The organism is Rhizobium sp. BR 315 (assembly GCF_050577975.1).
GTDB classification, from domain to species: Bacteria; Pseudomonadota; Alphaproteobacteria; order Rhizobiales; family Rhizobiaceae; genus Rhizobium; species Rhizobium miluonense.
Window position 1 is genome coordinate 170,911 of the sequence record NZ_JARWKZ010000005.1, and the last position, 107,236, is coordinate 278,146.

At 58.8% G+C, this 107,236-nt stretch carries 93 protein-coding genes, 1 tRNA gene, 2 pseudogenes and 1 riboswitch (1 of these 97 cut by a window edge); of the genes and pseudogenes, 40 read left to right on the top strand and 56 right to left on the bottom strand.

Features of this window, described 5'->3' with window-relative positions:
• Positions 1 to 869 carry the 3' portion of a DMT family transporter gene (locus QD409_RS08560; protein ID WP_430762427.1) on the top strand. 58 nt of this gene lie to the left of the window's left edge, so only the last 869 of its 927 coding nucleotides appear in the window; the start codon falls outside the window, past its left edge; the stop codon is at positions 867 to 869.
• A 432-nt stretch (positions 870 to 1,301) separates the two neighbouring features.
• On the opposite strand, the gene metF is transcribed toward QD409_RS08560, so the two are convergent.
• From metF to QD409_RS08580, 4 genes are all read right to left on the bottom strand, one after another.
• Positions 1,302 to 2,204 carry a methylenetetrahydrofolate reductase [NAD(P)H] gene (gene metF, locus QD409_RS08565; RefSeq protein WP_092850853.1) on the bottom strand — a complete coding sequence of 301 codons (903 nt, stop codon included), beginning with the start codon at positions 2,202 to 2,204 and terminating at the stop codon, positions 1,302 to 1,304.
• A 1-nt stretch (position 2,205) separates the two neighbouring features.
• Positions 2,206 to 3,231, bottom strand: coding sequence for an ArsR/SmtB family transcription factor (locus QD409_RS08570; RefSeq protein WP_430762428.1), 1,026 nt, complete (start codon positions 3,229 to 3,231; stop codon positions 2,206 to 2,208).
• Between the two features lie 189 nt (positions 3,232 to 3,420).
• Positions 3,421 to 5,070: an energy-dependent translational throttle protein EttA gene (ettA, locus tag QD409_RS08575; protein WP_092850854.1), complete on the bottom strand. Its 1,650-nt coding sequence runs from the start codon at positions 5,068 to 5,070 to the stop codon at positions 3,421 to 3,423.
• A 126-nt stretch (positions 5,071 to 5,196) separates the two neighbouring features.
• Complete coding sequence (locus QD409_RS08580) at positions 5,197 to 5,943, bottom strand: ribonuclease T2 family protein (protein WP_092850855.1); 747 nt, start codon at positions 5,941 to 5,943, stop codon at positions 5,197 to 5,199.
• A 168-nt stretch (positions 5,944 to 6,111) separates the two neighbouring features.
• Here QD409_RS08580 and QD409_RS08585 point away from each other — a divergent pair, with 168 nt between their 5' ends.
• Genes QD409_RS08585 through QD409_RS08600 form a run of 4 tightly spaced genes read left to right on the top strand, consistent with a single transcriptional unit; the run spans position 6,112 to position 10,899 of the window.
• Positions 6,112 to 7,044, top strand: coding sequence for an alpha/beta fold hydrolase (locus tag QD409_RS08585; RefSeq protein WP_430762429.1), 933 nt, complete (start codon positions 6,112 to 6,114; stop codon positions 7,042 to 7,044).
• 19 nt (positions 7,045 to 7,063) lie between these two features.
• Positions 7,064 to 8,023 carry a DMT family transporter gene (locus QD409_RS08590; protein WP_430762430.1) on the top strand — a complete coding sequence of 320 codons (960 nt, stop codon included), beginning with the start codon at positions 7,064 to 7,066 and terminating at the stop codon, positions 8,021 to 8,023.
• A gap of 18 nt (positions 8,024 to 8,041) precedes the next feature.
• On the top strand, positions 8,042 to 9,244 hold the full coding sequence (locus QD409_RS08595; RefSeq protein WP_430762431.1) for a CaiB/BaiF CoA transferase family protein: 1,203 nt from the start codon (positions 8,042 to 8,044) through the stop codon (positions 9,242 to 9,244).
• Positions 9,241 to 10,899, top strand: coding sequence for a thiamine pyrophosphate-binding protein (locus QD409_RS08600; protein WP_430762432.1), 1,659 nt, complete (start codon positions 9,241 to 9,243; stop codon positions 10,897 to 10,899). Before QD409_RS08595 ends, QD409_RS08600 begins: the two co-directional genes overlap by 4 nt.
• A 39-nt stretch (positions 10,900 to 10,938) precedes the next feature.
• On the opposite strand, the gene QD409_RS08605 is transcribed toward QD409_RS08600, so the two are convergent.
• The 3 genes from QD409_RS08605 to QD409_RS08615 all read right to left on the bottom strand — a co-directional run bounded on the left by QD409_RS08605 (position 10,939) and on the right by QD409_RS08615 (position 12,618).
• Positions 10,939 to 11,283 carry a RidA family protein gene (locus QD409_RS08605; protein ID WP_430762433.1) on the bottom strand — a complete coding sequence of 115 codons (345 nt, stop codon included), beginning with the start codon at positions 11,281 to 11,283 and terminating at the stop codon, positions 10,939 to 10,941.
• 84 nt (positions 11,284 to 11,367) lie between these two features.
• Complete coding sequence (locus QD409_RS08610) at positions 11,368 to 11,706, bottom strand: TIGR01244 family sulfur transferase (protein ID WP_430762434.1); 339 nt, start codon at positions 11,704 to 11,706, stop codon at positions 11,368 to 11,370.
• A 72-nt stretch (positions 11,707 to 11,778) separates the two neighbouring features.
• Positions 11,779 to 12,618: an aldose 1-epimerase family protein gene (locus tag QD409_RS08615; protein WP_430762435.1), complete on the bottom strand. Its 840-nt coding sequence runs from the start codon at positions 12,616 to 12,618 to the stop codon at positions 11,779 to 11,781.
• A gap of 253 nt (positions 12,619 to 12,871) precedes the next feature.
• Between QD409_RS08615 and QD409_RS08620 the strand changes: the two genes are divergently transcribed.
• Complete coding sequence (locus tag QD409_RS08620; protein WP_430762436.1) at positions 12,872 to 14,275, top strand: L,D-transpeptidase; 1,404 nt, start codon at positions 12,872 to 12,874, stop codon at positions 14,273 to 14,275.
• A 116-nt stretch (positions 14,276 to 14,391) separates the two neighbouring features.
• On the opposite strand, the gene QD409_RS08625 is transcribed toward QD409_RS08620, so the two are convergent.
• The 5 genes from QD409_RS08625 to QD409_RS08645 form a co-directional block, all read right to left on the bottom strand.
• Positions 14,392 to 15,540 (bottom strand): iron-containing alcohol dehydrogenase, encoded by a 1,149-nt coding sequence (locus tag QD409_RS08625; RefSeq protein WP_430762437.1) that lies wholly within the window; start codon positions 15,538 to 15,540, stop codon positions 14,392 to 14,394.
• Entirely contained in the window at positions 15,537 to 16,922 is a 1,386-nt protein-coding gene (locus tag QD409_RS08630) for an aldehyde dehydrogenase family protein (RefSeq protein ID WP_430762438.1), read from the bottom strand. The genes QD409_RS08625 and QD409_RS08630 overlap by 4 nt, the downstream gene beginning before the upstream one ends.
• A 155-nt stretch (positions 16,923 to 17,077) precedes the next feature.
• On the bottom strand, positions 17,078 to 18,448 hold the full coding sequence (locus QD409_RS08635) for a glutamine synthetase family protein (RefSeq protein ID WP_430762439.1): 1,371 nt from the start codon (positions 18,446 to 18,448) through the stop codon (positions 17,078 to 17,080).
• Positions 18,449 to 18,574: 126 nt separating this feature from the next.
• Entirely contained in the window at positions 18,575 to 20,146 is a 1,572-nt protein-coding gene (locus QD409_RS08640; protein WP_430762440.1) for an amino acid permease, read from the bottom strand.
• Positions 20,147 to 20,273: 127 nt separating this feature from the next.
• The gene (locus tag QD409_RS08645; RefSeq protein WP_430762441.1) at positions 20,274 to 21,041 is read right to left on the bottom strand and encodes an N-formylglutamate amidohydrolase; all 768 of its coding nucleotides are present in this window, start codon (positions 21,039 to 21,041) and stop codon (positions 20,274 to 20,276) included.
• Positions 21,042 to 21,221: 180 nt separating this feature from the next.
• Here QD409_RS08645 and QD409_RS08650 point away from each other — a divergent pair, with 180 nt between their 5' ends.
• The 7 genes from QD409_RS08650 to QD409_RS08680 all read left to right on the top strand — a co-directional run bounded on the left by QD409_RS08650 (position 21,222) and on the right by QD409_RS08680 (position 27,433).
• A complete protein-coding gene (locus tag QD409_RS08650) occupies positions 21,222 to 22,094 on the top strand; it encodes a MurR/RpiR family transcriptional regulator (RefSeq protein ID WP_430762442.1) in 873 nt (290 codons plus the stop codon).
• A 188-nt stretch (positions 22,095 to 22,282) separates the two neighbouring features.
• Positions 22,283 to 23,386 (top strand): ABC transporter substrate-binding protein, encoded by a 1,104-nt coding sequence (locus tag QD409_RS08655; RefSeq protein WP_430762443.1) that lies wholly within the window; start codon positions 22,283 to 22,285, stop codon positions 23,384 to 23,386.
• Positions 23,387 to 23,458: 72 nt separating this feature from the next.
• A complete protein-coding gene (locus QD409_RS08660) occupies positions 23,459 to 24,349 on the top strand; it encodes an ABC transporter permease (RefSeq protein ID WP_092850884.1) in 891 nt (296 codons plus the stop codon).
• Entirely contained in the window at positions 24,346 to 25,134 is a 789-nt protein-coding gene (locus QD409_RS08665) for an ABC transporter permease (RefSeq protein ID WP_430762444.1), read from the top strand. The genes QD409_RS08660 and QD409_RS08665 overlap by 4 nt, the downstream gene beginning before the upstream one ends.
• Before the next feature lie 11 nt (positions 25,135 to 25,145).
• The gene (locus QD409_RS08670) at positions 25,146 to 26,207 is read left to right on the top strand and encodes an ABC transporter ATP-binding protein (RefSeq protein ID WP_430762445.1); all 1,062 of its coding nucleotides are present in this window, start codon (positions 25,146 to 25,148) and stop codon (positions 26,205 to 26,207) included.
• 105 nt (positions 26,208 to 26,312) lie between these two features.
• Positions 26,313 to 26,458: riboswitch (FMN riboswitch) on the top strand.
• Positions 26,459 to 26,547: 89 nt separating this feature from the next.
• Positions 26,548 to 27,024: a 6,7-dimethyl-8-ribityllumazine synthase gene (locus QD409_RS08675; RefSeq protein WP_430762446.1), complete on the top strand. Its 477-nt coding sequence runs from the start codon at positions 26,548 to 26,550 to the stop codon at positions 27,022 to 27,024.
• A 58-nt stretch (positions 27,025 to 27,082) separates the two neighbouring features.
• Positions 27,083 to 27,433: a VOC family protein gene (locus QD409_RS08680; RefSeq protein ID WP_430762447.1), complete on the top strand. Its 351-nt coding sequence runs from the start codon at positions 27,083 to 27,085 to the stop codon at positions 27,431 to 27,433.
• A 162-nt stretch (positions 27,434 to 27,595) separates the two neighbouring features.
• Here QD409_RS08680 and QD409_RS08685 read toward each other — a convergent pair whose 3' ends face one another.
• Both QD409_RS08685 and QD409_RS08690 read right to left on the bottom strand, forming a co-directional pair.
• Entirely contained in the window at positions 27,596 to 27,991 is a 396-nt protein-coding gene (locus tag QD409_RS08685; protein WP_430762448.1) for a VOC family protein, read from the bottom strand.
• 96 nt (positions 27,992 to 28,087) lie between these two features.
• Positions 28,088 to 28,513, bottom strand: coding sequence for a tautomerase family protein (locus tag QD409_RS08690; protein WP_430762449.1), 426 nt, complete (start codon positions 28,511 to 28,513; stop codon positions 28,088 to 28,090).
• A gap of 121 nt (positions 28,514 to 28,634) precedes the next feature.
• Between QD409_RS08690 and QD409_RS08695 the strand changes: the two genes are divergently transcribed.
• Positions 28,635 to 29,246, top strand: a complete 612-nt coding sequence (locus QD409_RS08695) for a TetR/AcrR family transcriptional regulator (protein WP_430762450.1) — start codon at positions 28,635 to 28,637, stop codon at positions 29,244 to 29,246.
• 70 nt (positions 29,247 to 29,316) lie between these two features.
• On the opposite strand, the gene QD409_RS08700 is transcribed toward QD409_RS08695, so the two are convergent.
• From QD409_RS08700 to QD409_RS08720, 5 genes are all read right to left on the bottom strand, one after another.
• Positions 29,317 to 30,321 carry an ABC transporter ATP-binding protein gene (locus tag QD409_RS08700; RefSeq protein ID WP_430762451.1) on the bottom strand — a complete coding sequence of 335 codons (1,005 nt, stop codon included), beginning with the start codon at positions 30,319 to 30,321 and terminating at the stop codon, positions 29,317 to 29,319.
• Between the two features lie 12 nt (positions 30,322 to 30,333).
• Positions 30,334 to 31,422, bottom strand: a complete 1,089-nt coding sequence (locus QD409_RS08705) for a Gfo/Idh/MocA family protein (RefSeq protein ID WP_430762452.1) — start codon at positions 31,420 to 31,422, stop codon at positions 30,334 to 30,336.
• Positions 31,419 to 32,258 (bottom strand): carbohydrate ABC transporter permease, encoded by an 840-nt coding sequence (locus tag QD409_RS08710; protein WP_430762453.1) that lies wholly within the window; start codon positions 32,256 to 32,258, stop codon positions 31,419 to 31,421. Before QD409_RS08710 ends, QD409_RS08705 begins: the two co-directional genes overlap by 4 nt.
• A 13-nt stretch (positions 32,259 to 32,271) precedes the next feature.
• Complete coding sequence (locus QD409_RS08715; RefSeq protein WP_430762454.1) at positions 32,272 to 33,225, bottom strand: carbohydrate ABC transporter permease; 954 nt, start codon at positions 33,223 to 33,225, stop codon at positions 32,272 to 32,274.
• 196 nt (positions 33,226 to 33,421) lie between these two features.
• The gene (locus tag QD409_RS08720; RefSeq protein ID WP_430762455.1) at positions 33,422 to 34,681 is read right to left on the bottom strand and encodes an ABC transporter substrate-binding protein; all 1,260 of its coding nucleotides are present in this window, start codon (positions 34,679 to 34,681) and stop codon (positions 33,422 to 33,424) included.
• Positions 34,682 to 35,226: 545 nt separating this feature from the next.
• Here QD409_RS08720 and QD409_RS08725 point away from each other — a divergent pair.
• Positions 35,227 to 36,111, top strand: a complete 885-nt coding sequence (locus QD409_RS08725) for a BadF/BadG/BcrA/BcrD ATPase family protein (RefSeq protein WP_430762456.1) — start codon at positions 35,227 to 35,229, stop codon at positions 36,109 to 36,111.
• Positions 36,108 to 36,872, top strand: coding sequence for a GntR family transcriptional regulator (locus tag QD409_RS08730; RefSeq protein WP_004116184.1), 765 nt, complete (start codon positions 36,108 to 36,110; stop codon positions 36,870 to 36,872). The genes QD409_RS08725 and QD409_RS08730 overlap by 4 nt, the downstream gene beginning before the upstream one ends.
• Positions 36,873 to 37,009: 137 nt before the next feature.
• Here QD409_RS08730 and metH read toward each other — a convergent pair whose 3' ends face one another.
• Positions 37,010 to 40,786, bottom strand: a complete 3,777-nt coding sequence (gene metH, locus QD409_RS08735; protein ID WP_430762457.1) for a methionine synthase — start codon at positions 40,784 to 40,786, stop codon at positions 37,010 to 37,012.
• Between the two features lie 265 nt (positions 40,787 to 41,051).
• Between metH and QD409_RS08740 the strand changes: the two genes are divergently transcribed.
• Positions 41,052 to 42,308: an AGE family epimerase/isomerase gene (locus QD409_RS08740; protein WP_430762458.1), complete on the top strand. Its 1,257-nt coding sequence runs from the start codon at positions 41,052 to 41,054 to the stop codon at positions 42,306 to 42,308.
• 45 nt (positions 42,309 to 42,353) lie between these two features.
• Here the strand turns inward: QD409_RS08740 and QD409_RS08745 are convergent, their stop codons facing one another.
• Together QD409_RS08745 and QD409_RS08750 are read right to left on the bottom strand one after the other, a co-directional pair.
• Complete coding sequence (locus QD409_RS08745) at positions 42,354 to 42,842, bottom strand: heme-degrading domain-containing protein (protein ID WP_430762459.1); 489 nt, start codon at positions 42,840 to 42,842, stop codon at positions 42,354 to 42,356.
• A gap of 59 nt (positions 42,843 to 42,901) precedes the next feature.
• The gene (locus QD409_RS08750; RefSeq protein WP_092851081.1) at positions 42,902 to 43,840 is read right to left on the bottom strand and encodes an ATP-grasp fold amidoligase family protein; all 939 of its coding nucleotides are present in this window, start codon (positions 43,838 to 43,840) and stop codon (positions 42,902 to 42,904) included.
• 92 nt (positions 43,841 to 43,932) lie between these two features.
• Between QD409_RS08750 and QD409_RS08755 the strand changes: the two genes are divergently transcribed.
• A complete protein-coding gene (locus QD409_RS08755; protein WP_430762460.1) occupies positions 43,933 to 45,441 on the top strand; it encodes a lipopolysaccharide biosynthesis protein in 1,509 nt (502 codons plus the stop codon).
• A 5-nt stretch (positions 45,442 to 45,446) separates the two neighbouring features.
• Here the strand turns inward: QD409_RS08755 and QD409_RS08760 are convergent, their stop codons facing one another.
• On the bottom strand, positions 45,447 to 46,718 hold the full coding sequence (locus QD409_RS08760) for a polysaccharide biosynthesis protein GumK (protein ID WP_430762461.1): 1,272 nt from the start codon (positions 46,716 to 46,718) through the stop codon (positions 45,447 to 45,449).
• 219 nt (positions 46,719 to 46,937) lie between these two features.
• Between QD409_RS08760 and QD409_RS08765 the strand changes: the two genes are divergently transcribed.
• The 3 genes from QD409_RS08765 (at position 46,938) to QD409_RS08775 (ending at position 50,323) form a co-directional block, all read left to right on the top strand.
• Positions 46,938 to 47,930, top strand: a complete 993-nt coding sequence (locus tag QD409_RS08765; protein ID WP_092850931.1) for a polysaccharide lyase — start codon at positions 46,938 to 46,940, stop codon at positions 47,928 to 47,930.
• Between the two features lie 121 nt (positions 47,931 to 48,051).
• Positions 48,052 to 48,348 (top strand): hypothetical protein, encoded by a 297-nt coding sequence (locus tag QD409_RS08770; RefSeq protein ID WP_092850933.1) that lies wholly within the window; start codon positions 48,052 to 48,054, stop codon positions 48,346 to 48,348.
• 1,303 nt (positions 48,349 to 49,651) lie between these two features.
• Entirely contained in the window at positions 49,652 to 50,323 is a 672-nt protein-coding gene (locus QD409_RS08775; RefSeq protein ID WP_430762462.1) for a class I SAM-dependent methyltransferase, read from the top strand.
• A 394-nt stretch (positions 50,324 to 50,717) separates the two neighbouring features.
• Here QD409_RS08775 and QD409_RS08780 read toward each other — a convergent pair whose 3' ends face one another.
• The 7 genes from QD409_RS08780 to QD409_RS08810 form a co-directional block, all read right to left on the bottom strand.
• Positions 50,718 to 51,380 carry a response regulator transcription factor gene (locus tag QD409_RS08780; protein WP_430762463.1) on the bottom strand — a complete coding sequence of 221 codons (663 nt, stop codon included), beginning with the start codon at positions 51,378 to 51,380 and terminating at the stop codon, positions 50,718 to 50,720.
• Positions 51,381 to 51,383: 3 nt separating this feature from the next.
• The gene (locus tag QD409_RS08785; protein WP_430762464.1) at positions 51,384 to 52,448 is read right to left on the bottom strand and encodes a sensor histidine kinase; all 1,065 of its coding nucleotides are present in this window, start codon (positions 52,446 to 52,448) and stop codon (positions 51,384 to 51,386) included.
• A 118-nt stretch (positions 52,449 to 52,566) separates the two neighbouring features.
• On the bottom strand, positions 52,567 to 53,271 hold the full coding sequence (locus tag QD409_RS08790; protein WP_430762499.1) for an MgtC/SapB family protein: 705 nt from the start codon (positions 53,269 to 53,271) through the stop codon (positions 52,567 to 52,569).
• 523 nt (positions 53,272 to 53,794) lie between these two features.
• A complete protein-coding gene (locus QD409_RS08795; protein WP_092850953.1) occupies positions 53,795 to 55,126 on the bottom strand; it encodes an ABC transporter ATP-binding protein in 1,332 nt (443 codons plus the stop codon).
• A 21-nt stretch (positions 55,127 to 55,147) separates the two neighbouring features.
• Positions 55,148 to 56,908 carry an ABC transporter permease gene (locus tag QD409_RS08800; RefSeq protein ID WP_092850954.1) on the bottom strand — a complete coding sequence of 587 codons (1,761 nt, stop codon included), beginning with the start codon at positions 56,906 to 56,908 and terminating at the stop codon, positions 55,148 to 55,150.
• Between the two features lie 94 nt (positions 56,909 to 57,002).
• Positions 57,003 to 57,233: a hypothetical protein gene (locus QD409_RS08805; protein WP_430762465.1), complete on the bottom strand. Its 231-nt coding sequence runs from the start codon at positions 57,231 to 57,233 to the stop codon at positions 57,003 to 57,005.
• Positions 57,234 to 57,882: 649 nt separating this feature from the next.
• Positions 57,883 to 57,958 (bottom strand) — tRNA-Ile (locus QD409_RS08810).
• A 165-nt stretch (positions 57,959 to 58,123) separates the two neighbouring features.
• On the opposite strand from QD409_RS08810, the gene QD409_RS08815 reads away from it, so the two are divergent.
• A complete protein-coding gene (locus QD409_RS08815; RefSeq protein WP_430762466.1) occupies positions 58,124 to 58,867 on the top strand; it encodes an SIMPL domain-containing protein in 744 nt (247 codons plus the stop codon).
• A gap of 221 nt (positions 58,868 to 59,088) precedes the next feature.
• On the opposite strand, the gene QD409_RS08820 is transcribed toward QD409_RS08815, so the two are convergent.
• From QD409_RS08820 to QD409_RS08835, 4 genes are all read right to left on the bottom strand, one after another.
• Positions 59,089 to 59,433, bottom strand: a complete 345-nt coding sequence (locus tag QD409_RS08820; protein ID WP_092850968.1) for a hypothetical protein — start codon at positions 59,431 to 59,433, stop codon at positions 59,089 to 59,091.
• A gap of 256 nt (positions 59,434 to 59,689) precedes the next feature.
• On the bottom strand, positions 59,690 to 59,995 hold the full coding sequence (locus tag QD409_RS08825) for a hypothetical protein (protein ID WP_430762467.1): 306 nt from the start codon (positions 59,993 to 59,995) through the stop codon (positions 59,690 to 59,692).
• 171 nt (positions 59,996 to 60,166) lie between these two features.
• A complete protein-coding gene (locus QD409_RS08830; protein WP_430762468.1) occupies positions 60,167 to 60,592 on the bottom strand; it encodes a secondary thiamine-phosphate synthase enzyme YjbQ in 426 nt (141 codons plus the stop codon).
• A gap of 80 nt (positions 60,593 to 60,672) precedes the next feature.
• Positions 60,673 to 61,026, bottom strand: a complete 354-nt coding sequence (locus QD409_RS08835) for a DUF1428 domain-containing protein (RefSeq protein WP_092850973.1) — start codon at positions 61,024 to 61,026, stop codon at positions 60,673 to 60,675.
• A gap of 145 nt (positions 61,027 to 61,171) precedes the next feature.
• Between QD409_RS08835 and QD409_RS08840 the strand changes: the two genes are divergently transcribed.
• Positions 61,172 to 61,564: a GNAT family N-acetyltransferase gene (locus QD409_RS08840; protein WP_430762469.1), complete on the top strand. Its 393-nt coding sequence runs from the start codon at positions 61,172 to 61,174 to the stop codon at positions 61,562 to 61,564.
• Between the two features lie 26 nt (positions 61,565 to 61,590).
• On the opposite strand, the gene QD409_RS08845 is transcribed toward QD409_RS08840, so the two are convergent.
• Positions 61,591 to 62,514 (bottom strand): LysR substrate-binding domain-containing protein, encoded by a 924-nt coding sequence (locus QD409_RS08845; RefSeq protein ID WP_430762470.1) that lies wholly within the window; start codon positions 62,512 to 62,514, stop codon positions 61,591 to 61,593.
• 422 nt (positions 62,515 to 62,936) lie between these two features.
• Positions 62,937 to 63,668, bottom strand: a complete 732-nt coding sequence (locus tag QD409_RS08850; protein WP_430762471.1) for a B3/B4 domain-containing protein — start codon at positions 63,666 to 63,668, stop codon at positions 62,937 to 62,939.
• Positions 63,669 to 63,737: 69 nt separating this feature from the next.
• Between QD409_RS08850 and QD409_RS08855 the strand changes: the two are divergent.
• Positions 63,738 to 63,866, top strand: a pseudogene (locus QD409_RS08855) (ATP-binding protein); the annotation flags it as partial.
• Between the two features lie 153 nt (positions 63,867 to 64,019).
• Here the strand turns inward: QD409_RS08855 and QD409_RS08860 are convergent.
• The 7 genes from QD409_RS08860 to QD409_RS08890 form a co-directional block, all read right to left on the bottom strand.
• On the bottom strand, positions 64,020 to 64,826 hold the full coding sequence (locus tag QD409_RS08860) for an AraC family ligand binding domain-containing protein (protein WP_430762472.1): 807 nt from the start codon (positions 64,824 to 64,826) through the stop codon (positions 64,020 to 64,022).
• Positions 64,827 to 64,931: 105 nt separating this feature from the next.
• Positions 64,932 to 65,912 carry a DMT family transporter gene (locus QD409_RS08865; protein WP_430762473.1) on the bottom strand — a complete coding sequence of 327 codons (981 nt, stop codon included), beginning with the start codon at positions 65,910 to 65,912 and terminating at the stop codon, positions 64,932 to 64,934.
• Between the two features lie 133 nt (positions 65,913 to 66,045).
• Positions 66,046 to 67,626: a DUF930 domain-containing protein gene (locus tag QD409_RS08870; RefSeq protein ID WP_430762474.1), complete on the bottom strand. Its 1,581-nt coding sequence runs from the start codon at positions 67,624 to 67,626 to the stop codon at positions 66,046 to 66,048.
• A 236-nt stretch (positions 67,627 to 67,862) separates the two neighbouring features.
• On the bottom strand, positions 67,863 to 68,663 hold the full coding sequence (locus QD409_RS08875; protein WP_430762475.1) for an APH(3')-II family aminoglycoside O-phosphotransferase: 801 nt from the start codon (positions 68,661 to 68,663) through the stop codon (positions 67,863 to 67,865).
• A gap of 101 nt (positions 68,664 to 68,764) precedes the next feature.
• Complete coding sequence (gene rpoD, locus QD409_RS08880; RefSeq protein ID WP_092850985.1) at positions 68,765 to 70,825, bottom strand: RNA polymerase sigma factor RpoD; 2,061 nt, start codon at positions 70,823 to 70,825, stop codon at positions 68,765 to 68,767.
• A 448-nt stretch (positions 70,826 to 71,273) separates the two neighbouring features.
• Positions 71,274 to 72,311 (bottom strand): L-threonine 3-dehydrogenase, encoded by a 1,038-nt coding sequence (gene tdh / locus QD409_RS08885; RefSeq protein WP_092850990.1) that lies wholly within the window; start codon positions 72,309 to 72,311, stop codon positions 71,274 to 71,276.
• A gap of 21 nt (positions 72,312 to 72,332) precedes the next feature.
• Complete coding sequence (locus QD409_RS08890) at positions 72,333 to 73,520, bottom strand: glycine C-acetyltransferase (RefSeq protein ID WP_430762476.1); 1,188 nt, start codon at positions 73,518 to 73,520, stop codon at positions 72,333 to 72,335.
• 262 nt (positions 73,521 to 73,782) lie between these two features.
• Between QD409_RS08890 and QD409_RS08895 the strand changes: the two genes are divergently transcribed.
• On the top strand, positions 73,783 to 74,553 hold the full coding sequence (locus QD409_RS08895) for an SDR family oxidoreductase (protein WP_430762477.1): 771 nt from the start codon (positions 73,783 to 73,785) through the stop codon (positions 74,551 to 74,553).
• Between the two features lie 39 nt (positions 74,554 to 74,592).
• On the opposite strand, the gene recQ is transcribed toward QD409_RS08895, so the two are convergent.
• Positions 74,593 to 76,473: a DNA helicase RecQ gene (gene recQ / locus QD409_RS08900; protein WP_430762478.1), complete on the bottom strand. Its 1,881-nt coding sequence runs from the start codon at positions 76,471 to 76,473 to the stop codon at positions 74,593 to 74,595.
• 7 nt (positions 76,474 to 76,480) lie between these two features.
• Entirely contained in the window at positions 76,481 to 78,469 is a 1,989-nt protein-coding gene (dnaG, locus tag QD409_RS08905; protein WP_430762479.1) for a DNA primase, read from the bottom strand.
• Positions 78,470 to 79,605: 1,136 nt separating this feature from the next.
• Here dnaG and QD409_RS08910 point away from each other — a divergent pair.
• Entirely contained in the window at positions 79,606 to 80,508 is a 903-nt protein-coding gene (locus QD409_RS08910) for a hypothetical protein (protein WP_430762480.1), read from the top strand.
• On the opposite strand, the gene QD409_RS08915 is transcribed toward QD409_RS08910, so the two are convergent.
• Complete coding sequence (locus tag QD409_RS08915) at positions 80,489 to 80,941, bottom strand: GatB/YqeY domain-containing protein (protein WP_092851007.1); 453 nt, start codon at positions 80,939 to 80,941, stop codon at positions 80,489 to 80,491. The two genes, QD409_RS08910 and QD409_RS08915, sit on opposite strands and share 20 nt — an antisense overlap.
• A 308-nt stretch (positions 80,942 to 81,249) precedes the next feature.
• On the opposite strand from QD409_RS08915, the gene carA reads away from it, so the two are divergent.
• Positions 81,250 to 82,458, top strand: coding sequence for a glutamine-hydrolyzing carbamoyl-phosphate synthase small subunit (gene carA, locus QD409_RS08920; protein ID WP_430762481.1), 1,209 nt, complete (start codon positions 81,250 to 81,252; stop codon positions 82,456 to 82,458).
• Positions 82,459 to 82,677: 219 nt separating this feature from the next.
• Here the strand turns inward: carA and QD409_RS08925 are convergent, their stop codons facing one another.
• The 4 genes from QD409_RS08925 to QD409_RS08940 form a co-directional block, all read right to left on the bottom strand.
• A complete protein-coding gene (locus QD409_RS08925) occupies positions 82,678 to 83,250 on the bottom strand; it encodes an EVE domain-containing protein (RefSeq protein WP_430762482.1) in 573 nt (190 codons plus the stop codon).
• A gap of 94 nt (positions 83,251 to 83,344) precedes the next feature.
• Positions 83,345 to 84,742, bottom strand: a complete 1,398-nt coding sequence (locus QD409_RS08930) for an MATE family efflux transporter (protein WP_092851020.1) — start codon at positions 84,740 to 84,742, stop codon at positions 83,345 to 83,347.
• A gap of 148 nt (positions 84,743 to 84,890) precedes the next feature.
• Complete coding sequence (locus QD409_RS08935; protein ID WP_430762483.1) at positions 84,891 to 86,147, bottom strand: TCR/Tet family MFS transporter; 1,257 nt, start codon at positions 86,145 to 86,147, stop codon at positions 84,891 to 84,893.
• A 158-nt stretch (positions 86,148 to 86,305) separates the two neighbouring features.
• Positions 86,306 to 87,217, bottom strand: coding sequence for a LysR family transcriptional regulator (locus QD409_RS08940; RefSeq protein ID WP_430762484.1), 912 nt, complete (start codon positions 87,215 to 87,217; stop codon positions 86,306 to 86,308).
• A gap of 123 nt (positions 87,218 to 87,340) precedes the next feature.
• Here QD409_RS08940 and QD409_RS08945 point away from each other — a divergent pair, with 123 nt between their 5' ends.
• A complete protein-coding gene (locus QD409_RS08945; protein ID WP_430762485.1) occupies positions 87,341 to 88,306 on the top strand; it encodes an aldo/keto reductase in 966 nt (321 codons plus the stop codon).
• A 79-nt stretch (positions 88,307 to 88,385) separates the two neighbouring features.
• Here QD409_RS08945 and ypfJ read toward each other — a convergent pair whose 3' ends face one another.
• Positions 88,386 to 89,306, bottom strand: a complete 921-nt coding sequence (gene ypfJ / locus QD409_RS08950) for a KPN_02809 family neutral zinc metallopeptidase (protein ID WP_430762486.1) — start codon at positions 89,304 to 89,306, stop codon at positions 88,386 to 88,388.
• Between the two features lie 93 nt (positions 89,307 to 89,399).
• Positions 89,400 to 89,891 (bottom strand): DUF2306 domain-containing protein, encoded by a 492-nt coding sequence (locus QD409_RS08955; protein WP_430762487.1) that lies wholly within the window; start codon positions 89,889 to 89,891, stop codon positions 89,400 to 89,402.
• Positions 89,892 to 89,977: 86 nt separating this feature from the next.
• Here QD409_RS08955 and QD409_RS08960 point away from each other — a divergent pair, with 86 nt between their 5' ends.
• From QD409_RS08960 to QD409_RS08975, 4 genes are all read left to right on the top strand, one after another.
• Positions 89,978 to 90,802, top strand: a complete 825-nt coding sequence (locus QD409_RS08960) for a LytTR family DNA-binding domain-containing protein (RefSeq protein ID WP_430762488.1) — start codon at positions 89,978 to 89,980, stop codon at positions 90,800 to 90,802.
• 170 nt (positions 90,803 to 90,972) lie between these two features.
• Entirely contained in the window at positions 90,973 to 94,458 is a 3,486-nt protein-coding gene (carB, locus tag QD409_RS08965) for a carbamoyl-phosphate synthase large subunit (protein ID WP_430762489.1), read from the top strand.
• A 298-nt stretch (positions 94,459 to 94,756) separates the two neighbouring features.
• Positions 94,757 to 95,233 carry a transcription elongation factor GreA gene (gene greA, locus QD409_RS08970; protein ID WP_092851041.1) on the top strand — a complete coding sequence of 159 codons (477 nt, stop codon included), beginning with the start codon at positions 94,757 to 94,759 and terminating at the stop codon, positions 95,231 to 95,233.
• Positions 95,234 to 95,239: 6 nt separating this feature from the next.
• A complete protein-coding gene (locus QD409_RS08975; protein WP_430762490.1) occupies positions 95,240 to 96,319 on the top strand; it encodes a glycosyltransferase family 4 protein in 1,080 nt (359 codons plus the stop codon).
• Between the two features lie 35 nt (positions 96,320 to 96,354).
• Here QD409_RS08975 and QD409_RS08980 read toward each other — a convergent pair whose 3' ends face one another.
• Together QD409_RS08980 and QD409_RS08985 are read right to left on the bottom strand one after the other, a co-directional pair.
• A complete protein-coding gene (locus tag QD409_RS08980) occupies positions 96,355 to 97,257 on the bottom strand; it encodes a glycosyl transferase (protein ID WP_430762491.1) in 903 nt (300 codons plus the stop codon).
• 4 nt (positions 97,258 to 97,261) lie between these two features.
• Positions 97,262 to 97,729, bottom strand: coding sequence for an Lrp/AsnC family transcriptional regulator (locus QD409_RS08985; protein ID WP_034476732.1), 468 nt, complete (start codon positions 97,727 to 97,729; stop codon positions 97,262 to 97,264).
• 238 nt (positions 97,730 to 97,967) lie between these two features.
• Here QD409_RS08985 and trxB point away from each other — a divergent pair, with 238 nt between their 5' ends.
• The 5 genes from trxB to QD409_RS09010 all read left to right on the top strand — a co-directional run bounded on the left by trxB (position 97,968) and on the right by QD409_RS09010 (position 102,954).
• Complete coding sequence (trxB, locus tag QD409_RS08990) at positions 97,968 to 98,942, top strand: thioredoxin-disulfide reductase (protein WP_430762492.1); 975 nt, start codon at positions 97,968 to 97,970, stop codon at positions 98,940 to 98,942.
• 23 nt (positions 98,943 to 98,965) lie between these two features.
• A complete protein-coding gene (locus tag QD409_RS08995) occupies positions 98,966 to 99,862 on the top strand; it encodes a LysR family transcriptional regulator VtlR (RefSeq protein ID WP_004116399.1) in 897 nt (298 codons plus the stop codon).
• 565 nt (positions 99,863 to 100,427) lie between these two features.
• Positions 100,428 to 100,721, top strand: coding sequence for an ArsR/SmtB family transcription factor (locus QD409_RS09000; RefSeq protein ID WP_092851100.1), 294 nt, complete (start codon positions 100,428 to 100,430; stop codon positions 100,719 to 100,721).
• 126 nt (positions 100,722 to 100,847) lie between these two features.
• A complete protein-coding gene (locus QD409_RS09005; RefSeq protein ID WP_430762493.1) occupies positions 100,848 to 101,960 on the top strand; it encodes an alkene reductase in 1,113 nt (370 codons plus the stop codon).
• Between the two features lie 190 nt (positions 101,961 to 102,150).
• Positions 102,151 to 102,954: an aminoglycoside phosphotransferase family protein gene (locus QD409_RS09010; protein WP_430762494.1), complete on the top strand. Its 804-nt coding sequence runs from the start codon at positions 102,151 to 102,153 to the stop codon at positions 102,952 to 102,954.
• Positions 102,955 to 102,962: 8 nt separating this feature from the next.
• On the opposite strand, the gene QD409_RS09015 is transcribed toward QD409_RS09010, so the two are convergent.
• Positions 102,963 to 103,940: an NAD-dependent epimerase/dehydratase family protein gene (locus QD409_RS09015; RefSeq protein ID WP_430762495.1), complete on the bottom strand. Its 978-nt coding sequence runs from the start codon at positions 103,938 to 103,940 to the stop codon at positions 102,963 to 102,965.
• A 92-nt stretch (positions 103,941 to 104,032) separates the two neighbouring features.
• Here QD409_RS09015 and QD409_RS09020 point away from each other — a divergent pair, with 92 nt between their 5' ends.
• On the top strand, positions 104,033 to 104,947 hold the full coding sequence (locus QD409_RS09020; RefSeq protein ID WP_430762496.1) for a LysR family transcriptional regulator: 915 nt from the start codon (positions 104,033 to 104,035) through the stop codon (positions 104,945 to 104,947).
• A gap of 303 nt (positions 104,948 to 105,250) precedes the next feature.
• Here the strand turns inward: QD409_RS09020 and QD409_RS09025 are convergent, their stop codons facing one another.
• On the bottom strand, positions 105,251 to 105,532 hold the full coding sequence (locus QD409_RS09025; protein WP_092851067.1) for a DUF2188 domain-containing protein: 282 nt from the start codon (positions 105,530 to 105,532) through the stop codon (positions 105,251 to 105,253).
• Between the two features lie 218 nt (positions 105,533 to 105,750).
• Between QD409_RS09025 and QD409_RS09030 the strand changes: the two genes are divergently transcribed.
• A complete protein-coding gene (locus tag QD409_RS09030) occupies positions 105,751 to 106,863 on the top strand; it encodes a calcium:proton antiporter (protein ID WP_425348537.1) in 1,113 nt (370 codons plus the stop codon).
• 170 nt (positions 106,864 to 107,033) lie between these two features.
• Positions 107,034 to 107,236: pseudogene (locus tag QD409_RS09035) on the top strand (IS5/IS1182 family transposase); the annotation flags it as partial.

Here is a 107,236-nt window from a genome sequence, read left to right on the forward strand (position 1 = left end):
TTATCTGGGGCGGCTCGTTCTTCTTTGCCCGCATTGCCGTTCACCACGTGCCGCCCTTCACTCTGGTCCTTCTGAGACTGTCACTGGCAGCGGTGGCCCTACACATCTATCTCGGCGGCCGCTTCGGCATCTATCAGACGATAAAGAGCCACTGGCCGCAATTTCTGTTGCTAGGCCTGATCAACAATGCCGTGCCCCACACTTTGATCTTCTTCGGCCAGACGCAGATGGGCGCCGGGCTCGCCTCTATCCTCAATGCGACGACACCGATCTGGACGGTACTGATCGGCAATCAATTGACGACCGATGAGCGCCTGACTTCGGCCAAGCTTGCGGGCTGCCTCACCGGACTGATCGGCACGGTTGTTCTGCTCGCTCCCAGTCTGAGCAACAGCGCCTCGGTGCCCTTCTGGGCGCTGCTGCTACCGATCCTTGCGGCGATCTCCTATGGCTTTGCGGCGATCTACGCCAAGCGCTTTAAAGGTATTGCGCCGCCCGTTGTCGCTGCTGGCCAGCTGACAGGCTCTTCGCTCATCATGTTGCCGTTCGCCCTGATCATGGACCAGCCTTGGACCCTAACGATGCCACCGGCGTCGGCAATCGCTGCCATTCTGGGCCTGGCTCTGCTGTCGACAGCCTTCGCCTATATTCTCTATTTTCGCATTATGGCGCTTGCCGGCGCCACGAACGCCTCGCTCGTCACGCTGCTGGTGCCGCCGAGCGCCATGCTGTTAGGCTTCCTTTTCCTTGGAGAACGCCTCGGCTTCTCCGAGATTGCCGGCATGATGCTCGTCGCCGCAGGCCTGCTCATTCTCGATGGCCGGGCCTACCCCTGGCTAAGACGCGGCGAGCGCCCACGCCTGACCTGATTTGCGCCGTGACCGTTAGCGGCGCCGTCTTCTACCGAAAACAGGCGGCTTGGTAACATTTATTCACAATCCGTTATAGAGCGATGCCGCAGAAATTATCGCATAAAATCAATGCCCTGTGGCGGGATCATGAATTGAAATATCAATCACGTACCGCATCGCAGCAACGAATTCCCTTTCCAAGGGACACATTTTGGACATAGAACTTACCGGCTGACTGAGGAGGAAGACATGGGATTGACGCGATCCATCAACGTCCTAGTGGTCGGTGCGGCCTTTGCCTTTGTCGTGACGATGCTCTTCATCTAACGACTTCGCGAAGCCCGCAAACGATCGAACTCCGAAAGCTAACAAAACACCGATTCCATTGGAAAAGCGCATGTCCGCGATGGACATGCGCTTTTTTATGATCAAGCGCCGTGCGCCAATACCTTAAGCGGCAGCACCAGCGCGCGCCTCTGCCTTGCGCTGAATTCCCAGCCGCTCAAGAACGGCGGAAACAAGCGGTGAGCGGTTCATGGTATAGAGATGGAATTCATAAATGCCGCGCCGCACCAGGTCCTGGATCTGCTCGGCCGCGACTTCGGCCGCGACCCTGGCACGTTCCTCGGCATAATCATCGGTGCCCTCGAAACGCTCATCCAGCCAGGACGGAATATTGGTGCCGCAGGCACCGGCAAAACGCTTCAGCTGCGTCAGATTCTGGATGGGCATGATCCCCGGCACGATCGGGATCTTGATACCAGCGGCGCGGACGCGATCATGGTAGCGCTCGAAAGCGTCATTATCGAAGAAGAACTGCGTCAATGCCCGATCGGCGCCATTATCGGCCTTGCGCTTCAGCATATCGATATCGGCTGCGGTATCGCGGCTTTCCGGATGCTTTTCCGGATAGGCCGATACGGAAATATCGAAGTCGCCGCGCTCGCGCAGAGCAGCCACCAGTTCGGCCGCATTGGCGTAACCGCCCGGATGCGGCTGATAAGCGGAGCCGACGCCGCCCGGAGGATCGCCGCGCAAAGCAACGAAACGGCGAACGCCAGCCGCAAGAAACTCATCGATCACCCGATGCGTATCCTCGCGCGTCGCACCGACGCAGGTCAAATGCGAAGCGGTGGTGAACGGTGTCTCATGGATCATCTTGCGCACGGCAGAAAGTGTCGGCGCCTTGGTCGAGCCGCCTGCTCCATAGGTGACGGAAACAAATTCCGGCTCCCAATCGCTGAGGTCCGCAACTGTGTTCCACAGCTGCTGCTCCGCCTCTTCCGATTTCGGCGGAAAGAACTCGAAGGATATGCGGATGCCATCCTGGGCATTTTCCGAATTCGAAGACATATCAAACCCTCTCGGCAAGAATGGGGGACGATTGGCGGTCCTGCTCTGCTGCCATCAGCAGCCGTGGGTCGCGCGCCAGCCAGATCGTGACTGTCAGCGCCTGACCGCCTTCTTTCCCTGAATGAAGATCCTGCACCTGCTCGACATCGAGCCCCGCCAACTTCAGCCAATCCGCTATGGTCTGATGCGAGAAGCCGAGACGCAGATGCGCATGTTCGTCACGCAAATATTCGAGCCCGTGCGGCGCCAGATCGATGATCACAAGCCGACCGCCGGGCCGCAGCATTCGCGCCGCCTCCGCAACCGCGATCTCGGGTTGATCGAGAAAATGCAGTACCTGGTGGATGGTAATCAGATCGAAATCTTGCTGCTCGAGCGGCAGATTGAAAATGTCGCCCTGGCGCACCGAAGCAGCCGTGATGTTGGAACGGTCGAGATTGGCCCGCGCAACGGCCAGCATATCGCGGCTGGCATCGATGCCGACCGCACGTCGATAGTGACCCGCCAATAGCTGCAGCATGCGGCCGGTGCCGGTGCCGAGATCGAGAAATGAGTCGATCGGCCGCGGGCCGATCAGCTCGATCAAAGCCTTGTCGACATCTTCGTCCGCAACATGCAGGCGGCGCAGCTCATCCCATTCGGCAGCATTGCGGCTGAAATAGGCCTGCGCACGCTCGGAGCGGATGCGCTTCACGGCGGCAAGGCGCTCTCCGTCGCGCAATAGAACGGCATCTTTCTCCGCCGTGTGACGCAGAAGGGTGCGGGCGAGCGTTACCGCCTTGCCTTCCTGCTTCAAGCGGAAATAGGCCCAGGCTCCCTCCTGATAACGATCGATCAGGCCGGCTTCGCCAAGCAATTTCAGATGCCGCGAGATGCGGGGCTGCGACTGGCCGAGAATTTCGGTAAGATCGGTAACGGTTAGGTCGCCGGCGGCAAGGAGCGCCAGGAGACGCAGCCGAGTCGGCTCGCCGACCGCCTTCAGCACGTCCACAACCTCATCCAAACCGAGTTTCACCAGATCCGTCATTTGATGCCCAATCAACATATAAAGATATCTTTATGTGATTTGGGTGCATTTCGCAAGAGCCATTTGGCTGCCGAGCCCGTTCGACGTCGGAATCTTGCCAGCTTCTGCCGAAAGCGGAATATTGCCGGCCATCGCCGGGCAAGCAAAAACCCCGGTTGAACCGGGGTTTTCGAAAAGCAAAGCAGGAGCCTATCGCGTAAGGCGCTTATAGGTGACGCGGCTCGGGTTGATGCTGTCCACACCGAGGCGGCGCATCTTGTCCTGTTCGTAATCCTCGAAGTTGCCTTCGAACCATTCGACATGACTGTCGCCTTCAAAAGCGAGGATGTGCGTGGCCAGACGGTCGAGGAACATACGATCGTGGCTGATGATAACAGCGCAGCCGGCGAAGTTTTCAAGCGCGATCTCGAGAGCACCGAGCGTTTCGGTATCAAGGTCGTTGGTCGGTTCGTCGAGCAGCAGAACGTTGCCGCCAGCCTTCAGCATCTTGGCGAGATGGACGCGGTTGCGCTGGCCGCCGGAGAGGTTGCCGACCTTCTGTTGCTGGTCGCCGCCCTTGAAATTGAACGTCGCGCAATAAGCTCTCGAGTTCATTTCATACTTGCCGAGCTTGATGACTTCCGCACCGCCGGAGATTTCCTCCCAGACGGTCTTGCCGCCATCAAGTGCATCACGGCTCTGGTCGACATACCCAAGATGAACGCTGTCGCCGATGCGGATGCTACCGCTATCCGGCTTTTCCTGGCCGGTGATCATGCGGAAGAGCGTCGTCTTGCCGGCGCCGTTCGCACCGATAACGCCGACGATACCACCCGGCGGCAATTTCAGCGACAGGCCTTCGATCAACACGCGGTCGCCATAGCCCTTGGTGATGCCTTCCATTTCGATGACCACCTGACCGAGACGCTCGCCGACCGGAATGATGATCTGGGCGTCGCCGGGACGCTGGTTCTCGGCCGCATCGACCAACTCGTCATAGGCGCGGATACGGGCCTTGGACTTCGACTGGCGAGCTTTCGGGCTGGAAGCGATCCATTCCTGTTCGCGTGCGATCGCCTTCTGGCGACCGGCCTCTTCGCGGCCCTCCTGCTGCATACGCTTCGCCTTCGCCAGCAAGTACGAGGAGTAGTTGCCTTCGTAGGGAATGCCGCGACCGCGGTCGAGTTCGAGGATCCAGCCGGTGACGTTATCCAGGAAGTAGCGATCGTGGGTGATCATCAGCACGGCGCCCGGATAGGCGCGCAGGTGCTTTTCAAGCCAGGCGATGGTTTCCGCGTCCAGGTGGTTGGTCGGTTCGTCGAGCAGCAGCACGTCCGGCTGCGACAGCAAGAGCTTGCACAGCGCCAGACGGCGGCGCTCACCGCCGGAGAGATTGGTGACGTCGGCATCGCCTGGCGGGCAGCGCAGCGCATCCATCGCCATTTCCACCTGGCTTTCCAGATCCCAGAGGTTCTGGCTGTCGATGATATCCTGGAGCTTGGCGCCCTCTTCCGCCGTCTCGTCGGAATAGTTCATCATCAATTCGTTGTAGCGATTGAGGATTTCCGTTTTGGCGGAAACGCCTTCCATGACGTTTTCGAGCGCGGTCTTGGTCGGGTCGAGCTGTGGCTCCTGCGGCAGGTAGCCAATGGTCGCGCCTTCGGCCAGCCAGGCCTCACCGGTATATTCCTTATCGAGGCCGGCCATGATGCGCAGCACCGTCGACTTACCGGCACCGTTCGGACCGAGAATACCGATCTTGGCATCGGGGTAGAAGGAGAGATGAATATTCTCGAGGATCTTCTTGGCGCCATAGGCCTTATTCAGACCGGACATATGATAAATGAACTGACGTGCCATAGCTTGGGTTACTCCACGGGCGGATAACATTGCGAATTGTGCCGCTATGTAGGCGAAACCCGGCCCTCGGGCAACGGCGAAACCTTGTCCGAGGGCATTTATCCGCGCCGCAAAGGCCGGAACAGCTTAGAAACCGGCCGCATCCACCACGCCGCGATCGCAGCCGAACGACGTGCTGCCGGCACCCTGGATCAGTTTTGCAAGCCGCGGCTCGCTGCCCTGCTGCGGATCGATCGCATCTTCGGACAAGCCGATCGTCAGTTCAGAGATCATCCTGACGTTACCGACCTTGCGGCAGCTCATCTTGATACGCGCATTGGCATCCTCGCCGAAGCTCTGGTCGAACGCGGCCTTGATGCTTTCCGCATCCAGCTCCTTGCCGATATTCTTGGCGAAAAGATCGCGCACGGCAGATGTATTGAGTTCGGCGACTAGGCCGGCAGCAATGGAAAAATATTGGTCGGCGCTGAGCTTGGTGCAGGTGCCGTGCTTGATCCATTCATGCCGTTCCAGACCGGATTGCGTGCCCGGCATGACCTTGTCCAGCCTCGCCTTGACGTCCTGCGACAGCTGTACCGCCGGCAGATCCTTCCAGTCACGGCCGCGATCCGCCTGTTTCAGATCATCCGAAACGTCGCAATATTCCTGCCGCATCGGCCAAAGGCCATGCAGCGAGAAATTCGTGGCATCATGATTGCTCGACGACTGGTTCCGGCATTCCGCCTTCTTCTGGTTCGTCGCGCAAAATGCCGGCTCCCAGCTTGCCGCCAGGATAAAGCGCGTGCGCCCCCGGCTGTGCTCCTGCGCCGCTGCGCTCGCGACTGTCCCGACCGAAAGGAGCACAACCGCAAATACCCGAAGCAAATGCTTCATTCCATGCCTCCAAATTAGAACATTATAGGAACAAATATGCAGTTTGGCCGAGCGTATGCAACCCTGAGAATCACAAAGCGCGAAAGAATTTATTTCTGTGGGCTTCGATCCCTATCCATTGCAATCCACCGGCTGATAAACTTTCGTCGAAATGGGGAGGAACCATGCATGTTCGCCGAGACGCAACGCCTGGATAGTCCAACAGGCGCGACGATCGCCTATCATCACACGCCGGCTTCAGGCGAGGCGCGCGGTATCCTCCTGATCTCCCACGGCCTTGCTGAACATTCGCGCCGCTACGAGGCTTTCGCGCATGCCATGGCCTCCCACAGCTTTCACGTCTACGCGCATGATCACCGCGGCCACGGCGAAACCGTCGCCGCCGATGCCCCGACCGGCCGTTTCGCGCGCGGAGGCGGCGTCGATCAGGTCATTGCCGACGTTCTGGCCATGCGCGAGCTTGCTGCAGCTGCCCATCCCGGCCTGCCGATCATCCTGTTCGGCCACTCGATGGGCGGCTTGATCAGCCTCAATACTGCCGTCACGCACCCGGATAAATTCGATGCCGTCACGGTCTGGAATTCCAATTTCAACCCAGGCATTGCCGGCCGTGCCGCTCAGCTCATCCTGAAGACGGAGCGCATGTTCAAGGGGTCGGATGTGCCAAGCGGGCCGCTGCCGAAGCTGACCTTTGGTGCCTGGGGCAAATCCATCGCCAATCGTCGCACCGAGTTCGATTGGCTGTCGCGCGTCCCCGAGCAGGTCGACAAGTACGTCGCCGATCCCCTCTGCGGCTTCGACGCATCCGTTTCGCTCTGGCTGGACATATTCGAACTCAGCTTTCGCGCGCCGCAAAAGGCGTATCTCGGCCGGCTCCGGGGCGACATGCCGATCCATCTCGTCGGAGGTGCGAAGGATCCGGCGACGGACAACGGGAAAGCGATTTCCTGGCTTTCAAACCATCTGAAGGGCGCAGGCTTCTCTCATATTACAACGATCATCTACCCAGACATGCGGCACGAAACGCTGAACGAAATCGATGCCGATCAAGCCATTGCCGACTTTGCCGATTGGTGCAGGAAGATCACGGCAAGGAATTGATTTTCAAAGGAATACCCCAATGAACACCAGCGGCGGCTCCTCGCTACGATTGCCGCAGTCGGAGCTGACTTTCGGTCTTGCGATGATGTTCCTCTCCGTCATCCTTTCGCCGATTATCGATATCTTCTCCAAGCTCGCGGCGGCCACCATTCCGCCGGCCGAAGTTACGGCCGCACGCTTCATCTTGCAGGCGCTTTTTGCCCTGCCGATGATGGCCATGCGAGGGCAGTGGGGTGTCTGGACATGGCGTCGCAGCGGCGTACATGCCATCCGTGCCGGCATGCTGACGCTGTCCATGGTCTCGTTCGTGACCACGCTGCAGGTCATGGAAGTCGCCGACGCCATCGCCATCTTTTTCGTAGAGCCGATGATACTGACTATTCTCAGCAGCATCTTCCTGAAGGAAACCATCGGCTGGCGGCGCTATACGGCCTGTGCAGTCGGCTTCTTCGGCGCGATGCTCATCATCCAGCCGAGCTTCCAGGAAGTCGGCTTCGTCGCCTTGCTGCCCGTCGTTACCGCCCTCTGCATCGCCGTCTACGTAATGATCACCCGCGTCGTCTCCCATAGCGAGGATGCCTGGCCAATGCAGTTCCAGACTGGCATATGGGGCATCGCCTTCAGCCTTATCCTGCTCCTCGTTGGCAAGGCAACGGGATTTGCAATTCTGAATACGGTCATGCCTGACTTGATAGCCATGCTCTATCTGCTCGGTGTCGGCATCACCGCAGCCGTCGCCGGCATTCTCACGGTACACGCCTATCGCGCCGTGCCGGCCTCGAAGCTGGCGCCCTTGCAATATTTCGAGATCGTCTCCGCAACCATCTTCGGCTGGCTGGTTTTCGACAATTTCCCGAACGCCATCAAATGGCTCGGCATCCTCATCATCATCGGCTCCGGACTCTACATTCTCTGGCGCGAACGGCGCTTTGCATCCAAGCCTGTATCCGATACATCTGAAGCAGCGTTCACGCCGTAAGCGGGAGAGCGGATCCATATGACAGAACAAAAGACCAAGAAGCCTCCGCTTTCCGGTATTCGCGTCATCGAGCTTGCCCGCGTGCTCGCCGGCCCCTGGGCCGGGCAGATGCTGGCCGATCTCGGTGCCGATGTGATCAAGGTAGAAAATCCTGATGGCGGCGACGACACGCGCCAATGGGGACCTCCCTTCGTCGAAGGCAAGGACGGCGAGAACCTCTCGGCCGCCTATTACCATTCCGCCAATCGCGGCAAGCGTTCCATCGTCGCCGACCTCAAGACCGAGGAAGGACAGGAGCTGGTGCGCCGACTCGTAAAGGCCGCCGACGTGGTGATCGAAAACTTCAAGCTCGGCGGCCTTGTCAAATATGGGCTGGACTATGAAAGCCTGAGAAAGATCAATCCCCGCATCGTCTATTGCTCCATCACCGGCTTCGGGCAGACAGGTCCCTATGCCGGTCTTGCGGGCTATGACTATATCGTCCAAGGCATGTCCGGCTTCATGTCGATCACCGGCGAGCCGGACGGCCAACCGGTGAAGGCAGGCGTTGCGATCGCCGATATCTTCACCGGCATCTATGCCGTCTCGGCAATCGAGGCGGCGCTGATCCATGCGCTGAAATCCGGTGAAGGCCAGCTCGTCGATATGGCGCTGCTCGATGTTCAATCGGCCGTACTTGCCAATCAGAACATGAACTATCTGATCTCAGGCAAGCCGCCCGTGCGGCTTGGCAACGCCCACCCCAATATCTCGCCTTACGAGGTCGTTCCCACCGCGGACGGCTATCTCATTCTCGCCGTGGGGAATGACGGGCAGTTCCGCCGCCTATGCGCAATTCTTGACCTCGCTACCCATGCCGACGACGAGCGCTACGCAACCAATAAGGCCCGCGTTGCCAACCGCAACGAGGTCCGGGCATTCATATCGGCGAAGACTTTGACCTGGAACAAGGCGGATCTGCTGAAGGCCTGCGAGGACAATGCCGTTCCGGCCGGCGCCATCAATACGATCGAGGATATGTTCGCCGACCCTCAGATCAAGGCGCGCGGCTTGCGCATCGATCTCGAGGACGGTGCAGGCACCATGATCCCAAGCGTGCGCACGCCGATCGTCCTTTCGGAGACACCGTTGACCTATACGCGGCCAAGTCCGCGCCTTGGAGAGCATCAGGAGGAGGTTCTCGCCGAATTGGCGGAACTGGAGGGAAAGGCGAAGATATGAAACGAACGGGCGGCCAACTCATCGTCGAGGCTTTGAAAGCAAATGGCGTAAAACGCATTTCCTGCGTGCCGGGCGAGAGCTTTCTGGCGGTGCTCGATGCGCTGCATGACAGCGACATCAATGCGCTCGTCTGCCGTCAGGAGGGTGGCGCGGCGATGATGGCGGATGCCTGGGGCCGGCTGACCGGCGAGCCAGGCATCTGCATGGTCACCCGCGGCCCCGGAGCCACGAACGCATCGGCCGGGCTCCACATCGCCCGGCAGGACTCGATCCCGATGATCCTCTTCATCGGTCAGGTCCAGCGCGACGCCCGCGAGCGCGAGGCTTTCCAGGAGGTAGAATTCCGCCGCGCTCTCACCGAATTTGCAAAATGGGTCGGCGAGATCGACGATGCCGCCCGCATACCGGAATTCGTCACTCGCGCCTTCGCAGTCGCGACTTCGGGGCGCCCAGGTCCTGTCGTGCTGACCCTGCCGGAAGACATGCTGCGCGACGAGGTCGAAGCGCCGGAAGCCAAACCTTACACGCCCGTCGCCGCCCATCCGGGCCGCGGCGAGCTTGCCGACCTTCAGCGGCGCCTCGCCGCCGCAGAGCGCCCGATGGTCATTCTCGGCGGCACGCGTTGGAATGAGGAAGCCGTTGCCGGCATCCAGCGGTTCGCGGAGCGTTTCAACCTGCCGATCGGATGCTCCTTCCGCCGGCAGATGCTGTTCGACCATCTGCACCCGAGCTATGCCGGCGATGTCGGCATCGGCATCAATCCGGCGCTGGCAAAGGAGATCAAGGAGGCGGATCTGCTGATCCTCCTCGGCGGACGCCTCTCCGAAATGCCGTCCTCCGGCTATACGCTCGTGGACATCCCCTATCCGCGTCAACAGCTCGTCCACGTCTATCCCGATCCGTCCGAGCTTGGCCGCGTCTATCGTCCGGATCTGGCGATCTGTGCCAGCCCCGCCGACTTCGTCGCCGCACTCGCCGATCTGGGGGCACCGGGCAAAGCACGTTGGGCAGAGCGTACCCAGCGCATGCATGCCGCCTATCTCACCTGGTCGACGACGCTGGAAAAAAGCCCCGGCGCGGTGCACATGGGCCGGATCATGGATTGGATCGAAGCCAATACTGCTGATGATGCGATCTTCACCAACGGCGCCGGCAATTATGCGACCTGGCTGCACCGCTTCCATCGGTTCCGCCACTTCAATACGCAGGCCGCCCCCGCTTCCGGATCGATGGGCTACGGTCTGCCGGCAGCGGTCGCCGCCAAGCAGCTGTTTCCGGACCGCGAAGTCATCTGCTTTGCCGGCGACGGTTGCTTCATGATGCACGGCCAGGAATTCGCGACTGCCGTACAGTACGGTTTGCCGCTGATTGCGCTTGTCATCAACAACGGCATGTACGGCACCATCCGCATGCATCAGGAGCGGGAATATCCTGGCCGCGTCAGCGGCACGGCGTTGCAAAATCCGGATTTCGCAGCACTTGCCCGCGCCTATGGCGGTCACGGCGAGACGGTAAAGGCGACGGAAGAATTCGCCCCGGCATTCGAGCGAGCTCGCGCCAGCGGCAAACCGGCGATCATCGAGATTGCGCTCGATCCGGAAGCAATTACGCCTTCGCGCACCCTGACGGAAATCGCCCAAACGAAAGGCCGGTGAGCGCAAGCTCCCCGGCCCTCCAAAACATGCCAGTTCGGCTTAGTCGAGTGCGGCTATCACGATGAACTCGACCTTGTACTTCGGCGCAGCGAGCTTGGCTTCGCTGGTCGCACGAGCCGGCGTGTTTGCCGGATCGACCCAGGCTTCCCAGGCAGCGTTCATTTCTGCGAAATCGGAAATGTCTGCGAGATAGATGAGCGTCTGCAGGATCTTCGACTTGTTGGTGCCGGCTGCTGCGAGCAGGCGGTCAACTTCGGCCAGTGCCGACTTGCATTGATCTGTAACGCTTGCACCCTCGCCGACCTGGCCAGCGAGATAAACGGTGTTGCCGTGGATGACTGCGCCGCTCATGCGGGCGCCGACGTCAATGCGCTTGATGCTCATTGTTTTCTCCTGATGTTGTTTTCGACAGGTAAACAGGGCGCGGCGCATAGCCTGCCCTGCAATCTCAAGGGTTGGGAAAGCCGCTCAGCCGCGAATATGGTGCGTCTTCTGATAGATCGCCGTCGAGCGGGCGCCGGACCGGCAATAGCCGAGCATCGGGCGCGCAAACTCGTCGAGCGCATCGACCATGCACTGCACAGCCTCCTCAGTGACGCCCATGGGGCCCACCGGCACATGGGCGATCTCCAGGCCAAGCTCCTTGGCGCGCGCTTCGATGACGCCAAACGGCGTCTGATCCGGGCTTTCATTGTCCGGGCGGTGGCAAACGATGGACTTGAAACCCATGGCCTTGATCTGGTCAAGATCCTCTACGCTGATCTGGCCGGATACCGAGTACTCATCATCGATCGGGCGGATATCCATGGTTCATGTCCTCTCTAAAACCGTGGCCTTGATCTACGCCGCCCCGGATCAAGCGTCAACCGCCGCACGCGCTCAAACGAAGGCAAAGTTCAGCGCGAAACTGCGGGCTTCGCCTGGCTGGAGAATATTGAATTCGCCCGCCTCCTCAAGCTCCGCGCGCGAGACCCATCGATGCGAAACGGGCTCGATACCGAGCACATGCGCCGGCGCGCGTTGATTGCGCCAGACCTGCAAGAAAGGCAGCGTATCCGTGCTGAAACGCACCCTTAAAGACCTGCCGCCGATGGCCGCGATAGGACCGAGACTGATTTCCGCCCAGTCCTCTCCCTTGTCTTCTGCCGGCACGCAGAAAATGTCGCCAGGCTCCTCGCCAAACGTCCAGGGAAAACCGCCATTCTCGAGCATCTGCCCGGTGAGACGCGTGCCACTGTCGAACCACTTTCCCCCGATGTTCATGTGATACATGAGGAAGAGCGGCATTGCCTCGATGCTCGTATTGACAACGCGATCGGCAAGCGAGACCTCGCCGCTCGCGCCATCGATGCGCCAATGGCGCTCCAGCCTCGCCGTTCGCCCCTCGGCGGTGACAATGTCGATATCGGCCCGGCACTCCGCATTGCCATTCTCGAATTTGGTCCAGAGAATTTTGGCCGGATGAGAAGAAAAGGAGCCGTGCAGCGGATAGCGCCTTCCCTCGAATGCCCCGGTCATCGGCTGCGGATGGCGGATGTGATCCGGACCACAAGTGAAGAGGAAGCCCTCCAGCGAATGGTCGATGCGCGGGTCCCCGTCATCGGGAATGGCGCGTCCGGGAGCAAGGTTGTTCCCATCAACGACGCAGGCGCCGATGTCCAGAACGGAGGTTTCATCCAGTGCCAGTTTCGGCCCTTTGGCTACGGCAAAATCCATCATTCTCCGAAATTCTCCCAGACCGGCTCCGCGCGCGGGCGTTGTCCCGCAATGGAACACGGCGCAAAATAAACGGTGATATACCTTACCGATTGTTAACTCGAACCCTTGATTACACAAATTTTTATATTTTATTCAGCATGATAATCTAAATTTCCATACTGGCGTCAAAATTGCCATGTGTGTGTCAGCCGAACTACCATCCGAGGATTCGACAGACGTGAACCGGTTCGTAAAATTGAGTTTTGTCTTGGCAATGACTGCCACAGTGTCCGCGCTCGCGCTTAGCGACGCGCAGGCACAGTATTATCGTGGCGGAAACGGCAATACGGTTCTAGTCACACCCGACGGGCGAATCCTCGAGCAGTACCCCGATGGGGGCGGATATTCCATGGCGAGAGACGGACGCGGCCGACGGGTTCTGGTCGACGCCTACGGCAATGTCGTTGCGACGGAAATGAGGGCGAGCACCTATTATCCCAAAGCACCGGCCCGCGATGCCTATAACGATAATGGGTACGGCAATGGCGGCCGCTACGGCGACACGCAGCTCTCCAACAATGGCGGCTATCGCGACTATCGCCAGTATCGCACCGACGGTTATGGCCAACAGGATCAAGACATCGTGACCGGCGGCATTCCGCGCGATGGCGATATTCAGCGCCAGCCGCTCGACGACCAGCCGATGCCGGGCAAGAGCCCAAACCAGATGAATTCGACCGGCAACGACTATGCCTCGATCGACCCGCAGCAGGGCACACCGGATATCATCCACAAGCCGCAGCCGGCGGATCCAGTCATTACGCTCAAGGGCAAATCGAAAATGGAAATCACTGCGCTCGAGGTCTTCCTCGCGCGGCAGGGTATTTCCCCAGGCGCCATCGACGGCCGCATGGGCGCAAACGTCACCAAGGCGATCTATGCCTATCAGCAGATGACCGGCCAGACGCTCGATCCGAACAACACCGACGCGATTCTCGAGCAGCTGCGCATGTCCGGCGGCATGCCGATCATCAATTATACCATCACCGCAGCCGACGCGGCAGGCCCCTATGTCGCGTCGATCCCAGAGGACTATGCGGCGAAGTCGCAGATGCCGTCTCTCGGCTATACGTCGACCACGGAAATGCTGGCCGAACGTTTTCATATGGATGAGGGCTACCTGAAGGCGCTCAACCCCGGCGTCGATTTCACTGTGCCAGGCAACACCATCAAGGTCGTCAATACGGGTCCCGCCAAGACCGGCGCGGTTGCCAAAATCCTGGCGGACAAGGGCCGCAAGCAGGTTTTTGCCTATGACGCCAACGGCACGTTGATCGCGGCCTATCCCGCCAGCATCGGTTCCGCCGACACGCCCTCGCCGTCCGGCACGGTCACGGTCGAGCGCGTCGCCTTCAATCCGGGCTATACCTACAACCCAAAGATCAACTTCCAACAGGGCGTCAACGACAAGGTTCTCAACATTCCGCCTGGCCCGAACGGCCCGGTCGGTACGGTGTGGATGGCTCTGTCGAAGCCGACCTACGGTATCCACGGAACGCCGGACCCTTCGAGGATCGGCAAGTCGCAAAGCCACGGCTGCGTGCGCCTCACCAATTGGGATGCGACCGAGCTCGCCAAGATGGTCAAGCCCGGCGTCGTCGTCGAATTCGTGGATTGATCGGCAACAAAGTTTCAACAAAAAAGCCGCCGGGCGACCCGGCGGCTTTTTTGTTTGTCTTTAAGTCCCTGACGCGCTGCTACTTCCGTTCGGCGCGTCAGGAGTTGGGCGGCCTCTCAGAAGCAATCCCGGAAGAGAGCCTTAGTGTTTTCCAGCGTCATCGGCACCGGATTGCCGCCCGCACTCGGATCCTCGATCGCCATCGCAGAAAGCTCGTCGATCCGATCCGGCGCAATGCCCATGGCCGAGAGGCTTTCCGGCACGCCGAGTTCTGCACGCAGCTGCAGCACATAATCATAGAAGCCATCGAAACCACCTGAAATACCGAGGTAGGCCGCCGCGCGGGCGATCTTCTCCTCTATAGCCTTGCGGTTGAAGCGCAGGACGGCCGGCATGACGACAGCATTGGTCATGCCGTGATGCGTGTTGTAGACGGCGCCGATCGGGTGCGACAGCGCGTGGATGGCACCAAGGCCCTTCTGGAAGGCGACCGCACCCATCGCGGCGGCGCTCATCATGTTGGCGCGGGCTTCGAGGTCGGTTCCTTCGCGGTAGGCGCGCGGCAGGAATTCCTTGACCAGACGCATGCCTTCCAGCGCGATGCCGGCCGACATCGGATGGTAGAACGGCGAGGAATAGGCTTCCAGGCAATGGGCAAACGCGTCCATGCCCGTACCCGCCGTGATGACTTTCGGCATGCCGACGGTCAGTTCCGGATCGGCGATGACCACGCCCGGCAGGAACTTCGGGTGGAAGATGATCTTCTTCACATGCGTCGCGGAATTGGTGATGACGCTGGCGCGGCCGACTTCAGAACCAGTGCCTGCCGTGGTCGGTACGGCGACGATCGGTGCGATCCCTTCGAGATTGGCGCGGGTCCACCAATCGCCGATATCTTCGAAATCCCAAACCGGCCGGGTCTGGCCAGCCATGAAGGCGACGCACTTGCCGAGATCGAGGCCGGAGCCGCCCCCGAAGGCGACGACGCCGTCGTGACCACCATCCTTGAATGCCTTCACGCCGGCATCGAGGTTCTTCTCATTCGGGTTCGGATCAACATCGGCGAAAATCGCGCGTCCGAGTCCGGCGTCTTCCAAAATGTCGAGCGCGGTCGTGGTGATCGCCATGGATGCGAGTCCCCGGTCGGTGACCAGGAGTGGCTTCTTCATACCCAGGCTCTTGCAGGCGTCCGCCAGTTCCTTGATCCGACCGCGGCCGAGCTTGAAGGCGTTCGGATAGCTCCAATTGACTGAGATGTTACTCATGCTGTTACTTTCTTCAGGTGATAGGATTTCGGACGCGTCAGATTGTGAAAGCCGATGATCGACAGCGAACCGCCGCGGCCGGTTTCCTTGACGCCGGTCCAGCAAAGTGCCGGATCGAGATAATCGGCGCGGTTCATGAAGACGGTACCGGTTTCGATCTCGCGGCCGATGCGCGAGGCGCGCTCGACATCCTTCGTCCAGAGAGAAGCCGTCAGGCCGTAGGGGCTGTCGTTCATGAGTTCCAGTGCTTCTGCATCGCTCTTCACCTTCATGATGCCAACGGCCGGTCCGAAGGTCTCTTCCCGCATGAAGGCCATGGAATGATCGACATTGACGAGGATCTGCGGCGCGAGATAGGCGCCGCCGTCATCTGCCGGAAACAGCTTGGGATCGACCAGCGCCTTGGCGCCCTTGGCGACCGCATCGGCGATCTGCTCGCGCACGACCTTTGCAAAGCGCTTGTGCGCCATCGGCCCAAGCGACGTCTCAGGATCCAGCGGATTGCCGAGCTTATAGTTCGAAACCCATGCGACGGATTTCTCGACAAAAGCATCGTACAGGGATTCATGCACGTAGATGCGCTCGATGCCACAGCAGCACTGGCCGGAATTGAAGGTGGCGCCATCCATCAGCGTATCGACGGCAGCGTCGAGATCGGCATCCTCCATGACATAGCCCGGATCCTTGCCGCCGAGCTCCAGCCCGAGGCCGGTGAAGGTGCCAGCAGCAGCGCGCTCAATCGACCGGCCGCCTTCGACGGAGCCGGTGAAATTGACAAAGTTGAAGCTGCCGTCCGCAATCAGCGCCGAGGTCGTTGCATGATCGAGGAAGACATTCTGGAAGACGTCGGCGGGAACACCGGCCTCGACAAAGGCCTGAACGAGCCGCTCACCGACCAGAAGCGTCTGGCTTGCGTGCTTGAGAATGACCGTATTGCCGGCCATCAGGGCCGGAGCGACCGTGTTGATCGCCGTCATATAGGGGTAATTCCAGGGCGCGATGACGAAGACGACGCCATGCGGCTCGCGCTCGATGCGGCGCGCAAAATTGGCGCTCTCTTCGGCCACCATCGGTGCTAGCGCATCGGCAGCGATCGACGCGACATAGTTCGAACGCTCGTTGAAGCCGCGGTATTCGCCGCCATACTTGATGGGGCGGCCCATCTGCCAGGAGAGCTCCGGCACGACCACATCGGCCATCTCATTGAGCCGGGCCACGCCCTTCAGCACGAGCTGGACGCGATCTTCCAGCGGGCGACGCGCCCAATTCTTCTGCGCCTTGCGGGCGCGTGCCACGACTTCCTTGGCAGCATCCAGCGACAGAGCCGAACGTTCGGCATAAACCTCTCCGTTCACCGGAGAGACGCATGTGATCATGGTCATGATCGAATTCCTGTTTCCTTAATCATCCATTGATTGCCGGATGTTGCACAACCTGCAGCCGCATTCAAAGGGGGGGAATGTCAGGCAGGCAAGTCATCCTTGCGCCCCTGCCCGATCATAGAATGAAATCGGGCATGAGGCAGTTCGCAAAAGCCTTACGCTCTTTCAAATCCGCGCGCCACTTCCCAATCGGTAATGCGGCGATCGTACTCCTCCTGCTCCCATTCGGCAGCGCGGGTGTAGTGATCGATGACATCGTCGCCGAAGGCGGCGCGCAGCATTTTCGAATTGGCCAGGGCCTCGGTCGCACCGCGCAGGGTGCGCGGAATTTCGCGAACCTCACGTGCGCCATAGGCGTCGCCGACGAAGGGCGCTTCCAGTTCGAGCTTGTTCTCGATGCCATCGATACCAGCAGCAATCAGGGCCGCGAAAGCGAGATAGGGATTAAGATCGGAGCCGCCAACCCGGCATTCTATACGAATGCTCTTGGTCTCAGCACCGCACAGGCGATAACCGGCCGTGCGATTATCGGTGCTCCAGATCGCCTTGGTGGGCGCGAAGGTGCCGGCAACGAAGCGCTTGTAGGAATTGATATAGGGCGCCAGGAAATAGGTAATTTCGCTAGCATGCGTCAGAAGGCCGGCGACATAGTGCTTCATCATCGGCGTCATGCCGTGCTCTTTTTCCTTGTCAAAGAACAGCGGTGTCTTGCCGTCGGCGCTCCAGAGCGACTGATGGATATGCGAGGAGCTGCCGGCGGCGCTATAGTTCCACTTCGCCAGGAACGTTATGGCTTTGCCCTTCGACCAGGCAATTTCCTTGCAGCCGTTCTTGATGATGGCATGGCGGTCGGCCATGGTCAGCGCGTCGGCGTAGCGGACGTTGATTTCCTCCTGGCCGGCCGAGGCCTCGCCCTTGGAGTTTTCAACCGGGATATCGGCGCCCTGCAAACCTTTGCGGATCGCCCGCATCACATCTTCTTCCTTGGTGGTCTGGAAGATATGGTAATCCTCATTGTAGCCGCTGACGAGATTGAGGTTGCGATAGCCGGATTCGCGGGCGCTGTCATAGCTCTGGTCGAACAGGAAGAATTCGAGTTCCGAAGCCATGTAGGCCTTCATGCCCATCGCCTCGAGGCGCTTGACTTGCTTCTTGAGGATGGCACGCGGCGAATGCGCCACTTCCTCATGCGTATGATGGTCGAGCACGTCGCAGAGAACCAGCGCCGTGCCTTCGAGCCAGGGAATGCGGCGCAGCGTGGCCAGATCGGGCTTCATGGTATAGTCGCCATAGCCCTTCTCCCAGCTCGTGGACTTGTAGCCGGAGACGGTTTCCATCTCGATGTCGGTCGCCTGCAGATAGTTGCAGCTATGCGTTTCCTTCCAAGCGCTCTCGACGAAGAATTCCGCCTGGAAACGTTTGCCCATCAGGCGTCCCTGCATGTCCACCTGGCATGCCAGAACCGTGTCGATGCGCCCTTCGGCCACATCCTTTCTGAGGTCATCGAACGTATAGCTAGTGCTCATGATTAATCCGCCTGAAAGATAGAAGAGTGATCGGCTGACAGCTTAATGGGACGTATAACCCAAAGCCGTGCATCGAGTAGGAGGGGCCGCAGCGACGGCCCCCGCCGGATTGAAGACGAACGAGGATTATACTTCGCCAACGGCCCGTTCGGCGGCGGCGATATCGGCCTGACGCTTGGCGATGACGTCGCCAATCGGCGGTCCCTGGAAGCGCCGCTGTTCGAAGGCAAACCAAACGACCGCGGTCAGGACCAGGAAGCCGATGGTGATGTAGAGAGCCCATTCGTTCGGCGGCTGCACGCCGATGATGAAGATGATCGCCATAGCAATGACCACCAGAACCGAGACCAGCTTATAGGTACCGATACCCATGTTCCACGGCCCCATTTTCGGCCATTTCGCAGTTCCGATCGCCTTGATGCCGAGGACGATCGGCACAGTGAACGAGAGGAACAGGAAGATGACGGTGCACGACACGACGATGGTATAGGCCGAAGAGCCGGCGACCGGGACGAGCGAGGCGCCCCAGACGAACAGGACGGCAAGAACCGCGCCCGTCCAGATGGCGACGGAAGGTGTGCGGAACTTGGGGCTGACGCTGGCGAGCGACTTCGAGAACGGCAGGCCACCGTCACGCGAGAAAGCATAGATCATGCGCGATGCGGATGTGACGGTCGCAAGGCCGCACAGCAGCTGCGAGATGAAGATCGCAACATAGAGGATATTGGCGACGACAGGGGTGGTGATGCTGTTGATCGTCCAGAAGAAGACGTTCCAGCCCTGTTTCGATGCTTCATTCATGTCCGGGATGGCCAGCAGGAAGGCCAGCAGCATGATGTAGCCGAACAATGACGACCACCAGACCGAGGAGACCATGCCGCGCGGCACCGAGCTGGATGCCTTGACGGTCTCTTCGGACGTATGCGCCGAAGCGTCATATCCCGTGATCGTGTAGATCGGCAGCAGCAAACCGAGAGCAAAGACGTACCAGATATTGTCCATCTTCGGCCAAACCGATGCATCACCCTCCGGCGTGCCTGAGTAGTTGGTGAAGGTCCAGATGCGGCTGATGTCCCAGCTCTTCACCCCGATCAGGCAGACGACGGTCAACGCGATCGCGGCAGCAAAGATCAGGTAGCCGGACATATCGGTCAGCTTTGCCGTAAGCTTGATGCCGAAATGATTGATCAACGCCTGCAGGCCGGTGATGATGGCAACGAAAATGATCTGGTTCGCAAAACCGGCCGAGGTATTGGTATCAACGGCAATGCCGAACCAGGTGGCGATGGAGCCGCTGAAGAAGCCCCAAGTCCCGACATTGATTGCGCCAAGCACGGTGATCAGGCCGAGAAGATTGAGCCAGGCCGTCAGCCAGCCGGTGAACCGGTTGCCCAGGATCGAGCCCCAGTGATAAAGGCCGCCGGCCGTTGGATAGGCCGAAGAAATCTGTGCCATCGAGAGCGCGAAAACACCCGAAATCACGCAGCCGATCGGCCAACCGATGCCGATTGCGGCACCGCCGGCACCCGATGTTGCCTGTGCGAGCGAGTTGATACCGCCAGATAGAATGCAGATGATGGAGAAGGAAATGGCGAAATTCGAGAATGAACTCATGCGCCGTTCCAGCTCCTGAGCATAGCCCATGGAGTGCAGGATATGAACATCCTGCTTTTTGTCTAACTCTGTGTAATCAGACATGTCATTCCCCCTTAAGCCCGGTCGTCCGCGGGATTGCGGAGAACCATGTGTCACATGAGCCGCCGGCTTTTTGCCGTGCGGCTCGATCGCAGTTGAACTGCTCCCCGGGGTCTTTTTCTTCTTATACTCAGGCTTCCAGACTGTTCTGGAGGAGCCCTGTCAGATAGTCAGCCATGACCCCTTGGCTAACGTCATCTCCAATGAGATCGTTGCGGATCTCGATCATTACGTTGTGCAGACCATTGGCGATCCCATGCAGCTTCAGCGTATGGGTGACGCCATCTTCCGGACCGTAAGGCCGGTTGCGTTCGGTTTGATAGAGTGGTGCCTGCGCCGCCGCATCCAGCATGCGATCGGCCAGCCAATGGTCCTCGTCATGCAGAATGCCGAGCTCCACCGCCCGCGGCTTGCCGTTATAGATCGGCGTGAAGCTGTGCATCGTCACGATCACGGTTCTTTGTCCGCGAGCCCCTCTCTCTTTCAGCAGAGTCCGGATGCGGTCATGAAAGGGTATATAGAGACCTTCGGTGCGTGCCCGCCGATCCGCCTCGTCCAGTCGCTGATTGCCCGGGATCGTATAAATCTCGCTGGTTTCCGGCATCGCACCGGCACTTTCCGGTGGCCGGTTGCAGTCATAAATCAGACGGGAGAAACGCTGAGAGATCAAAGTCGCGTCCAGGGCCGCCGAAATCTTGCTTGCAACCGCAAGTGCACCCGGATCCCAGGCGATATGGCTGGAAAGAGCTTCGGCGGAAAGGCCTAGATCGCCAAACCGCTCGGGCAAAGCACGAGATGCGTGTTCGCAGATGATGAAAACCGCGCTGCTTCCGTCCGGCCTTTCGACCGCGACGCAATCGCCGTCCGCCTTCGTCAAAATGCCTTGCTGTGCAAGCATCCGGGGCGCCCCATTGCCGATTAATAAAATCTTTATAAGAAAAGAATTCTTCAGCTTTTGGCCGCTGTCAACCGGAAACTGAAAATATTTCTTCATTTGTGACATTGACTCGAAATGTGACAGCGTTGTTATATCGTTGCAGGAGATCGGCATAAGACCGACCCGGGGAGCAAAAATCGATTGCGCAATGCGTCAAAGACAGTTTCTGACGTGATCAATGCCCGCTTCGACACGCTGACGCGCGCCGAAAAGCAGCTGGCTAAGAGCCTGCTCGACAACTACCCCGTTTCGGGGCTGGGCAGTATTACGACAGTCGCAGAGAATGCGCGTGTTTCAACGCCGACCGTCGCCCGCATGGTGCAAAAGCTCGGCTATAAGGGCTATGCCGACTTCCAGTCTCACCTCCATCAGGAGGTCGAGGCGACCATCTCCAACCCGCTGACAAAACATGATCGCTGGGCATCGAATGCGCCCGGCACGCATATTCTCAATCGCTTCGCAGATGCGATCATGAGCAATTTGCGCCAGACGCTCGCTGATATCGATGCCGCGGCATTCGATAGCGTAGCGGCCTTGCTGTCCGAGCGTAAACGTGGCCTCTATTTCGTCGGCGGCCGCATCACGGGCGCACTTGCCGAGTATTTCTTCACCCATATGCAGGTGATCCGCCCCAACACCACGCTGCTCTCCTCCAATTCCAGCACTTGGCCGCAATATGTGCTGAATATGAACCCGGGCGATCTGCTCGTGATCTTCGACATCCGCCGCTACGAGCAGGAAATGGTCAATCTGGCTGCCGCCGCCCGTCGGCGCGGCGCCGAGATCATCGTCTTTACCGATCAATGGGCAACACCGGCCGCCAAGCACGCCAAGCACATCTTCCGCGTGCAAATCGAGGCGCCATCAGCCTGGGATTCGTCGGTTGTCACACTTTTCATCGTCGAGGCCTTGATCGAAGCCGTGCAAAGCTTGACCTGGGACGAGACAAGCGAACGCATGAAAACGCTCGAAGGTCTTTTCGAACAAACGAAATTGTTTCGCAAACTCAGCTAGAGGGAAGCAAAACGACAAAATTACATGAGATGGAGCGGTGTGAAATGCAGCAGCTGTCACACTTGACGATTAGAAGCGAAATCAACCGCGTTTACCGGAAACGAAGCGCTTTGAAGCCGTCACACAACCTTCATCTAATGTCATTAACAGCAACGCAAGGCACTGAAAACCCAAAAGGAGGAAATGCAGTGATCTCGAAACTTCACCGTCTTCTGACTATCTCCACCGCGATGCTCGTCGCTTCGTCCGCCATCGCTGCCGCAGAGCCGAGCGCCGATCTCATCGCTGCGGCGAAGAAGGAAGGCACGCTGACCACGATCGCCCTGCCCCACAACTGGTGCGGTTATGGCGACCTGATCGCTGCGTTCAAGGCCAAGTACGGTATCGACGTCAACGAACTGAACCCGGATGCCGGTTCGGGCGATGAAGTCGAAGCAATCCGCGCCAACAAGGGCAACACCGGCCCGCAGGCTCCTGATGTCATCGACGTCGGTCTCTCCTTCGGCCCGACCGCCAAGAAGGAAGGCCTGCTGCAGCCTTACAAGGTCTCCACCTGGGCTTCCATTCCGGACAGCGCCAAGGATGCCGAAGGCTACTGGTACGGCGACTATTACGGCGTTCTCTCCTTCGTCGTGAACAAGGATGTCGTGAAGAACCCGCCGAAGGACTGGGCTGACCTGCAGAAGTCGGAATACGCAAACACCGTTTCGCTCGCTGGCGATCCGCGTACTTCCAACCAGGCTGTTCAGGCCGTTTACGCCGCTGGCCTCGCTGCCGGCGAAAAGGATGCCACCAAAGCAGGCGCTGCTGGTCTCGATTACTTTGCAAAGCTGAACAAGGCCGGCAACTTCGTTCCGGTCATCGGCAAGTCTGCTTCGCTCGCTCAGGGCGCAACCCCGATCGTCATCGCTTGGGACTACAACGGTCTTTCCTGGCGCGACAGCCTGAAGGGCAACCCGCCGGTTGACGTCACCGTTCCGGCTTCGGGCGTTATCGCCGGCGTATATGTTCAGGCGATCTCGGCCTTCGCTCCGCATCCGAACGCTGCCAAGCTCTGGATGGAGTTCCTCTATTCCGACGAAGGTCAGATCGGCTGGCTGAAGGGCTATTGCCACCCCATCCGCTTCAACGACCTGGCAAAGAACAAGAAGGTTCCGCAAGAGCTTCTCGACAAGCTGCCGCCGGCTGCTGCCTATGAAAAGGCTGTCTTCCCGACGCTCGAAGAGCAGGCTGCTGGCAAGACCGCCATCACCACCAAGTGGGATTCCGTCGTCGGTTCGAACGTACAGTAATCCGACTTAGCAGACCTCCCCGTTTCGGCGGGGAGGTTTTCCATTTTTTCGACGCCGCGGATTGGACCAGTCATGAGCATCGTCACAACATCAACGGTCAGTTCCACTCCGATGATCAACAAGCGCGTGGTCGTCGACTGGTTGGGTATTGCGCCCTTCCTGATCTTCGCGCTGCTGTTTCTAATTTTCCCAACGGTCTATCTGGTCGCCGGCGCCTTTTTGACGCCGGACGGAAGCTTTACCCTCAAGAACATCGCCGACCTGTTCACGCCGACGATCATGAGCGCCTATTTGATCAGTATCAAAATCTCGGTCGCTTCGGCGCTCGGCGGTGCGATCATCGGCTTTTATCTCGCCTGGGCGCTGGTGCTTGGCGGCCTCCCTTCCTGGGTCCGCCATGCCTTCCTAACCTTCTCGGGCGTCGCATCCAATTTCGCCGGCGTGCCGCTGGCCTTTTCGTTCATCGCCACGCTGGGCCGCCAGGGTCTCGTCACCATATTGCTCGCCCATTTCGGCTTCAATCTTTACTCGACGGGCTTCAATCTCCTCAGCTTCTTCGGCCTTACCATCACCTACATGTACTTCCAGATCCCGTTGATGGTGCTGATCATCACACCGGCGCTCGATGGCATGAAGAAGGAATGGCGCGAAGCCGCCTCCATTCTCGGCGCAACCAACACGCAATATTGGTTGATGGTCGCCCTGCCGATCCTCTGGCCCAGCCTGCTTGGCACGACGCTGCTGCTATTTGCCAATTCGTTCGGCGCGATCGCGACGGCAATTGCGCTCACCGGCAGCTCGCTAAATATCGTTCCGATCGTGCTCTATGCGCAAATCCGCGGCGACGTGCTGCACAATGCCAATCTCGGCTATGCCCTGGCACTCGGCATGATCGTCATCACCGGTATCTCGAACGTCGTCTATATCTTGATGCGCATGCGCGCTGAACGGTGGCAGAAATGAAGCTGCAAAAACTCTTCGCTTGGATCGCCGTTGCCATCGGCCTCATCTACTTTCTGGTTCCGCTCATCGGCACGCTGGAATTCTCGCTGCGCATGCGGCGCAACGCCTATAGCTTCGATGCGTATGCTTCGGTGTTTTCGGACTTCGGCTTTATCACGGCCTTCGGCTTTTCGATGTTGATGGCGCTTCTGACTATCATCTTCGGCATGCTGCTCGTCGTACCGACCGCCTATTGGGTGCGGCTGCGGCTGCCACAGATGCGCCCCTTCGTCGAATTCATCACGCTGATGCCGCTGGTCATTCCCGCCATCGTCATCGTCTTCGGCTATCTACGCCTCTATAATTCTTCGTCGATCCTGCCGCTGACGGGCTATAATTCGACGACGAACATTCTGCTTGTCTGTTCCTACATTGTATTATCCCTGCCCTATATGTATCGTTCGGTGGATACGGCGATGCGCACCATTGATGTCGGCACGCTGACGGAAGCGGCCGAGAGCCTTGGTGCAAAATGGACAACCATCATGTTCAAATGCATCTTTCCAAATGTCATGAGCGGTGTGCTTTCCGGAGCGTTCATCACACTCGCGATCGTCATGGGTGAATTCACCATGGCGTCGCTGCTCAACCGTCCGGCATTCGGGCCCTATATGCAGCTCATGGGCGCCAACAGAGCCTACGAGCCGTCCGCCCTGGCAATCATCGCACTTGCCGTTACCTGGCTCAGCATGGGCCTATTGCAGCTCGTTTCCCGTTTCTCAAAATCCGCTCCGATTAAGGCGTAAGGCTTCTCACCATGGCTTTTCTCGAACTCACCCACATCAAGAAATCATTCGGCGAAGTTCAGGTCGTTCACGATTTCAATATGCAAATCGAGAAGGGCGAATTCGTCTCCTTCCTCGGACCGTCGGGTTGCGGCAAGACGACCGTGCTGCGCATGATCGCCGGCTTCGAAATGCCGACGGCAGGCACGTTGATGATCAACGGCAAGGATCAGCGGCCGCTGAAGCCGAATCAGCGCAACATCGGCATGGTGTTTCAGGCTTACGCGCTGTTTCCCAATATGACGGTGCACGACAACGTCGCTTTCGGCCTCAAGGTCGCTGGCATGTCGAAGCCTGATATCGACAAGCGCGTCAACGAGATGCTGCGCCTCATCAAGCTCGATCACCTCGCCGGTCGCTATCCCTACCAGATGTCAGGCGGCCAGCAGCAGCGCGTGGCACTTGCGCGCGCCATCGCGGTCAAGCCTCAGGTTCTCCTGCTCGATGAACCACTCTCGGCGCTGGATGCCAAGATCCGCATCTCGCTCCGCGAGGAAATCCGTGCGATCCAGCAGCAGCTCGGCATCACCACGGTCTTCGTCACGCACGATCAGGAAGAGGCACTGTCGATCTCCGACCGCATCGTCGTCATGAACGCCGGCCGCGCAGACCAGATCGGTACGCCTTTTGAAATCTACAATACCCCAGCGACCCGCTTCGTAGCTTCCTTCGTTGGCACACTGAACCTGATCGAAGGCAAAGTCGTCGATCCCAACAGCAACCGCATCATGATCGGCGATCAGGGCGTGACCTTGAAGCAGTCGGTCACGACCTACAAGCCGGGCGATACCGTGTCGCTCGCCCTGCGTCCGGAGGCAGGCTCGCTGGCCGAATCAGCCAAGGGCGATACGGCACTGACTGGCGAGGTTTCCTCTGCGCACTTCCTAGGGTCGGTCATCCGCACGCGCATGAACGTCGCCGGAAACACGATTTCCTTCGATATGTTCAACAGCCCAGGCATGATGCCCCCGAGCGTCGGAGAAAGGGTGACCCTGCGGTTCGCCTCGTCCGATCTCCTGGTCATTCAGGATTGAGAACATCCTCACACAAGAGGAATGTTTTGGAAAAATAATCGCAAACGCCGGGCCAAAAGCCTGGCGTTTTTCTTTGATTTCCCTGCGGAAATGCATTTATAGTTTACGCGTTCTCAGGGCGGGGTGAAATTCCCCACCGGCGGTATGGGGATTTCCCCGAGCCCGCGAGCGCCTTTCGGTTCTCCGAAAGGGTCAGCAGATCCGGTGAGAGGCCGGAGCCGACGGTATAGTCCGGATGGAAGAGAGCAAGCAGGGTCGCACCTCCTCGGCGCCGAGGGGCGCTGCAATGCTGCGTGTTCGCCCAAGGGATACTTGACACAACCCTTGAAAGGCAAAATTCATGACTATTTCTATCTCTACCCAGCCGAGCCGCATTGCGCTTATTCGGGCCCGCTGGCACGCCGATGTCGTCGACCGTTGCGTCGATTCATTCGTTGCCGAGTGGCAGACGGCGGAAGACGCATCGCCGATCGATATCTTCGACGTGCCAGGTGCACTTGAAATCCCGTTGCATGCGCAGACGCTTGCTCGCAACGGCCGCTATTCGGCGATCGTCGCCACCGCTTTTGTTGTCGACGGTGGCATCTACCGCCATGAGTTCGTTGCCAATACCGTCCTCGACGCAATGATGCGCGTTCAGCTCGACACCGGTGTTCCGATCCTTTCAGCAGTCCTCACCCCACATCACTTCCAGGAGTCGGAGGCTCATATCCAGTTCTTCAAGGAACATTTCATCATCAAGGGCCGCGAAGCGGCGAGCGCCTGCCGACATATTCTCGCAGAACGCGCAAAGCTGCTGCCATCCGTTACGGTCTGAGCCAGCATGGTGGAGGCGCGGCGGAAGCCCGCCTCCATTTCACAGGGGAGAAACGTCAGTGACCGTCTTACGCATAATCCCAAACCTTACCGCCGCCGATCCTGCTGCGGCCCAACTATTTTATCACGACCTGCTCGGGCTCGACCTTGTCATGGACCATGGCTGGATCCTCACCTTCGCCTCAGAAGCGGCAACGGTGCCCCAGATCAGCGTCGCCAGCGAAGGCGGTTCGGGAACCATCGTTCCCGATCTTTCGATCGAGGTGGATGATGTCGACACGCTCTATCGGCGCGCCACATCCATGGGTTTCGGCGTATTGTATGACCTCACCGACGAGCCTTGGGGCGTTCGCCGTTTCTACCTTCGCGACCCTTTCGGCAAGGTCGTCAACATTCTGTCCCATCGCTAAAACAGAGCGAGCGGAGCACGCGGCGCAGTCCCGTTGCAAAACGATGCAGAGCTCCCCTCAACCCAACTATCGCAGATCATCATTGAAGGTGGTGCGCCATGAATTCGTCCGGGCAACCGGATTATTTGAGATCAACTTTCGGCCTCGCAATAAGCGAGGTTCCTATTGCGCGCAGTCAATCATCCATTGCACGCCATACCGATCCGTCAGCTTGCCGTAGTAGCTGCCCCATGGCTGTACGGCGAGCGGCGTCGTCACCGTTGCGCCCTTAGCCAATAGGGCAAAAATCCTGTCGGTGCTGGCGCGGTCGTCCATGACCAGGATGTGCGCGGATCCGCGCATCGGCTCAGCGTCATGATTGTCGGATGCGAAGAATAACACGCCTGGCCCCTCGAAACGCGCATGCATCACCCTGCCCCGCATAGACTCGTCAGCAAGCGTCATTCCATTGGCACCGTGCCGAACCAACAGCGTGATCCGGCCGAGTCCGCAGGCGGTATAGAAGGCAAGCGCGTTCTCACAATGCGTTGTGAAAAACAGATAATTGGCGAGTTGCACGTCCTGCCTCCCTCTTGCTGTTGGACGATAGCGGCTTAAGCGCGCCAGTCCGGCATTGATGTTAACTCCGCTGCCTCAGCGGTGATAAGCCTTTGCTTAGGATGCTGCAGCGTTCTGAATGGCTTCAACCAGATCTGCATTGCTGTAACTCTGGCCTGCAATGCCCCAGGCTCCCTCCGGCGCATAGACGATGTTCGACCAGATGTGCTCGCGTTTGATGCGCCCTTCGGCTGCCCGCTCAACGACCTCGGTCGCCTTTTCGATGAATGCGCGCTTGGCCTCAGTCGTCGCAAGTGCGATCTCGGGCAGCTTGAGTTCGACGAAGGCCGCGGCAACGGGTTTTCCTGCGGCCAGCACATGGTTGGCAGGAAGCACATTAATCGTGCCAATGACATTGGCTGTCATGAAAGTATTTCCAGTCAAGCCGGCAACATCGAGGACAGCATCGGTCAAGCCGGCAAAAGCCTGCGCCTGTGCTTGAGACGAAAGCAGTCCTTCGGATACGGTGAGCGTAATGGGCATTGGAACATCTCCTTGTTGGACCTGTGCCGGTAATTGATATATACCGATCACTCTTTAACGATACACATCGATCACTCTCTATGCAAGCAATAAAGAGAGATCACTCTTAATGGAGACCGCAATGCGGTATAGCGCCGAACATAAGCAAGAGACCCGGACGCGGGTCATCGCGGCTGCCGGGCAGGTATTTCGAAAGGAAGGTTACGGCGGTGCGGGCATCGATGCCCTGACGAAAGCAGCCGGGGTTACCAACGGCGCTTTCTACGGACACTTTAAGTCTAAGATCGAAGCATTCCGCACGGCTGTCGTGGAGGGTTTGGAGGAACTGCGCCAGGCCGTTTTAACACTCAGGGAAAACCAGTCGAAAGGCTGGCTGCAAACCTTTGCCAGCTACTATCTCGGCTACAAGCGGACTTGCGATCTCGGCGACAGCTGCACGCTGCCGAGCCTTTCCCCCGATGTTATGCGCGCCGACGAGGAAACGCGCGATGCCTATACGGCGGTATTGAAGAAACTCATAGCGGATGTTGCGGCCGGCCTGCCGGAGGACAAGAAAGCAGACGCAAACGAGACAACGGCGGAGGATCGCGCAATCATTCTCCTCGCCACGCTCAGCGGCGGCGTGACCCTTGCGCGCGCGGTCTCCGATCCCGCTCTTTCCAGCCATATTGCCGAGGTCATAGAACGGGCCGCGCTGGTAACGGGCAATCTCGCTAGTCCGCAAGACGAGTGATCAATTGTCGGGATCTTTCAGCAAGAATTGACCGAGGCAAAGCTTCCCGCTTCACCTCGGCTAGGCCAATTTACGCCCGGATCACTTGGTCATTCGCATCGAAGCGATGCATATGGCTCCTGTCCGGCGTCGCGTAAACGATCTGGTCCGGCTCGTATTTGTGCTCGCCGAATAGACGCACGGTCAGGAGGCCGGTGGTCTCGGATTCGAGATAGATGATCGTGTCGGCGCCGAGATGCTCGACGTGAATGACCTTGGCTGCCCAAGAGCCCCGATCGGGCGACAGCGTAATATGCTCGGGGCGGATGCCGACAGTCTTGGCGCCGCTTTCGCCCAGCCGCTCGGCCGGAATGAAATTCATCTGCGGCGAGCCGATGAAGCCGGCAACGAAGATATTGGCCGGGCGATTGTAGAGTTCCATCGGCGAACCGATCTGCTCGATCGCGCCGGCATTGAGCACCACGATCTTGTCGGCAAGCGTCATCGCCTCAACCTGATCGTGGGTAACATAGATCATAGTTGCCTTGAGGCTGCGATGCAGGCGGGCGATTTCGAGGCGTGTCTGTACGCGCAGGGCCGCATCGAGGTTCGACAGCGGCTCGTCGAAAAGGAAAAGTTCCGGTTCGCGCACGATAGCGCGGCCGATGGCGACACGCTGGCGCTGACCGCCGGAAAGCTCGGCCGGTCGGCGGGCCAGATAAGGGGCAAGCGACAGCATGCCGGAAGCCTTATCGACACGGCTGTCGATCTCGGCCTTCGGGGTGCCGGCCTGCTTGAGACCAAGCCCCATATTGTCCTTCACCGTCAGATGCGGGTAGAGCGCATAGGACTGGAAGACCATCGAGATGCCCCGCTTTGCCGGCGGCGTCACGGTGACATCCTGCCCATTAATCAGCACGGCGCCCGAAGTCACGTCTTCGAGGCCGGCAATGCTGCGCAGAAGGGTCGACTTGCCGCAGCCGGAAGGACCGACGAAGATGACGAACTCACCGTCCTTCACTTCGAGGTCGATGCCCTTCAGCACATCATGGATACCGTAGGCCTTGCGGATGGATTTCAGTTGAAGCGATCCCACAGACTTTTGTCCTTATAGATAAACAGGCTTGCCGGTGCGCACGCTTTCATCGGCGGCGAGGCAGATTCGAAGAGAGTTGAGAGCGTCGTCCATGTGGCGGGTGAGGTCCAAGTCTTCACGGATGGCCTTCAACATGAAGGCCTGCTCCGCCTCGCAAAGTTCCTGGTGACCAGGTTCGCCCGTCATGTTGATGATTTCATCCGGAGATGCGAGCCGACCAGTCGCTTTGTCGATATCAGCGCGATGAACGCGGATCGTTGAGGTCTTCGTGTGAGCATCCACATCATCCGACTTCGTATTCGGATCAACGACAATCGAGACCGCCCCATTCGGCGACATCACATCCTTCACGAAGAAGGCCGTCTCCGAAATCATCGGCCCCCAGCCAGCCTCATACCAGCCGACCGAACCGTCCTCGTAGATCACCTGCAGATGGCCGTAATTATACATATCCGGCTTGATCTCCTGCGATAGCCGCAGACCCATGCCGCGCACTTCGACGGGTTTGGCATCGGTGATCTGGCACATCACGTCGACATAATGCACGCCGCAATCGACGATCGGCGAGGTCGTGCGCATCAATGACTTGTGTGTTTCCCAAGTCGGGCCGCTGGATTGCTGATTGAGGTTCATGCGGAAGACATAGGGACCGCCGAGCTTCCGCGCTTCCTCGATCAGTCTCACCCAGGATGGATGATGGCGAAGGATGTAACCGATCACCAGCTTCCGCCCGGCCTTCTTCGCAGCAGCAACGATACGCTCCGCATCCTCCATAGTTGCTGCCAGCGGCTTTTCAATAAAGACGTCGCAACCTGCCTCAAGCGCCATCACAGCGTAGTCGGCATGGCTCTCCGTATATGTGCAAATCGAACAAAGGTCCGGTTTCAGCTCGGCAAGGGCTTTGGCAAAGTCAGGCCAGATCTCGTAGATATGCAGGGCCGGATCCAATGTTGGAGCTGTCCGGTTCACCAGACCGACAATCTCGAAGCCCGGATTGCGGTGATACGCGAGTGCATGGCTGCGACCCATATTGCCGAGCCCGGCGACGAGCACACGAACTGGCTTGTTTGCCGTGTTGATATCTGCTTGTTCGGGTTTCACTTGACTGCTCCGGAGGTAATGCCGCGAATGAGTTGACGCGAAAACAAGACATAGAGGATGAGAATCGGCAGGATGGCGAGCGTTAGCGCCGCCAGCACTGCGTTCCAGTTGGTGACGAACTGGCCGATGAAGATCTGCGAGCCGAGCGTCACCGTCTTGGTCGCCTCGCTCGGCGCCAGGATCAGCGGAAACCACAGGTCGTTCCAGATCGGGATCATGGTGAAGACCGCGACCGTTGCCATCGCGGGGCGGACCAGCGGCAGAACCAGGCGGAAGAAGATGGCGTATTCACTGAGACCATCGATCCGGCCGGCGTTCTTCAGGTCACCGGATACGGTCCGCATGAACTCCGAGAGAATGAAGATCGCCAGCGGCAGACCCTGCGCGGTATAGACGAGGATCAGTGCCGTCAGCGTGTTGACGAGGCCGGCGGCGACCATGCCCTGCAGAATCGCGACCGTACCGAGGCGGATCGGGATCATGATGCCGATCGCCAGATAAAGGCCCATAATGGTATTGCCGCGGAAGCGATATTCCGACAGTGCGAAAGCCGCCATCGCCCCGAACAGCAAGGTGAAAATGATCGAGACGATCGTCACGATGAAACTGTTCTGGAAATAGGTCAGGAAATCCCCCTGCTTCAGAACGGTGTCATAACCGATCATGCTGAAGGAGGATGGCGTCGGAACCGACAAGGGCGCACGGAAGATCGATGCGCGATCCTTGAAGGAATTGATGACCGTCAGGAACACCGGGAAAATGGCGACAAGCGTATAGGCGATGAGCGCCAGATGCACGAGGCCGGTACGGACAACGGAAGTGCGTGCCTTCGACATGGATCGCCGCTCCTCAGAATTGGTAACGGCGAATGCGCCGCTGCACGATGAAAAGATAGAAGGAAACGCCGGCGAGGATGATCAGGAACATCACCGTCGCGATCGTCGCGCCCATCGAGCGGTCGCCCAGCTGCAGTTGAAAGCCGAAGAACACGCGATAGAGCAACGTGCCGAGAATATCGGTGGAGCCGTCGGGTCCCGCCAAGGCACCCTGCACGGTATAGACCAGGTCGAACGCGTTGAAGTTGCCGACGAAGGTAAGGATCGAGATGATGCCGATCGCAGGAAGCACCAGCGGCAGTTTGATCTTCCAGAACTGGCTCCAGCCGGTGATGCCATCGCATTCGGCAGCCTCGATGACCTCTTCTGGAATGTTGAGCAGGGCCGCATAGATCAGCATCATTGGAATGCCGACATATTGCCAGACGGAGATAAGGGCAACGGCAATCAGAGCCGTGCTCGGCTTGCCGAGCCAGGGCGCGAAAAGCGACTTGAGGCCGATCACGTTCAAGAGCTCAGGCGCAACGCCCCAGAGCGGCGAGAGGATCAGCTTCCAGATAAAGCCGACGACGACGAAGGACAGCAATGTCGGCAGGAAAATGGCCGTGCGATAGAAGGCGACGAAGCGCAGCTTCGGCAGAGACAGAAGTGCTGCCAGCGCGACACCGATCGGATTCTGCACACACATATGAATGACGAAGAAGATCAGATTGTTGCGCAGCGCATTCCAGAAGTCATGCACCCAGCGCTCATCGCCGAACAGCACTTTGAAATTGTTCAGACCGACGAAGACGGGTTGATTGTCGACGACGTTGTAAAGCGACAGTCGCAAGGTCTCGATCAACGGCAGGATCATGATCGCCGTATAGACGACGAAGGCCGGGAAAAGGAAAACGAGGATGTGCCAACGTTTGGGGTGCCTGATCGGCGTGACCTCAACGGCATCTGATGTCGCAGCGTCGCTCATGGCTTTCTGCCTGTTCTTGTTGGCTGACCGATGGAACGGTAGCACTAAGGTTCAAATCCACCCGTTGCCCCGGTGTGCGGCCGGATCGAAACGATGTCGGGCGTGTCGCAATGCAATGGCGACCTGATCGCCAGAACGATGGTTCATGATAAGAAAAGGGCGGGAGCCAGAAGCCCCTCGCCCCTCTAAGCGATGATCACTTGGCCGGCTTGTACCAGCTGTCGAGACCCTTCTGCAGCTTCTCGCCAGCCTGTGCCGGAGTATCCGTGCCGTTGATGACGTTTGCGGATTCGGTCCAGGTTGCGTTTTCCAGGTTCGGCGTGCCGCGCGACAGGATCTGATACGTGGAGCGAACGGTCGACTTGTGGTCGTTGCGCCAGGAAACGAATGCCTGGGCAAGCGGATCGCTCATCTTTACCGGATGCGAGTTCAAGCTGAAGAAGCCCGGCAGCGCGTTGGCGTAGATGGTGGCGAACTCGTCGGAAGCGACCCAGCTCAGGAACTTCTTGGCTTCTTCCTGATGTGCGCTCTTCGCATTGAGGCCAACGCCGATATCCGGATGGTCCGAGATGTAAGCTGCGTCGCCAGCCTTTGCGACCGGTGGCGGGAAGGCGCCCATCTTGAACTGAGCCTGCGTGTTGAACAGGCCGATTTCCCAGGAACCGGACGGATAGATCGCAGCCTTGCCGAGCGTGAAGAGATTCTGGCTGTCAGAATAGCTCTGAGCCTCGAAACCGTCGCCGAGATAGGGCTTCCACTTGACCAGTTCCTTGTAAGGATCGACCCATGCGGCGTCCGTCAGCTTTTCCTTGCCTGATATCAGAGCCTTGCGGCCATCCTCACCCTTCCAGTAGTTCGGGCCGATATTCTGGTAGCCCATGGTTGCGGCTTCCCACAGATCCTTCGTGCCCATTGCCATCGGGACGTAGGTGCCGTCAGCCTTGATTTTGTCGAGAACTGCAAAGAACTCTTCGCGCGTCGTCGGAACCTTGAGGCCAAGCTTGTCGAAGGCGTCCTTATTGTAGATGAAGCCGTGAATGACCGAGGCCATCGGCACGCAGAAGGTCGACTTGCCGTCGTCCGTGGACCATGCAGCCCTGGCAACTGCTGAGAAGTTGTCCATCCCCTTCAGGCTCGTGAGATCAACAAGATGCTTCTTGTTGAAGAGATCGAGCGACGCGTCGAACGGACGGCAGGTGATGATGTCACCGGCGGAGCCGGCATCGAGCTTGGCGTTCAGCGATGCGTTGTATTCGGTTGGGGCAGTCGGCGAGAAGACGATCTTGATGCCCGGATTCTTCGCTTCGAAAGCCGGGATGATCTTTTCCTGCCAGATCTGCAGGTCGTCGTTACGCCAGCTCTCAATGGTCAGCGTCACGTCGGCTGCATGCGCCAGGCTGACGGAGGTCAGCAGGCTCGATGCGAGAAGCAAGCCTTTCAGAACATTGGTTTTCATTTCCCTCTCCTGTTTTCCGCGCCCGTAGCAAGGCGCTGTTCTCGATCTGAAAATCCGCTGGCCGGTCCGAGGAAACGGTCAGCGCTCCATAGAGATCGCCAGTTCTGCCGACCTCCCATGCATAAGGCTTCAGGGGCGAATTGCCCGATCGGCCCGATCAACGTCTGCCTGCCGCAGGAAAGCGGAGGCACTGCGAGAACCCTGCGGGAAATTCATGACGAGCGCCGAAACGCGGATCCTCCTGATCCAGTGGCTTCGAACAACGACGAGATGCGTGCTTGATCGCCTCGCCTACCGGCCGTTGTTGTTCTGCCAGCCCTGCCGATGTCTATTCGCACTGTTCCCTTGGAGCGAATTAAGGCCAAAAAAATACCAATTGTCCAGCCGATTTTAACACTCGGCAGCAAAAAGAAAGGATAAAAAAATTTTACATATATGTTTCAAATAGATAGAAGACAGCAAAAATGGACGCTTTCCCTATTGGTAAATGGTATTTTTTTGGTATTGTATGGAAAAATGGGGAACAGGCGGTATCCGGAGGCATGATGGGACAGTTTGCAATAGGCATCGACGGCGGCGGAACGAACTGCCGTGCAGCCGTGATAGACCAAACGGGGCAAATTCTCGGCACAGGCAAGGCCGGCGCCGCAAACATTCTCTCCGACCTGGAAAACTCTCTGATCAACATCGTCGAGTCGGCGCGGCAGGCACTGACAAATGCGGGGCTCGGCCCGGAGCTTGCGCGTCAACTGCCGGCAGTCATCGGTACAGCAGGCGCCAATGTCGGCAACTATGGCAAACGGGTGGAAGGCGCCCTTCCCTTCGCGAGCTCTCGCGTGGTCACGGATGCCACGATCGCGCTTCAGGGCGCGCTCGGCGATGCCGATGGGATCATTGGCGCCTTCGGCACCGGCTCCGTCTACAATGCCCGCCGTGACGGCAAAATCTGGGGGATCGGCGGTTGGGGKTTTGTCATCGGCGATCAGGCGAGCGGCGCCCGCCTCGGTCGCGACCTGCTCGAACGAGCCGTTCTCGCCTTTGATCGGGTCACTGCAGCCTCACCGCTGACGGATACCGTCATGGCCGAATACGGAAATGATCCGGAGCGGGTCGTCGAATTTGCCCATGCATCCAAGCCAAAGGATTTTGCGCGCTATTCGCCGATCGTCTTCGAATATGCCGCAATGAACGATGTCGTCGCCATGGATATCGTCAAGACGGCAGCAAAGGCCATAACCGAAAGCCTCGACGCGCTGCTCTGGCCAGAATGCCCTTCGATCTGCCTTCTCGGCGGCCTTGCCCAAGCCTACCGCCCCTGGCTCGATGCGCGCCATAAAACGCTTCTCGCCGAACCCAGGGGTGACGTGCTACGCGGAGCAATTGATCTGGCAGCAAAACTACTGCGGGATGGGGAAGGAAACCGGGGATGACCGAGGATTTAAGTGCCATCTTCTCACCGGAACGCCTGTCAGGCGGGGGCACCGGCCCGCTCTATGTCAAGCTGCGCCGTACGCTCGAAGATGCCGTAAAGGTCGGGAGATTGAAACATGGCGACGCGCTGCCGCCCGAGCGCGATATCGCCGAGTTCGCCGCCGTCAGCCGTGTTACCGTGCGCAAGGCGATCGATGATCTCGTCGCCGAAGGTATTCTGGTGCGCCGTCACGGGTCCGGAACCTTCGTCGCAAAGCCGGTTTCCAAAGTGGAACAGCGCCTATCGCAGCTCACCTCGTTCACCGAGGATATGGCGCGGCGCGGCATGACCGCGCGTTCGGAATGGCTGCATAAGGGCATCCATACGCCATCCCCCGACGAGATGATGATCCTCGGCCTTGCCGCCGATACCAAAGTGTCACGGTTGAGCCGCCTGCGTATCGCCGACGATCAGCCGCTCGCGATCGAGCACGCCAGCGTCTCCGGCGAGTTCCTGCCGGATCCATCGGTGGTGACGACATCGCTTTATGCGGAACTGGAGAAGCAGCAGGTTCGCCCGGTGCGGGCCGTTCAGCGCATATCGGCAACCAATATGAAGGAGGCGGATGCGGGGCTGCTTGGCGTTCCGGTGGGAGCGGCAGGCCTTTCGATCGAGCGTATTTCCTATCTCGGCTCAGGTCGAGCCGTGGAATTCACCAGGTCGCTATATCGGGGAGACGCCTATGATTTCGTCGCGGAATTGACGATCGGCGCCACGTAATCTCACTCCCGCCCAGACAAGAGATTCGTATTTGCAATCAAATTGATATCGTCGCAACCTCAGTGAGATTGCGACGATTGTGGAATGCGGAATCAGCTTGTGAGAAAAACGCTCTAAGAGGTTGAAACGACTCTCAATCAGGCCGCATCATCGACCACGTCATCGCCCTTCGCCGGCACGTAGTTCAGCACCGGACCCAGCCAACGCTCTACTTCGGCAACGGGCATGTCCTTGCGGATCGAATAGTCCTCGACCTGATCGCGCTCGACCTTGGCGACGCCGAAATAGTAGGAGTCGGGATGCCCGATATAGATGCCGGACACCGAGGAACCGGGCCACATCGCATAGCTCTCCGTGAGCTTGACGCCCGTTGCCGCTTCGGCATCGAGAAGACGGAAGAGCGTTTCCTTTTCGGTATGATCGGGCTGCGCGGGATAGCCGGGCGCAGGACGAATGCCGGCATAGGCTTCCGAAACAAGCTCCTCGCCGGAAAAGTTCTCATCTGGAGCATAACCCCAGAATTCACGTCGGACGCGCTCGTGCATCCGTTCAGCGAAGGCTTCGGCAAAACGATCGGCGAGCGCCTTCACCAGGATCGACGAATAATCGTCATTGGCGCGTTCGAAGCGCTCGGCAATAGCGATTTCTTCGATCCCCGCTGTGACGACGAAACCGCCGACATAGTCGCCTACGTCGCTCGAAACCGGCGCAACGAAGTCCGAAAGAGCGACATTCGGGCGGCCGTCACGCTTCGACAGCTGCTGGCGTAGCGTGTAGAACGTCGCAAGCTCACTGGAACGGCTTCCGTCCGTGAACAGCTTGATGTCGTCGCCAACGGTACCGGCCGGCCAGAAGCCGATGACGGCGCGAGGCCGGAACCAGTTTTCCGAGATGATCTTTTCCAGCATCGCCTGAGCGTCGCCATAAAGCTGCCGCGCCGCCTCGCCCTGCTTTTCATCTTCGAGGATCGCCGGGAAGCGACCCTTCAACTCCCAGGTCTGGAAGAATGGCGTCCAGTCGATATATTTGGCGAGCTCCGCCAGATTGTAGTTCTCGAACACCTTTGTCCCGAAGAACTGCGGCTTGACGGGCTTGTAGTTCGCCCAATCGACCTTCTGGGCATTCTCGCGGGCTCTGGCAATCGGCAGGCGCACCTTCTCCGCCTCGCTGCGCGCATGGGCGGCGGCGACCTTGGCATATTCCGTCCTGATAGTGTCGACATAGCCTTGTTTGGCGTCCAGCGACAGCAGCGACGAGACAACACCGACGGCGCGGCTGGCATCAGTGACGTAAACCGCCTGCCCCTTCTCGTAGCGCGGATGGATCTTCACCGCCGTATGCACGCGGCTGGTGGTCGCACCGCCGATCAGCAACGGAATGTCAAAACCCTGCCTCTCCATCTCCGAGGCGACATGTACCATTTCATCCAGGGACGGCGTGATCAGGCCCGAGAGGCCAATAATATCGACCTTCTCGGCGACTGCCGTTTCGAGAATCTTCGTCGTCGGCACCATCACACCGAGATCGATGATCTCGTAGTTATTGCAGGCGAGCACGACGCCGACGATATTCTTGCCGATGTCATGCACGTCGCCCTTAACGGTCGCCATCAGCACCTTGCCGGCGGACTGTCGTTCGCTGACGCCGCCATTGGCGAGCTTCTCAGCTTCCATGTAGGGCAGCAACACGGCAACAGCCTGCTTCATCACGCGGGCGGACTTCACCACCTGCGGCAGGAACATCTTGCCCGCACCAAAAAGATCGCCAACGACGTTCATACCGGCCATCAGCGGGCCTTCGATGACATGCAGGGGACGCTCGGCTGCCTGACGCGCCTCCTCGGTATCGGCCTCGATATACTCGGTAATGCCGTTGACCAGCGCATGCTCCAGCCGCTTCGCGACGGGCCATTCGCGCCAGGAAAGATCCTGCGCCCTCACTTCCTTGCTGCCAGCTCCGCGGAAACGCTCGGCAATTTCAAGCAGCCTTTCCGTGCCGTCCGGCTGGCGATTGAGAACGACATCCTCGCACGCCTCGCGCAGCTCAGGGTCGATGTTGTCGTAGACCGCGAGCTGACCGGCATTGACAATGCCCATGTCCATACCCGCCTGAATGGCGTGGTACAGGAACACGGCATGCATCGCTTCGCGGACGGGTTCATTGCCACGGAAGGAAAATGACAGGTTCGACACGCCGCCGGAAATATGAACCAGCGGCATGGTCTGACGGATCGTCCGCGTCGCTTCGATGAAGTCGACGCCGTAATTGTTATGTTCCTCGATACCAGTCGCAACGGCGAAGATGTTCGGATCGAAGATGATATCTTCCGGCGGCAGGCCTGCCTTTTCCGTCAGCAGCTTATAGGCGCGTGAGCAAATCTCGACCTTGCGCTCATAGCTATCTGCCTGTCCCTGCTCATCGAACGCCATGACCACGACGGCAGCGCCATACATGCGCATCAGACGGGCCTGCTTGAGGAAGTTCTCCTCACCCTCTTTCAAGGAGATCGAATTGACGATCGGCTTGCCCTGCACGCATTTCAGACCAGCCTCGATGATCGAGAATTTCGAGCTGTCGATCATCACGGGAACGCGGGCAATGTCCGGCTCGGCGGCGACCAAATTCAAAAACTCGACCATGGCCTTCTCGGAATCGATCAGGCCCTCGTCCATATTGATGTCGATGACCTGGGCACCGTTCTCAACCTGATCGCGGGCAACGGCAAGTGCAGCCGTATAATCGGCATTGGTGATCAGCTTCCGGAATTTCGCCGAGCCTGTGACGTTGGTACGTTCGCCGACGTTGACGAAGGGAATGTCCTTGGTGAGCTCGAATGGCTCGAGGCCGGAGAGCGACATAAAGGGGCGGTGCTCGGCCGGCTTGCGCGGAGGATATTTCGAAACCGCCTTGGCGATCGCAGCGATATGCTCAGGCGTGGAGCCACAGCAGCCGCCAACGATATTCACGAGGCCTTCGCGCGCAAACTCCTCCACCTGAGCCGCCATCATTTCGGGCGTCTCGTCATACTGGCCGAACTCGTTCGGCAAGCCGGCGTTGGGATAGGCGCAGATGAACGTGTCTGAAGCCGCCGAAAGCTCCTGTAGATGCGGCAGCATAGCATTTGCGCCGAGAGCGCAATTGAGGCCGACTGTGAAAGGGCTGGCGTGACGCACGGAGTTCCAGAAGGCCGACGGAGTCTGACCCGACAGCGTGCGGCCCGAAAGATCCGTGATCGTGCCTGAAATCATGACCGGCAGGTGGATGCCCTTGGCCTCGAAGCGCTCTTCACAGGCGAAAATCGCTGCCTTGGCGTTCAAAGTATCGAAAATGGTCTCGATCAGGATGATGTCGGCGCCGCCATCGATCAGGCCGTCAATCTGCTCGCCATAGGCCAGGCGCAAATCGTCGAAGCTGACGGCGCGATAGCCGGGATTGTTCACATCAGGGGAAATGGAAGCGGTACGGTTGGTCGGACCGATGGCGCCGGCCACGAAGCGGCGCTTGCCGTCTTCCCGTTCCGCACGGATTGCGGCGCGGCGGACGATCTCGGCCCCCTCTTTGTTGAGATCATAGACCGCACCTTCCATCTGGTAGTCCGCTTGCGCGATGCTCGTGGATGAGAAGGTGTTGGTTTCCAGGATGTCGGCACCGGCCTTGGCGTAGCGATAATGAATCTCTTCGATCGCGTCAGGCTGGGTCAGAATAAGAAGGTCGTTATTGCCCTTCTGGTGACAGGCGCAGCCTATGAAGCGATGACCCCGAAACTGGTCCTCGTCGAAACCGAGACCTTGGATCTGCGTACCCATGGCGCCATCGAGCACGAGAATGCGCTCGCTCGCAGCCTTTCGCAGAGCTTTGAGTATTTCGCCGCCGTCACGCTTTGTCGTTTCGGAACCAAAAAGATCGTCAAACATTGGGTGAATTCCTCTGGCCTGATTACGACTCCGCAATCAGATCACATAAAGATATCTTTATGTCAATATATCTATGCTCTAGTCGCGCGCAACGCAAGCTCGCGGTTTCTATAGCCTACCCAATTTGCGAAAAATACGAATAAAGCGAATTCCCACCCGACCATAGACAAAACAGTGTCGCCGACACAGTTTCCTCCCATCACGCCATGACAGCACTTTCGGGCAGCGCTATAGGGCTTGTGGAAAAGAATCGAAGGAGGACGGCATGAACACACAGGTTGAACCCGCAGCGCTCGGAAACTGGAGCACGCGCGCCTATCATCGGCGCTGGCTGCTCGATCAGGCGAGCGCGCTCTTTGACTTCTTCCAGTATCGCGCCGTCAATCCCAAAGGCGGCTTCTATGACTTAGACGATGCCGGCAAGCCGCTGGATGCGACCAATCCGGTACGCGGCATTCATTCGACGGCCCGCATGGTCCATTGCTTCTCGATCGGATCGCTGCTCGGCCGCCCCGGCGCGAACGAGATTGTCGATCACGGAATGAACTATCTGTGGAAGCATCACCGCGATACGAAACATGGCGGTTACGTCTGGTCGCTGAACAATGACGGCCCGGTCGATTCCAGCAAGCAGGGCTATGGCCATGCATTCGTACTGCTCGCGGCCTCCTCCGCCAAGACGATCGGCCATCCTCTGGCCGACGGAATGCTCGCCGATGTCACCGAAATTCTGAATGCGAAGTTCTGGGAAGAAAAGCACGGCGCGATTGCCGAGGAGTTCAACCAGGATTGGTCACTGATCGATGGCGGTAGCTATCGCGGCCAGAACTCCAACATGCATTTGACCGAAGCCCTGATGGCCGCTTTCGAAGCAACGGGCGACAAGTCGTACCTCGACAAGGCTGAAAGCATCGCCGATCTCGTCATCAGGCGATCGGCTGGATCCGTTGGCTGGCGCGTGGCCGAACACTTCAACAACGATTGGGTGCTGGACAAGGATTACCGCGGCAACGAAATGTTCCGCCCATCGGGCACGACGCCAGGGCATTGGCTGGAATGGGCGCGCCTCATCCTACAGCTTTGGTCTTTGGGGGAAAAGCGTCACGACTGGATGCCGGAAGCGGCTAAAGGCTTGTTCTCTCAGTCCATGTCACTGGGTTGGGACAGCAAAAAGAACGGGTTCTTCTACACGCTCGATTGGGAAGATGTGCCTGCAAAGCGCAACAAGCTCTGGTGGCCTGCCTGCGAAGGCGCCGGCGCCGCTCACTATCTGAATGAGCACGTTCCGAGTGATTTCCACGAGGAAAGCTATCGCAAGATTTGGAGCGTGATCGGCCAGGCGTTCATAGATCGCTCCAATGGTGGTTGGCATGAGGAACTGACGGAAGATCTCGTTCCGGCTCATACGCTGTTCCCGGGCAAGGGCGACATCTACCACGCCTTGCAGGCATGTCTGATCCCCCTCTTCCCGGCAACGGGCAGCCTGACCAAAGTCATCACCGAGGCCGGCGGAAAGATCTGACATTGGTGGCGGCGCCCGCTCAAAGCCCGGCGCCGCCTCAGCCCTCTAGCCGAGGCTGAGATTGTGGAGTTCGTGGCCGAGCGTGAGAGCCAAACCCTCGACAACGAGATTGTGGTCTTCACGCTGAGGGAGACCTGAAACCGTGACAGCACCAATGCAGCCCGTGCCGTTGACGAAAATGGGGAAGCTGCCGCCGGATGCGGCGTACTCGGCGCTCGAAAGCCCGCTCTCCTCGATCGTCTTGCCCTGCTGCTGCAGCCGCAATGTGCTGGCATAGCTGCTACGAAAATAGCGCAGCACCATGTTGCACTTGCGGCGTATCCAGTTGGAATTGTCGGGTGTCGATCCGGGCAAGGCTATGTAAAAAACCGGCATGGAGTGCAGCGTGATGTCGATGGCAACGCCGAGATTACGCTCGCTGGCGAGATCATGCAGCAACTTGCCGAGTACCCAGGCGGTCGAGAGGTCAAAGGCGTCGAAACGCAGCGTCTCCTCTTGCAGCGCGATACGATTGAGGTCCTTGTCGATCGTCATAGAAAACCTTCCCTAAAAATAGATCAGCCTATCAAACGCTGAGGGAGTGATTTGTCCACCTATCTATTCGACATTTCAAAACCAAGTTGCCACTTCTGGCCCAGCAGAAGATCGTATTCCTCCGGCTCGAGCACCTCGAAGCCTCCGCCTGGATAGAACGTCAACTCGCCGATGCAAACCCAATCCGCCGACGCATAGAAATCGACCCGCACGAAATCGATGTCGGAAGCGACGGTTTCCGCAACGGAAATCATCTCGTCGAGCCGCGGCGGACGCGCGACATGGCCCGGATAGAGACCGAGGTAATCCCGATCGAAGAACGGAAGCTTTTGCCAGTCCGGTGTATAGTTGCAGGAATAGCCCCGGCCATTCTCGCGTATGTCGATTTCGATATGCGATACCTTGCCGTTGAAGGTGAAGAGCCGGTAATCCCAGGGAACACGCCCCTCGACCAGCAGCATGCTTTCGATCAGGATGCGAGGTTCGATGCGCCTGTAGGCCCACTCCCGGTTATAAGACGCGTGGTCGATCGCCAGCCATTCGGCGGAAGGGTTGTTCTTAAGCAGCCGATCCACATCGGCCTGTCCGTAAAGAAAGAGCCCTACCCCGCTTGCATGGGTCGGCTTGACGACGGCGGGCAAGGAAATCTCGAACCAGTTGACGGCCGCAAGGTCTGTGCCGACCCAGAGTGTCGGGATGATGTACTGGCTACCCACTCTTTCCGCAATCAGCGCTTTCGCATCGGCCTTATCCACGAAACGCGGAAGCAGCGGATTACGATCATAGAGCTTCCGGGCCTGGATCTTCTCGGTGAGCGTTTGAGGCGACGTCAGATTGGGAAATCTGCCGCGGATGATACGATATTTCAACGCGCAATAGGACTTGTCGGGCAGCGGCGATATAAGGCGCCATAGAAGATTGTGCGCTCGCTCACGCAACCCCTTCTGGAGATACCCCGGAATAAGAAACCCATCCCGGTCGACGGTTCTATCTGTCATGGCATCCAACTTAAATTTCAACTAGAACGCAAGTGAAAATTATCAGCGGGCCTTTAACACAAGGTTATGCGGCAACCTCCTAGATGAATTGCATGAGTACTTCTGTGTCCAATCTTCTTAAAAGTTCACTGATTAGCCTGGCGGCGACCTTGATTTCGCTGGTTGCCGGCTTTGCAACCAGTGTCATCGCCGCCCGCCTGCTTGGTCCGGCAGGATCCGGCAAAGTTGCCTACGCATTGTGGATTGCGACCTCCGCCGCGGCATTGGCCGATATGGGACTTCCACAAGCATTGCTGCGCAACACTGGCGGCCTTTCAGGCGACGGCGAAGCATGGAAAATACTGGTGCGGACGGCACTGCGCAGTTTCATGATTTCGGTCAGCATGGTGGGCGCCGCCATATTGGCCTTTGCCGCGATCATCTACATTCAACGCGATGCACAGCACGCCTGGCTCTGGATCGTCACGGGGCTTTTGTTTTTAAGCTACGCATTCCACGTATTTTCCACGGCGATCGCGCGTGGGAGAAATCGGTTCGGCCAGACTGCACGGACGACCGCTCTTGGTGGAGTGTTACAAATTCCGCTCGTCTTTGTCGGAGCATGGCTGCTTGGCCCAACCGGCGCTCTGATCGGATATATCGCGCGCTACCTGCCGCAAGCGTTGCTATTGCGGAGCTATATCGATCGCGACATGAAACCGTCCCGTGAAGCCCTGACGCAGGAAATGCGGCGTTACGGTCGCCACATATGGTTGAGCGACCTCATCGAAATTCTGGTTCTGTCGCGGATAGAATTCCTGTTTCTTGGCTTCTTTCTTTCGTCGACCAGCATCGGGTATTTTGCAGCAGGCCTCGGCCTGGCCGGCCTAATCGAACAGGTGATGCTGCAGATATCACCAGCGCTGATCGTCAGCTTTACCGAAGCGCATGCGAAAAACGATCAGCAGATGCTGAACGCTGCGTACCGTCGTGTCATTCGCATAGTCGCGCTCGTCATGCTGCCGATCAGTTTCGGCGGCGCGGCCATCATGCCCGATCTTTTGCCTCTCATATTCGGCAATGCCTTCGATCCTGCCATACCGGCTTCCGCGACCTTGCTCGCCTTCGTCTGGCTTGCCGGGATGTCCGTCATTCCCTGGGGTATCATAGGCGCATCGGGGCGCAGCGTTCTTTTGCTACGCGTGCAGATCGTAAGTGGCCTATTGATGATATTGTTGCTCACAGCTCTCGTGCCGCGGATGGGCCTGCAGGGTGCTGCCCTTGCTCGCGCTGCCATTGTAACGCTGACTTTTGTTCTGCTCGGCTGGACTGCCTGGAGACATGTCCAGGTTTCCGTCCCGGTTACGGCACTGGCAAAAACGATGCTTGCCGCCGTTCTTTGCGCAGTGGCGGCTGGGGTCGGCATCTATAGTTTCGACGGAGCAATCGCGATCGCAACTGCCATTCCAGCGGGTGTGGTGGCTTATATGCTGGCTGTCCGCGTCCTGCGCCTTATCACCCCTGAAGACGTACAGATACTGATGGATACGGCTGGCGGAAAACTGCCCGGCGCCTCACGCCCACTCGCCAACAAGCTCTTGACCTTCCTGGCGCCAGGCTAGGCCAGTCATAGCGGTTCGAAGGCTGCACTCAGCGTCTGCCGCGCAACTTCGTCCCAAGTCATGATCCCATCGCGAAAGACCGGCGAACGCTGCATCGCCAACGCTGCATCGATTTTTTCGCGCCACGCTGCTTCGCCGTCGAGGCAGTAAGCAATACCATTGGCGCGGGCAAATGGGACGAGATCTGGCAACAGGATCGGTAGACCGCAATAGCTGTACTGCGCCAGCTTGAGGCTCGATTCCGCCAGATAAACCTCATTTTCGGTGAGGCGGTAGGGAGCGATGCCGAAATCCGCATGCTGCAGATAAGGCACAATGCTCTCAAAGTCTTTCTCGCCATAGATTACGACATTTGGTGGTGCCCAACCGCTCCAGGCCGCACCAAACACATGGAAATTCACATCTGGCGCAGCCGTTGCCATTGCGGCGACGGAAGCCTGATCGAAAAGCATATTACCGATGGAAATGGCGTTGCGGGTGCCGGGCCGATATGGTGACGGCTGCTCTCGATCAAACAAGGCTGCATCAACGCCTTGGGGAATAACCCTTACGCGGCCGCCATGCGGAAGCAAGGCCCCTAGCCTTTCCGATGGAACGCAAACGGCGTCGAAACGACCAATCTCGGTCGCTTGGATATCCTGCAGCACCGGTGCCGCCCCTATGCTTCTCAGCAGGTCGCGGCAAAAATAGAGCGTACGCGCCTTCGGATTGAGCTTTTTAATCTGACCGAAGAAAGCGAGCGCCGAGCCGCTCTCAGCCAGCACCAGATCCGCATTACTTATGATGCGACGGGCAAAGCGCGGCAGGTAGCTGCCATAGAGCCGAAAGAGCACTGCGTTCGCCGCATTCAGAAAGCGGTTGCTCGAGCTGAATGCATGCAATGGCGGCAGATAGGCCCCCGCTCTCAAATTGGTATCGATCGTATGAAATCGGTTTGCTTGATCCTGCGACAAGGCTCGGAAGCGCGGGCGATCCTTAAGCAAGGTCAACCAACTATGACCTATAGTGAGAAAATGAACCTCATGCCCCTGTTCAGCCCAGTGGGATGCGATGAAATGGACCGACGCCTTGCGATAGCCACGCAGAAACGCGTGCGCTGTTAGAATGACGATTCTTCTTCGCTGCTCGGCCTCGTTTAAGGCCGGCTCTGCTTTCCTATTTGCCAAAGGCTGCCCCCAACAGCGCCCCTCAGCCGGTTTTGTCATGACCGACATTAAAACGTCGATAAAGCTGCGGCGGCGAACGATCATGTCCGGGGCGCTGATAGCCGCAGCCAAAGCCCAATTTTGCGGGATATGAACCGCAAAGCGTCTAACAGGCCGTTAAAGTTGAACGGGAAATGACACAATAAGTTGAGTAAATCTTCTGAAATCGGGCAAAATCAATTGCGGTCGCCATCAATGCATCGTGAAGCGACATACCTCTCACTTGCCTGCGAGAAGCGAACAGGTCATTGATAATGCTTTGCGAATGTCCCGCCATAGGAATATCCCAGCATGAATGCAAAATATGCGCTGCCCGCGATCCTGGCCTGCACCTGCGCCGGTGTCGTAACACCAGCTTTGGCTGAGGACGCCGCACAACTTGTGCTGCATGACGGATTCGACGGTAAGGACTTCGCCCCATCAGGCCATCTTTATTATCGGGAAAATTTCGAGCAGAAAGCTGGAACGATTGAATTTCAGTCAGACGTGAAGCGCTCGGGCACGGGAGCTTTGAAGCTCAGCGTCAAGCCATTCTGCCCGCCAGGCAAAGCAAATTGCAGCGAGAGAGCCGAAATCTGGGAACGCACAAAATACCGCGTGCCCTACGATCAGGGAGTCTGGTACGGCTTTGCCGTGAAATTTGCCGACCCCATTCCGTCAGGGGATCACCGCTATCTCATCGCGCAATGGAAGCGAGAAATTGGGCCACAGGCCGAGGGTGATTTCAGCCCCTTTCTTGCATTGCGGCTCAACAACGGCAAGCTGTTTGCCACGGTGGAAACCAACTACCTTGCTCCAGTCGCCAAGAAGGACGAGATCAAGAATGGTGGCAAAGCTTGCAGCGATGGCGAGACACCCGTCTGGTTCCGCCCAGATACCAATCAAATGCGCGCACTGGTCGCCACGGATGGCAATTGGAACACGGCAGATGGTGAAGAGTTTACGGATTGCACTAGCGCCATCAAGGTAATTAATCGCGGCAACAGCCTTCCGCCCCCCGCCTCAGGCTGGATTGATTTCGCCATTTACAGCAAACCCGGCCCGGATGGCTCAGGTCACATCGAAATATTCGCCAACAATAAATGGATTTCCACGGTCACGGGGCACATTGGACACGCGGATCATGGACTTGGTAAAAATCAATACTTTAAATTCGGCCCTTATCGTGCCGCCGATACTACGGTATGGACGCTTTATTACGACGATTTTCGCCGCTCGCCCCACTGCGCGGACGTATTGGCGGATCCCAATCTTTGCCCGATGAAATCGATTGACCACCAGTAGCCACTATTAGCAAATAGGGATCGAAAAGGCACTGCGGGTATCCCGTCGATTTTTTTTAAAAACTCGGCTGAACTTTTTCGCTTCTTGCCGGTTATCTCCCTTGGTGAAGGAGATAACCGAAATGCTTACCACCCATCGCGATTGCAAGCATCACGTCAAGAGGAATGCGATTCCATCTCTCGGCGAGATAGAGGGGCGCGTTGCTGTTCTGGAAATAGTCGCTCAATCTGCTTTGACCCACGTCTTCGATGAAGGAGAAGTGGACTTTGACGCAGCGTTTCTATCTCAAATCCGCAGGGCCATGCATCGCAAATGTAAGGAGCTGAAGCTGGACGGCGAGGATACGGCGTCAGCACTTTCTTACGCAGAGGAATTGATCGAGGCCGCAGTGAATTCGTCGCATCCAATCCACCAATGATGCCTTCCGGGCCAAGATATATTTTGTTTCTGATGGTGGCGCTGACGTTTGTGCTCGGCGTCCTTCTCTTTCTTGCGCCCCGCGCGTCGATCGACAAACTTCAGCACCCGGCTCAATCCTCTGAGCGCAAAAATCCGCAGTGATGTTTCATAACGAGACCGTGTCGCATTAAGAGACAAAGCGCCTGTATCATCTCAGGAGCATATTAACGTCGAGAAATGATCGCGATTGCAAATCCCAAAAATCAAAGCAGTGTTTGCTACACCCGCCGCCTCGGCTCCAGCCCTAACCATGAATGGTCTAGCGAATGTCTATGATGGTCAACGCGCCTCTCTATTCCGACGATATCGACGTTCTTGCAAGCGCGCTCTTTGCTTGGTGTGCCGAACGCAGCATTAGATTGCAAAGTCAAGAAGGTCTGTCCGCTGCAAACGTGGCCATCAATCTTTACAATGCTGGTTACCAGACACAGGACCGGCTTCTTGGCGCCCTACACAATCATGATTTTCATTAGGGCATAACTGATATTGCCGTTCGAAGGCGAAGAACAAGCCGCGACGAGCTTGGCCTCGTCGGTCAGTGTTTAGAATTGGCGCAATCTCGCCTTCATCCCGCCGCCGCTTTTCGCAGCACCCCGGAGATGCACTCACGCTCTACGAGAATCCCGGGCCATTCGTCCTCATAGTATGGGGAATCATAGATAAGCGTGAAAGGGCCGCGATAACCAACCGCGTTGGACAGCTCTATGCGACGAACATAGTCCGCTAAATCGAGACCGGTAGTCGAATAGCGTCCCTTCGCGTGGCAGAGCTCAGCCCGCCCCATGATCTTCGCCAGATCTTCGTACTTGCCGACGCGCTCCCAATTTCCGAAATCACCATTGAGACCAACTTTTCCGCCTAAGGCGTCGAGAACACGGTTAACTTCGCTCGGCCCAGGCAACAGGTCGAACCAGTTTTCGGCGCGGTTGGCGACACCCTTGGAGAACGATGGCTCTGCAAGGAATGAAGATCTTGACGAAGATGATAATTAATAGTTTGAAATCACTGGGAAATATCGCAATTCCTTGTCCGACAAAATGAGTGAAGTTGTCTCCAGTTCATAGCAACATGCCTCAGCTCGCGGCGTATCAATGACCCAGATACGCAATGGGATCCGGTCGAGCAAACAATCTGAAGTAGGGTTCCGCTATACTTTCGGAGCTCGCCATGGAATGCATAGCACCGCCGAACTCACCGATGTTGATCAACCGCGGCGGAGACGGCGTCTGATAACGGCGACGAAGAGCGAGTGGGAAAGCACATTGGAACGTAGCCAGGACAGCATCGCGAATCTCGACTGGGTGCGGCAGTTCATTGCTGCCAATCTTCCGATTCTGCCCGTTCCCGGCGTTCCGGAAATTCGCCTGCACAAAGCAGGCCCGCATAGCGGATTGCGGCGCCTTGCAGAGAGAGATCCGCAATTCGGCTCGCCCTACTGGGCACATCATTGGGGAGGAGGCCTGGTCCTAGCCCGGTACCTCTTTGACAGATCGGAAGTCGTCACTGGCCACCGCGTGCTCGACCTCGGCGCCGGCTCGGGAATCGTGGGCATCGCAGCCGCAAAGTGCGGCGCTCGGGAAGTGTACGCTGCCGACGTCGATCCCTATGCCATTGCAGCCATCGGGCTTAATGCAGCGCTTAATGAGGTCGCCATCAAAGCCACCCTCGCCGACCTGACGACCGGCGAGCCGCCCGCAGTCGATATCATCTGCGTCGGCGATCTTTTCTACGAAGAAGCACTTGCGAAGCGCGTCACCGGATTTCTGGATCGCTGCCTGGCGCAGGGCATAAAGGTTTTGATCGGCGACCCATGGCGCGCCCATCTCCCGGCATCGAGACTTCGGTTTTTGGCGGAATATACCGTGCCGGATTTTGGCGAAGCCGCGGCAAGCCCCCGGCGAAGCGGTGTTTTCGCCAGCAATATGTCATCGTGAAAGCTGAAGGCGATTGGGAACGTCGGCAATGGCAAAATCTGGGTTCGGACCGGTTATGCCGCCGCAGTCTAGACTCTCAACTTCGCACGCCGGCGATTGCCGCGCTCCAGCTGCTTGGCAAGTTCGGCAAGCTCCGGGCTTGCCGCATCGAACACCGGTTTGGCATCATCGGCCAGCCAATGCCTTTCGTGTTTGGCTATTCGGTCGATGAGCGAGGATAGCCCTCCGCGGCACGCTCTACGAAGTTCGATCTAGCAGCGTATCGATGGTCGATGGCAGATGATATTCCATCAGGGCACACTCACCACGCCACATCCCTGATGCTCCAAGATCATCCAGGCAGCAGAGCGATTACCCAGGGGCAAAGGCGTCATCCTATACGAACATATGAAGCCTAACGTGACCGGGGCGTAACGCCGCTGCCCTTGCTGTCGGCGGTTGCGTCGGACAATCCAAGACTATCTGCCATTCTGATGAGGTCGGCGATGGAGTCCGCTCGCATCTTGCGCATGACTTGGCCACGATGAACCTTCACGGTGATCTCGCTCAAACCGATTTCGGCGGCGATCTGCTTGTTGAGGAGGCCACGCGCCACGAGGGACATCACCTCACGCTCGCGCGGCGTCAACGACGCGAAATGTTCGTGAAGATCGACTGCGGCGGCTTCCTTGCGAAGACGGGCGCGATCCACATCTAAAGCCTGCCGGATTGCGTCGAGAAGATCCTGTTCGCGAAAGGGCTTTAGAAGAAACTCCACCGCGCCGGCCTTCATGGCTCGCACGGACATCGGCACATCGCCATGGCCGGTAAGAAAGATGATCGGCGTCAGATAACCAGCCTTTGCAAGCTCATCCTGAAAATCGAGACCGCTCGCATCCGGCATCCGGACGTCGAGGACGATGCAGGCCGGGCTGTTCGAACGCGGATGCAGAAGAAAATCCCTTGGCGAAGCGAAGCCCCGCGTTTCATAGCCGACAGAACGCAGGAGGCTATCCAACCCGTCGCGCACGGACGGATCATCATCGATCACATAGACCGCCGGTCGCTGTTCTTGCATATCCTATCCTCGTGTCTTTCCGTCCGCTGGCAAGGTGAAGCCAAATACGCTCCCATGAGGGAAGTTCGGTGCCGCATAGACGGTGCCACCATGCGCTTCGATAATCGAGCGACTGATTGCAAGCCCCATTCCCATACCGTTCGGCTTGGTCGTGTAGAAAGCCTCGAATATTCTGTCGAGCCTGGCAGGCGCTACACCGATGCCTGTGTCGCGCACGCTGACCGTAATCTTGCTCTCGGCGGCGGCGGCGCTGACGAGCAACTCTCGCCCTTCTGCGTCGACATCCGCCAGGGCCTCGATCGCATTCATCACGAAATTGAGGATCACCTGCTGAAGCTGCACGCGATCGCCAGCCACGAACGACAGATCACTCGCCAGCTCGGTGCGAAGAAGGATCTGGTTCTTCCGGATTTCGCCGCGAACGAGCTCTAACACGTCGCCAACCGCCTCGGTCAGATCAAACGTATCGCGCGAAGGGGATGAGCGGGCGACGAGCCTGCGAACGCGGCCGATGACGTCACCCGCCCGGCCTGCATCCATGACGATCCGCTCGATGGCCCGCCGCGCCTCTTCCTGGTCGGCAGGCGTGGCCGCAAGCCATCGAAGCGCGGCGTTGCTATTCGCCGTGATCGCTGTAATCGGCTGGCTGACCTCATGGGCAATGGATGTGCCGAGCTCGCCGACAATCATCAGGCGCGACATCCGTGCGAGTTCAGATTGCGCCTCCCTCGCTCTCGCGTCAAACGTCTCGATCCTGATCGCCAAATAGGTCGTCGCACCGATGGCGACAAGACTGAGGATGCCATTGATCAGGCCGGCGTGGGAAGCCCCGTGGCGTGTCAGAAAATAGCTCAATACCGTAAGGGCTGCACAGACAATGCCGACAACCGCAATCGCTCCGGTTCGTCCGAAGTTAACGGATAGCAGGATCACCGAAACATAGAGAACGGCAAACGCAATCTCCAAATCCGTGATGGTATCGCCGACAAAGATAAGGCCTGCAAGAACCGCAATGCCGAGCCAGAGCAAGGGCATATCGAAAAGATACTTCAGAAACTCGCGCCTCATGCCTTTCGTCCTTGTATCAGCGTTTCGGCACGTAGAGTGCGCGAAAGGCAAACTGCCCCAGCCGAAGTCCGAAAACAACCGCAGCCTTCAACCGCCTCATCAGCCCATAGCGCTGATTTTATTCGATGAGAGCCTCGGCCCGCCAGCGTGCAGCCGTCACCTGCGGCTCGAGACTGAGCCGCCCGACGATATGTTCAAGCGCAGCGTCTTCACGGTGGTCGGCGGTAACGATCGCCGTCACCTCCACCCGGTCGCTATCTTCGATATTGACGCTGTCCAGTTGCTGAAGATGCAGCTTGGCTGAACCGAATCCCTGAAGCATCAACGCGCGAACATGAGCTTCACCCTCATTCCTGCAAACCGCCGTTACCGTATATCGAACGATGAGTTCCGTGGTTGCTATGGATTGCCGGGCAATCACTTGGATCAAGGGACGCAGCGCCAGATTGACCAGAATGACGAAGGCTGTCGCTATCAGAGCATGCAAGGGATAGCCAGCGCCGGCCACAAGGCCGACAGCCGCCGAACACCAGAGCGTCGCAGCCGTATTGAGACCCCGAACATTAAGCCCTTCCTTGAAGATGACGCCAGCTCCAAGAAAGCCGATCCCGGAGACGACCTGCGCCGCCACCCGGGTCGGGCTGCCATCTCCTGGAAAGAGGCTCGCAAAATTGACGTATATGGCCGCTCCCAAGGCAACGAGCGTATTCGTCCGCAAGCCTGCGAGGCGCTGCCGCCATTGCCGTTCAAAACCGATAATGGCCCCAAACGCGAAGGCCGTACCCAGATTGAGAGCGATTTGATCAAGTTCGACGGTCATAATTGTCGTTCCCGGCATAATAATTGAAGAGACGCCGGCGTTGGCTGCACCGGAGAATGACGAGGCTTTCCCGATTGAGAGACGCAGCCCAGCGAAGCAGCGTGCGCGTCTGATTTACGGATAGAAAACCGCGGAAAAACAGTCGAGTAGCGCCTAGCATGAGCCAGTGCGCACCCCATACGAGCGCCCGCATGGCCACCAATCCGGCATAATCCTTCGGACGCTCCATTCGTGTCCGAAAGCGCCTCCTCCCACCCGAGTGCCGCGGTTTTCCCGCGCCAGGCTTGTTTCGGTTATTCCTGCTGCGAGCCTCCAGAAAGCGGCCAAGTTCTTCGTTGTTTCTGGGCATGACGATCCATCCCCAAGCCGGAAAGGCCGCGCGAGTGCAGGTCGCCACCGTTGGCAATCTGCCGGAATTCCCTGCGCTAGGTCCTGCCTTGGCTGCTTATCGAGTTCAAAAATATAATGGGGTCGCTCGCCGCTTCAGCCAGCAGCGACCCTGCAGCATTCGACCCGACAGCTTGTTTCAACTCGGGTTCTCCAGCGTGAACAGGTCGGCATTCTCGTCATAGGCGAAATATTCGGCGTAGCGGGCCCAGTTCGTGACCGCCTTGATGGTGGTGTCGGCGTAATCTTCCGACATGTAGTCCTCGAGTTCGTCGCGGAACCGCCGAGCCGGGGCGCGATGGGTCGGACGCTCGTCGAGCACGCGACGGATATGCGCGGCAAGCGGCACATAGGTCGCCAGATGCTGCTCGAAGAGCTTCTTGCGCTCATCGACATCGCTGTCGGAGAAACGCAGGCCGGGTGCGGTCAACTTGATGTCACCCCCTTCGAGATCGGCAAAGCGCAGAAGCTGCAGGATTTCCGCGACGGGGAACAGATCATCGATGCCGAGATGCAGATGCGTGGCCAACGGCGGCAGGTCGGCCTGACCGCGATAAGGTTCGGCGGCAAGCGTCTCGATAAGCCCGGACATCAGGTTGGTCGAGACCCGCGGCAGTGCCATGGCGATACCGGTGCCGGGGAAGAGACCGTCGCGTGTCGGCGCTCCGGTCTTCACCGTCATCCGAGCATAGATGTCTTCGACCAACATACGGAATGCCGGGTCGAGGCGGTTGCGCGGCTGCGGCAGATCCACCTTGATTTCAGCGATCACACGGCCGGGATTTGATCCGAAGATCAGGATGCGGTCGCACATCAGCACCGCTTCTTCGATGTTGTGCGTCACCATCAGAACCGACTCGATCGGCATGCGGCCTTCGCACCACAGGTCGAGAAGGTCAGTACGAAGCGTTTCCGCGGTCAAGACGTCGAGCGCGGAAAACGGCTCGTCCATCAGCAGCACTTTCGGCCGAACGACAAGCGCACGGGCAAGGCCGACACGTTGACGCATGCCGCCCGACAACTCTTTCGGATAGGCGCTTTCGAAGCCGTCGAGACCGATCAGGTCGATGGCGGCCAGTGCGCGCTTGCGGCGTTCCGACGAAGCGACACCCTGAGCCTCGAGGCCGAGTTCAACATTCTGCAGCACCGTCAGCCACGGAAACAAGGCGAAGCTCTGAAAGACGACAGCGACATCGGAATTGGGGCCAACCACCGGCCGGCCGGCGAAGGTGATCTCACCTTTGCTGGGACGGATCAGGCCGGCGATGGCGCGCAGCAGCGTGGACTTGCCCGAACCGGAGCGGCCAAGCAGACCGACGATTTCATTCGGGTAGAGCTGAAGGTCGACATTATCGAGTACGACCAGCGAACCCGAAGTTCCCTTGTCGTATGTCTGGCAGACCTGCTTGGCCAGAACCAGCGGCGTGCCATTTGCAATATCGACCTTTTTGGAGACGACAGCGTTTTCCATGTTCATTTCTCCGATCTGTGATTAATCGAGACGCAGGCGACGTTCAGCGAAGACGTAAAGCGGCCGCCAAAGCGTTCTGTTGAAAAGGGTGACGAAGATCGACATGACGACAATGCCGAGAATGACCCGCGGAAAATCGCCCGCTGCGGTCGCTTTCGCGATGTATGATCCCAGCCCAAAGGCTTCGAGCTTCGTGTCTCCCCAGCTCGCCAGCTCAGCGACGATACTCGCATTCCAGGAGCCGCCGGAAGCCGTCAGCGCTCCCGTGACGTAGTAGGGAAATATTCCCGGCAGTATCGCACGGCGCCACCAGGTCCACGAACGGAGCCTGTAGACCGCGGATGCCTCCCGCAGATCGGTGGGGAAAGCGCTTGCCCCAGCAATCACGTTGAAAAGGATGTACCACTGCGTACCCAGCACCATCAGCGGCGATAGCCAGATGCTGGGGCTAGCACCTGTGGCGACGATCGCAATCACCGCAACCGGAAAGAGCACGTTCGCCGGGAATGCTGCGAGAAACTGTGCAATCGGCTGAACCCGCTCCGCGACAGCCGGCCTGAGACCGATCCAGACACCGAGCGGGACCCAGATCAAGCTCGCGACCGCAATCAGAACCACCACGCGGACAAGGGTGACGAAGCCGCCGGCAAAGGCGATCCGGACATCGGCCCACGACAGCGTCTGGCCGAGATAGGATGCGATGTCCCAAATGCTCCAGGCGCCGATAGCGGCGATCAGGGAGAACCAGCAGAAATCGATAAGCCCGCTGACAACATTCTGTTCGCCCTGGCTCTTCGCAACCGCCCTCGGCGCAGACGGCAGCCGTAGCAGAAACAATCCGTTCCATACCGCGGCAAACGGCGCGGTCACATGCTTCAAAAGACGCGTGCGACGGATCAGCGAATAGACCCAGGAACGCGGCTTCTGCTGGCCGGCGGTCTGCTCGAAGCGGAACTTGTCTGCCCAGGCGACGATGGGGCGGAAGAGCAGTTGATCGTAGAGCAGGATCACGATTGCCATCGCGAGCACGGCCCAGCCGACGGAAACGAAATCCTGTTTGTCGATGGCAAGCGCCAGCCAGGAGCCAAGGCCGGGAAGCTGCACTGTCGTATCGCCAACCGTGATCGCCTCCGAAGCAACGACGAAGAACCAGCCGCCCGACATCGACATCATCGTATTCCAGACGAGACCAGGCGCCGCAAAGGGTGCCTCCAGTCTCCAGAAGCGCTGCCAGGCGGACAGGCGGAACCCACGGCTCACTTCATCGAGATCGCGCGGCACCGTCCGCAGCGACTGATAGAAGGAAAAGGCCATGTTCCATGCCTGGCTGGTAAAGATCGCAAAGATCGAAGCACACTCGGCGCCCATCTGGCTTCCGGGAAACAGGCCCATGAAAAAAGTAACGGTGAACGTGAGGAAGCCGAGCACCGGCACCGACTGCAGGATATCGAGAGCCGGAATGATGATTTTTTCGGCGCGCCGGCTCTTCGCGGCAAGCGTTGCAACCACGAAAGTGAAGATGAGCGAGGCAACGATCGCTGCCATCATGCGCAACGTCGTGCGCAACGCATATTCAGGCAGATAGGCGGGATCGAGCGAGGTCGGCGCAGTGGAGAGGCTCGATAGCGGCGCCCGCATCTCGCCCACCCCGTGAAGAGTGAGATAGGCTGCGGCAGCGATGAAAGCGAAGGCGGCGAGATCGTAGCCATTCGGCAGGATGCGTGCACCGGCCAACGCGGCAACGGCACTGCGCTCGCGTCGATCATTGGCAAGGAAAACCATGTATAACCCCTTGAAAACAGGATGTTACCAATAGCGCGCATCCGCATTGCGCTGCATTTGCAACGCAGCGGAAGCACTTGTTTGAAGAAATGGATTAGGCCGCTCGACGATTGCCATCCTCATCGGAGATGGCATTGCCTTCGGTCGTCCAAAAGCACTCCTGCTTCCCAGTTTGGGGATTGGTGTGCCAGACGGCAATCAGGCGCGGACGTTGAAAGGGCGCGGTCCGAGCGGGCGACGGCGAAAAAGCTGGAGCACTGAGGACAGGTGCGGCGGAAAGCTTGGTTGCGAATGTGCGTTCGCGGAAAGGAATGATGTTGTTCATGGCTCACCTCCATGGTCTGCTCGTCGGCAGATCCGTGGGCGAGCCGAACAGGACAGGCTATGCCATACCGTCGGTCGCCCGGCGTTTGCCGGAAGCGGTCCAGGTTGTTGCGATAACCATCCGGACGTGGCGCGACGCCACAGCCGGACAGCGACTAGGGTAGCTGTCCATTTGCTTCTTGATCTGTTGTTTCGTTAGCCGCTGCACCATGTTGCGCAGGCAGGGCCGTCTTGTCACACCCCTCCTGGAGCGTCAATCAAGCGATGGTGCCGTGCAACTATACCAAGGTATAGGCCTTGAAATTTCGCAGCCATCGAGCTTTGCCATTCGCGGCAAAAACCATGACTTTAAAATGACTTAGGATGCTGACGGAGCTTCGGGTTCGTCAACCCTGCTGCATCGGTTTTATCGAGAATTCCCGGCGCCCCTACGGCTCCTGCATTCTGTCCATGAAGAAGGCAGCCATCCTTCGCAACCCACAACATGCCGATCTCCGATTCAAGCTGCCAGGGTCCACGAAACCAATCCCGATTTCGATGGCGACCGATGGCTGTCCCTTATCCCCGTCAAGCAGCAGTGGCATAAGGATCCCTATCGCGAAGGTTAAAAAGGGCGGGATTCTGAGGACGGTTGTCCCAGAGAATATAAATGGTGGGCCCGGAGGGACTCGAACCCCCAACCAAGCGGTTATGAGCCGCCGGCTCTAACCATTGAGCTACAGGCCCGGCACGAGAACAGGATTCCCACGCTCGCGGCTCCGAAGCAATGGTTCCCCGGAAGCCGACTTGGCTCTAACCCAATTTCTCTTTTCGGACAAGGGACTGCCGTAATACCTTCACAATCAATCAGCAAAAGCGAAACTCAAGGGATTATCAACCAAGGAACGAACGATGCTACGGACGAAAACCAGAGATTTTGTTCTTGCCGCTCTTGTCAGCGCCACTTTCTTCATGCCCGCGGCTGCTGCCTTTGCCGAAGATGCCAATCCGCGCGAAGCGGTTATCACGGTCACCGGCGAGGGACATGCGGCCATCGCACCTGATATGGCGGTGGTAACACTTGCGGTCGTCCAGCAAGCAAAGACGGCGCAGGAAGCGCTCGATCAGAACAACAAGGCCATGGGTGCTGTCTTGGCGACGCTGAAGGATGGCGGCATCGCCGCGCGCGACCTGCAGACCTCGGGTTTCTCGGTCCAGCCGCAATATACCTATCCGAATGAAAAGGATGGTCACACCCAGCCGCCAGTGCTGACCGGCTACCAGGTGACGAACGGCCTGACCGTTCGAGTGCGTGATCTCTCCAAGCTCGGCGGAATGCTCGACCAGGCGATCAAGCTCGGCATCAACCAGGGCGGCGATATCCAGCTCACCAATGACAAGCCGAATGCCGTTCTTGAAGAGGCCCGCAAAAAGGCGGTCGCCGATGCGGCGGCAAAGGCGAAGACCCTGACGGACGCTGCCGGCGTCAAGCTCGGCCGCATCATCGCAATCCATGAAGGCGGTATTGCTGCCCCGCCGCAGCCCTATATGCGCGCCATGGCTGCCGCAGCCCCGATGGACAAGGCCGTTGCCGTCGCCACCGGCGAAAACGAATACAACGCATCGGTGAGCATCACCTACGCGATCCAGCAGTAACTAAAGCAATTCAAGAAAAAGTGCGTAGCGGTTTTCCGTCCGGAATTGCGTAAAAACAATAAGAGCGGTTCTCAGATTCCGTGAGGAAATGAACCGCTCTAAGACAGAACCGCCCTTCGCTCAGATCCATTGAGGTCGAGCAAAGGGCGGCTCCGCGGCCCCCGCCAATAAGGCGAAAAGGTCAGAAAATGAAGAACGGGCGCGCCTGGCGCCCGTTGTGTTTATCGGCGACCGAGCATCGGGCAGCCGCGAACATTGGCAAACATCATCGTGTCGGGACCGCGGCGACCGAAGCCATCGACGACGACACGACGCGGCGTTACATCCACGACACGGGCGCGGCGCAGGCCATAGCTGCGGGCGACATCCAAAGCCTCACGCGGATCGCAGCCACGGCGACGATCGAAACGCGGCGGCGGGTTGTCGTAATCCGGCGGTGGCGGCCGATGACGGCCCGGACCGACATAGATGTCCAGGTTCTGTGCGGAAGCGAAATCCGCCGTGCCGGTCAGCGCAGTAACTGCGATGGCGATGGCAACCCCCAACTTAGCCAGCAATTGTTTCATTCTGTTCTCCATAGTGCAAAAAGGCTCCTCCCTCTTGCCAGCAACATATGCCGAGCGAGTGCCCATGAGGTAAAGGCGCGATACTGAACACGCTCAGAATCGGCCATTCATCCATTACTCACGTACAATGAACGCTAAAGGTATACCAGACGTCCGATGATAGCACAGCTTGGTAAAATAAGGCCGCCTCGCTTGCCGAGGCGGCTTTGGATCTATCGAATAGATGTGGAAAACCTGGGCAATCCAGTCACCGCCATCAGCGGCGGATGAGCGGGCAACCCCGTACGTTGGCGAAAACGATCCGATCCGGACCGCGACGGCCGAAACCTTCGACAACGACACGGCGCGGCGTGATATTGTCGATGCGAGCGCGGCGTATGCCCATGTCGCGCGCCTTCTGAACGGCGAGAACCGGCGAGCACGAGCGGCCGCGATAGTGATCGTAGCGTGCCTGCTGGATGCCAGGATGAAGATCATTGGCCGATGCCGTGACACCAGTCGCAGAAACGGCGCCGAGCGCGATAAGTGCGGCAATACCTGCTTTGGCGAAAAGATTGGTCATGGGTGTTTCTCCTTCGAATCCTTGCTGCGGATTGTTGCCATCCCGATATCCGGCTCGAGGCCTTTGGGATTGAGGACACGTTATGTTGGTCAAGCTGAACCGAACGCGAATTGGCCATTCAGATTGTATTCATGGCGGTTAACGATCGGTAAGCGGCAGAGTTGCAGCAAATCAGGTGGAGAGATGCAGCACGATTTCGCGCCGATGCGGCCGGTCGCGGTGCTCGAAGAGATAGATGCCCTGCCATGTGCCGAGCGCCAGGCGACCGGCCATGACGGGAATACCGATCGAGACTTGCGTCAATGCCGCCTTGATATGTGCCGGCATGTCGTCCGGCCCCTCCGTCGTGTGCACGATCCAGCGCATCGACGGGTCGGAAGACGGCGGCACCAGCCGGCGGAAGAACGCATAGAGGTCGGTCTTCACATCGGGATCCGCATTTTCCTGAATGAGCAGCGAACAGGATGTGTGGCGTACGAAAACGGTCAAAAGCCCCTCGCCGCCACCGGCCGCAGTCCGCGTGAACTGCGCCGCCTGATCGGTGAACTCGTAAAGCCCCTGACCGCGAGTGGCCAGCGTGATGACGGTTTGCGGCATGGCTTTTCCAACAATAGCAATGGCGATCCGCATGACCTCGGGCGCAACGGCCGCATTGTCAAGGCCGCGCAGCCTGGCACCTATGCTTCGACAATAATGCGGAAGCCGCCATAGATCATGCGCTTGCCATCGAACGGCATGTTCTGCATCTCGTCCTTGAGGCGCGGATCGGCCATGACTTTTTCCAGGATCTCGTCCCGGCTCTGCCGGGATTCATAGATGATCCAGGAGAAAACCACGACCTCATCTTCCGTTGCCTGCACAGCCCGTGGGAAAGACGTCAGTTCGCCATAGGGAACGTCGTCTCCAATCGCCTCGACATAGCTGAGCGCGCCATACTCCCTCCAGACCTTCCCGGCCTTGTTCGCCAGCGTCTTGTAAGCCTCGATCTTGTCTTTCGGCACGGCGACAATAAAACCATCGACATAGGACATTTCCATCTCCTTTGCTCTATGTTCGCGTCCGAAGGACGATCGACCGCGACAATATCCGACATAGAGCACGCGCTTTCTTTGGCTACCTGGCGTTTGCCCGGGCGGGCGACGGAAGCAGCGATGCAGCCTGCCGGGAGGATACAACATGCAGATAGAATACAGGGATGACCCAAATCCCGGAAACGAGGCTCTCAACGCACTCTGGACGAATGCATGGGATGCCCGCTCCGCCCGCGATTTTTCACCGATCCTGTCGCGAAGCCTCGCCCATGTCGGCGCATTTGCAGGCACGCGGATGATAGGTTTTGTGAATGTCGCCTGGGATGGCGGCATTCACGCTTTCATCCTCGATACCTGCGTGGATCCCGAATTTCGAAGGCAGGGCGTCGCTACTGGGCTGATCGAAAGGGCGAAGATCCTGGCTCGCGACCGGGGCGCGGAATGGCTACATGTCGACTTCGAACCGCATATTACCCATTTCTATCGACAGGCCGATTTCGCCCCCACCGAAGCTGGGCTGATAAGGTTGTGCGATTGAGGTCGCCATATCGTCTTTCGGGAGCATCAGGCTAGTGCGCGGACTTGCGAGAGCAGCCAGTTGCGAAACAGCGCAGCCGATGGATTTAGCAGCGCGTTTGGCGGATAGAGCAGATTGTAGCTCACCGCCGCCGGCTGGACCTCGATAAAGCAGCGCACCAGTTTTCCCTCAGCAATATCGCCCGCGACCAGCGAACTGCGAACCAGTGCAAAGCCCTGCCCCTCCCGACACGCCTCGAGCATGTCTGCGAAGGTTTCAAACAGCCGGCCGCTCTCCACAGCTTCTGCGATATCGAAGGGCGGATCCGCTTCGCTGCGTCCGCCGGCAATCTGTTCGTACCAGCGCTGCCAATCCAATGTCGTATGCCGCATGCCCGCGTAACGCAGCAATGGCGCCGCCCTGATCGCATGACGCGGAGGAAGCTGTTTCGACAGCACTGGCGAGCTGACGACGAACTCTTCGTCCGTCAGCAACTCCTCCTGCATAAGCCCCGTCTCGGCGCGGCCAAGCCAGATCGCCAGATCAAGACCGCCAGATTGAAAATCCGGGCGTTGATAGCCGACGGCCATCTTCAATTCGGTATCCGGATAACGCTGGCAGAAATCCGGCAATCGAGATGCCAGCCACTGGCTCGAAAACTCCGGGGAAACGGACACTGCGACACTTCGAACCGACACACTTGCGCGTGCCTCGTGGAGCGCCCTCTCCAGCTCGGAGATGGTCTCTGCGATAGTTGGATGCAGGCGAGCGCCCAATGGGGTCAGTCTTGCCCCATAGCGACCTCGATCGAACAGCCGCCCTCCGATCCATCCCTCCAGCTGCGCGAGCTGATGGCTGATGGCAGTCTGCGTCTGGCCGATCCTCTCCGCTGCACGACCAAACCCACCGGTTTCCGCGATGGCACAAAATGCCTGCAGTACCGAGAGAGGAGGAAGCGGCCGTTTTCCCATGAAAATCCTGCATGATCGATTGCTGGAACCTTCATTATACACCGCTAGATTTGAGGCGCATCTGTCTACTTTGAAAAATTGCGAGGCTCACGATAGATGCAAGATGCTCATGAATTTAGCTGGGTGCGATGGGTTGCGGAGTGCTTGGCCCGATCGATCCGCTGGCGAGATCATGCAAGAATGACGCCGATAAAGACGAATGGAAAACGCAATAAGCTCCATGCGGCAAGCCCGCATTTACTGCGGGACGTCGGATTGGATAGCGGCGCTACAGATCGGCCGGAGTGACCAAGCACATCCAGCCCGCTTAAATTCTGCGAACCTCGATGGGTCTCTTCGCCTCTCGGTTTGGGTGCTTGGAGGCAGGCCTTTCACACAGCGAACATTCCGCCACCCTTAGCGGCGCCCCGAGACGCCGGCTGTCACACTCGATGCTGTCTCGCTCGAACATTTTCATCAGCCGAGAGATCGAATCGCGGCGATGAAGGACTGAGGATCCCTCGTCTGCTCTCCGACGACCAGGCAGCCGCCAGCTCCGCCGCAATCGCATCGATCAGACGCGGCACATCGCTGCTTGCCGAGCCATGCAGCGCTTCGGCCACGATCAAAACGGATCGTGTCTCCTCGCGCACAGCTGAAAGACCGCTTTGCCGGTTGGTCCAGCGTCTGGCATGAGCTTGTCCGGCCGTGTCGGCGAAGATGACCTCACGGGGTCCCGGGTGCTCTATCTCGCCGGAAAAGGTCAGATAGGACTCGCTGCCGTGGGCGTGGCGGACCTCAAGATCACCGGAGACCTTTTGAAGGTCGAAGATGGCGACAGGAATGGCGAAGGCAATGGAAACGGCATTGCAGAGATCGACGAGGGGATGCAGCCGCGGCAGCGACCCCTCCTGGCGAAAGCGACGCAGCAAAGCCTCCGAAGCGCAGCGATATTGTGTGGGCTTCATTCCCATTTTCGAAAACGCGCGCCGCCAGGCCTGAATTTCCGGCATTTCACTCTCGGAGCCTTGCTCTAGCCGCTCAGCAGCGATTGCATGATAATGGGCCACGCGATCCGTGACGGTGACATCGGCGGTGATTGCTTCGGCGAGCAATACGCCGGGAACCAGCTCCGGAAACTCGCCCCACATCTCGTTCGAATGACGGAAATACATGACTTCTCCTTCTGCAGTCTCGCTTGGCGTTGCAGAAAACCTCGTCATCGTCGCGCGGTCTTGAATGAAATTGCAGAGGTGTCGCTCGCCGATGCGATATTGGACCGCCTCGTTCACAACGCCTATCGCATCGATCTCACCGGTGAAAGCATGCGAAAACAGCGCTCGCCAATTGCGCCTGAAACACCGCACGCTTGACCTGAAACGAAACCCGATCCAAACATCAAAAAGACCCAGGATCAGTCCGAGAAATGGCCGCCTTCAAATCGGAATGCTGGCCGGAATGAAATCGGAATGACTGGCCGGCTTCAAATCGGAATCGGTGGCCGGCTTCATCGGAATACGCAGGTGTCAGCAAGCGGCCGCATAGGCGCCCGGCGAGAGGCCGAAATTGCGCACGAAAAGCCGTGTCATGTGGCTTTGATCGGCAAAGCCGCTGGCAAAGGCCGCTTCCGCCAGTGGCGTGCCGACCGCGATCAACCGCCGCGCTTCCTGGATGCGGCGTTGCAGCAGATAGGCATGCGGTGTAAGCCCCGTCGCCTTGCTGAATGCGCGCAGGAACTGGAAATGGCTTAGCCCACACACGCCGGCGAGTTCAGCAAGAGTGAAAGGCGCTGCTGGATCATCGTCAATCAATTCGCGAGCGCGACCGATGGCTACGGGAACGGTGATATCGCGCGAACTCTGCGCTCCCTCGCTCATCACGGCGGCAGCGAAGGATAGCAGCAGACCATCCCGCAACAATGTATCCTGCGGCGCGGATTTGCCGACCAGAAGCGAAAACAGAGCCCTGAACTTTGCAACCAGTTCGCCATTGCGAATGACGGGTGACGGAAATTCGACCTCGCCCATCCTCCCCTCGCCAATGTCCTTTAAGAGATCGGCAATGACAAGCGGATCGAAATAGAGCATCGACCAGGCCCGGCTTTCGCCGATGGGCATGCCGTCATGCACCTCGTTTGGATTGACGCTGATGATATCGCCGGCCTCGGCCTGCACCATCCCGCGCCCGCTGAGCGAAGCCTGGGCGCCAGCCTCGATGAGGCCTATGCCGAATTGATCATGCGTGTGTTTGGGAAAGCTGTGGCCCGTTTCCGCCTTAACAGCTTCGATGCCGGCCAGCTGAGTGCGGAGTATCCTGAATTGGCCGGACCTCATCCGTATCGCTTCCCTAACGAGATTGCATCCCCACTCGGGGATGCCAGTAAAGCTTAGCGCGGCGCCGTTATGGCTGGCAATCTCGATCATCCACGACGAGATCCATTACCTTTCCGGCGTTGCGGGCTCATCCTCCTGCGTTGTCGCCAAGGCCGCCTGCGTGTTGCCGGCGACCGCCGCCGGCAGCGGCGTGCCGCGCTTGCGCTCCCGCGCCAGCGTCAGCAGACCGGAAAAGATGATGAGGACGATGCCGAAAGCCATGGGCATATCGATGCTATCGTTAAACAGCAGATAGCCGAAGACGATCGCCCAGAGCATTTGGCTGTACTGCGGCGGCGCAACCAGATTGGCCGGCGCCATATGCGCCGCATTCATCAGCAGCACGTTGCCAAGCGCGCCCAGCAGGCCGTAGCTCGCGAGAAAGATCCATTGCGTCGCGGTCGGCGCCGTGACTTCCGAAAGCATAAGGAAGCCGCTGACAACCAGCGTGCCAAACAGGCCGGCGCCATAAAGCGAGATGCGTTTTTCCTTCGACCCCAGCGCGCGGTTGATGACGATCGAAATCGCGGCGGCAAGGCCACCTATAGCGGCACAGAAATGACCGATCGAAAGCTCGCGAAAGCCAGGACGCAAGACGATCAGCACGCCGACGAAACCGAGAATGACCGCCGTCCAGCGCTGCCAGCGCACATCCTCCTTGAGGAAGATCACCGAGAGGATCGTCACGAAGGACGGCAGCAGGAACAGCAGCGCAAAGGCTTCCGCCATCGGCAACTTCGTGAAGGCAATGACAGAGCAGATCGCGCCAGTCGCACCGCAGATGAAACGCAGCAGCCATAAAGGGCGGTTCGACGTCTTCACCACATCCAGCCAGCCGTCCTCACGCCTCTTCAGGAACGGCACAGCGGCAAAGCCGAACAGCGCGCCGATGAAGGCGACCTGATAGGAGGGAACAACGCCATGCAAGATCTTGATCGATGCATCGCTAAAAGCAAAGACGGCATAGGCGGAAAATGCCACAAGGACGCCACGCAAGGCAGAGCGGCCCGCGGCCGCGGAATTGGAATCGGCTGTAATCGAGGACATCGGAATCGTAGAAAGTGCGATGGGAGGACACTGAATCAGTGAGATGCAGGTAATTGTATGATGAAATGAGCTGAATTTCGATCGGGTTGGGAATAAACTATTGTTTCAACCACGTCAGATGCTGCGTGATGGATCAGTTCGTTGGAAGATTGAGGTTTTTCCACTGATCTTGCGGTATGGAGGCACCCAAGCGATAGGCAAAGGATACCACTTTCATCGCACTGCTATCGACGTTACATTTCACCCCAACATAGTGATAGCCATCGGACGTTCGATATACCGCCTTGTCCGTCTCTATACTCCGGCTGGCGCTTCGGCTCTCGGAAGAATGCGGCAAACCAAAACGCAGTATATGTAACCCAGCAGCGTTAAGTTGAGCGGCACCCTCGAAGTTGCAAAGCTGACTTATACGCATTTGTGCGGAAAGTTGCTTCCATTGCGCTAAAAATCCCTTTGGAAGTCGAGAAAGCTCATCCGCTGAGTACAATCGCTTGGCTTGAACAAACGGCCCGCCAGAAGCGGCGAAACCTGCTTTTGGAGACGTTGCAGCTCTCGCCTTTTGCTCTCCCTCGGTGGGCTTGGACGGAGTAGCCTGCCCGCGTTGCTCTGGCGTTGGCTCGACCACGAGCCCTGCGCCACCCTCCGCGACCGAGTTGCCGGGCGAATTTTCCGCCTCCCCCGTTTTCGGTTGTCCAGACGTCATGACGCCTGGAACAGTAACGTTTGCGGCATCCTTACTGGACTGAAGCTCATCAGATGGATTAACTTTAGTGTCTGACGATGAACCTGTGGCAAGCACTTGCGGTGTAGATATGGGTGGCGACTGGCTTGGCTGGTCGGAGTTCAAAGAGCCCATATCCAATTCTTCGGGCTCGCCTTGTTTCGAAGGCCGAAAATTTTGCAATTGAGAGTTGGAATCGGCTGTAGTCGGCTGCGAATCCTCAGGTTCCAAACTGGTAGGATTTTGGGTCGCTTGCTCGACAACCTGTGACTCCTTGTCGCCAGCAGTGGCGGATGTCTGAGATTCTTTCAGCGATTGGCTATCATTTATTTTAGGCGATAGCGTCGCGTTCTCCACCATAGCGTTTGATGGTGACGAAGCCTCTTTGCCCGACTTTTCATCCTTGGGATTAGCGGAAATCGCTGCGGAGGTAGTGGCTGTCTGCTTGGTATCCGAACTCGATGGCTTCGGTTCGACGGGTTTCTCCGTTGCGCCAGGCGGAGTCTCAGTCGCAGAGGGCTGCTGCTCTGCCTTCTCGACGGGTTTGTCAGCGGCGGGATCATCAGGTTTGGGCTCAGACTTCGCCTGCTCTACTTGCTTATCAGCCTTGGCCTCGTCAGGTTTGGATGCAGGCTTCTCCGCCAGCTCCTTGCCCTGAGGGTCGGATTGCTTTGGCGGCTGTTCGTCCGACTTCTTTCCCTGAGGCTGCTGTGGCTCCTGTTGAGCTTCAGCGGTCTGTTGTGCCGGCTTTTCGTCAGGTCTCAGCGTCGGCTTCGGAGGCCGGTCGGGCTTCTCGTTCGCCTTCGTCGCAAGCTCCTGTTTTTCCTCCGGCTGCGGCACCAGCTCGACATTGACGCTCTGCTCGGGCTTCGCCTCCGGCGGCGCCGGTAGCAGCGGTAACAAGAAAATTGCGACAAACAGGACGTGCAGAAGGATCGACAGGACAAAGCCCGACCTCATCTCCCCATCCCGTTTTTCCGCAACCTTTTCCATCGTTCAGCAGACGGCTCGCGAAAAGAAAGCAATCAAGAAGGCATAGCGCATCGATTCATTCGATCCTTAGCGGCAAACAGATCAGCGGACTTCAAAGCCACCGACATATGGTATCCGACGGCATGCCGGGAAAGGGGCAGCTGTCAAAATCGAACTTGTCAGGCTGCCGTACGATCCGCAATGGCGCAAAAACAAACCTGCGTGATCGCATGGCGCGAAAACGAGTGCATCCACGGTTAGAAGAACTCGTCCAGCAGTTGATAGTAACCCATCTTCTCCGCCTGCGGCTCAAAATCGCCATAGGCCTTTAGAAACTCGGCAAGCAGATCGCTGCCGAAATTGCGTTCGATACTGCTGCAGGCGAGCGCAATATCCTGATGACGATCGGCAATTCCGAGGCGACCACAATCGATATAACCGCTGAAGCCCGCGCCATCGGCGATGAAATTCGGAAGGCAGGCATCGCCATGGGTGACGACGAGATCTTCCGTCACCGGCCTTTTCTCCTCGAGTTCGCCGAAAAGATCCTGCCCCGACCGTCCCAACCAGGTCTCATCGAAATCATCCTCATCGACGCAGCCGGCAAGCAGGCGCGCCCTTGCCTCGCCAATTCTGTTCGCCAATCGATGATCGAAAGGGCAGGCAGCGATGTCGATCGCGTGCAAACGTCGCAACGCATGCGCCAGAAGACGGACACGTTCGGCCGGCGATATCAGCTCCGCACTGACGAGATCGCTGCCGGGAAGCGCGCTCATCAAAAGCCATTCGCGCTCGTCGTCCTTCGCATGGGCAATGATTTCCGGACAGGCAAAACCCTGAGAAGTCAACCATCGCAGCCTCGCAACCTCGCCGGCCAGCTCGCCCAAGGGGTCCACAAGCTCGGTCTTGAGATAGACCGGCGCGCGTCCATCGGTCTCAAGCCGGAAGACGTACGCCGAGGAACGCCCGAGCGCATCCTGCCGCCATTCATAACCGGCCACCATATCGCGCAGCCGGTCGGGGATGACGATTTCCATGAATTGCGGCTTGCTTGCCATGATCCGAACCCTGCTGTCGATATCTGTCAACGAAAAGCCCGGCTCGCTTTCGCGAACCGGGCCTTGTTTCTTATACGGCCGATAGCGGCTTGCGCCAAGCCTCAGCTGTCGAGGAAGCTCCTGAGCTTGCGGCTGCGGCTCGGATGCTTGAGCTTGCGCAGCGCCTTGGCCTCGATCTGACGGATACGTTCGCGCGTAACCGAGAACTGCTGGCCCACTTCTTCGAGCGTGTGGTCGGTGTTCATGCCGATGCCGAAGCGCATGCGCAGCACGCGCTCTTCGCGCGGCGTCAGCGACGCCAGAACGCGCGTCGTTGTTTCGCGCAGGTTCGCCTGGATGGCGGCGTCGATCGGCAGAAGCGCGTTCTTGTCCTCGATGAAATCGCCGAGGTGCGAATCCTCTTCGTCACCGACAGGCGTTTCGAGCGAGATCGGCTCCTTGGCGATCTTCAGCACCTTGCGCACTTTTTCGAGCGGCATCGCAAGCTTTTCAGCCAGTTCTTCCGGCGTCGGCTCGCGGCCGATTTCGTGCAGCATCTGGCGCGAGGTACGAACTATCTTGTTGATCGTTTCGATCATATGCACCGGAATACGGATCGTGCGTGCCTGGTCGGCGATCGAACGGGTAATCGCCTGACGAATCCACCAGGTGGCGTAGGTCGAGAACTTGTAGCCACGGCGATACTCGAACTTATCGACCGCCTTCATCAGGCCGATATTGCCTTCCTGAATGAGGTCGAGGAACTGCAGGCCGCGGTTGGTGTACTTCTTGGCGATGGAGATGACGAGGCGCAGGTTGGCTTCGACCATTTCCTTCTTGGCAATACGCGCTTCGCGCTCGCCCTTCTGAACCATGTGAACGATGCGGCGGAATTCCGAGATGGAAATGCCGGTTTCCGTCGCAAGGTTCTGGATTTCCTGGCGGATGTCGCGGATCGTCGTGTTTTCGCTCTTGGCGAATTCCTTCCAGCCACGAGCGGCCAGATTGCCGATCGACTTCATCCAGTTCGGATCGAGTTCGGCACCTTGATACTGCTCAAGGAAGCTGTCGCGCTTGACACCATAGGATTCGGCAAGGCGCAACAGGCGGCCCTCGTTCTGCACGAGACGCTTGTTGATGTCGTAGAGCTGCTCGACGAGAGCGTCGATGCGGTTCTGGTTCAGCGACAGAGACTTGACCGACTTGACCAGCTCATCCTTCAGCTCCTTGTAGCGGCGCTCCTGCGCCGACGACAGCGTGCCGGAAGCCGACAGACGCTGCTCGACCTGCTGGTCCTGCAGCTTGCGCAGCTTCTTGTAGGTTTCGGCGATGGTGTCGAGCGTCGTCATCACCTGCGGGCGAAGCTCGGCTTCCATGGCTGCGAGAGAGAGGCTGGATTCGTCTTCGTCCTCTTCCTCTTCCTCGATCGGCAGGCCCTCGCCGCCGACATTGGTGATGTCGTCGTCGGAGCCGCCGCCGCGGCCGCGACGAGCCTTTTCCTTTTCCTCGGCAGCCTTGCGGTCGGCCTCGATCTTCTCGGGACTCTGGAACTGCGGGGCAGCCTTGGCTTCAGGGCCGGAATAGGTGGTTTCGAGGTCGATGATCTCGCGCAGCAGTGTGGTGCCTTCGTTGAGTTCGTCGCGCCAGATAATCAGCGCCTGGAACGTCAACGGGCTCTCACAGAGGCCACCGATCATGGTCTCGCGACCAGCCTCGATGCGCTTGGCAATCGCGATTTCGCCTTCGCGCGACAGAAGCTCGACGGAGCCCATTTCGCGCAGATACATGCGCACCGGGTCGTCCGTACGGTCGGTCGGCTCTTTCTTCTTGGCGGTCGCCAGAGCGGAACCTGTCGAAGGAGCGAGTTCGCCGCCTTCGCTCTCATCGTCGCCGCCGGCATCGTCGTCGTCGTTCGAGGCAGCACCGGCCTCTTCGACATCCTCGTCCTCGATGACGTTGATGCCCATGTCAGAAAGCATGGCCATCGTGTCTTCGATCTGCTCAGACGTCACTTCTTCGGATGGAAGAACGGCATTGAGCTCGTCCATCGTCACATAGCCGCGCTTCTTCGCGGCCTTGATCATCTTCTTGACCGCGTCATCGGAAAGATCGAGAAGCGGGCCGTCGGAGGTGCCGTCGCGTTCGACTTCAGCTTCTTCGTTCTCTTTGACCTTTGTTGCCATCTCTATATCGTCGCTTTCCCTGACGCTGCAAACTTACATGCGGTAGAACATTTCAATCGAGCCGGCGCGCCCTGCGCCAGCCACGACTCACCGACAAACACCTACGGAATGATCTTTAATGCCCGATTAACCACGATCGCCGCTACCGGAGTGCAAAGCTGGATTGCGTCTAGGTTTCCGGCCATGGTATCAGGTGATCCGCTCGATCCAGTCTTACCGTTCTTTCCGAAGTCAAACGGTGATTCCCAGAATTTTAGTCCTCGTCAAGCTTTTCCAGCAAAAAAGCCCGTTAAATACGCGAAAAAGCCTTATCCACAGGCTCAACACGTCATAATCAATTGTTTCCCGTATTTAGGAAGTCCCCACGCGATGACAAGAGGATACTAAAGAAACCTGCGCGTTTACGGCATCGGCATGCATGACCGATGCCGTAAAGCGACAGTTCCGATCAATTCCAGTCCATGACGACCTTGCCGGAATTGCCGGAGCGCATGGCTTCGAAACCATCGCGGAACTCATCGATGCCGATACGGTGCGTGATGACCGGAGAGACGTCGAGGCCGCCCTGCACGAAGGCGATCATCTTGTACCAGGTCTCGAACATCTCGCGGCCATAGATGCCCTTCAGGTTCAGCATCTTGAAGATGACCTTGTTCCAGTCGATCTCGAAGCCGGCCGGCGCGATGCCGAGAATGGCAATCTTGCCGCCGTTGTTCATCTTGTCGATCATGTCGCGGAACGCCGGTGCGGCGCCCGACATTTCCAGGCCAACGTCGAAGCCCTCGGTCATGCCGATGGACTTCATCACATCGGCGAGGTTCTCCTTGGAGGCGTCGACGACGTGATCGATGCCGACCTTGCGGGCAAGCGCCAACCGCGTCGGATTGATGTCGGTGATCACGACCTTGCGCGCGCCGGAGCGCTTGGCAACCATCGCCCCCATGATTCCGATCGGCCCTGCACCGGTGACAAGCACATCCTCACCGACCAAGTCAAAGGAAAGCGCCGTGTGCACCGCATTGCCGAACGGATCGAAGATCGCGGCGATCTCATCAGGGATGTCATCGGGAATCGGCACGACGTTGGATTCGGGAATGCAGACGAACTCGCCGAAGGAGCCGGGACGATTGACGCCGACGCCGAGCGTGTTGCGGCAAAGATGCCCCCTGCCCGCCCGGCAATTGCGACATTTGCCGCAGACGATATGCCCTTCGCCGGAAACGCGCTCGCCGACGTGATACTTCGTCACGGCCGAGCCGATCTCGGCGATCTCGCCGCAGAATTCGTGACCGACGACCATCGGCACCGGAATGGTCTTCTGCGCCCATTGATCCCAGTTCCAAATGTGGACATCCGTCCCGCAAATCGCCGACTTCTTGACCCGGATCAGGACATCGTTCGGCCCGACCTCGGGAACCGGAACGTGCTCCATCCACAGCCCGACCTCAGGCTTGGCTTTGACCAAAGCTTTCATCATGTTCGACATGATCGGTTCTCTCCAACCAATTCAAATGATTCCAAGTTCTTTTCCGGCTTCCGCGAAGGCCGCAATCGCCTTTTCGACATCGGCCTTCGAATGGGCGGCCGACATCTGCGTGCGGATGCGCGCCTGGCCCTTGGGCACGACGGGGAAGGAAAAGCCGATGACGTAGACGCCCTTCTTCAGCATCAGCGCCGCCATATCCTGCGCCAGCTTGGCATCGCCGAGCATGATCGGGATGATCGGATGATCGGCGCCGGCAAGCGTGAAACCGAGCTTGGTCATTTCGCTGCGGAAGAGCTCGGCATTGCTCTTGAGCCGTGCCCGCAAAGCGTCGCCGTTGTCGATCAGATCGAAAACCTTCAGCGATGCAGCCGCGATGACCGGCGCCAGCGTATTGGAGAAGAGATAGGGACGCGAACGCTGCCGCAGCCAATCGACGATCTCGCCTTTGGCAGATGTATAACCGCCCGAAGCGCCGCCGAGCGCCTTGCCGAGCGTGCCGGTGATGATATCGATCCGGCCCTCGACGCCGCAATGCTCCGGCGAGCCGCGGCCGTGGGCACCAACAAAGCCGACGGCATGGCTATCGTCCACCATGACCATCGCGCCGTATTTCTCTGCCAGATCGCAGACGCCGCCGAGATTGGCGATGATGCCGTCCATGGAGAATACGCCGTCGGTCGCGATCAGCTTGAAGCGGCTGCCTTCGGCCTTCTTCAGCTCTTCTTCCAGCGCCGCCATATCGTTGTTGGCGTAACGGAAACGCTTGGCTTTCGACAGCCGCACGCCGTCGATGATCGAGGCATGGTTGAGCGCATCCGAGATGATGGCGTCTTCCTCGGAAAGCAGCGTCTCGAACAACCCGCCATTGGCATCGAAGCAGGAGGAATAGAGGATCGTATCTTCCATGCCGAGGAAGGCGGAAATCCGCGCCTCGAGCTGCTTGTGCTCTTCCTGCGTACCGCAGATAAAGCGAACGGACGCCATGCCGTAGCCGTAGCGATCGAGCGCCTTTTTCCCGGCCTCGGCGAGTTCCTCATTGTCGGCCAGGCCGAGATAGTTGTTGGCGCAGAAATTGAGCACGCGCGCGCCGTCGGCGACGGCGATTTCTCCGGCTTGCTTGGATGTGATCACGCGCTCGGACTTGTAAAGACCGGCTTCCTTCAAGCCGGCAAGCTCGCTGCGCAGATGGGATAGAAATTCTGAGGTCATTGTCGCATTCCGATGCTGGTCACAGTGCCTAATTGATGAAGAAATAACACAGGATTCGGCCTCTTGCTGCATCCAGCAGCGGCAAAAATGCGCAACGGCGTGACGTCGGCGCGATAGGAGGCAGGTTCGATATTATCTGTCAAACCAACCTCGATCCACGCAAGTTCCTGTCCGGCCTTCTTCAGTTGCCATTGCAGAAATTACTTGACTGAGTCCATTATCTTGCGGCAGCTTGTCTTGACCGCAGGATAAAGGGAGAGCCATGAGCATATTTCACAGATTCTCCCTCACAGGGCGTATCGCGCTGGTCACCGGCGGCGGCCGCGGCCTGGGATTCGAGATGGCCCAGGCACTTGCCGATGCCGGCGCTCACGTCATCATCAACGGGCGGACCGAAGCGACGTTGAATGCGGCGGTCGAAACCATCCGAGCGAGAGGCGGTTCCGCCGAAGCTGCCGCCTTCGACATTGCCGATCGTGAGGCGCAGCGTGCGGCGATGGCCGATATCGAAAGCAATCACGGCCGGCTCAACATATTGATCAACAATGTCGGGGCCCGCGACAGACGCCAGTTGGCAGATTTCGACGACGAGGCGATCCTCACTTTGCTCAATACGGATCTCGCTGCATCGATCATGCTCTCCCGCGATGCCGCCAGCCTTATGAAACGACACAATCACGGGCGCCTGATCTCGGTCACATCCATCAGCGGCCAAGTCGTCATGCCCGGCGACTGCGTCTATCCCGCAGCCAAGCAGGGGCTGACAGGCTTGATGCGCGGCATGGCCGTGGAATTTGGGCCTTACGGCATCACCAGCAATGCCATCGCTCCAGGCTGGTTTGCAACGGAAACAAATGCGGCGATGGCCGCCAATGAAGAGCTGATCCCCTTCGTGCGCCAGCGCATCCCGGTCCAACGCTGGGGGCGGCCGGACGAGATTGCCGGTGCCGCACTCTTCCTTGCCAGCGACGCCGCATCATTCGTCAACGGCCATGTTCTGACTGTCGACGGCGGCATGACCGTGCGCATGTAAGGCCGATATCGCAGCGCCTTCATATTCGCCCGCGAGATATCACCGACCGGTAAAATCCGAAATCACGGCGAGGAACGCCTCCCCATAGCGCTCCAGCTTCGCCTGCCCGACACCCGAGATCCCAAGGAGAGCCTTGTGGTTCTTCGGCCGCTCGGTCGCGAAGGCAATCAGGGTCGTGTCCGGGAAAACGACATAGGGCGGCACTCCAAGCTCCTTGGCGATCCTGGTGCGCTCGGCACGCAGCGCATCGAACAAGGCTTGAGCCTCGCCGGCAAGACCGTGTGCCTGCTTCTCCGGGCGTCCCGCCTTTTTGCCGCGCCGCCCACTCTCCGGCCGATCCTTGCGAAAGAGAACCTGCCGCTCGCGCTTGAAGACCGCCCTTGCCTCTTCCTCGAGTTTCATCGCGCCGAAGGCCGTATGATCCACGCTGATGAGGCCGCTCGCCAGCAATTGCCGGAAGATCGACTGCCAGGTGCGGGTGGGGATATCCTTTCCAGCACCGAAAACGGGCATATCGACATGGCCGAAACGCTCCGTCTTCTCGTTGACCGTGCCGATCAGCACGTCGATGACATGACCGGTGCCGAAACGCTCGCCTGTGCGATAGACTGCCGCCAGCGCCTTGATCGCCGCTTCCGTGCCGTCCCAGGTTTCCACAGGCTTCAGGCAGGTATCGCAATTGCCGCAACCGCCGCCATGCGCCTCGCCGAAATGGGCAAGGATGGCCTGCCGCCGGCAGCCGGCCGTTTCGCAGATGGCAAGCAGCGCATTGAGCTTTCCCCGCTCCACCCGCTTGATCTCATCGGCCGCATTGCCCTCATCGATCATGCGCCGCCGCTGGATGACGTCGGCCATGCCGTAGGCCATCCACACTTCGGACGGTAGCCCGTCGCGCCCGGCGCGACCCGTCTCCTGATAATAGGCTTCGACCGAGCCCGGCAGATCGAGATGGGCGACGTAACGCACATTCGGCTTGTCGATGCCCATGCCGAAGGCGACGGTCGCCACGAGACACAGGTCCTCCTCTTTCAGAAAAGCATCCTGATTGGCGTCGCGGAGCGATCGATCCATGCCGGCATGGTAGGGTAGCGCACGGACGCCCTGCCCGTTCAGCCATTCCGCCGTGTCCTCGACCTTGGCACGCGAAAGGCAATAAACAATGCCGCTGTCGCCGCGATGGCCATCGAGAAAGCGCAACAGTTGCTGGCGCGGCTGATCGCGTTCGACAATCTCATAGGCGATATTCGGCCGGTCGAAGCTGGTGGTGAAGACCTTGGCACCGTCAAGAGCCAGCCGCTCGATAATATCGTCGCGAGTATGAGGATCGGCCGTCGCTGTCAGCGCGATGCGCGGCACGCCGGGAAAAAGTTCGGCAAGCTTGCCGAGATCGCGATATTCCGGCCTGAAATCATGCCCCCATTGCGAGACGCAATGCGCCTCGTCAATTGCAAAGAGCGCAATCTTCGCCCTGACAATCATCTGCTGGAAGCCATCGGTCAGAATGCGCTCGGGCGTAACATAGAGCATATCGAGCGTGCCGTTGGAGACGGCACGATAGACATCGCTCGCCTCCTCGCGCGACAGGGACGAGTTCAAGGCGGCCGCTCGGATGCCGAGCTGCTTCATCGCCTCCACCTGATCCCGCATCAGGGCGATCAGCGGGGAGACGACAATGCCGACACCGGCACGGCAAAGCGCCGGGATCTGGAAACACAGAGACTTGCCAGCCCCGGTCGGAAACAGCACGACGGCATCGCCGCCGGAGACGACGTGCTCGACCACCTGCTGCTGCTTGCCGCGAAAGGCGGAGTAGCCATAGACCGATTTCAGCACATCGAGCGGCGCAGCCCTGCCAGAGCGCGCGCCGAACAAGGCGTCATCGGTGGAAAATCGCGATTCCAGTCTATCCGGCTGTGACATTCATTCCCTACTTTCCCGCAGCGCTTTTGACACGGCCCGAGAGAACGCCGAAGCCATCGATGATCGCCTCCTGGTTTTCCAGCCGCACCGCTTCGAGCTGCACTTCCTGCAAGGCACGCATCAATTGCTCGATGAGCTCGCCGTCGCCATCTTCCGTCGCCTCGGCAATCGCACCCTGCAATTCGATCTTGTGCCACCGAAGGGCCTTGGAGCGTTTGTGAAGCGCAAGCGCCTGACGGTAGCCTTCGCGAGCATCCTCCATCGCGGCTTGCTCGGTTGCCGTCCATAGCCGGGCATTGCGAACCTGCTGCTCGAGGTTTTTCAGCAGCGAGCCAAAGTCCTGCTCTTCCAGCTGTTCGACCAGCCGCTCACGGGTGAGCTGAGGCCCGACCATGGCTGCGGCGATCCCGAGCACGGCCGACCAGAGGCGCTGCAATTCGCGGCTTTCGTAATCGATCGCAGCGATCTCGTCATACTCGTCCTGCAACAGCAGCGGATGATTGACGATGGTCAGCGCCAGGACGCTTTCGCGCAGGCTTGGAATATCCTGATGTCCCTTGATCATGGCCGAGCGTGTCAGGCGATCGGATGCCGTCGTGCTGACTGCCGCCCGGTCGCGACCTTGCCCGCCACGGCCGCCGAAGGAACGGGCATTGCCCTCCCGAGAAAAGCCGCGCGCCTGCTGATTGCCGCCGCGCTGGAACTGCGGCTGGAAGAGCCCGTTCAGCCGCTCGCGCATGCTCTGTTGATAGTGGCGCCGAACATCCTCGTCGACGATGACGGATACGATGCGCCTCAGCCGTGCCTCGAGCTCCGCGCGCGCCTCCGGCGTCTCGAATGTGCCGCTGCCGGCCTCTCTGGCCCAGAGCAGATCGGCAAGCGGCTTTGCCTGTGCCAGAACCTTGTCGAAAGGCGCGCGCCCATCGTGGCGCACGAGATCGTCCGGATCCTTGCCATCGGGCAGCAGCGCGAAACGGACGGTGCGGCCCGGCTTGATATGCGGCAAGGCCAGATCGGCGGCGCGATTGGCGGCGCGCATGCCCGCGCCATCGCCATCGAAGCAGAGCACCGGCTCCGGCGTCATCTTCCAAAGAAGATCGAGCTGGTTTTCCGTCAGCGCCGTGCCCAGCGGCGCAACCACGTTCTCGACGCCGGCCTGATGCAGGGCGATAACATCCATATAGCCTTCGACGGCAATGATGGTTCCGGCGCCATCGGCACCCTGAGCGGCGCGGCGGGCACGAGTGAAATTGTAGAGCACATTGCCCTTGTGAAAGAGCTCGGTCTCGTTGGAATTGAGGTATTTCGCCGGCGCGTCCGGCGACATGGCGCGTCCGCCGAAGGCGATCACCTTCTCGCGCGATGATAGGATCGGAAACATGATGCGGTCGCGAAAGCGATCATAGGAGACCGGCACATTCTCATGCACGACGAGGCCACAAGCCTCCATCTGCTCCTTGAGCACGCCCTTGCTGGCAAGATGCTCTTTCAACGCATTGCGGCTGTCGGGCGAATATCCCAGGCGGAAGGTCTCGATGGTGCGGCCGCTGAGGCCACGGTCGCGTAGATAGGCTCGCGCCCGCGCGCCATTGGCAGTCTGAAGCTGGTCCTGAAAGAACTGGGTCGCCATCTCCATGACATCGAGCAGCGACGTGCGCTCCTTCTCCCTCTTCGCCTCCATCGGATCGGCAACCGGCATAGGCACGCCGGCCATGTCGGCAATCTGCTGCACGGCCTCGGGGAAACTCAAGCCCTCCAGCTCGGTGAGAAAGCGGAAATGGTCGCCAGTCACGCCGCAGCCGAAGCAATGATAGCGCCCCTTGCGATCCTCGCAGTGGAAGCTCGGCGATTTCTCACCGTGGAAAGGGCAGCAAGCCCAATAGTCCCCGCGCGGCACATTGGTCTTGCGCCGATCCCAGTTCACGCGACGACCGATCACGTCTGAAATCAGAACGCGGTCGCGAATCTCATCGAGAAACGTATTGGAAAATCGCATGGCTACCTCTGGCTCGCCCCCATATAAACAGGAATGATCCGCATTGCCACGACGACTGGAGAGCCACGCACGGTATTCACAGTCCTTTGCAAGCGATTACAACCCCTCTCTTCCAATCACAACTTCGTGAATTCGCCATCGCAATCAAGGCGCAAACAGCGGCGCCGCAAGCCGCTTTCAGCATCGCCCAACCCAGTGGATGCGTTGCCCTCAGCCAGCCGACCGGGACATTCGCCCGAATGGAAAACAGTTTCTCTTTTAGAAAAGAGGCGAAAAAGCAAAGACTTGCACATCTTGAGGTGGATAGATGGCTGTAGAAGGCGCGCGCACAACAATCGCTGGATGCAGCACACGTCGGACCTAGCGGCTCCTTCCGGTGGCGCATTTATGGTATGGTTTGTAAGCCAAACATTATTTTTTTGTAATTTGATTGTTGATGTGCAGCGCAATAGCGTTCTTCTCACGGGGCGAGACAAGCCGGCGAAGAAATTGCTTCGCGACGCGACATGCCGAGACGCTCCGACGGACGGGAAGCTAAGAGGTACATGGCTTTCAGTTTAGGAAAGGGAATAAGCATTCTTATCGTACCGTTAGCCGCAGCGGCCATCTGCTACAGCAACTGATAGCTAGGCCACGACGACTAACGGCAGTGATGACAAGAATGCAGTTTACGCTGGCGCGGGATACCAGCTGCCGGCGAACATGAGGATCCCTGCCCTTGCGGCAGGCGTTAAGGTTCAAATGCCCGGACTGCCGTCGCAGACGTTGGCTCTGCCTCGGAATTCAGGATTTTCGGTTAGATTCAGCAGATACTCAGGTGGGGCACCATCCCTACCCCCGGCGCCGCCCCACCTGAGTGCCTTTGCAATAGACGTTTGATTTTTGGGCCCCACCCTGCGTCATCAAACGCCTGCAAAGCGCAAGAAGGCAGGAGCTCCCCCAGCTCCTGCCTTCTCTAATTTGCGGCAATGACAACGACGAACATCCTTCATGTGGGATATCGTCTCATCTTGCCCGCCGCCATCTTGACGTAGTCAATACGATCTATATTTTTTTAGAATATTAAGATATACAATCTTGGCGTTCATTCTCTTCGGACAATCTGGAATTTTGTTCAGTTCATCGGAGACGGCTGCATGTCTTTATCCGCAAAAGAACTTGCTCAAGACCCCAATTTTTTCGCCGAACTTCTGAATTATACGCGAGAGATCCTCGCCACGTACAATCAGAATCAGCGAATATGCTCCGTCTTCGCTTCGCAGCAGCGCTGGCTGATGGCGCTCGCCGGTTTCGGATTATTCTATGGCGGCATCGACGGAGAGCAGCCGGGCCTCCATGCGAACCGCTTCGCCACCTATGTGGTCGAGCACGAGATCGCCAGCCACAACACCGCGCTGAGCTTCTTGCAGCAAATGCTGGCCGAAGGGTTTTTGCGCTATCTGCCCGTCACGACGGATCGCCGCGCGCGGCCAATGGAGCCGACCGAAGAAGCCGTCCAGCAGCTGGCGAAATGGTTGACCATTCATCTCTCGGTGTTGGACCGGCTGGACGGCGGCCGGCGCAGCGCCATGTTCGCCAAACGCCCTGAGCTCATTGCCGCCTTGCAACCCGCCATTTCGGCCGGCATCGTCAACAGCGACGATCTACGCCATCCGGGAGATACGTTCGATCTGTTCACATGGGTCAATTCCGGCGGCGTCATCATGGATTATCTAATTTCACGCGTCGGGCTGGTCGACGCGGCAACTCAAAGAGTTGTGGTCGGGCGGATTGCCTTCACCGACATTTGTCGCCGCTTTCTCATTTCCAGAACACATGCAAAGCGGCTGATGATCAGAGCCGCGAGAATGCAAAGCATCGGATGGACGGGCTCTTCGGGACGAAGCCAGCTTTGGCTTTCATACGGTTTCATCCAGGAATACCGGAACTATCAGGCGGAGAAATTCGCCATCATGGACGCCGCCTGGAGAAACGCCTTCGGCTCGCCGCAAATCCGCGCGCCGAAGGCGAAACAGGTTTTTACTTCAGCAGTTCCTTGAGAATACCCGAAGCCTTGGCGAAATCCATCTGCCCGGCATAACGCTCGCGCAGAGCAGCCACGCACTTGCCCATATCCTTCAGGCCCTGTGCGCCGAGTTCGGCAACGATTGCAACGCAGATCTCGCGCACCTTCTCTTCGGAAAGCTGCTCGGGCATGAAGCCCTGAATGACGCCGATCTCCTCGCGCTCCTTGCTGGCCAGCTCGGGACGGCCGCCCTCGACATAGATTTTCTCCGACTCTTCCCGCTGCTTGATCATCTTGGCGAGCAACTGCAGGATTTCGTCCTCGCTCGCCGGCTCCTTGCCGAGACCGCGATTGGCGATGTCCTTGTCCTTGATAGCGGCAAGGATGAGACGCACGGTCGAAAGCCTCGCCGCATCCTTGGCCTTCATGGCGTCCTTCTGGGCGTTGGAAAGGGTTTCGCGGATCATGTCTGTAACTCCTTGAAGCAGGCCGGCGACGATCGCCCGCCCCCTTATTTCATCTTGCCTGTCTCATAGACCATCAGCGCCGATCAATGCAATTGCGCGCGGCCCGCCAAAACGAGGCAAATTCCCTGACGCGAAAGCAAAAGCGTGCATTGACCGGCTCGCCTTGTTTAGCTATGTCCATCACCTGCACATTAGATCGATATGAAGATCTCAAGCCGCGACCTCGGTCGCCGGCTGTACCTTGCTACAAACATGGCGGAAGCCACGGCCTCTTCAAGGCCGCGCATGACGCCGGAAACGGGATGACTATGACCGCGACAGCCCCATGGACCACCGAAAAGCCAACTGCTCTTCTCGTTCTCGCCGATGGCACCGTCATCGAAGGCAAGGGCATCGGCGCGACCGGCAAGGTCCAGGCCGAAGTCTGCTTCAACACCGCGCTGACGGGATATGAGGAGATCCTGACCGATCCTTCCTATCTCGGCCAGATCGTCACCTTCACCTTCCCTCATATCGGCAATGTCGGCACGAACGAGGAAGACGTCGAGGACCTGACGCCGGCTGCACGCCACGGCGCGGTCGGCATGATCTTCAAAGCCGACATCACCGATCCATCGAACTATCGCGCCGCCAAGCATCTCGACCAATGGCTGAAAGCTCGCGGCATCATCGGCCTCAGTGGCATCGACACCCGCGCCCTCACCGCCTGGATCCGCGAAAACGGCATGCCGAACGGCGTGATCGCCCATGATCCGAACGGCGTCTTCGACATCGAGCAGCTGAAGGCGGATGCGAAGGCCTGGAGCGGCCTCGAAGGCCTCGACCTCGCGAAGGTCGCCTCCTCCGGCCAGTCTTCGCAGTGGTCGCAGACACCCTGGGTCTGGAACGAAGGCTACGGCGAACTGAATGCTGCCGACGCCAAGTATCACGTCGTCTGCCTCGACTACGGCGTCAAGCGCAACATCCTGCGTCTCTTCGCCGGCCTCGATTGCAAGGTCACCGTCCTGCCGGCGACCGCTTCGACCGACGAAGTGCTCGGCCTCAAGCCGGATGGCATCTTCCTTTCCAACGGCCCCGGCGACCCGGCTGCGACCGGCGAATATGCCGTACCCGTCATCAAGGACCTGCTGAAGACCGAAATCCCGCTGTTCGGCATCTGCCTCGGCCACCAGATGCTCGGCCTTGCGCTCGGCGCCAAGACGGCGAAGATGCATCAGGGCCATCACGGCGCCAACCATCCGGTCAAGGACTATACGACGGGCAAGGTCGAGATCGTTTCGATGAACCACGGTTTCGCTGTCGACTCGAGCTCGCTGCCGGAAGGCGTTGAGGAGACTCACGTTTCGCTTTTCGACGGCAGCAATTGCGGCCTGCGCGTCTCCGGCAAGCCGGTCTTCTCGGTGCAGCATCACCCGGAAGCGTCTCCCGGCCCGCAGGACAGCCACTATCTCTTCCGCCGCTTCGTCAATCTGGTGCGCGAGAAGAAGGGCGAATCGGCCCTGGCGGAACGCGCCTGATAACGTCGATCACTTAATCGCATGAGAAAAGCCCCGGATTGATAACCAATCCGGGGCTTTTCTCTTTGTGCGTCAAGTTGGGAAGTCTCTTCGTCACATCGGTTCAGCTTGCTGACACTTGGAGCAATTCTAGGAAAAGTGCATAGCGGTTTCCGTCCGGAATTGCTTGAAAACAAAAGGATAGAGCGTTTTCGCGCTTCGAAGAAAAGCGGAAAGGCTCTAGGCCTGCAGGCGGCGCTGCTTGACCACTTCAAGCTCACTCATCAGGATTTCCTCGAGAAACTCGAAGTCGGATTGTCCGAACTCAACGAGGCCGAACCTCAACTTGTAGCCCCAGTTCCTGTCCTGAGTGAAATCGAGCCAGCCCAAAAGAGGACGAAGCGGCTGCTCGGGCGCGTCCAGCCAATCCACATCCTTGCGATAGGCTTTTCCGCATGCCATCTCGGCAAGATAAGGCTCACCCTCACGGACAAAGCCGATGGCGGTAAAGCTCTGGAAGCCGTCTCTTTCACCCATTTTGACAGATGGGGAGTAGTAGACGATGCCGTCGCCCGGTTTGATACGCTTCAAAGGGGCTCGCTTGCCGTGGTTCACCTGCATGAAGCCATGCTTGCGCCCAAGGCGTACATGCTCGGCGCTAGCCACTGCCAGCCAATAGGATCTTCGCTCCGGCTCAGCCCGCCGGGACGATGTATTGGCGTGCGGGAAAAGGCGCACCGTAGCGCCTTGCCGGATGGTGTCTTCCCGCGGGAAAAGCGCGGCATCGGTACGATCGCTTGCGTTGAATGTCATGGTCGGCTCCCGTCTTTGGTATGAGACAAATATAGACGACCATGCTGTCAATTTTTGTCAGCAGTCTTGCGAACTGACGACAGACTTTCCGACGTCAGGCGGCGGCCTTCTCCGAACGCACTAGAATGTAGAAGCGCGTGCACAGCATCGCGGCCGCCGAGCCTAGGCCGAGCAGGAAGCCGAACCATATGCCGATGCCGCCGAATTGGAGCGGGAATGCCAGCAGCCAAGCCAGGAAGAAGCCGATCGGCCAATAGGCGATCAACGCCATGATCATCGGCACGCGAGCATCCTTCAGGCCGCGCAGCAGGCCGCTGGCGATCGACTGTAGGCCATCGACCAGCTGAAACAGACCCGCCACGACGATCAGCGGCGCTGCATAGGCAAGTACCTTCGGCGCGTCGGCGGAGGTGACATCCAGGAACCAGCTTCCGAACCATGTCGGCATGGTCGCGAACAGGATACTGCCAAGGAGCGAGATGCAGCTCGAAACGACGAGTACGACGATCGCCGCACGCTTCAGACCAAGATGATCGCCCTGCCCGTGCGCGACACCGACCCGTACCGTCGCGGCCTGGCTGAGCCCAAGCGGGATCATGAAGGCAATCGACGCCCATTGCAGCGCAATACCATGCGCTGCAAGCTCGATCGTGCCGATCTGCCCCATCAGCAACGACGCCGCCGTGAACAGGCTGACTTCGGCGAGAACCGTGACGCTGATCGGGAAACCGAGACGGATCACGTCCCACAAGGCATGCCAATCGGGGCGCCAGAAGCGGACGAAAATCTCATAGCGGCGCGTATCCTCATGGGCTTGAACATAAGCGACGATGAAGAAGAAGCCGGCCGTCTGCACCGCGACCGACACGATTGCTGCACCGTGCAGCCCCATCGCCGGCAGGCCGAAATGGCCGAGCACGAGGATGTAGGCAAGCACCGCATTCATGACGAGCATGGCAATGGTGACCTTGAGGATGATACCGGCGCGGCCGATGGCGCTCACCAAGGCGCGGATGACATTGTAGAGCAGCCCGGGCAACAGGGCGAAATGGCCGATATCGATATAGCCGCTGGCCAGCCGTGCTACATCCGGCTTCTGCCCGGCCGCCAGAAGGATCTGCTCGGAATAGAAGAAGGCAGGCTGCGCGATGAGCCAATAGGCCGTCACGACCCACAGGCCCATGCGCAGGGCTCGGCGAACCGAAGCCACATCCCCCTGACCATAGGCCTGCGCCACCAGCGGCACCACGGCAATGGAGAAGCCCGAACCGAAAATAAGAATCGTGAACAGGAACTGAGCGGCGAGCACCATGGCAGCGAGCTGCTCGGCACCGAGCCGGCCAACGATCATCACGTCTGTGGTGTTGATGCCGAGCTGCGCCAATTGCGCGCCAATCAGCGGTATGCCGAGCGCAAGAGTTGCACGAATATGTGCAGACCACGAATTATTGTTGTCATGCGCGAGCGGGCGCGCAGCGAACGGCATATCCATCACGAAAACTCGATCTTTTGAAACGCGCAAACCGCCCTACCAATGCGTGCGCGAGCTTGCGGCATTATCGCAACTTAGGGCAAAAAGCCAGTCGGCAAGACCGAAGTGCTAAAGAATTCATCATACCATCAAAATATATGATGAAATTCTAGGCTGCCTCTCCGGCTTCCGATTGTGCAACCGTCGTCGGCACGGTCTTGCGGACCTTCGTCAGCAGCACCACGAGAGATATGGCAATCAGAATTGCGCTCATGATAAATGGCGCGCCGGCAAAGACCACAGGTGCCGTCGGCGCAGTATAGAAGCTAAATAGATACGGGAACAACAAAGGCCCGACAATTGCCGTGATACTCGTCAGGCTGCCAAGCGCGCCCTGTAGCTCGCCCTGCGCCGAAGGCGGAACCTTGCTGGCAGCGATGGAGCGAAGCGGCGCATCTGCGACATTTTCGATAACGGTCAGGACAACGACCGCATAGACCATCCAGCCCTGCCAAGCGAAAGCGTAGCCCATCAGCCCGAGGCAGGAGAACGCGAGCCCAAGCAACGCAGTCTTCCACTCACCGAGCACGGGCACCAATCGAGGCAGGACGAGGCCCATGACGATCGCCGCGCCGATACCGTATACGCCAAGGGAAAAGCCGATTTCTCCTTCGCTCCAATTATAGCGATAGGAGGTGACGAAAGCCCAAACCGCCGGATAGACGCCATGCGCCAGCCAGTTCAGGAACATCACGACGCAGACCCAGCCGATGCCATGATAACGCCGTATCTGCCTGAGCGCGCCGAGCGGATTGGCGCGCCGAATGTCGAACGGCCGGCGATTCTTAGCGTCCAGCGTTTCCGGCAGTAGGAAATAGGCGCCTACGAAATTCAAAAATGCCAAAGCAGCAGCGCCATAGAAGGGGACGCGCGGACCGAATTCGCCGAGAAAACCGCCAATGACCGGCCCAAGCACGAAGCCGACGCCGAAAGCCATGCCGATCAGGCCGAAATTCTTCGCCCGGTTCTCGTCATTGCTGATATCGGCGATATAGGCCGAGCAGGTCGAGAAGCTCGCGCCGCTGATACCGGCGAGAATGCGGCCGACGAACAGCATCCAGTAGGAACCGGCGATGGCGCAGATGAAATTGTCGATCGCAAACGTCAGCACCGAAGCGAGCAGCAGCGGACGGCGACCGAAGCGATCGCTCAGATTGCCGATCAGCGGCGAAAACAGAAACTGCATTGCGGCGTAGGCCAGCAGCAGCCAGCCGCCTTCCGTGGCGGCGGCGCTGACGGACGCGCCGGTCAGCTCTTCCAGATATTTCGGCATGACCGGCATGATGATCGCAATGCCGATGACGTCGAGGAAGAGGATGAGGAAGACGAGGAACAAGCCGCGCCGTGCGAATTTCTGATCGATCATGGAGTTGCCTTTTAGGGCTCCGTCTCCATGAAAGAGACAGAACGTGAACGAAAAACGAGGATGTTCCCTTACATAAAGATTTTAGCCGAAACAATCCGTGAACGCTTCAATCTTATTGATTTATCGACGGGTTTTTTTGATCTTTGGGCCTGCGGCGTCTATCTGTCGCGGCTGCGCCGCTGCTCGAGATTGAGGAAATCGACGAAGGCCCGCAGCGGCGCCGGCATGTGTCTACGGCTGGCATAGTAAAGAAACGGGCCGGAAAACGCCGTGTCCCACTCTTCAAGGATCGGCACCAGTTCACCTCTAGCGATCTGCGGCGCGAGGAACTCCCGAAAGGTTCGGATGATGCCGAGGCCGGCAACGGCCGCACTGCGCTCGATCTCGATCGAATTCGTGGCAACGACCATCGAGGGAGCGATGAAGATCGTCTCTCCGTTCCTTTCGAACTCCCAGGGCGCGATCGATCCGCTCAGGAACCGATGGCGGATGCAGCGATGCTCAAGTATGTCGCGTGGATGCTGCGGGGCGCCGTTTGTGGCGAGATAGGCCGGTGCGGCCGCGGTGATGTAATGTTGTTGACGCGGCCCGATCGGCACGGCGATCATGTCCTTTTCCAGCCTCTCGTCGTAGCGAACTCCTGCATCATATCCGGCCGCTACCACATCGATGAAACTGTCTTCGGCGACGACTTCGACGGAGATTGCTGGGTATTGCTTCAGAAAACGGCTAATAATATCGGGCATGACGACGATGGCGGCGACGGTCGGCACATTCAGCCGTAAAGTCCCGCCGACGCTGTCGCGGAAGCTGTTGATATCATCGAGCGCCACGGCGATCTCGCTCATGGCGGGCGTCAGGCGTTCCATCAATCGCTCCCCCGCCTCCGTCGGCGTCACGCTTCGGGTCGTGCGATTGAGCAGCCGAACCGCCAGTCGCTCCTCCAGCCGGCGGACGGCCTCGCTCAAGGACGAGGCGGAAACGCCACGCTTGCGAGCCGCTTCACGAAAGCTGCGCTCACGGGCAACGGCAGTGAAGGCGACAAGATCGGCCAGCGGCAAGTCATCCATTGTGCGAAATTCCAAACAACCCGTTTTAATTTACTTAGATTATCGCACAGAGATCAATGGAGTAAAACAGTGTCGACATAGGCTTCTGCAGATGAGAGCGCGCCTGCGCGAGGGAGAATGACGATGGAAAAGCATCAATTGGGAAAGACCGGACCGCAGGTATCGGCCCTGGGGCTCGGCTGCATGGGGATGTCGGGCATGTATGGCCCGTCCGATCGCGCCGAGAGCATCGCGACCATCCATGCGGCGCTCGATGCCGGCATCAACCTGCTGGATACAGGCGATTTCTATGGCATGGGCCATAATGAGATGCTGATCAGCGAAGCCATCAAGGGGTTGAGGCGGGACGATTTCCTGCTCAGCGTCAAGTTCGGCGCCCTGCGCGATCCCGCCGGCGCCTGGCTCGGCTACGATGCGCGGCCGGCCGCGATCAAGAACTTTGTCGCCTATTCGCTGCAGCGTCTCGGTGTCGATCACATCGACATCTACCGCCCTGCCCGCCTCGACCCGAAGGTGCCGATCGAAGACCAGATCGGCACGATATCGGATCTCATAAAGGCAGGTTACATCAGGCATATCGGCCTGTCGGAAGTGGGTGCGGATACCATCCGCCGCGCAGCCGCCGTCCACCCGATCGTCGACCTGCAGATCGAATATTCGCTGATGTCGCGCGGCATCGAGGGTAAGATTCTACCGACCTGCCGCGAACTCGGCATCGGCATCACCGCCTATGGCGTCCTCTCACGCGGCCTCATCAGCGGCCATTGGCAGAAGGACAGTGCACAGAAAGGCGATTTCCGCGCCATGAGCCCACGTTTTCAGGCTGGAAATGTCGAAAGGAACCTGGAGCTGGTGGAGGCCCTGCGAGAGATCGCGGAGACGAAAGGCGCCAGCGTCGCCCAGATCGCAATCGCCTGGGTCGCAGCCCAGGGCAAGGAGATCGTCCCGGTCATCGGCGCTCGCCGTCGTGACCGTCTCACGGAAGCGCTGGGTGCATTGTCGGTCAAATTGTCGGAAGCCGATATGGCTGCGATCGAACGTGCGATCCCCAAAGATGCCGCCGCCGGCGGCCGCTATCCCGAAGCGTAGCTCTCGCATCTCGACAGCGAGAGGTAACAAGTTGACCACGCTGCCCGCTCGCCGGTGTTCCGGGAGCGGGCAAGCAAGATCAGACCGGATTACTTAGCGTATCGCAATCGCTGAGCTTGCCGGAATCGAAGCCCTTCTTGAACCACTTCACACGCTGGGCCGAGGTGCCATGGTTGAAGCTGTCGGGAACGACATAGCCCTGCGTACGCTTCTGCAGCGTATCGTCGCCGATCTGCTGGGCGGCGTTCAGCGCCTCCTCAAGATCGCCAGCCTGCAATATGCCCTTCTGCTGCGTGAACTTGCCCCAGATGCCGGCAAAACAATCGGCCTGCAGCTCGATGCGCACTGACATCTTGTTGGCATCCACCTCGCTCATGGTGCGGCGGGCCTGGTTGAACTTCGGCAGGATGCCGAGCTGATCCTGAACATGGTGGCCGACTTCATGCGCCACGACATAGGCCTGCGCGAAATCACCGGCCGCACCGAACTGATCCTTCATCTGCTTGAAGAAAGCCATGTCGAGATAGACCTTCTGATCGCTCGGACAATAGAAGGGGCCGGTCGCGGCCGAAGCCTGTCCGCAAGCCGAAGGGAAGCTGCCGGAAAACAGCACCAATTTCGGGTCCGTGTAGGTCTTCCCCATCGACTTGAAGATGCCCGTCCAGGTATCCTCGGTATCGGCGAGAACCGTCGCGACGAACTGCTTCATCTCGTCATTGGCCGGCTGGCCGCCGCTGCCACTCGAGGTGCTCTGCTGATATCCGGAGCCGCCGCCCTCCAGCACACCAGTCTGCTGCAGCAGGCCCATGACATCGACGCCCATGGCTCTCAGGATCAGGAAGATCACGGCAAGGACGATGATGGTGCGAAAGCTCAAACCGCCTCCGCCTATGCCGCCGCCGGGAAAACGAAAGCCACCGCCCCCCGTACCGCCGCCGATCGGCGATGAGCCGCGTTCGTCCTCGATATTGTCGGATTGCCGACGCCCCTTCCAATCCATAGTGCACCTCCTGGCGATGCCTAAAATCAAAGTCCCTTGAGGCATTTATATATCCAGGAAGGCGGACAAAGCCAGTTGGCTATCGACAGAAGATCAGGTTAAGCGGCGGCGGTGCCACAATTCTTTGGACACAGCCCAGAGAAGAACGAGCGCAATAGCTGCCAGGACAGCAAAGGGTGCAATTTCGTCGCCGGTAAAAACTATCCTGTTCATCATGCGGCCTGGAATGAACGTAAATATCCCAGCGCCGACGATCCCGCCGAAATAGAGGCCTCTGACGATCCGTTTATGTGCCTTGATATTGTGATTGCGGGCATTGACGATGGCTCCCCAGCAACCGAAGAGAACGTATAGCGAGAGCAGATGAATGGGGCTGAAGCCGTAGAACATGTTGATCTGGTGAATGAAGAAGCTCGACAGCGCCGTGATCACCATCAGGCACAGCCATATCTTGCCGAGCAGGCGATGCCCCGGCGTGCCCTTGGGTCTCAGTAGAAGATAAGCGCCAAGCAAGGCAGCCGGAACGACCGCCGCAACGTGGACCTGAATTGCGATCGGGGCATTAAGAAGCGGCTCGAAAGTCATGGTGGGGATCCGGTTGAGTTTGCCGAGCCTTTCCGCGATATTGTTGTTCTCTCAATCGAAATTGCGCGGAAGAACGGGAAAAATTCGTGGATCACACCTTTCTGCAATCCACGCTTCGCGAACTGCAGGTCGTCTGGCGCTCGCCGCGGCTCTGGGCAACCTTCGTTATCGTCGTCCTGATCTTCGCCGTAACCGGCCCCTACGGCACGTTTGCACAGCTGAGGCCTGGAGCGCGGCTCGGCTATTGGCTCGTCCTTCATGCCATGGCCTGGTCCATAGCAATCCTTTTCTCGGTTGTGGCCGAAGTCATCCTGCGCAAATGGATCTTGAGCATGTTCGCCCGGATGATGACGGGATCGATCATTGCCGCGCTGCCGATCGGCTTCGGCATCTCGCTCGTCGATCTGGCATTCTTCGGTACCGCGCCCACCGTGACGGGCAGCTTGCATCAATCGCTCACGTCAATACCGCTTTGCCTGCTTTTCTGTTTCCTCGCCTATATGACGATGCACCAGCAGATCGCGATTGCAGCCGAAGCACCAAACGACGAGAAGCTGGCGCCTGACCCCATAACGACGTCCGAGATAAAGGCGCTGCCCGCGCAAGCACCGATCCTGTCGCGCCTGAAGCCGGAAAATCGGGGAGCGCTCGTAAGGCTCGCCGTGCGGGATCATTATACCGAGGTTGTCACCAGCCGCGGCCGCGAACTCGTCCTCTTGCGCTTTGGCGATGCACTGATGGAACTTGGCGACACCGAAGGCATGCGCCTGCATCGATCACACTGGATAGCAACATGCCATGTCGCCGGGTTGAGACGCGATAACGGCAAGCTTTTCGTCGTTGCGCGTGACGGCACCGAAATGCCCGTGAGCCGCTCCTATGCCGAGGCGGTCCGCCGCCGTTTCGGCTAGCGGAGGCAAAGCATGCAGGATTCATGTCGATTCCGCGATTTATGGGGTTCCGTTTGCAAATACATTTGCCTATAAGCCGCTTCTAGCCTGAAAAGACTTGTCCATGCGCCCCGGCCGGTGATCTCCCACCCTGGCCGGTTTTTCGCGCAACAAAAAACGGATGTGAGCCCATGCCGAAGCGCCAAGATATCAAATCGATCCTCATCATCGGCGCAGGGCCGATCGTCATCGGACAGGCTTGCGAATTCGACTATTCCGGCACGCAGGCCTGTAAGGCGCTCCGAGAGGAAGGCTACCGCGTCATCCTCGTCAACTCCAATCCGGCGACGATCATGACCGACCCGGGCCTGGCGGATGCGACCTATGTCGAGCCGATCACGCCTGAAGTCGTCGCCAAGATCATCGCCAAGGAGCGCCCGGATGCGCTGCTGCCGACCATGGGCGGCCAGACGGCACTCAACACCGCGCTGTCGCTGAAGCGCATGGGCGTACTCGACCGCTACAATGTCGAGATGATCGGCGCCAAGCCCGCCGCCATCGACATGGCCGAAGATCGTGCCCTCTTCCGCGAAGCCATGGCCCGTATCGGCCTGGAAACGCCGCGTTCGATGCTGGCGAACGCCACCGACATCAAGGATGCCGACCGCAAGACCCACGAGGCCGAGCGCAGCAAGCTCAAGGCTTCGCTCTCCGGCGCTGAACTCGACAAGGCGCTCGACGCGCTGGAAAACCAGTGGAACCTCGGCGAGAGCGACCGCAAGCAGCGCTACATGAGCCATGCCATCGCGGTCGCCGCGCAGGCGCTCGATCACGTCGGCCTGCCCGCCATTATCCGCCCGTCGTTCACGCTCGGCGGCACCGGCGGCGGCATCGCCTACAATCGCTCGGAATTCTTCGAGATCGTCGGCGGCGGCCTCGATGCCTCCCCTACCACGGAAGTGCTGATCGAAGAATCGGTTCTCGGCTGGAAGGAATTCGAGATGGAGGTCGTCCGCGACAAGGCGGACAATTGCATCATCATCTGCTCCATCGAAAACATCGACCCGATGGGCGTTCATACCGGCGACTCGATCACCGTCGCTCCGGCGCTGACGCTGACGGACAAAGAATACCAGATCATGCGTAACGCCTCGATCGCGGTCCTGCGCGAGATCGGCGTCGAAACCGGCGGCTCTAACGTGCAGTTCGCCGTCAATCCGCAGGATGGCCGCCTCGTCGTCATCGAAATGAACCCGCGCGTGTCGCGCTCCTCCGCCCTCGCCTCCAAGGCGACCGGCTTCCCGATCGCCAAGGTCGCGGCCAAGCTCGCCGTCGGCTACACGCTGGACGAACTGGAAAACGATATCACCGGCGGCGCAACCCCGGCCTCCTTCGAGCCGTCGATCGACTATGTCGTCACCAAGATCCCGCGCTTCGCCTTCGAGAAATTCCCGGGTGCCTCGCCGGTTCTGACCACGGCGATGAAATCGGTCGGAGAAGTCATGGCGATCGGCCGTACCTTTGCCGAATCGCTGCAGAAGGCGCTGCGCGGTCTGGAAACTGGCCTGACCGGCCTCGACGAGATCGAAATTCCCGGCACCGAGGAAGGCGAAGGTAGCCGCAACGCCATCCGCGCCGCCATCGGCACGCCGACGCCGGATCGCCTGCGCATGGTCGCTCAGGCGCTGCGCCTTGGCTTGAGCCCGGAAGAGGTGCACGAAGGCTGCAAGATCGACCCTTGGTTCATCGCTCAATTCAAGGCCATCGTCGACATGGAAGCCCGCATCCGCGAGCACGGCCTGCCGACCGACGAAGTCAATCTGCGCATGCTGAAGGCCATGGGCTTCTCCGACGCCCGCCTCGCGACCTTGACCGGCAAGCGCCCGAAAGAAGTGGCCGAACTCCGCAATTCGCTGAACGTACGCCCGGTCTTTAAGCGCATCGACACCTGCGCGGCCGAATTCGCCTCGCCGACCGCTTACATGTACTCGACCTACGAGACGCCTTTCGTCGGCGCCGCTCGTTCCGAAGCCCAGGTCTCCGACCGCAAGAAGGTCGTCATTCTCGGCGGCGGCCCGAACCGTATCGGCCAGGGCATCGAGTTCGACTATTGCTGCTGCCATGCCGCCTTCGCGCTGAAGGATGCTGGCTATGAAGCCATCATGATCAACTGCAACCCGGAAACGGTTTCGACCGACTACGACACCTCGGACCGGCTCTATTTCGAGCCGCTGACGGCCGAAGACGTGATTGAAATCCTGAAGATCGAGCAGCAAAATGGCGAAGTGGTCGGCGTCATCGTCCAGTTCGGCGGTCAGACTCCGCTGAAGCTGGCCGAAGCTCTGGAAAAGAACGGCATCCCGATCCTCGGCACCGCACCGGACGCGATCGACCTTGCCGAGGACCGCGACCGCTTCCAGAAGCTCTTGATGAAGCTCGACCTCAATCAGCCGAACAACGGTATCGCCTATTCGGTCGAGCAGGCACGCCTCGTCGCCTCCGAAATCGGCTTCCCGCTGGTCGTGCGCCCGTCCTACGTTCTCGGCGGCCGTGCCATGCAGATCCTCCATTCGGAAGGCCAGCTCCAGACTTATCTGCTCGACACGGTTCCCGAGCTGGTGCCGGAAGACATCAAGCAGCGCTATCCGAACGACAAAACCGGCCAGATCAACACGCTACTCGGCAAGAACCCGCTGCTGTTCGACAGCTACCTCGCCAATGCCATCGAAGTCGATGTCGACTGCCTCTCGGACGGCACCGACGTCTACGTCGCCGGCATCATGGAGCATATTGAAGAGGCCGGCATCCACTCCGGCGACTCCGCCTGCTCGCTGCCGCCGCGCACGCTCTCGCCTGCGATGCTCGATGAGCTGGAACGCCAGGCAAAGGCCATGGCCAAGGCGTTGAATGTCGGCGGCCTGATGAACGTCCAGTTCGCCATCAAGGACGACACAGTCTACGTGCTTGAAGTCAACCCGCGCGCCTCGCGTACGGTGCCCTTCGTCGCCAAGACCATCGGTGCGCCGATCGCCAAGATCGCCGCCCGTGTCATGGCCGGCGAAAAGCTGGATGCGACCTTTGCCGCCTACGGTGAAAAGCCGGATCCGCGCAAGCTGAAGCACATTGCCGTCAAGGAAGCCGTCTTCCCCTTCGCGCGCTTCCCCGGCGTCGACATTCTGCTCGGACCGGAAATGCGCTCGACCGGCGAAGTCATCGGCCTGGATACCGATTTTGCGCTGGCCTTCGCCAAGTCGCAGCTCGGCGCCGGCGTCGAACTGCCGCGTGACGGGACGGTCTTCGTTTCGGTCCGCGACGACGACAAGCCGCGTGTCCTGCCCGCCATCCGCATGCTGGCGGAACTGGGCTTCAAGGTACTCGCAACCGGCGGAACTCAGCGCTTCCTCGCCGAAAACGGCATCGAGGCCACCAAGATCAACAAGGTGCTTGAGGGACGTCCGCATATCGAGGACGCCATCCGCAACCGCCAGGTCCAGCTCGTTATCAACACGACCGACAGCAATAAAGCGATCTCGGATTCGAAATCTCTTCGCCGGGCGACGCTGATGCAGAAGGTACCCTACTACACCACGATGGCCGGTGCCGAAGCCGCAGCCATGGCGATCAAGGCGCTGAAGGCCGGAAACCTCGAGGTTCAGCCCCTACAGAACTACTTCTAATAGGTGGGATTTGTCGGGACGGATGTGAGCAGCGATAGCCGGCTCACATCCGCCGCGGCTTCATGAGGCCAGTACGACGATCATGAGTGCCACCCCCTCACCAAGAACAGGCGATCTGGCTTCAACGGAAGCGAGTGGGGAGCAGCACTCTTTTGAGCATCGAATCTTCTGGAAATCGGCTGTCGCAATCTGCTATAGATGACAAAATGATGGCTCTACTGGTTCCGAAGCACCCCTTCGGAACCTGTTTTCTTTTGTGTGTGCGGAAGAGCAGCGCAGGGACTGAAGGATAAGGAAAATGGTTGAAAAGGTACCGATGACGCAGAACGGGTTCGTCAAGCTGCAGGAAGAACTGCGCTGGCGTCAGCAGGAAGAGCGCCCGCGAATCATCGAGGCAATTGCGGAAGCTCGCGCCCATGGCGATCTCTCCGAAAACGCCGAGTACCATGCCGCCAAGGAAGCACAGAGCCACAATGAAGGCCGCATCGGCGAGCTGGAAGACCTGACAGCACGCGCCGAAGTCATCGACCTCACCAAGATGTCTGGCTCGAAGATCAAGTTCGGCGCCAAGGTGAAGCTCGTCGACGAAGATACCGAGGAAGAAAAGATCTATCAGATCGTCGGCGATCAGGAAGCCGACGTGAAGGCCGGCCGTATTTCCATCTCCTCGCCGATCGCACGCGCTCTCATCGGCAAGGAAGTCGGCGATTCCATCGAGGTCAATGCGCCAGGCGGCGCCAAGGCGTACGAAATCCTCTCCATCACCTGGGGCTGATTGCCGGTGCGCGATCGTGATTCAGCGCATGCCTCCGATCTCCGCGAGATCGAGATCATCGCGACGAATTTCAAACGCCGGTTGTCCGGCGTTACCTCGACGATCGTACAGCTCATCCCCAAGCAGATCGAGCTTGGCTATCATATAGCTACGCTCGGCCCCGGCCTGCCGGAGGATCTGCCCAAGCTCGGCTGGCGCAGGCTCCCAGGCCTCTGGGTAAAGCCCCGCCGGCATCGCAAGCGCGTCTGGCACGCCCGCCGCAACAACGAGATGCTGGTTGGCCTGCTGCTGCGCTCCGTCCTGCGCATGCCCCTGAAGCTGGTCTTCACTTCGGCGGCGCAGCGACACCACAGCGCCTATACGCGCTGGCTCATCCGCCATATGGACGCCGTCATCGCCACCAGCACGCGCTCCGGCAGTTTCTTGCTGGTGCCGCACACTGTCATTCAGCATGGCGTCGATCTCAATCGCTTTCATCCGCCGGAAACCCCTGACGATCGGATGGCCGCCACCGGCCTACCCGGCACCTATTTGATCGGTTGCTTCGGTCGTGTCCGGCATCAAAAAGGCACCGATCTTTTCGTCAAGGCGATGATAGAGCTTCTGCCGCGCTATCCGGATTGGACGGCGATTGTCTGCGGCCGGGTCACGGCTGAACATCGCGGCTTCGGCGAAGAACTGGAAAAAATGGTCACCGCCGCCGGCCTTTCCGACCGCATCCGCTTTATGGGCGAAGTCGATGACATCAAGCCGTGGTATCGCCGCGCGACCCTTTACGTCGCCCCTTCCCGCAACGAAGGTTTCGGGCTGACGCCGCTCGAAGCCATGGCGTCGCGCACCGCAGTCGTCGCTTCCGATGCCGGTGCCTATGCGGAGATGATCGTTCCGGGTGAAACCGGCGCCATCGTCCCTGCTGGGGACGGTGAAGCCCTGACCAGAGCTATCGGCTTCTACCTGGCCAATCCCGAGGAAGCACTGCGCCAGGGTGACAATGCCGTCCGCCATGTGCGCAGCGAATTTGCCTTGGAAAAGGAAGCGACTGCCATCGGAGACGTCTATCGGCAGCTGCTTGCCACAAACCGCTGAAGCAGCAGGTTGACGCCGAGGTCAAGCAGCATGCATCACGCCCTCAGCGCGAACCTGTCATCGTAGCCGAAATCATATTTCAACAACGCCGAAACCGGCGAATAGTTGACGAGCGAAACGCCACGCTCGACAGCCATTTTACGGGCGAGCACAAAATGCTCGACGATACGCCCCTCGGCCCGCGCAATGCCTGAGAAAGCGGTATTCCCGCTGGTTTCGTAGAAACGAGGCTCCCGGGCGTTCGAGATATCGATGCCCAGAAAACCGATCGTTCGATGCGCGCAATATAAGGCAAATTGCAGCGTCGATACCGCGACGGACCCACCAACGAAAACGCCGCGATCCGGCACGAGCGAAAGACCAGTGGAACCCGCCGCGTCCATCTGCACATATGGAAGCTTCTTGAGGTCTTCGAGCGAGCGGCGCCGAGCGCCATAAGGCCGGCGGATGTCATCGATCAAAATGACCGTCTTGTCCCCCAGCCAGCCTCTGTCGATCTCGCAAAGCGCACGCAACACGGAAACGGAAAATAGACAGAGCGAACCGGGGGCGATCTTCTCGCGCATCATATGGTTGTGTCGCCAGACGAAACGTTCGTCTTCGATTGCAACTGCCAGCGGTTCGCCGATCCGCTCCCCTGCCAGCCTTATCGCGCCGTTCAGAAGGATAGCAGTACCGGATTCGACGCCGCTGAGATCGCAATCGCGAATGGACGGTCCTGAGCCGACAATATAGATCATCTCGCCGGACTGTTCGCGCAACCGGTCCATTCCGACAAGACTGGCAACCTTGGCGCCGCGATAGCGCACGTAGCCCCTATCCTCTTTGCGAACGATGCTCAGTCCGGGAAACCAATCTTGGACATGGGCCAGCGAGCCGCCCAAGAACACACGTGTGCCGGACTTGATCAGCGATCGATGCCAGGGCCGGTGCGTCATCTGCCTAGAGCTCTACCAAACCCAGCTTCTTGACTTGTCGGATAGTCAACATCGTGCGCACCGTATCGACATGCTCGTTTGCCGTCAGAACCTCGATGACGAAATCCTGGAATCGGGTGAGATTCTCTGCGACGCAGTGTAGCAGAAAATCGCTGTCGCCGGAGACCATCCATGCCTGCCGCACCAGCGGCCACGCCGCTGTCGCGCTGGCGAAAGCCTTGAGATTGGCTTCCGACTGGTGCTTGAGGCCGACCATGCAGAACGCCACGAGATCGAAGCCCAGCTTCGGGCTGTTCAACATGGCGTGATAGCCTTCGATAACGCCGGCTTCCTCAAGCTTGCGCACCCGGCGAAGGCATGGCGGCGCGGAAATGCCAACCCGATCCGCGAGTTCGACGTTGGTCATGCGTCCGTCCCGCTGGAGTTCCCGCAGAATCTTGATATCGATGGCATCGAGCTCAGCGCGAAGCACTTTCATCGCCTTTCTTTAATTCCCCCTCGCCAGCTTCTATATAAGGCACGAAAATTCGCAAGAAAGTTTCTCTGGGGTAACCGATTCTTACACAAAGCAGATTTGCTCTGTTAGTAATGCAAGGCTGCCCTTGAATAAATGCATAAGGCAATCATAAATGTAGCGGCGGATCGCGAAATCGCCTGCTTTGCGCGTTTGAAGCCACGGTTTCCCGTTCGCTGAATTGAAAGGACTGACTATGCCTGCCCGCCACACGAAGGTACTCATCATCGGCTCCGGCCCAGCCGGCTATACCGCCGCTGTTTATGCCGCGCGCGCGATGCTGCAGCCGGTTCTGATCGCCGGTATGGAACAGGGCGGCCAGTTGATGATCACGACGGATGTTGAAAACTATCCGGGCTTTGCCGATCCCATTCAGGGTCCATGGCTGATGGAGCAGATGCTGCAGCAGGCCCAGCATGTCGGCGCCGAGATCGTCAATGATCTCGTGACCGAAGTCGATACCAATCAGCGCCCCTTCGTCGCCCGCACCGACAGCGGCCAGGTCTGGACCGCCGATACGCTCATCATCGCCACCGGCGCCAAGGCGAAGTGGCTGGGCATCGAGAGCGAACAGCATTTTCAGGGCTTCGGCGTTTCCGCCTGCGCCACCTGCGACGGCTTCTTCTATCGCAACAAGGATGTGATAGTGGTCGGCGGCGGCAACAGCGCCGTTGAGGAAGCGCTCTATTTGTCTAATATCGCCAAGTCGGTGACCGTAGTGCATCGCCGCGATACCTTCCGCTCGGAAAAGATCCTGCAGGAACGCCTGTTCGCCAAGGCAAACGTCAAGGTTCTCTGGAACACCGAAGTTGCCGAGATCACCGGCGCGCCGGCCAAGCCGCCGATGCCGCCATCGGTCACCGGCGCCCGCCTGCGCGATGCACGCACCGGCACCATCACGGACATGCCGATCGACGGTGTTTTCGTCGCCATCGGCCATGCGCCGGCGACCGAACTCTTCAAGGGCAAGTTGAAGCTCAAGGATAATGGCTATCTCTGGACCGCCGCCGATTCGACCGCGACCAGCGTCGACGGCATCTATGCTGCCGGCGATGTGACCGACGATACGTTCCGGCAGGCGATCACGGCAGCGGGGATGGGCTGCATGGCGGCGCTTGAGGCGGAACGCTACTTGACCGGGCATATGCCCGTCGCCGTGGCTGCGGAGTGATGCAGCCGATGAGGGGAAGCGGCATGCCATTGGATTGGGACAAGCTGCGTATTTTTCACGCAGCTGCCGAAGCGGGCTCGTTCACGCATGCGGCGGATAAATTGCATCTATCCCAATCCGCCATCAGCCGACAGGTCAGCGCTCTCGAGCAGGATGTCGGCATCAAGCTTTTCCATCGCCATGCGCGCGGGCTGATCCTGACCGAACAGGGCGAGCTGCTTTATCGCACCGCCCATGACGTTCTGCTGAAGCTCGAAACGGTCAAGATGCAATTGACCGAAACGACCGACAAGCCGAGCGGCAAGCTACGCGTGACGACGACCGTCGGTCTCGGCCAGGGCTGGCTGACCGACAAGATCCAGGAATTCCTGCAGCTCTATCCGGATATGCAGATCCAGCTCATCCTCGACAACGAGGAGCTGGACGTGAACATGCGCCACGCAGACTGCGCCATTCGTCTGCGGCAGCCGCAGCAATCGGACCTGATCCAGCGCAAGCTCTTCACCGTGCATATGCACGTCTATGCGGCCCCCTCCTACATCAATCGCCATGGCGAGCCGCAATCGGTGGAGGATCTGGACGAGCATCGCATCATCAGCTTTGGTGAGCCGGCACCGAACTACCTGCTCGATGTCAATTGGCTTGAGATTGCCGGCAGGTCGTCCGACAACAAGCGCATACCGCATCTGCAGATCAACAGTCAGACCTCGATCAAGCGCGCCTGTTTGCTCGGCATCGGCATAGCAGTGTTGCCCGACTACATCGTCGGCCGCGACCCGGGACTCATCCAGCTTGCGATCAACGCGGACGTGCCGTCCTTCGACACGTATTTCTGCTACCCTGACGAGATGAAAAACGCAGCAAAGCTCAAGGTTTTTCGTGATTTCATTGTGGCGAAGGCCCGTAACTGGAACTTCTAGACAAAGATAAGCCACTAATAATAAACTGTTTTTGCGCCAAATATATCAGCCGCGCACATAATGCATAGCTGATATGCACAAAGCAGAGTTGAAGCCTGCCTATTTAACTACCATATCGCACTCAGCTGATGCACACGGTGGCTTTTCCTCCCAGTTCCACCGCATTGGCTGTTCCCCTCTGGAGGTTTTTAACCTTCATACCTATAGGGCCCTGGTTTACTCCGGCGGCCCTTTTTTTTGCCCTTTTTCAGCCAACCCTCCAAACGCATAACTGCCATGCACAAAAAAGCATTGCGCACTGCACAAATTAGCATCATAACGCACACAGCTGATGCACACGGTGGCTTTTCCTCCCAGTTCCACCGCATTGGCTGTTCCCCTCTGGAGGTTTTGACCTTCACACCTATAAGGGCCCTGGTTTATACCGGTGGCCCTCTTTTTTTGCCTATTTTCTAAGCACGCTTACTGTCTGTCATGCAGAAAATAATATTTTGCGCCGGTCTTGATATATCGAAAAACATCGATACATAAATCGCAATTATTCGATATTCATCCAGTGAAGATCATGGACAAGAGCGAAATCCTCAAAGCCCTGGCCCACCCGGCAAGGCTCGAAATCCTGAACCACCTCAAGGATCCGCAGACCCACTTCCCGACACAGGAACATCCGCTGGAGCTTGGCGTTTGTGCCAGTCAGTTCGAGCGCTGCGGCCTGTCGCAATCCACAGTGTCGGCCCATCTCAGCACGTTACACCGGGCCGGCCTGGTGACGACGAGGCGCCTGGGTCAGTGGATTTTCTACAAGCGCAACGAGGAGACCATCGCGGCATTCCTCGAAGCCATGCAGAAGGAACTCTGAACATGCCTCTTGCACGCCTCGTTCTCGCACTCAGCTCCTTCGCCACCTCACATCCCAAGGATGAGGCCCTCGCCTTCTCCTGATCCCTCTCCTCTCCTCCTCCCGCCCCCAAAGAAAGGACGAACCATGACCAAACTGTTCGAACCGACGAAGCTAGGCGACATCTCGCTTGCCAACCGCATCGTCATGGCACCGCTGACACGCAATCGCTCCCCGAATGCCGTGCCGAACGAGCTGAACGTCAAGTACTATGCTCAGCGCGCCACCGCCGGCCTGATCATTACGGAAGCGACCGCAATCACCCATCAGGGTCAGGGCTATGCCAACGTACCGGGCCTCTACACCAAGGAGGCGCTCGACGGCTGGAAGAAGGTGACGGACGCCGTGCACGCCAATGGCGGCAAGATCGCCGTACAGATGTGGCATGTCGGCCGCATCTCTCACACCACCCTGCAGCCGAACGGCGGCAAGCCGGTATCCTCGACCTCCAAGCGCGCTGAGAATTCGAAGACCTATCTGGTCAACAGCGACGGCACCGGCGGCTTTGCAGACGTCTCCGAACCGCGCGCGCTCGAAACCTCGGAAATCCCCGGCATCGTCGAGGACTATCGCAAGGCCGCCCGCGCTGCGATCGACGCCGGCTTCGATGGCATCGAGATCCACGGCGCCAACGGCTACTTGCTCGATCAGTTCCTGCGCAGCGATGTCAATGATCGTACCGACCAGTATGGCGGCTCGATCGAAAATCGCGCCCGCTTCCTCTTCGAGGTGGTCGATGCCATTACCAAGGAAATCGGTGCGGGCCGCACGGCAATCCGCATTTCGCCGGTCACGCCATCCGGCGATGCCAGCGACGCAGCTCCGCAGCCGCTGTTCACCTATGTCGTCGAAGGCCTGGCGAAGTACGGCCTCGCCTATATCCATGTCGTCGAAGGCCAGACCGGCGGCAAGCGCGACTTCCTGCCGTTCGACTATGAAGCCCTGCATGCAGCCTATAAGGCCGCAGGCGGCAAGGCCGGCTGGATGGTGAACAACGCCTATACCCGCGAGATGGCGATCGAAGCCGTCGAAAGCGGCAAGGCCGATGTCGTCGCTTTCGGCAAGCCCTTCATCTCCAACCCGGATTTCGTCCGCCGCCTGGAGGAAGACGCGCCGCTGGCCCAATGGGATCAGGCAACGCTCTATGGCGGAGGCGCCAAGGGCTATGCCGATTATCCGACGCTGGACGAAGCTGCTTAAGCCCCTGCCGAGACGGATCTCGTCACCAGCAGCCATGCACCAGGCGCTGGCTGCAATGCCGACAAAAAAGCCCCGCAACGAAATGTTGCGGGGTTTCTCTGTTCAGGTAGTTGAAAATCGGCAAGGCACAACCGAATTAATTGGCATATGCGCTTCAAGCGCCCATCCCGACCAGCAATAAAGCCGAAACATGTTTGATCCTTATGTCGACAGTTGGTCGCTGATGCCGGACGGTGACCCCATCATCACCCATTCCAGCCATCTGCTGCCCGTCCTCTGGCGAGGCAAAGCCGCCATGCTCAAGATCGCTTTGGATGTCGATGAGAAGTTCGGCAATCGCGTGTTGCGCTGGTGGGACGGCGACGGCACAGCTTTCGTCTACGAGCATGACGACGCTGCTGCCCTTATGGAGCGCGCGACCGGGGAAGGCGCGCTGCTCACCATGGCGATGGAAGGCGAGGACGACGAGGCAAGCCGGATCATGTGCCGCACAGCGGCGAGGCTGCATTCCCCGAGGGCGAAGCCGCTGCCATCGGATCTGGTGCCTCTGGATCGCTGGTTCCGGGAACTCGAACCAGCGGCCCGCATCCATGGCGGCATGCTTGCCGCCTGCTCGGAGGTCGCCCAGCACCTGCTCGCAGATCAGCGCGACCAGACCGTATTGCACGGCGATATCCACCACGAGAACATTCTCGACTTCGGCTCCCGCGGCTGGCTCGCCATCGATCCCAAGCGGGTCCATGGCGAGCGCGGTTTCGATTTTGCCAATATCTTCTGCAATCCCGAGCTGCCCACCGTCATCAAGCCGGGCCGCCTGCAGCGGCAATTGCCGATCGTCTGCGCTGAAGCAGGCCTTGAGCCGAAACGCCTGCTGCAATGGATCATCGCCTATGCTGGCCTTTCGGCAGCATGGTTTCTGAGCGACGGCGATACGAAGAATGCGGATTCCGATCTCACCGTCGCAGGCATTGCCTTTGCCGAACTCAATGCCTGACCAGCGGCTCATGCCGCCGGCAGGCAGCCGATTGCTGCAAGACTTGCCCTCACCGCCTCGTCCATCGGCGTATGCGGCTCCTCACCGAGTGCAGCCAGCAGCTTGTCGTTTCTCATTTCCAACGGCACGTCCCAAAGATAGCTCATCTCCCGCAGTTCGCGCATGAAGGGAACGAAGGGGGCTGCCAAAGGCACGATCCACCAGGGAAACGCCTTGACCTTGATCGAACGTCCGAGCGCGCGCCGCACGGCATCGATCATTCGGGTGCCATCTCCGTCCCAATGGCCGCGCATGTGATATGCGGCGAAGACCGGCAGTTCATCGCCTTTCTCGATCAGCCGGATCATCGTCTCGGCAACGTCAGGCAGATAAGCCCATTGATGGCCGACGCCACGCTTGCCGGGATAGGTCACCGAGCTGATCAACTTGCCCGGCGTTACCATGGCCTGCGAGAACCAGCTGTTGGCGCGGGAGCCGCCGAAGAAATCTCCGGCACGAACGATGATAACAGGCGTGCCATCCTGCTCCGCGGCCGCTTTCAGGCGCCGTTCCATCTGCACGCGGATGGCGCCTTTGCGGGTCTTCGGCCGCTGTGCGCTATCCTCGGTGACATTGGGAAAGACATCGGGGCCGAAATTATAGACCGTACCCGGCAGCACGATCCGCGCACCGACCGCCTTTGCCGCCGCGATCGTATTGTCCAGCATCGGCAACACGAGCTGCCCCCAGTTGCGGTAGCCGGGCGGGTTGACCGCATGCACGATGACATCTGCTCCGTCGGCTGCCTTCAGGACATCCTCGGCCTGCATGGCGTCGCCCTGAACCCAATCAAAGTAAGGCTGGCGGCGAGAGGCTTCGGCAGCATTACGCCCCAAAGCTCTAATGCGCCAGCCGCGAAGGGCAAGCCCCTGAGCAACGGCACCACCAATGCCGCCGGTCGCACCGAGTATCAAAGCTGTTTTTGCATGTTCTGCCTGGTTGCTCATGGTCATCTCCATCGGGTTCGACGGACTGACTATGCCTAGTGATCGCGATAAACGAAATTGCCAAAAAATCTGCAGATGGTATACATAAATGTATGACATCATCATCTGAACCAAGTTGGGATTTCTACCGCACCTTTCTCGCCGTGCTCGAACACGGCTCACTGTCGGCGGCAGCCCGTGAACTCGGGCTGACTCAGCCGACGGTCGGCCGGCATATTGATGCATTGGAGGAATCTGTCGGGGCCGAACTGTTCACCCGTTCGCAACAGGGCCTGCTGCCGACCGATGCCGCCCTCGTCCTGAAACCCTATGCCGAGACCCTGGCGAGCACGACCGCTGCCCTGCTGCGGGCGGCCTCCGGTTCGAAGGACAAGGTCAGCGGTACGGTGCGCATCAGCGCCAGTGAAGTCATCGGAACAGAAGTGTTGCCGCCGATCCTCGCTGACCTGCAGGTTAAATATCCCGAACTGGTCGTGGAATTATCGGCTTCGGATGCGGTGGAGGATCTGCTGCAGCGCGAGGCCGATATTGCCGTGCGCATGGTCGCGCCGGCGCAAGAAGCCTTGCTGGCCCGGCATATCGGTGTCATCTCCCTCGGCCTCTTCGCCCATCGAAGCTATATCGGACGACACGGCAAGCCGGAAACGGTCGAGCAACTGCGCCTGCATAAGCTGATCGGCTTCGATCGTCAGACGGCCTACATCAGAATGATGATGAAACGTTACCCGTTCCTCGACGGCGTCCGTCTCAGCTTTCGCTCCGATCACAGCACCGCCCTGCAGAATGCCCTGCGCGCAGGCATCGGCATCGGCTTCTATCAAACGCCTTTGGCGAGACGCGACGCAAACCTCGTACACCTGCTGCCCGAAGTCGAGGTAGCGATCGACACTTGGGTCGTCATGCACGAGAACCTCAAGACGTCTCCGCGTTGCCGCGTGACGTTCGACGCTCTCGTTACGGGATTGCTGGACTATGTCAGGGGAAGCGAAACGGAGGATCGATCATGATCGCTGGAGCGGCGGAGCCGGTGCCGCATAACACAAGCTGGCCCGTGGACTTCGAGCGCATCCGCGAAAAACTCGCATAATTGCTCAGGCCCTACCTCATGACGATGGAGCATATCAGCAGAACACCCATTCCCGGCCTCGCCGAGAAGCGTCATTTCGCCAATGCGATCATCGAAAAGACAATCGGCCAAGGCGGGCCTAAAACATGCCACGCAAAAACATGCGGCGGCTTTGCGACAACGGCACGCAAGAGATCAAAGACCTAAGCCCCCAAGACGCGAGTCTGAACGATCGCGACGCGCTTCATGCGCCGGGAGCCGTGTCGATCGGCGGGAAATGCACCTGGCCATCGATGACTTCCGTTTCCGGTCGGTCGCCGCCATCGGCATATTCCTCATGCCATTTGCCGCTCTCGTCCTGCCAGCTGATTTCGGCCGAGTCGCCTTCGACCTGCTGTTCGGCCGCCACGATCCTGGCTGCCTCCACCGCCTCGGAATGTGTCGGAAACGCTTCCGAATAAACATCACGGAAACGATAAGCCCATCCACCGTCATGCGGCACGATTTCGTAAACGACCTTGACCATTCAAACCTCCTTCTCATCTGCCAAGACCTTTGGGTCCGGATGTTACCGGCAAGGTCGCGTGCATCTGAGACGGATTTCGAGTATGCCGCGACGTTTGTGGGTTGGGCAGACACCTATTCACGCAGTATTCCATTAAACGACACAGACTGCAAATCGTGCTCTGCCATTGCACGCTTGATGTGCGAAATCATTGATTTAGAGTGCAACCGTGAATCGGCATGAAGGTGGGGAAAGTGATTACGGCAAACTGGTTCAGGCAGGAAAAAGCCCTCTTGGTGGCAGTGGCGATTGCGGTCGTTACCTATGCTGGCGAGCATTCCATACTGGAAATGGGACAGGCGGCATCGATGGCCGCGGCAGCGGCATTGATCGCAACGATTGTATTGGTCTCCATGCGCGTTGCTCACCATGCAGAGACGCTTGCTGTGAAAGTCGGAGACCCCTACGGCACGATGATCCTGACCCTCTCGGCCGTCGCCGTGGAAGTCATCATCCTTGCCATCATGATGAGCGGCGAGAGCTCGCCGACGCTCGTACGCGACACGATCTACGCTGCTGTCATGCTCGATATCAACGGCATCCTCGGCCTCGCCGCGCTTCTCGGCGGGCTGAAGCATGGCGAACAGCCCTATAACGACGATTCCAGCAGGACCTACGGCGTGATGATCCTAACCGCCATGGGCATCTCGATGATCGTGCCGGAATTCATTCCCAGCGTGAAATGGCACTATTATTCCGCCTTCACCATCTTCGCGATGATCGCGCTCTACGCGCTGTTCCTGCGCATGCAGGTGGGCAGGCACAGCTATTTCTTCAGCTACAGCTATCCGCGCACGGAAAAGAAGCTCTCGGCATCCGAGGAACATCACGCGGAAGAGCCCACCACGACATCGATCGCGACGATCCTGATCGGCGTCGTCCTGATCGGCGTGCTGGCGGAATTCATGTCCGCTTTCATGGATACCGGCCTGAGAGGCACGGGCGCGCCGCCCGCCATCGCCGCAATCGTCGTGGCCGCCATCTCCGCAGCACCGGAAATTCTGACGGCCTTGCGCGCCGCGCTCAGAAACCGCATGCAGGCGACGGTGAACATCGCCTTGGGCGCCTCACTATCAACAGTCATTCTGACCGTGCCCGTCATGGAGGCGATCGCGCTCTATACCGGCCAACCCTTCATGATGGCTATGTCGCCGGTGCAGACCGTTATGGTGATGATCACGCTGATAGTCGCCGCCATCAACCTCAACGACGGCGAAACCAACGCTATCGAAGGCATGACCCATTTCATTCTCTTTGCCACCTTCATCATGCTGACGGTGCTCGGCCTTTGATTCCAATTTCAAGGACCTACGCCGACAGGCGGACTCAAATTGCGAAGCGCTTGAATCAGTTGATGAGCTTGAAGCCTGCAGTCTGAATGCAAAAAAGCCCGCCATTTCTGGCGGGCTCAGACTGCTGACAAACCTCTGGCTTTGGCCAGAGGTTTTTGATTCAATGGGACATGTTGAAGAAACCTTGTGCCGAACAGACGGCTCTCGAGATGGTGACGCTCGACAGCCTGGTGCCGAGAGATCATCTGCTTCGCAAGATCGATGCGGTGATCGACTTTACTTTCATCGATGATCGCGTTGCGGGATTGTATTGCGCCGACAACGGCCGGCCGCCGCTCGATCCGACATTGATGTTCAAGGCGCTGTTCATCGG

Bases quoted from the DNA above. Each gene is read 5' to 3' on its own strand.
- QD409_RS08710 (WP_430762453.1), bottom strand. From the start codon at position 32,258: ATGTCGAAGGCACGCACTTCCGTTGTCCGTACCGGCCTCGTGCATCTG.
- QD409_RS09025 (WP_092851067.1), bottom strand. From the start codon at position 105,532: ATGGTCAAGGTCGTTTACGAAATCGTGCCGCATGACGGTGGATGGGCT.
- ypfJ (WP_430762486.1), bottom strand. From the start codon at position 89,306: ATGGATTGGAAGGGGCGTCGGCAATCCGACAATATCGAGGACGAACGC.
- QD409_RS09000 (WP_092851100.1), top strand. From the start codon at position 100,428: ATGGACAAGAGCGAAATCCTCAAAGCCCTGGCCCACCCGGCAAGGCTC.
- QD409_RS09030 (WP_425348537.1), top strand. From the start codon at position 105,751: ATGAAGGTGGGGAAAGTGATTACGGCAAACTGGTTCAGGCAGGAAAAA.
- trxB (WP_430762492.1), top strand. From the start codon at position 97,968: ATGCCTGCCCGCCACACGAAGGTACTCATCATCGGCTCCGGCCCAGCC.
- QD409_RS08640 (WP_430762440.1), bottom strand. From the start codon at position 20,146: ATGTCTGATTACACAGAGTTAGACAAAAAGCAGGATGTTCATATCCTG.
- QD409_RS08945 (WP_430762485.1), top strand. From the start codon at position 87,341: ATGGAAAAGCATCAATTGGGAAAGACCGGACCGCAGGTATCGGCCCTG.
- QD409_RS08805 (WP_430762465.1), bottom strand. From the start codon at position 57,233: ATGAACAACATCATTCCTTTCCGCGAACGCACATTCGCAACCAAGCTT.
- QD409_RS08730 (WP_004116184.1), top strand. From the start codon at position 36,108: ATGACCGAGGATTTAAGTGCCATCTTCTCACCGGAACGCCTGTCAGGC.
- QD409_RS08835 (WP_092850973.1), bottom strand. From the start codon at position 61,026: ATGTCCTATGTCGATGGTTTTATTGTCGCCGTGCCGAAAGACAAGATC.
- QD409_RS08605 (WP_430762433.1), bottom strand. From the start codon at position 11,283: ATGAGCATCAAGCGCATTGACGTCGGCGCCCGCATGAGCGGCGCAGTC.
- dnaG (WP_430762479.1), bottom strand. From the start codon at position 78,469: ATGCGATTTTCCAATACGTTTCTCGATGAGATTCGCGACCGCGTTCTG.
- QD409_RS08815 (WP_430762466.1), top strand. From the start codon at position 58,124: ATGCTACGGACGAAAACCAGAGATTTTGTTCTTGCCGCTCTTGTCAGC.
- QD409_RS09005 (WP_430762493.1), top strand. From the start codon at position 100,848: ATGACCAAACTGTTCGAACCGACGAAGCTAGGCGACATCTCGCTTGCC.
- QD409_RS09015 (WP_430762495.1), bottom strand. From the start codon at position 103,940: ATGAGCAACCAGGCAGAACATGCAAAAACAGCTTTGATACTCGGTGCG.
- QD409_RS08745 (WP_430762459.1), bottom strand. From the start codon at position 42,842: ATGACGATCGACAAGGACCTCAATCGTATCGCGCTGCAAGAGGAGACG.
- QD409_RS08755 (WP_430762460.1), top strand. From the start codon at position 43,933: ATGAGTACTTCTGTGTCCAATCTTCTTAAAAGTTCACTGATTAGCCTG.
- QD409_RS08620 (WP_430762436.1), top strand. From the start codon at position 12,872: ATGACTGCCACAGTGTCCGCGCTCGCGCTTAGCGACGCGCAGGCACAG.
- metF (WP_092850853.1), bottom strand. From the start codon at position 2,204: ATGTCTTCGAATTCGGAAAATGCCCAGGATGGCATCCGCATATCCTTC.
- QD409_RS08915 (WP_092851007.1), bottom strand. From the start codon at position 80,941: ATGATCCGCGAAACCCTTTCCAACGCCCAGAAGGACGCCATGAAGGCC.
- QD409_RS09020 (WP_430762496.1), top strand. From the start codon at position 104,033: ATGACATCATCATCTGAACCAAGTTGGGATTTCTACCGCACCTTTCTC.
- QD409_RS08615 (WP_430762435.1), bottom strand. From the start codon at position 12,618: ATGATGGATTTTGCCGTAGCCAAAGGGCCGAAACTGGCACTGGATGAA.
- rpoD (WP_092850985.1), bottom strand. From the start codon at position 70,825: ATGGCAACAAAGGTCAAAGAGAACGAAGAAGCTGAAGTCGAACGCGAC.
- QD409_RS08750 (WP_092851081.1), bottom strand. From the start codon at position 43,840: ATGACAGATAGAACCGTCGACCGGGATGGGTTTCTTATTCCGGGGTAT.
- QD409_RS08795 (WP_092850953.1), bottom strand. From the start codon at position 55,126: ATGGAAAACGCTGTCGTCTCCAAAAAGGTCGATATTGCAAATGGCACG.
- QD409_RS08860 (WP_430762472.1), bottom strand. From the start codon at position 64,826: ATGAGGTCCGGCCAATTCAGGATACTCCGCACTCAGCTGGCCGGCATC.
- ettA (WP_092850854.1), bottom strand. From the start codon at position 5,070: ATGGCACGTCAGTTCATTTATCATATGTCCGGTCTGAATAAGGCCTAT.
- QD409_RS08895 (WP_430762477.1), top strand. From the start codon at position 73,783: ATGAGCATATTTCACAGATTCTCCCTCACAGGGCGTATCGCGCTGGTC.
- QD409_RS08995 (WP_004116399.1), top strand. From the start codon at position 98,966: ATGCCATTGGATTGGGACAAGCTGCGTATTTTTCACGCAGCTGCCGAA.
- QD409_RS08645 (WP_430762441.1), bottom strand. From the start codon at position 21,041: ATGCTTGCACAGCAAGGCATTTTGACGAAGGCGGACGGCGATTGCGTC.
- QD409_RS08600 (WP_430762432.1), top strand. From the start codon at position 9,241: ATGAAACGAACGGGCGGCCAACTCATCGTCGAGGCTTTGAAAGCAAAT.
- QD409_RS08825 (WP_430762467.1), bottom strand. From the start codon at position 59,995: ATGACCAATCTTTTCGCCAAAGCAGGTATTGCCGCACTTATCGCGCTC.
- QD409_RS08585 (WP_430762429.1), top strand. From the start codon at position 6,112: ATGTTCGCCGAGACGCAACGCCTGGATAGTCCAACAGGCGCGACGATC.
- QD409_RS08635 (WP_430762439.1), bottom strand. From the start codon at position 18,448: ATGAGCACTAGCTATACGTTCGATGACCTCAGAAAGGATGTGGCCGAA.
- QD409_RS08580 (WP_092850855.1), bottom strand. From the start codon at position 5,943: ATGAAGCATTTGCTTCGGGTATTTGCGGTTGTGCTCCTTTCGGTCGGG.
- QD409_RS08875 (WP_430762475.1), bottom strand. From the start codon at position 68,663: ATGGCAAGCAAGCCGCAATTCATGGAAATCGTCATCCCCGACCGGCTG.
- QD409_RS08610 (WP_430762434.1), bottom strand. From the start codon at position 11,706: ATGGATATCCGCCCGATCGATGATGAGTACTCGGTATCCGGCCAGATC.
- QD409_RS08595 (WP_430762431.1), top strand. From the start codon at position 8,042: ATGACAGAACAAAAGACCAAGAAGCCTCCGCTTTCCGGTATTCGCGTC.
- QD409_RS08785 (WP_430762464.1), bottom strand. From the start codon at position 52,448: ATGAGGCGCGAGTTTCTGAAGTATCTTTTCGATATGCCCTTGCTCTGG.
- QD409_RS08890 (WP_430762476.1), bottom strand. From the start codon at position 73,520: ATGACCTCAGAATTTCTATCCCATCTGCGCAGCGAGCTTGCCGGCTTG.
- QD409_RS08870 (WP_430762474.1), bottom strand. From the start codon at position 67,626: ATGGAAAAGGTTGCGGAAAAACGGGATGGGGAGATGAGGTCGGGCTTT.
- metH (WP_430762457.1), bottom strand. From the start codon at position 40,786: ATGTTTGACGATCTTTTTGGTTCCGAAACGACAAAGCGTGACGGCGGC.
- tdh (WP_092850990.1), bottom strand. From the start codon at position 72,311: ATGTCGAACATGATGAAAGCTTTGGTCAAAGCCAAGCCTGAGGTCGGG.
- QD409_RS08590 (WP_430762430.1), top strand. From the start codon at position 7,064: ATGAACACCAGCGGCGGCTCCTCGCTACGATTGCCGCAGTCGGAGCTG.
- QD409_RS08715 (WP_430762454.1), bottom strand. From the start codon at position 33,225: ATGAGCGACGCTGCGACATCAGATGCCGTTGAGGTCACGCCGATCAGG.
- QD409_RS08830 (WP_430762468.1), bottom strand. From the start codon at position 60,592: ATGCCGCAAACCGTCATCACGCTGGCCACTCGCGGTCAGGGGCTTTAC.
- QD409_RS08670 (WP_430762445.1), top strand. From the start codon at position 25,146: ATGGCTTTTCTCGAACTCACCCACATCAAGAAATCATTCGGCGAAGTT.
- QD409_RS08770 (WP_092850933.1), top strand. From the start codon at position 48,052: ATGCTTACCACCCATCGCGATTGCAAGCATCACGTCAAGAGGAATGCG.
- QD409_RS08720 (WP_430762455.1), bottom strand. From the start codon at position 34,681: ATGAAAACCAATGTTCTGAAAGGCTTGCTTCTCGCATCGAGCCTGCTG.
- QD409_RS08800 (WP_092850954.1), bottom strand. From the start codon at position 56,908: ATGGTTTTCCTTGCCAATGATCGACGCGAGCGCAGTGCCGTTGCCGCG.
- greA (WP_092851041.1), top strand. From the start codon at position 94,757: ATGGTTGAAAAGGTACCGATGACGCAGAACGGGTTCGTCAAGCTGCAG.
- QD409_RS08955 (WP_430762487.1), bottom strand. From the start codon at position 89,891: ATGACTTTCGAGCCGCTTCTTAATGCCCCGATCGCAATTCAGGTCCAC.
- carA (WP_430762481.1), top strand. From the start codon at position 81,250: ATGACCGCGACAGCCCCATGGACCACCGAAAAGCCAACTGCTCTTCTC.
- QD409_RS08820 (WP_092850968.1), bottom strand. From the start codon at position 59,433: ATGAAACAATTGCTGGCTAAGTTGGGGGTTGCCATCGCCATCGCAGTT.
- QD409_RS08740 (WP_430762458.1), top strand. From the start codon at position 41,052: ATGAACACACAGGTTGAACCCGCAGCGCTCGGAAACTGGAGCACGCGC.
- QD409_RS08845 (WP_430762470.1), bottom strand. From the start codon at position 62,514: ATGGGAAAACGGCCGCTTCCTCCTCTCTCGGTACTGCAGGCATTTTGT.
- QD409_RS08570 (WP_430762428.1), bottom strand. From the start codon at position 3,231: ATGACGGATCTGGTGAAACTCGGTTTGGATGAGGTTGTGGACGTGCTG.
- QD409_RS08780 (WP_430762463.1), bottom strand. From the start codon at position 51,380: ATGCAAGAACAGCGACCGGCGGTCTATGTGATCGATGATGATCCGTCC.
- QD409_RS08940 (WP_430762484.1), bottom strand. From the start codon at position 87,217: ATGGATGACTTGCCGCTGGCCGATCTTGTCGCCTTCACTGCCGTTGCC.
- QD409_RS08865 (WP_430762473.1), bottom strand. From the start codon at position 65,912: ATGTCCTCGATTACAGCCGATTCCAATTCCGCGGCCGCGGGCCGCTCT.
- QD409_RS08625 (WP_430762437.1), bottom strand. From the start codon at position 15,540: ATGAGTAACATCTCAGTCAATTGGAGCTATCCGAACGCCTTCAAGCTC.
- carB (WP_430762489.1), top strand. From the start codon at position 90,973: ATGCCGAAGCGCCAAGATATCAAATCGATCCTCATCATCGGCGCAGGG.
- QD409_RS08850 (WP_430762471.1), bottom strand. From the start codon at position 63,668: ATGTATTTCCGTCATTCGAACGAGATGTGGGGCGAGTTTCCGGAGCTG.
- QD409_RS08675 (WP_430762446.1), top strand. From the start codon at position 26,548: ATGACTATTTCTATCTCTACCCAGCCGAGCCGCATTGCGCTTATTCGG.
- QD409_RS09010 (WP_430762494.1), top strand. From the start codon at position 102,151: ATGTTTGATCCTTATGTCGACAGTTGGTCGCTGATGCCGGACGGTGAC.
- recQ (WP_430762478.1), bottom strand. From the start codon at position 76,473: ATGTCACAGCCGGATAGACTGGAATCGCGATTTTCCACCGATGACGCC.
- QD409_RS08980 (WP_430762491.1), bottom strand. From the start codon at position 97,257: ATGACGCACCGGCCCTGGCATCGATCGCTGATCAAGTCCGGCACACGT.
- QD409_RS08695 (WP_430762450.1), top strand. From the start codon at position 28,635: ATGCGGTATAGCGCCGAACATAAGCAAGAGACCCGGACGCGGGTCATC.
- QD409_RS08925 (WP_430762482.1), bottom strand. From the start codon at position 83,250: ATGACATTCAACGCAAGCGATCGTACCGATGCCGCGCTTTTCCCGCGG.
- QD409_RS08910 (WP_430762480.1), top strand. From the start codon at position 79,606: ATGTCTTTATCCGCAAAAGAACTTGCTCAAGACCCCAATTTTTTCGCC.
- QD409_RS08930 (WP_092851020.1), bottom strand. From the start codon at position 84,742: ATGGATATGCCGTTCGCTGCGCGCCCGCTCGCGCATGACAACAATAAT.
- QD409_RS08765 (WP_092850931.1), top strand. From the start codon at position 46,938: ATGAATGCAAAATATGCGCTGCCCGCGATCCTGGCCTGCACCTGCGCC.
- QD409_RS08660 (WP_092850884.1), top strand. From the start codon at position 23,459: ATGAGCATCGTCACAACATCAACGGTCAGTTCCACTCCGATGATCAAC.
- QD409_RS08690 (WP_430762449.1), bottom strand. From the start codon at position 28,513: ATGCCCATTACGCTCACCGTATCCGAAGGACTGCTTTCGTCTCAAGCA.
- QD409_RS08935 (WP_430762483.1), bottom strand. From the start codon at position 86,147: ATGATCGATCAGAAATTCGCACGGCGCGGCTTGTTCCTCGTCTTCCTC.
- QD409_RS08840 (WP_430762469.1), top strand. From the start codon at position 61,172: ATGCAGATAGAATACAGGGATGACCCAAATCCCGGAAACGAGGCTCTC.
- QD409_RS08665 (WP_430762444.1), top strand. From the start codon at position 24,346: ATGAAGCTGCAAAAACTCTTCGCTTGGATCGCCGTTGCCATCGGCCTC.
- QD409_RS08630 (WP_430762438.1), bottom strand. From the start codon at position 16,922: ATGACCATGATCACATGCGTCTCTCCGGTGAACGGAGAGGTTTATGCC.